Below are 111,288 nucleotides of genomic sequence, written 5' to 3'. Positions count from 1 at the left end.
CGGAGAAGTTTCGGAAAAAGCTGAATATTAAAGCGAATTCGGTCCAACAGACCGTCGGGGCCCTTTCGGGAGGCAACCAGCAGAAAGTCGTGCTCTCCAAGTGGATTATGACAAGCCCCGATCTTCTGATCCTTGACGAACCGACCCGTGGGATCGACGTAGGGGCAAAATACGAAATTTACGAGATCATCAATGAACTTGCAAAACAGGGAAAGACCGTGATCTTCATCTCCTCCGAGATGCCGGAGCTTCTCGGAGTCTGCGACCGGATCTACGTGCTGAACCAGGGGGAAATCGCCGGTGAACTAAGCCGGGAGGAGTTTTCGCAGGAAACAATCATGAAGATCATTCTGACCCATGCAAGAAAGGAGAGACCGGCAATATGAGTGAAAAATCCGCCGCCAGGAAAAAGGCGGGCTCAATCAACGCGAAGCAGTACGGAATGCTGATTGCCCTAATTGTCATTTACCTGATTTTCACGCTGCTTTCAGGCGGGAAAAATGCAAGCCCGATGAATATTAACAACCTGTTCATGCAGAACAGTTACGTCGTGATTCTCGCGGTCGGCATGCTGCTCTGCGTGCTGACCGGAAACGTCGACCTTTCCGTCGGCTCCGTGGTCGCCTTCACAGGGGCAATCTGCGCCATCTTTGTGCTCGACCTGAGGATGTCCATCCCGCTCGCGTTCCTTCTGGTGCTACTGTCCGGGGTGCTGATCGGCATGTGGCAGGGCGTGTTTATCGCCTACCTCCGGGTTCCGCCCTTCGTGGTCACGCTGGCGAATATGCTCATCTTCCGCGGACTGACCCTCGTCGTGCTGAACGGGCAGACCAAAGGGCCGCTGCCCGCCGGTTATGTGACCATCGGCGCCGGCTATCTGCCGGAAATCAACACCTATTTCCTTGGCAGAACAAAAGTTGAGATGCTGTCCGTTCTCTCGGGTATCGCGGGTTCGCTGCTCGCGATTTTCATGGAGGTCCGTTCCCAGCGAAAAAAGAGCTCCTACGGCTTTGCGGTCCCGCCTCTTTGGCAGACCGCCGCAAAGCTGGCAATCATTATCGTCATTATCAACTTCTTTACGGTCAAGCTCGCCCTGTACAACGGCCTTCCGGTCGTATTGGCCATTATGCTGCTTCTGATCGTGATTTACACGTTCCTTACGGACAACACCGTCCCTGGGCGGCAGATCTACGCGGTCGGCGGCAACGCAAACGCCGCAAGGCTTTCCGGAATCAAAACGCAGCGCGTTATGTTCTGGATTTACACCAGCATGGGACTGATGAGCGCTCTGGCCGGCATCGTGCTTTCCGCCCGGAACGCTTCGGCAACGCCGAAAGCCGGCGATGGCTTCGAGCTCGACGCCATCGCCGCCTGCTACATCGGCGGCGCGGCCGCTCTGGGCGGAAGCGGAACCATTATGGGAGCCGTCGTTGGCGCTTTGATCATGGGAGTTCTAAACAATGGCATGTCCCTGATTGGCTGGTCCGTCGACGTTCAGAAAGTAGTTAAGGGGCTTGTCCTTCTCGGAGCTGTAACGGTCGACCTTCTTTCAAAAAAGAGAAACGCGTAAGCTCCAGCAGTTTCCCCGCCGTCTGAAAGTCCTACTTGTATTGACAATTAGAGAGCGATGAAGTATGATGATTTTTGACTTTTAGGAGGCGGAAACATGTCAGATATTCCAAAATACATGACTCTGGTAAACTGGATCCGGCAGAAGATAGAATCAAAAGAATTAAAATACGGGGATAAGCTCTACTCTGAAAATGAGCTGAGCAGCATGTTTGAAATCAGCAGGCAGACGATCCGCCAGGCCATTAAGCTTCTGGAGCAGGAAAAGCTGCTGGAAAGCAGACAGGGAAGCGGAACCTACGTCGTGTTCGACCCTTCCGCAAGAAAGCCAAATATGACGATCGGCGTTGTAACCACCTATGTGGGCAGCTACATTTTCCCCAACATCATCAAGGGAATTGAAAAAGTCCTGACCGAAAACGGTTATTCCATGCAGTTGGCCTTTACTCACAACAAAGTGGAAAACGAGCGCAGCGTGATCTCCTCCATGCTGGGAAAGGGTGTCGACGGCATGATTGTGGAACCGACCAAAAGCGGCCTGCCAAATCCGAATCTGGATCTTTATCGAAAAATAAACGAAGACAAAATTCCAATGATTTTTATCAACAGTTTTTACCCGGCCCTAGATCTTCCGCACGTGTCGCTGAACGACCACAATGCCGGATTTCTGGCGGCCGACTGCTTGATCCGGAAGGGCCACCGGCGGATCGCCGGAATTTTCAAACTGGATGATTACCAGGGCCACCGGCGTTACGCGGGCTACGTCGACGCGCTGATCCGGTCGGGCCTAGGCCTGCGGGATGAAAACGTCCTGTGGTACAGCACAGAGGATTTCTCTTCCCTTTCCGGCGACGCGAAACGGATCCTGTCGCGGATCGACGGCTGCACCTCCGTCGTCTGCTACAACGACCAGATTGCGATCAGTCTGGTCAGTCTGCTGAAAAGTAGGGGGTTCGGCATTCCAGACGACGTATCCCTCATCGGGGTGGATAATTCCGATCTCGCCACTCTGTGCGAGGTCCCTCTCACCAGCGTTTCTCATCCGAAGGAACTGCTGGGCGAAACGGCGGCGCGCAACCTTCTTCACCTGATTTCGGATCCACGTTTTTCCGCGACGGTCGAATTTAAGCCTGAGTTGATGGAACGGTCCTCGGTAAAGCAGCTTTGACGGATTCCCTTCCGGCCCAGAGCGCTGGCCGAGTGGGATTACCGCATAAGTTGTCCGTATAACTTAAAAGAAACTATGTCATCGGAGTGGACTTCGGCACTTTTGTCGGGACGGGCGCTGCTGGCGGACGCGAAAACGGGAAAGGAGATTGTCGCCTCCGTTTTCGCGTATTCTCCGGGGTCATGGATCGGTCACTGCCCTGTGGGACAGAACTGGTCCGGACTGGGGGCCTTAAAAACCCGCGGGACTACCTGGACATTCTGAGCCGCACCGTAAACGATGCGCTTGCCCGGGCTGGGAGTGTTCCACATCGGCACGGATTTGCCGCGTGTACGATCCTCCCCGTCCAGGCGGACGGTACCCCGCTCTGCTTTCGGGAAGAGTCCAAAAATCTGCCCCATGCCTATGTCAATCTGTGGAAGACGTCTCGCAGGACAAGGCAACCTAGCCAAATAAAATCACAGCCGAGCGCCGGGAGCCCTGGCCTAACAACTACGGAGGAAAGATTTCTTCTGAGTGGGCCACGAAAATCTGGCAGGCGGTCGATAAATATCCGGAATTGTACGCGGCCGACCGCTTTCTAAGGGGAGTGTTGCAAAACGAATTTGCAATAGCAAATTGTACAAATGAGCCGCCCAAAATGCAAGAAAATGCGCCTTGAAATGGACTTTTGAGCCCATTCAAAGCGCTTTTTTTGAGCATTTTGCAACACCCCCTGTGCGGAAAAGGGTGCACAATTCCTGCGCCGCCAGGTACAAGAAAATCCGGAACAAACGCACAGGCCTATCTCTCGAACGACTTCTTTTGCGCGCTGGACCCCATGTTGGAACAAATGGCGGACAAAAAGCTGTCCCGCGACATCCGTCCGCTCGGCCGATGAAGTCACGCCGAAAGCGGCGGAGCTGACCGGCCTTCTGCCCGGAACCGTGCGGCTTTAAGAGCCGCCGGCTCCGCGTGCTGCGAATCAACATGCGCGGTGTCTCCGTTACAGAATGAAACAAGGTCGAGGCACAGCCGGCGTGCGCCTTAAGCAGGGGCTCCCATATGCTGGAGGTCTGTCCCTCCGGCGTTTCATACCATAAGCTGACTCCCGGCAAGATTTCAAACACATTCAATCGGCGTGGTGTAAAGCATTCTGGGATCGTCCGCCCCGCCTTCACATTATTACGGCCCGGTTCCTTGCACACGCACGATAACTCCGAAAGAAATCAGGGGGCAGTATGAAAAGGGAACCAGGCGCGTGTTTGTAGAAACCCTCCGCGACGGAAACACGCAGAACGACGTTCCGGTCGTTTCGAGACGTATTTTCATGTTCTGCGGGGAATTGCGGCACGCCCGCGCTTCGGTTATCCCGGTCCCGGGCAGGCGGGCCTCGCAGCCCTTCCTGAAGTGCCGTTTCAGCTCACAATCACCGTCACGCTGGCACAGCTGTTGGAAAGAGGGTCAATCGCGTAAACCGTTGCCGTGCCCGAAGCAACCGCGTGGATTTTACCGGAATCCCGGTCCACGGTGGCAACGGAATCCGACGAGGAAATCCACAGCAACGTGGAGGCGTTGACAGACGCGCCGTTCAGGGTGATGCCGCTCATGGTATTGTCTGAGCCAACGTTCAGGCTGACGCTCTGCTGGGGGAACACCAGCCCGACCTGGTTAACGGAAATGGTTTGCGCAACGCCGGACGTACCCGAAACGGTGACCGGCATCACGGCGGAAACCCAGTTGTCGTTTGCCGATTTTTTATACCAGAAGCTGACCGTGGTAGACCCGGCACTCACCGCCGTAACGACCACATGGTTTTTGCTGTCGATCGAAGCGCAGGCGACGGTGTCGTCCGCCACGCTCAGATGCAAAACCCCGAAATAACTGTCGGAAATATAGCTGGTATTTGCCGCCAGCGTCACATTAGAAAGATTCACAGTGGAAACCGCGCTCTCCGTCGTTGTAGCGGAAGCGGTGGTCACAGCCCATGCCGCAATCACAAAAGTGGCGATCAGCGCCGCGGCTGTCACCGGGATGATTTTTTTCAGGGCTCCGGTTCGCGCCAGATTCATCTTAAGCACTCCTCTCTGTTTTTCGGTCTTATGCCAGCGCGGCATCCGCCTCGTCGCCTTCAAAAAGCTCACCGTCAATAATCTTGACAATTCGCTTCGCGCTTTTTGCGACATGCAGGTCGTGCGTGATCATGACGATCGTATTGCCCATTTCGTTCAGCTGCTGGAACAGCCTGAGCACCTCTTCGCCCGTCGAACGGTCTAGCGCGCCGGTCGGTTCGTCGGCAAGCAGAAGCTTTGGGGAACCGACCAGCGCGCGCGCAATGGCGGTGCGCTGCTGCTGCCCGCCGGACAGCTCGTTCGGTTTGTGGCCGGCGCGTTCCTTCATGCCGAGCATTTCCAGCTTTTCCATGGAAAGGTTTTCGGCCTCTTTACGGGACATTCCGCGGATCAGAAGCGGAATCATCGTGTTCTGTAAAACGGTGTACTTCTGAATCAGATGATATTTCTGAAAGATAAACCCAATCTGCTGGTTTCGAAGAATCGTGAGCTGTGCGTCATTCATTTTGTTTACAAACGATTCCGTCAGCCAATATTCTCCTTCCTGAAACCGGTCCATACATCCGATGATATTCATCAGCGTGCTTTTTCCGGAGCCGGAAGGCCCTAAAATCGCAAGATATTCGCCCTCCAGAACCTCCAGAGAGATTCCTTTGAGGACTTCCAGCCGGTTTTCACCCTGATTGTAAAACTTTCTGATCTTCTGCATTTGAATGACCTGTTCCATAGCCGTCCCTCCTTTTCAGGCCGATTCCGACAGAACCGCAACTTTTACGATTCCCTGCGTTCCGTCGCCGAGCGTTTTTTCCGTAATCTGCAGGATCATTCCTTTCGTAATGCTGGAAAAATCCCGCGTCCTTTGGGTCGTCATCGCGGTCCCCGCGCCCTGAGCGGACCCGGACTTGCTGCCCGGCGTTCCGCCGGACCCGCCGGGGAATTTCCCTCCTCCGGTGGTCGGTGCGCCTCCCTGTGCTTCACTCTGGGAATTCCCCGTGCCGCCGCCCGATGCCCCGCTTCTTGTTCCGCCCATAGTAAGCGACAGGCCGACCGGAATCAGCACGGTCTGCGTTTCACCGGTCAAAGTGATCAGGCTTGAAGACGTTCCTTCCATTTGCGAAGAAGCCGACGAAGAAGAGGAGGGTTCCGCGGACGAAGGCACGGAGCTTGACGAGCTTTCCTGATTCGATCCGGAGCTGCCGCTCCTCTTTCTCTCCCCCGAACCGGACGACCCGGACCGCGCCGAACCGCTCTTCTCCCCGGAGCCGCTGAGGGTGCCGATCGCAAGCGTCACCTGGTTTCCGACAACCGACATTACTTTACCGACGATCTGAGTCTGTGAAGAGCTGTCCTGGGACATTTTGCCCGTCTCGACGCTGTCGGCGCCGCTCCCCTTGGAACAGGCCGCCAGAGGGACCAACAGCAACGCGGCGCAAAGAGCGGCACAAATTTTATTGTAAATTTTCATGAAAAGTCATATCCTCCTATTCCTGTGTCAGGGCTTCAATGGGCATCAGGGCGGCTGCCTTCCACGCGGGGTAAAATCCAAAGATCGTCCCCGTCCCGACCGCGAAAATCATGGAATAGATCGCGCTGGCCGCGACAGGTTCCACCGTCATTCCGCTGAGCCGCACAATCGGAATCAGCGCAAAGCCGGAAAGCACGCCCAGCAGCCCGCCGAAAACGCTGATAAAGGTGGCTTCCAGCAAAAACTGGAGCAAAATCACCCGTTTGGAGCTGCCGAGCGCTTTCAGAATGCCGATTTCCTGCGTTCGTTCCTTCACGGAAACGAACATGACGTTCATGATTCCGATCCCGCCGACGATAAAGACGATTGCCGCCACAATCATCAGCAGCATGGACAGCGTTTTCGCGGAGGAAGTCGCGGACTCCAGCGTGCTGCCGGCATCGGTGACATTAAAGGCGTTCTCCTTGACATTGGAATGATTCTCCATTAAAACAGCCTTGATTTCCGTAATCTTATCGGAGACCGAGCTTACGTCGGAGGCGATGGCCATTATCTGCGGGTCGGCGCTCTTCCCATAAATATACTTTGCCGCCGTCTGATACGGAACGAAAATGGAGTCATCCGGGCTGGTCCCCGAAGAGACCGACCCCATTTCGTTGAGGACTCCCACGATTTCGTACTTTTTCCCTTCGATCGAGACGCTGTCCCCGTACGCGGAGAACGCGCTTCCGAAGATCGTCTGCGCGAGCGTGTAGCCGATGACGGCTACCTTGCTCTTGTCCTCGTTATCCTCGTCAGTGATAAATTCACCCTCAAGAAGGTCAAGATTGCACATCTCCTGATATTCGCTTCCCACGCCGGCCACCGTTTCATCGGTTTCTTCCGTCAGGTCGCCGCCGTCGACGGAGCTGGTGCCCGTCGTGTAAATGGATACGCTGGATAAGCCGGACACCAGGGACGCAATATCCTGTTCATCGGTCTCGGTCAGCGTAACCGATTTGCCTCTGGTCCCGCCCCCCATCTCGCCGAAGCCGCCAAAGCTGCCGCCTCCCCCGTTTCTTCGGGTGCCTCCGCCGCGGTTCCCATTTGCTCCGCCCGGTGTCCCGCCCGGCATCCCGCCGCCGGGGATGCCGCCGCCAAAGCCGCCCATCATCTGGTCCTGCATCTGAGCCGCGGTGCTGGCGGCCACATTGATTGAGCCCGCGTTTAGGGTTTTATATTCGTTCTGCACTTCCACCTCACCGCCGTGGCCGACGGCAATGACCAGAATAATGGTCGCGGAGCCGACGATAACGCCCAGGGAAGTCAGAAAAACCTTGAATTTGCTTTCCATAATGTTGATCCAGACCAGGTGCATGATTTCGCCGATGCGCATTTGGCCCATGGACAGTTTCCGCTTCGTCATTTCTTGCTCACCGTGCTTTCCGCCAGAACGGTCTCTCCCTTCTCAAGTCCGCTGGTGATTTCCACATAGGTTCCGTCCGAGAAACCTGTTTTCACTGTTTTTTTCGAAGTGCTGCCGTCCTTATTTTTCACAAGCACGCTTGAAACACCGTCCTGAAAAGTCACGGCCCTGTTGCTGACATACAGAACATTCTTGGCCTCATGCTGAATCATCATGGCGTCGCCGCTCATTCCATCGTAAACCGTCCCGATGTCCGAAACCTTCTCGGTGCTTTTTACCACGACGGTATAAGTTACGGAAGAGGAACCGCTGCGCGCCGGTTCCGCCGTAATGCTGTCGACCGTCGCGCCGAGCGTCTGCCCGTCATAGGCGGAAAGGCTGATGGAAGCCTCCTGCCCCACGCTGACATTGGTGATGTCGTCCTCGGAAACCGAGACGGAAACGGAAACGGAGTCGTTTCCGGAGATGGTCATGACGGAATTGTTCGCCGTAACGCTTGCGCCGCCCGTATAGGAAACGCTTGCGACCACGCCGTCGCAGGGGCTGGCTACAATGCCGTTGTTGGAAAGGGCGCTGTTGATCTCGTCCATCTGCCGCTGCAGCTTGTCATAGGAATTCTGTGCCACCGTAACCGCCTCTTTCAGCTGGCTGACGGTCAGCTGATAGGTCGCGGCAGCATTATTTGCAGTGTTCAAATCCGTTTCTTCCGTCTGTTTGGCAGTGACGGATGAAATTTCCGAGCTTTTCTGTGCTTTCTCCAGATTGTACTGGTCGTTCTCAACCGTTGCTTCCAGCGAAGCCACCTTATCGTCAATCTCCGTCTGCGACATTTCCGAACTGCTTGACTTGTATTTCTCGTCGAACGTGTCCTTGTAATCGTTGTAGGCGGAGGAGTAATTGTTATATTCCGCAGTATACTGTGCAACTTTGTCCTCCAGCGCTTTCTGCTGCGTGATAACCGTGTTGGCAACGGAATCGTTGTATGCGTCGAACGCGTCGCGGTCCTCGTCCAGGATATCGTCCCACTCGTCCGCGTCATAGCCGTCGATGGTCGTATCGCCCCTTTTCGCGGCAAGATATTTCTGCTCGTCGGTATCCACAGTGGATTTCAGGCTGGTATAGGTACTGATGACACTGCTGTTGTCGTCCTCATAGTTGCTCAGCTGCGTTTCATAGCTTGTTTTACAGCTTTCGGCGTCAGTCATCCATTTTTTCAGATTTTGAAGCTTTGCGTTATCGGCCGGCCAGCTTTTCTGCAGCTCCTTGTATTCGTCCAAACTTTTCTGGTCGTTCTTCAGCGTTGCCTGCGCGGACGAGATATTGTGCGCGATTTCCGCCTCTTCCAGTTCCTCCGTAATCGGCGCGGAGGCTGCCAGATACTTATTCGAGTCATAGGTGATTTTCGCGGTTTCCAGCTTCGCCTGCTGGTCGTTGATCGCGGACTGGAGAGATATCTTGGCATCCTCCAGCTTTGCCGTTGTGTCCGCGCTTCCGTCGGTCACGCTGTCCATATCAAGCTGCAGAATGGGATCTCCCTTTTTCACCGTCGTGCCGGATTTGACCAGAACCGAGGTGATTTTCACGTCGATTGGAAGCGAGACGGTTTCATCATCCAGGGCAACCGTGCCGGATTCCGTCGTGCCGACCGTGACGTTCCCGTTCGCGACGGTGTATTCCCGGTAAGACGGTTCCGTTTTTGTGGATTTTCCCCTCCATATTATAAAAATCGCGATCAGAATTCCTACCGCCGCCACAACGCCGACTGTCACAAGGATGGCGATCCGCTTGTGAAGTTTTGCGAAATCTTTCACCGTTCCTATTTTCCCCTGCATCAACTGAACCTCCGATTCTTCCGATACCCCAAGACTGGAATTTATGTCTAATGTTACTGGAAGAATGTGAGTAAAAATTGAAATGCAAATGAGAAAAGCATGAAAAAAAGCCGAACCGCTACGGTTCGGCTTTCTGCTCCCCCTGACAGGGGCCTGCCAGTTCCGGCAGACAGACGGTGAATTTTGTTCCGCTTCCCGGTCTGCTGCTTACACGGATTTCTCCCCTGTGCCGTTCCACAATCCATTTGGCGATGGAAAGGCCCAGTCCGGAGGAACCCTTGCCTCGCGTCCTTGCTTCATCCGCCTTGTAAAAGCGGTCGAATATGTGGGGAAGGTCCTTTTCGGAAATCCCAATGCCGGTATCGGCGACTTCCAACTCAACAAATCCGTTCTGTTCCCGGCAGGAAATCGAGATGGCTCCCTCCGGCGGCGTGTATTTCATGCCGTTGTCCACAATCGCGCGCATTGCCTGTTTTAAAAGCGCATAGTCCGCGGTCAGGAAGACATCCTCTTCCATATTTTCGGTCAGCCGGTGTTCCTCGTCAATCATCCGGGTTTCTTCCGCAACCTCGCGCATCATGTCGGTTACGCTGAAGCGTTCGAACCTGACATGCTGGGTTTTCCGGTCCGCGCGGGCAAGGAAGAGCAGCCTGTCGACCAGCTGCTGCATATTGCCCGTTTCCTCAATGATTTTTTCCACGGATTCTTCCAGCACGTCGGGGCTGCCGCTGCCCCAGCGCCGCAGCAGATTGGCGTAGCCGGAAACGACGGAAAGCGGCGTGCGCAGCTCATGGGAGGCATCGGACACAAACCGGTTCTGCTTTTCATACGACTCCTGAATCCGGTCCAGCATTCCGTTGAAGGTTTCGGCAAGTTCCCGGAACTCGTCGTGGGAATCCACCGTATCGATCCGCGTGCTCAGGTCTTTCGCCGTGATCGACCGCGCCGTACGGGTCATATCGTAAACAGGCCGAAGCATCTTGCGAATCATCAGTCCGCCGAACACGGAGGAAATCAAAAGAAGAAGCAGGATCAGCGCGATAAAAGCGCCGATGGAAAGCCCCGCCGGGCCCGGACTGTCACTGCTGACCACCCGGATCATCAGGTGCCGTGCGGGCGAGTTGACTCTTCTTACGGTATCCATATGCCCCGCGACATTGATGCTTTTATCGCCGTAAGAAGAAATGTTTCCCGTGTCGTTTTCCTTGATTTCGATATAAATCCTGTTTGCCTCTGCAAAACTGTCAAGGCCCGTTTCCGGGTCGTCGGTAAACTCAGAGGAACGGGATCCGGCGTCGGCGCTGTGGCCCGGCGCTTTGGGCCGTTCGAAACGCCCGGCCACAAACGAGGCGAGCCTGTCCAGATTCTGGGAGCGCACCGCAACGGTTGTGTAGGCGCTGGTCAGGCCGACCACCACCCCAACCAGAATCAGGCTGAAAAGCAGTGTGTAAACCGCCGCGGTCTTAAAGGCAAACGGAATCCGAATCCTTTTCCCCTCTGTGCCGCGGCAGTGTAAAAATTTAAGTTTCATAGGTCTTTATGATATACCCCACGCCCCGTATGGTGCGAATCAGCTCAAGATGGAACCGGTAGTCAATCTTATTGCGGAGATAGCGGATATAAACATCCACCAGATTGGTTTCACCGCTGAAATCATATTCCCAGACCTTCTCCATCAGCTTATCCCTGGAACAGACAATGTCGTGATTCTCCATCAGGTAGCACAGCAGGTCGAATTCCCGTTTTGTCAGCTGAATCGGCTGACCGGCATAACTGACCTCCCGGGTGGAGCGGTCCAAACTGAGCTGCCCGATGGAAAGAGTTTTTTTTCTGTCTCCGTCGGCCGCGCCGTTCTTTTTCAGCGCCGCACGCATACGGGCAAGCAGCTCTTCAATCGCGAACGGTTTGGTCAGGTAATCGTCTGCGCCGCCGTCGAGTCCCAGCACCTTGTCACTCACGGCGTCCTTTGCGGTCAGCATAATAACGGGAGTCTCCGAAACCCTGCGGAATTTCTGCAGAACCTCCATCCCGTCCAGACCGGGCAGCATGATGTCCAGCAGGATTAAATCAAAATTTTCCTGTGTGGCACGCTGCAGCCCCCGCAGCCCGTCGTATTCCTTTTCAACCAAATATCCCTCGTGTTCCAGCTCGAGCTGCAGAAACCGGACGCTGTTCCGGTCATCGTCTATGATCAGAACCTTGTTCTGCGCCATAATTCTTCCCCGCTTTCCGATCCTTTTTATTCAGCTTACAGGGAAATTATGAGGAAGATATAAAACGACTATGAAAATTGTGTGAGAAAATAATTCTGTTCCGCCTGCTGTTCGTCTTCACCATTCGGAAGGGAAAGTGAACGCTGCAGAAGCTCCTGCGCAAAAAGCTGCAGAAACCGGCTGTAATCCTCCGGGGTAAACGAAACGGACTTTGTACCGAAACCGCCAGCCGCAGCGCCGGATTCCCCCGCGGCAACCGGAACAGAAACGTCCCCGCCCGCATAGGACAGAACTTTTTTCACATAATTCTGCGTTTCACGAAACGGCGGAATCCCGCCGTATTTTTCCACGTTTCCGCTTCCCGCGTTATAGGCTGCAAGCGCCAGCTTCGGGTCGCCGTATTTTCCAAGCAGAGAACCAAGGTGCTTGGCCCCGCCCATAATGTTCTGCTCCGGGTCAAACGCATTCGAAACCCCCAGCGATTTCGCCGTCGAGGGCATCAGCTGCATAATTCCCTGCGCGCCGCAGCTTGACACCGCGTCGGCCTGAAAGCCGGATTCCGCCTTTGCAACCGCTTTGAGCAAATTTTCGGGCACGCCGTACGCGTCGGCCGCACGCTGAAAAATATTATCCAGATTCTGCCCGCCGCTTTGGCTCACCGCGCTTTTCAGCGCTGCGGCAAACCCGCCTGCCGCGGCGCCCGCTTTAGCTGGCTGAGGTGCCTGATATTGCGCCGAAGCGACCGCTTCTATTTTCATCCGGAATTTCCCTCTTTCCATTTCATCTATTTCTTATCATACCTGTAATTCTCTGAAAAATCAACGATTCCATTCAGAAATTGCATTTTTCACCGAAAGCCGTTTTCCCTCATAGTATTGAAAAGGAATTACAGGACGGAGGGGAAACAAAATGTCTTTCGGAATCGCTTTAGCCGGGGGCGGAATCCGGGGTGCGGCCCATGTCGGCGTATTGCTCGCGCTGGAGGAAAACGGCCTTCGGCCGGAATCTGTGGCGGGTACCAGCGCGGGAGGGATTGTCGCGGGGCTGTATGCCGCCGGCGTACCCGCCGCGCGGCTGAAAGAAATCATTCTGGAACTGTCGCAATCCGGTCCGTCGTTTTTTGATCCGGACCTGACGGGACTCACTTCCCTGATTCCGAATTTGCTGTTCCGCAGGACTTCCGGATTTTCGGGACTGCTGAAAGGGAACCGGCTGGAACGGTACCTGTACCGGCTGACCGAGGGGAAATTTCTGTCCGAATCCCATATGCGGATCGTGATTCCCAGCGTTGACCTATGCTCCGGCAGCACGATCGCCTGCACCAACACACTGAAAGGAATTCGCCCAGTCCGCCGCGTGCGCTGGACGGATCGAATGCGGTTTTCGGAAGCAATGCGCGCCACTTCCGCAGTGCCGGCCGTGTTTCGCCCCAAGATCATCGACTGCATGTGTCTGGTGGACGGCGGCGTTACGGATGTTCTTCCCGTCGACCTGCTTCTAGCGGCGGGGGAACGAAACGTGCTTGCCGTGGATGTGTCGGAGGATTACGAGATGCCGAAAAACCTCAGCCTGATTGAAGTTGCTTCGCATTCTCTCGCGATTATGGAAACACGCCTGCGCGAATGCGTTACGCGCGGGGAAAAGATGATCCTCGACCCCGATCTTCCGGAAACCGACGGCCTGCTGAACCTTTCACAGATGCCCATGTGCATGGAAGCCGGATACCGCGCCGCCCAACGGACGATGCCGCGCATCCGGAGCCTGTTCACATAAGCGTATAAAAAAGGGAACTGCTCTTTGCAGCTCCCTTTTTTATATTCATAACCTTTATTCGTGAACCGGATGATTCTGCAGATACAAAAGCGCGGAATGCGCGGCGTTGGCGCCGTCGGAGATCGCCGTGACAATTTGGTACAGCTCCTTTTTTCTCAGGTCGCCGGCCGCGAACACTCCGGGGAGAGGTGTTTCGCAGGATTCCGGAGCCTCAACGAAACCGTCCTTTAGCGGCAGAATTCCTTCGAGCAGCTGTGAATTCGGCAGAACCCCGATTGCCACAAACACGCCGTCCAAATCCAGAATTTTCTGTTTCCCGCTGCTCCGTTCCTTCAAAACCAGATGTTCCACCTTTTGCGACCCCTGAATTTCGACGGATTCGTAACCATACAAAAACTCGACGTTTTCGTGTTCCTTCGCGCGTTCGACCAGATACTCCATTGCGCGGAGCTGATCGCTTCGGTTCACCAGAATCACACGTTTACATAATCCTGAAAGCTCGATGGCGTCGCCGACCGCCGTGTTGCCGCCGCCGATCACCGCCACCGTGCGGTTCCGGAAAAAATTCCCGTCACAGGTCGCGCAGTAGGAAACGCCCCGTCCGGCAAACTCCTGTTCACCCGGAATATTCAGTTTCCGGCGTTCCGACCCCTGTGCCAGAATCACGGTATTCGCCGAATAAGTTTGTTCCGCCGTACGAATCGTCTTCACCGCGCCCGAAAGTTCCAGTTTCTCAGCGCTTTCCGCCGCCGTTTGCACGCCGGCGGACTGGACATGCTCCGAAAGCTTCTGCGCCAGGTCGGTTCCGTAAATCACCGGAAAGCCCGGATAATTTTCCACAACGTTGGTGTATGCGACCTGCCCGCCCTGTGCCGGTCCCGTCAGCAGGAGCGTGGAAAGCCCCGAACGCGCCGCATAGATGGCGGCGGTCATCCCCGCCGGTCCGCCGCCCGAAATCAACACATCATACAACAAATCCGTATCCCCGCTTTCAATTTATTCTGCTTTCCGCTCCCGTCACAGAGCGGCTTTTACAACGGATTCCAGTTCCTCCGGAGTCACGGTCGGCTCAAACCGGCGCACGCTCTCTCCGTCGCGGCCAATCAGAAACTTGGTAAAGTTCCACTTAATGCCGTCGCCGGTCAGGTTCTCGGGATAATGCTCTTTGATCACGCCGTAGATAACCTTTCCCATTTCCTTTGAAAGCTCAAACCCCTGAAACGCCGCTTTCCCCTTTAACCAGGTGTAAAGCGGATCGGCTTTCGGGCCGTTCACGTCGATTTTTGAAAAAAGCGGAAACGTTACGCCGTAATTCACTTTGCAGAACGAGGATATTTCGTCGTTGCTGCCGGGGTCCTGTTCCAGAAACTGGTTGCACGGGAAGCCGAGAATTACAAGACCCTGATCCTTATATTTTTGATAGAGTTTTTCCAACCCTTCGTACTGCGGAGTAAAACCGCATTTGCTCGCGGTGTTGACCGCCAGAACCAGTTTGCCCTTATAATCGGAAAGGGATACTTCCTCTCCTTTGATATTTTTCATTTTAAAATCGTACAGGCTCATTTTACTCCAACCTTTCTTAATAATAGTAATCTTTTTTGTTTCTGGTATTACTATAGCACAAAGGGAAACATTTGTAAATAGTAATTATTATTATTTTTATATTTCTTGCACTAATCTTCAATAAATGTTATTTAATATAGGCAAGGCTTTTTTTCGTATCAAAAACAACCATCCCCTGGTTTGAGCGGTTTCTAAATCCCTTAAAAAATAAATAATTTTCTATATTGTTACTCGTCAAAGGACACCAATTCAAAACATCTTAATGTTTTCTCATCAATTTCTCATTTTATTATCAAATTATATTGACTCTAAAAAAATTATAATTTAGAATAATAGAAATTATTCTAAAAAAGGAGATTGGTAAAATGGCTTTCAAAAGAAAATTGATTGCGGCGTTTTTAACGGCAGCACTCTTCACTGGTGTTTTGCCTACCGGCGTTTCCGCGCAAGTAAAAAACAACACTCAAACGAAAATTCAATTCGCTGACGGGGTGACAAAAGAGCAAGTCCCGGACTATATTATTAATGACCTGATTAATTCAAATCCCGATGCAGACTGTATTACCATCTACGGTATCAGTGAATCAGAAGACACGACGCCCCCAAAAATTAATGTGAACGGATGGGACGAATATCTCGATATTAAAACTACAAAGCAAGTTACTAAACGTAATGTTATCGCAAAAGATATTTGTCAATTTACGGTTGCAAAAGGAGAAACACTAACCCTGAGCAGAACCTATTCAGAAAGTTACACCAGCTATTATTCTGGTGACATCTTCGATTCCGCAAAATTGGGAATAGGAAAAACTGTTACCGGTACATATTACGAATCCCACTCTTATAAAGGGCCTGGTGAAAGCAGCCGTTACAATAGCAGGGAATTTAGAACACGCTTTTATGAAAATGTAGGCACATATAAACAAACGGCTCATGTTTATGAAAACTGGGGAAAAGGCGTGGTTGAAGATAAAGGAATTGAAACAAAAACCGGCAGCTTTCATCAAGCCACCCGTAGTGTTAATTATAGTAAAGATATTTTAGTTTAAGTCCGCTCTTATCCAACACCATACTATTCATTCAAATCATTATGAGGTTTTATGATGAACAAGAGTCAGTTTGGAATTCTCCTGTTTCTTTCCGGCTTCATCAGCGGCGTTATGCTGCTGATAATGCTGGTGGCAAATCATCTTGCTTTATTCGACAATTTAAACGACCAGCCATCCCCCGCCTATTACACGGTATTTCTCTTTGTATTCTTTCTCATGGCCCTGGTCGGCCTTGGTATTTGCGTATATGAAACCTACTTAAAAAAGCTGAAATAGTCATTTGCATTTCTGCGAAAACATCCGCCTTTCGGAAAACCGAAAGGCGGATGTTTTATTTCACAGGGAGTTTCCCCGTGTCATACCACTAAGCAATTCTTTTTTTCTCTTCGCACTCGAAACGGCGGGCCGTGCCCGTAGGTTCAGCCTGCCTAGCGCTCGAAATCGGTGCCGCCGAACTCGGAAAGCCTGAGTCCCTTGTTGTGGTCCAGCGCCCATTGGATGCTCCAGCTGTTGCAGAACAGCAGCAGATTGTTTCCGCGCACATCCTGCACGCGCTTGGTGTCGCTGGTCAGGTCGAGCGTTTTCAGATCGAGCTCCGTACTCTCGACCCAGCGGATTTCCTCATAAGGCAGGGACGACATGCGGATTTCCACATTATATTCGTTTTTCAGCCGGTACTGCAAAACGTCGAACTGAAGGGTTCCCACCACGCCGACCACGACTTCCTCCAGACCGGAATCCGGCTCGTGGAAGATCTGAATGGCGCCCTCCTGGGCAATCTGGGTCATTCCCTTGACAAACTGCTTGCGCTTCATGGTGTCCACCTGCTGCACGCGGGAGAAATGCTCCGGCGCAAAGGTCGGAATTCCCTCGAACCGGAACGGTTTGTCCGCCGCACAGAGCGTGTCCCCGATGGAAAAGATGCCGGGGTCGAACAGGCCGATGATGTCGCCGGCATACGCTTCCTCGATCACCTCGCGGTCCTGCGCCATCAAATGCTGCGGCTGCGCGAGCTTGACCTTGCGCCCGCCCTGCACGTGGAATACTTCCATTCCCTTTTCGAACTTGCCGGAACAGATGCGGATAAACGCAATGCGGTCGCGGTGCGCTTTGTTCATGTTCGCCTGAATCTTAAAGACGAACGCCGAAAAATCCGGGTCGAACGGATTGACTACGCCGGAATCCGAGTTGCGCGGCAGCGGCGCCGTCGTCATCTGTAAAAATTCCTTTAAAAAGGGTTCCACGCCGAAATTTGTCAGCGCGGAGCCGAAAAACACCGGCGACAGCTTTCCCTCCCGGACTGCCTCCAGGTCAAACCCGTCGCCCGCTCCGTCGAGCAGCTCCACGTCGTCCCTCAGCTTCGCGGCAAAATCCGTTCCGATGGCGGAATCCAGATTCGGGTCGTCAAGCGAAACTTCGGTTGATTTAACTTCTTTGGATTCAAAAACCGCATCGCTGTTCGCGTGGAAAACCAAAATCTTTTTCGATTCCCTGTCGTAAACGCCCTGAAATTCCTTTCCGGAGCCGATCGGCCAGTTGACCGGGCAGGTGCGGATCCCGAGAAGATTTTCGATTTCCTCCATCAGCTCAAACGGGTCGCGCGCGGCGCGGTCCATTTTGTTGATAAACGTGATGATCGGGATATGCCGCAAAGTGCAGACCTTAAACAGCTTTCTGGTCTGCCGCTCGACGCCCTTGGAGGCGTCCAGCACCATCACGGCGGAATCCGCCGCCATCAGCGTGCGGTAGGTGTCCTCCGAAAAATCCTCATGGCCCGGGGTATCCAGAATATTGATGCAGCATCCGTCGTACTGAAACTGCATCACGGAAGAGGTAACGGAAATTCCCCTTTGCTTTTCAATTTCCATCCAGTCGGAAACCGCGTGCCGCTGCGCTTTTTTCCCCTTGACGGAGCCGGCAAGAGCGATCGCCCCGCCGTACAGCAGCAGCTTTTCCGTCAGAGTGGTTTTGCCCGCGTCGGGGTGTGAGATGATTGCAAAAGTCCTTCTTCTGCCGATCTCGCTTTGAAAGTCAGACAATCTATTTCCTCCAGCCTGTACAATAGTATTCTTATTTTAAGACTTTCCGGGTAAATAATCAAATGGTACGGCAAAATATTTCCGAAATCAGGACGGCCCCGTCCGTTTTCCCCCGCGGCTCTCCGGTTCGGCACCCATTGAAAACCGCCCTGCAACATGATAAAATGAGTATGTCCTGCTACGACAGGCTTGGAGGAAAACAATGAACGAACTCAACGGCAACAGCATCAATCCGTCGCGTCAGGTAAAAATTACGGCGGACAGTACCTGCGACCTTTCGGACGCAGTTTTGGAAAAGTATGATATCGACCTGATTCCCCTGTACGTTGCGCTGGGAAACAAGTCTTACCGCGATAAATTTGAAATCTCGCCCGACGACCTGTACGACTATGTCCGAAAAACCGGAAAGCTCCCGAAAACGTCGGCCGTTACGGTCAAGGATTATGTGGACCGCTTTCTGCCGTACAAACTGGCCGGCAGAAGCATTCTCCATTTTACCATCAGCAGCTCCATGTCCGCATGCTACCAGAACGCGGTCATTGCCGCCGAAGAGCTTGGAAACGTCCGCGTGATCGACACCGCCAATCTCTCCACGGGAATCGGCCACCTGGCCGTGCGCGCCGCGGAGCTGGCCGCGTCGGGCCTCGATGCCGACCATATCGCGCAGGCCGTCACGGAGCTGATCCCGAAGGTTGAAACCAGCTTTGTCATCGATACGCTGAGTTACCTGCATAAAGGCGGCCGCTGTTCCGCCGTCGCCGCGCTCGGCGCGAACCTGCTTTCGCTCAAGCCCTGTATCGAGGTTCGCGACGGCGCGATGAGAGTCGGAAAAAAATACCGCGGAACTCTTGAAAAATGCCTGACCTCCTATGTATCGGACCGTTTGCAGGGCCGCGCGGACATTGATTTGCGGCGGATTTTCGTCACACACTCAGAACTGCCTCCCCGCCTGACGGAATCCATCCTCAAGCAGATCGGCAGGCTGGCAAAGTTTGAAGAGGTCATTGAAACCGAAACCAACAGCACGGTCTGCACCCACTGCGGCCCCGGAACACTGGGAATTATTTTTATAAAAAAATAATTTTAAATGCACCCCAACGGTTTTTAAAGCCGTTCAGGGTGCGTTCTTACCTATGAATATTTTGCCTTTCCCGATCGGGCAGCTTCTCTTCCGTGCGCTCCGGCAGATAATCCACGCTGACTTCATACAGATCGGCAAGAGCGCACAGGACTTCCGGCGGAATCATTTTCTGTCCGGACCTTTACCCCTTCGCCCTCGCGCTGACCGGAATTCGGATCACTCTGGAAACCGGCTTCCACGCGGCGACGGAAATTCCGAAATCGACCATGCTGTGGATCAAGCCGCCGAGTCCGATCAGCAGCAGTGCAAACATGACATAACCGCTGGAGTAAACCGCGCTGGAAAGCTGGCCTCCGAAGTAGAAAAACGTAACCACAACCACTTCACTCGCGGCATGGATCACGCCCAGAAAAAGGCCAAACAGGAAAGTCTTCGCCGAAAAAAGCATCGCAGCCGGCCTCTTCTGCAATATAATTGCGCCAATTACAACAAAAATGATGTGGCTCAGTGCGCGCAGTGTAATGACCAGCGGAAGCCCCGACAGGAAGAATCCGAGCGTTGTCCCAAGAGTGACCGCCACGGCGACCCCCGGCGAGATAAACATCGCCAGAAAAATCGGCACATGGCTGGCCAAAGTGAACGAAGCCGGCCCAATCACGATTTTTGGAAAGGTCATTGGAATGACGATTCCCACGGCGCACAGCAAAGCCGCGATCGTCATGGTCTGGATGTTCTGCATGGCATTTTTACGGTTTATAATGATCACTCTCCTCAGACTCCCATTCGGGATATGTCATTTCATATGTCTTTACACATGTTAAGACTATTCTAGCAGGAGAATGAAAAAAGTCAAGCCCTGACTCTCAATTATTCCCGTTCAAACAAAATATTTTCCTGTTTCAGCTTTTCCAAAACACGCCGGTACGCGTCTTCGTTCGGGCAGGAAATGGTGTGAAGATGCACCCCGCCCGTCAGATCGCATAAGGGAAGCGACCGGCTTTTCTCCAGCTTCCGGACAAAATCGTCCGCGTCGAACCTGGAAAAAATCTGAAGCCGTCCTGAAATCTGGCCGTAAACGGCGTGTTCCACAATCACGTCGAGCACCCCGCAGCCGTTGTCCACGGCGGCATACAGCTCGCGGGCGATGCCTTCCCGGTCATGCCTGCAGGCAACGGTCCGCAGCAGCTCGCCCGGCCGAACCTCTCCGCTTTCCAGAAGATAGCCCCTGGGCGTTGCGGTGATCGGCTGATTCGCCGCGCGCAAAAGCGCGATATCCCCCACGATGACCTGCCGGCTGACATTCAGCTCTCCGGCCAGTACCCCCGCGCTGACGGGCGAATCGCCGCTCTTTAAAATTTTAAGAATCTGTTCCCGCCGTTCTGTTGGATTCACAGCCGACCACACCCTTTCTTTCCGATTATCATACCATAAACGCTTAAAAAAATCACCCCGCAAGGGGGTGATTGAAGCGCCGTTCCTGAAAAGTTCGTATTATTCCGCCGGGGATTTTTTCAAAGCGGAGGTTTTCCTCATATGATTCGCCATCAGATTTGCGACGATCGAACCGGAAAAATTATGCCACACACTGAAGATCGCGCCCGGAATCGCGGCGGCCGGTGAAAAATGCGCGGCGGCAAGGGTCACGGCAAGTCCGGAGTTCTGCATGCCGACTTCAATCGCCACAGCGTTGCGCTTCGCGGCGTCCATCCCAAACAGCTTCGCCCCGAGAAAGCCAAGGCCGTAACCGCACATATTATGAAGAATCACGACCAGGCAGACCAAAAGGCCGCTTGTCATGATCTTCGCGGCGTTGCCGCCGACGACGGCCCCGATGATCAGCGCGATGGCGGTCACGGAAACCAGCGGCAGAACATCGTTGAACGCGGTGACTTTGTCTCCGAACAGCTGATGGACAATCAGACCGAGGACAATCGGAAGCAGAACAACCTTGCAGATGGAAAGGAACATCGACCAGAACGACACCGAAACCCAGGTTCCGGCCAGCCACCAGGTCAGCAGCGGCGTCATCAGCGGCGCGGCGACGGTGGAAACCATGGTCATGCTGACGGAAAGGGCCACGTCGCCCTTGGCGAGGTAAGTCATGACGTTGGAAGAAGTACCGCCCGGGCAGGTGCCGACCAATATCACGCCGACCGCCAGTTCGGCGGGCAGCTGAAAAAGCTTTGCCAGCGCGAACGCGACAAGCGGCATGACCGTAAACTGGAACAGAAAGCCTGCAAAAACATCCTTCGGTCTGCGGAAAACTTCTCTGAAATCAGAAAGCTTCAGCGTTAAGCCCATTCCGAACATTACAACTCCCAGCAGCAGCGTGATGTGAGGAGCGGCCCAGGTAAAGGCATGCGGGGAGAGCAGGGCGACAAGGGCAACGGCCAGCGAAAGAACCGCCATGTACTTTCCGGCAAGGTCACTCAGTTTTTTCAAAGCATTCATAATTCTTCCCTCCAAAATTTGAACACATCGAGACAACCGCGCATGATCTGCGGAATCTGCCGCACAGACGCAAAAAGGGCTTTTGCCTCCAAAGAGGCAAAAGCCCTGAAAAGCTTCTGCGGTACCACTCTTCTTGCCGTCCTTCGGGACGGCCTCTCATTAGGCATCGTCTTCAATGCCCGGCAAGGTAACGGCTGCCGGCCGTTCGCTCCTACACAGGCCGGAAGGCCCTTCAGATGAATGCTTATGGGTGATGTTTCACGCGGTCCCCGCCATGCCTCGCACCGACCGGCAATTCTCTTCCGCGAAGAAAGCACGTTACTTTTCCCAATCATCGCATTTGTCTATCCGTGTTTTTCTTAACTATAAACGACCGTTTCAGATTTGTCAAGAAGTTTTCCCGAAAACTTAACGAGGGCTCCGGCGGTATCCGCCGGAGCCCTGCAATATAAACTGTGTGAATTGTTTTGTCTTCCGTCCCGGCAGAAAACCGATCCGCTAGGAACCGGTTTTGCTGCGGGAAAAAAACTCCCCAAATCAATACATCGGAATCACCAATTAAATGTTTCTCCGGTCCGAGCCCACATGCGTTTTTCACTGAGCCGCCTTGTCATTCTGTCCCGGAAGAATGCTTCATTTCGAAGCCGGAATCAGCTGTGAAAGTAAACTGCGGTGCGCCGGCCGGGCAAAAGTCCGTTCCTGCAATAGGCCGTTATCCGCTTCATTCCTTTCCTTGATTTTCTGAAAGTCCCCGCCCAACGAACGACGGCTGCGCTGTCTGCTGGTCCTCACCCCTGCCCATTGGACTCACTCCCTTCTCAAGCAGAAAAGTTCGTTTCTTTTCGATGCGCTTCTTTTGTTTCCCTTTCTCCTGCAGCCCCGGCCGCAAATGGGAAACCGCATCGATCTTTGTTTTCCCTTTTCTTTACACTTACATTATAGAGGCTGTTATAGTATAAGTCAATATATTTTTTAAAAATATTAAAAATTTTTAGTATAATTTTTTCTCATATAATTTTCCTGTTGACTTGTCGGCCCTATCAGCGTAGAATGATAACGACGAGAAAACAGAAATGAATCGTAAGGAGAGTTCCCTGATGCAAGACGAATTCGGCCCTGATATTCTGACCCTGGTGGACGATGAAGGCAATGAGCATGAGTTTGAAATATTGGATGTCATCGACAACGACGACGGATGCTTTTACGCTCTGCTGCCCGTTCTCAGTGACCCTCAGGATAAGATCGACGCAGAAGGAACCTATTATATTTTTGAATCTATAGAAGAAAACGGTGAACAGCAGCTCGCAGAGGTGGATGATGAAGCCCTGCTTGACCGGCTCGCGGAACAGTTTGAAAGCCGGTTTGAGGAGCTGTACAGCGACGAAGACGACAATTCCGAAGGCGATTTGCCGGAGGACGAGGATAATATCGAAGACTGATTTTGTTTGCATCCTGCCTGGTGCGCGGATTTGTGCAGAAATAACCCTACAATTTTGAATCGGGAGCTTCGGCTCCGGCGGCGGACTTCAGACCTCCCGGCTTTTGCCGGACGAAGGGAGTGCGAAGTCGTCGGGCGGGCACCCACCTGCTACTGGTAGCAGGTTATTCAGCACGTTACGGCCAGGCGGGTCTTTTATATTATATGGATTGTCCCTGAATTTCAGGGGCTTTTTTCTTTTTGTCCATCATTTTATGGACAAAATTGGCAATAAAAGGTATAATGTGTTCAAAAAGACAACCACCAATTCCGGAAAGGGGTTCCGATAAAATGAGCGATTACAGAATTATAACGGATTCCAATACCGATTTGACTCAAGAGCAGACAGACAGACTGGACCTTACCGTCATCCCCATGAGTTTTACAATCGGGGACGACTCCCTGCTGGATTATCCGGATGAACGTGATCTTTCTTCCCATGAGTTTTACCGAAGAATCGCAGCGGGAGAAACTTCCACAACCAATCAGATCAGCATTGCCACCTTTGCGGAAACCTTCGAGCCGTATCTTGCCGCCGGGCAGGACGTTCTCTACCTCGGTTTTTCCTCCGGTCTGAGCGGAACCTATAATAATTCCGTCATCGCGGCGAAGGAATTAGCGGCAAAATATCCGCAGCGCAGAATTGCAACGGCTGACACGCTGGCAGCTTCCATGGGGGAGGGCCTGCTGGTGTACCACGCCGCGATGATGAAGCGCGGCGGCGCTTCCCTGGAGGAAGTCCGAAGCTGGATGGAGCAGAACCGCAACCGCATGCACCACTGGTTCACGGTCGACGATCTGAACCATTTAAAACGCGGAGGAAGAATTTCCGGCGCTTCCGCTCTGGTCGGAACCATGCTCGGCATCAAGCCCGTTATGCACTTTGACGATCAGGGGCATATCATCCTCATGGAAAAAATCCGCGGGCGCAAACAGTCGCTGGACACGTTGGTGGGCCATATGGAAAAAACCTGCATCGAGCCCGACAAACAGATGATTTTTATCAGCCACAGCGATTCACCGGAGGGTTGCGAGTATGTCGCCTCCGAAATCAAAAGGCGGCTCGGCGTTACGCAGATTGAAACAGCGCCGATCGGGCCGGTCATCGGCGCGCACACGGGAACCGGAACCGTCGCGCTGTTTTATCTGGGCCAGGACCGGGAATACGAGCAGCAAAAGCAGTAGATAGCGGCCCAAAACAGAAAAGCGGAAAGCTTCCCGCCCCGTTCACGGGGTTACGAACGCTTTCCGTTTTTTTGATTTTTACGAAAAGAAAGGTAATCCTGTAAAATCACAGTAGCCGCGACGGCGTCAATGACCGCTTTCCGCTTTTTCCCGCGCGTATCCGTGTCATTCAGATACCCGTGTGCGGTGATCGTTGTTCCGCGCTCATCCCAAAGCTCGACCGGCAGGCCGCTTTGCGCCTTCAACAGCTCCGCAAACTTTCTGGCGTTTTGGGCGCTCTCGCCCTCCGATCCGTCCATGTTGCGCGGCAGTCCCACAACGATCTGTTTGACCGCAAGGGCAGTCGCTTCGTGTGCGACGGCTTCGGCCAGCCGTTCCCGGTTCCGTTGAGCCACAACGCGGACCGGCGAGGCCAGCACCTCGCCCTCGTCGCACACAGCCAGCCCGGTTCGCGCCATTCCAAGGTCAACGGCAAGGATCTTCACGGCGCGACCGCCTTGGCGTCCGACAGGTCCTGCCCGTTTCTGCGGTAGACGGAAAGCTCCGGCGGAATATGGGAGGCGTCGTTCATTTTGACGACCTTCGCCCTCAGCTCGTCGTCAAAGTCTACCACGCTGACGGCCGTGTTGTCGCACCAGCCGATCTCCCCAACCCGGTCGACCGGCCAGCCCAAAGCATGGCACAACAGGTTCCGGATCGCGCATCCGTGGGAAACGACGCAGACGGTTTTTCCCGGATTAGCCCCGGCGATTTCCAACGCGGCCGCCCACATGCGGTCGTAAACCTCCTGCATCGACTCTCCGCCCTCTGCATGGAACTTTCCGGGGAATTCGTTCCAAACGGCAACCATCGGGGAATCCTCGCGCTCAATTTCCGCCCAGGAACGCCCTTCCCAGACTCCGACGTCGATTTCCGAAAGGCGCTTATCCACCTGAATGGGAAGATTGTGGTAGCGGTTGATTGCCTGCGCCGTCTTGAACGCGCGTTTGAGCGGGCTGGAATACATGGCGTCAAACGGCTCGTTGCGCAGGCGCATGGAAACCAGCTCCAGCTGAACTGCGCTGTTTCCGCTTACGTCGCAGTCCGTTCGCCCCTGAAGGACGCCCTTTGTGTTCCCCTCCGCCTCGCAGTGGCGGACGAATACCAATCTTGTCAATTTATTTTTCCCTCCGTTTTTTTCTCTCTTTCACAGTACGGCGGATTTCCCGGCCTGTGATGATGTTCTCTGCACGCCTCACAGTCGCCGTGCCGTCTGCATTTGAGGCGCGGGCACGGGCAGTTTTCCTTTTTCTCTACCATGGCTTCACCTTCCCGGTCAGCTCCGAAACCGCCGGAATTTCATTCTCATTCAGGTAAGCTTCCAGCCCCTCCAGAATTTTAACCGGCGCGTAGGGATCGGAAAACAGGACGGTGCCGATCTGCACGGCGGACGCACCCGCCAACAGCATTTCCACCGCATCCTGCCAGGTTGAAATGCCTCCGAGGCCCACGATCGGTATTTTCACGCGGGAGCTTGCCTGCCAGACCATCCGCAGGGCGACCGGCAGCAGCGCCGGGCCGGAAAGGCCGCCCGTGTTGTTTTTCAGAATCGGGCGGCGGGTGCGAAGGTCGATGCGCATGCCGGTCAGCGTGTTGATCATCGACAGCGCGTCCGCTCCCGCGCCCTCGACCGCCGCGGCGATTTCTCCGATGTCCGTGACGTTCGGGGAAAGCTTGACCATCAGCGGTTTTTTGCAGTACCTGCGAACCGCCGCCGTAACTGCCGCCGCGCTTTCACACGACGTTCCGAAAGCCGCGCCGCCCTGCTTCACGTTCGGGCAGGAGATGTTCAGTTCGACCATGTCAACCTCTGCTTCCGAAAGACGTTCCGCCATTTTGCAGTACTCCTCCGGCGTGTTTCCGGCGATATTCGCGATCACCGCAGTACCCTGTTCCCGCAGCCACGGCAGATCTTCCCGGATAAAATGCTCGACGCCCGGGTTTTGCAGCCCGACGGAGTTCAGCATCCCGCCCGGCGTTTCGGCGATGCGCGGCGGCGGGTTGCCGGCCCGCTCCCGGAGCGTCAGGCCCTTGCAGGCGATGCCTCCAAGCGTGGAAAGCGGATAGAACTGTGCGAATTCCCTGCCGAAGCCGAATGTGCCGGAGGCCGCGATCAGCGGATTGCTGAACGTTACGCCCGCAATGTTCACCTGTAAATCCGCCATTTTCATTCCTCCCACACAACGGTTTTCGCATCAAAAACCGGGCCGTCTTTGCACACATGCCCAAAATAATCCCCGTTTTCCCCGCGCAGCTTTACCGCACAGCCAAGGCATGCGCCGATTCCGCACGCCATGCGTTCCTCCATGGAAACATAGCACTCAACGCCGTGCTCCGCCGCCAGCTTCGCGACCGCGCGGAGCATCGGCTTCGGCCCGCAGGCAAAGACGACGTCGAACGCTAAGTCCCCGATCAGGTCCAAAACCAGCCCGCGGCGCCCGAACGAACCGTCGTCGGTCGCAATGCGGGTTTCGCATCCGGTCGATTCAAAGTCGTCTTTCAGAATCACCGCGTCCCGGCTGCGGAATCCGGCGGCCAGAACCGCGTTTTTCCCGAACGGCTTCGCCGCCTCCAGCAATGGCGGAACCCCGATGCCGCCGCCGACAAACAGCGCCCGGCGGGACGTGTCCCCCAAATCGAAACCGTTCCCGAGCGGCACGAGCAGGTTGACCGGTTCGCCCGGATTCAGAAGGGACAGCGCCCGGGTCCCCTCGCCCCGAACCTGAAAGACAAAGCGCAGCGTGCCGTTTGCGCGGTCAATGCCGCAGATTGAAATGGGACGGCGCAGGGTTTTCCCCGGCACCAGAAACTGGGCGAACTGCCCCGTGCGGGCCTTGCGCGCCGCCTCCGCGCAGGAAACGGTCAGGTCAAAAAAGCCGGGCGCGATTTCGGCCTTTTTCAGAATTTCACAGGCTGCCGTATCATAGGATTTCACAGACGGATCCTCCCGATTTTCGTCAGGATCGCGTCGCGCATTGTTTCAGCTTCTTTCGCGGCGGCTTTGGCGTAGTCCTCCGGCGCCGTGTTCTGCTTCTGCCACGCGCAGAGAATGGAGCGGGATGCGTTTACCACCGCGCCGAGGCCGTTTTGCTCGAACGCGGGCGCCACGTCCTCCGCGCCGCCGCCCTGCGCGCCGTAACCCGGAACCAGGAAAAAAGTTTTTGACAGCATCCCGCGCAGTTCCCCGAGCTGCGCCGGCCAGGTCGCACCGACCACCGCGCCAACCCCGGAGTATCCGTATTTGCCGGGCAGGGCCTCGCCCCACTCCTCACAGTACTGCCCCATCGTCTCATACAGGGGCTCGCCGCCCTCCAGCGCCTGATTCTGAATTTCGTCGGAGGAACGGTTGGAGGTCTTGACCAGCACGAAGATTCCCTTGTCCTCCGCACGGCAGACATCCAAAAGCGGAAGAATCCCGTCGGAGCCGAGGTACCCGTTTACCGTCAGCGCGTCGCCGCCGAACGCGGCCGCCGTTTCACCCGCAACCTCTGTTTTGCCCAGGTGCGCCGCGGCGTAAGCCTGCATGGTGCTGCCGATGTCGTTGCGCTTGCCGTCCGTAATGACGAACAGCCCTTTCTCCCTTGCGTACTCGATGGTGTCGTGCAGGGCTTTCATCCCCTGCCAGCCGTACATTTCGTAATACGCGCACTGCGGCTTAACGGCCGGAACAATGGGGCACAGCGCGTCGATGATCCCTTTGTTAAACTCCAGAATCGCGGCGGCGGCCCCGTCCAGCGTTTTTCCGTACTGCCGGAACGCCTTTTCCTTTATATCACCAGGGATGTAGTCCAGTTTCGGGTCGAGCCCCGCCACCGTCGGGTTCTGCTTCTTTGCAATGGCTTCAATCAGTCGGTCCAGCGCCATGTTGGTTCCTCCTTACAGTTCCTTTTGATAAACAATCATTCCATTCAGGATCGTCATGATGACGCGGCCCGTCAGCTCCATACCTTTCATAACCGCATTCCGGCTCTTCCCGTGCAGTTTTGACGGGTCGACCGTCCAGCGCTCCGCGGAGTCGAACAGCACGACGTCCGCCGAAGCGCCGGGTTCCAGCGTTCCGCCCGGAATGCCGAGCAGGCGCGCCGGAGCGGCTGACATTTTCCGGATCAGCTCCGGCAGGGACAGAAGCCCCGGCAGAACCAAAAACGTGATTCCTGCCGCGAGACTGGTTTCCATGCCGACCGCGCCGCTCGGGGCGCTTAGAAAATCCGCCTTCTCCCGCGGCGTGTGCGGCGCGTGATCGGTCGCGATCACATCGATCGTTCCGTCCCGCAGCCCTTCCGCCACAGCTTGGCAGTCTTCCTCCGCGCGAAGCGGCGGATTCATGCGGTAATCCGCGTCGCGCCGCAGCAGTTCCCTTTCGGTCAGAGCAAAATAATGCGGCGCGGTTTCACAGGTAACCGGAGCCCCGCGCCGCTTTGCGTCCCGAATCATCCCGACGGAGGTTTTCGTGCTGACATGGCAGATGTGCACCGGCAGATGATACGCCTCCGCCAGCGCCAGCTCGCGCGCGGTGCCGCAGTCCTCCGCGGCGGCGGGAATTCCCGGAACGCCCAGCGCGCGCGACACCTCGCCCTCGTTCAGCTTCCCGCCGCCCGCCAGCGAAAGGTCCTCGCAGTGGGAAGTTACGAAAAGGCCGAGTTTCGCCGCTTCCCGCATTGCTCCGGCCATCAGAGCCGAGTCGGCGACCGGCCTGCCGTCGTCGCTAACCGCCGCGGCTCCGGCCTCTCTGAGTTCTTTCAGATCGGTCGGCTCCGCGCCCGCAAGCCCTTTGGTGATCGCGGCGGCAACATAGACGCGGGCATCCGCTTGTTTCGCCTTCTCCAGCACCCCGCGCACCGTTTCCGCGCGGTCCAGAGCAGGGCGCGTGTTCGGCATGCAGAGCAGGCTGGTGACCCCGCCCGCCGCCGCCGCGCGGCAGCCGGACAGAACATCTTCCTTTTCCGAAAACCCCGGCTCACGCAGATGGACGTGCAGGTCCACGAGGCCCGGCGCGGCGACAAGGCCGGACGCTTCGATCACCCGCGCGTCCCCGCAGTCGACCGTTCCGCCCAGCCGCGCGATTTTGCCGCCGCAGATCAGCAGGTCTCCGGTTTCATCCATTGCGCGGGACGGGTCGACAAGCCGCGCGCCGCGAAGCAAGAGTTTTTCCATTTGCACCTCCGTTTGACTGACTGGAAACAGGGCTCGCCTTACGGCAGGAGCAGATAGGCGGACAGCGCCAGCAGCTCCCGCGCCCAGCAGGCCGAGAAAATATACCACGGCGTATGCGCGGGAACCGCCCACGCCGAAGCGCCGAGTCCGCGCGCAATCGAACAGGCGCGATATTCGTGATATTCGTCCGTGACGATCGCAAGCCCGCGGTTCAGGGCGTTTTGGCCGATGATCTTTTGTGCGTTGGATATATTTTCCTGCGTGGAAGTCGACCGGTCTTCCAGAAAAACGCGGGAAGCGTCGACTCCCCGGCTGACCAGACCTTGCCGGATGACTTCCGCTTCCGTTCGGTTTTCGCCGCGCCCCTGCCCGCCGCAGGCAACGCAGACCGCGGCCGGATGAGCGTTCAGATAATTTGCCGCCGCTTCAATCCGTTCCCTCAGGTCCGCGCTGGGAACGTTCCCGCTCACCTTGCTGCCCAAAACCAGCACCGTCGCCGTTTCCGGCGGGGCGGAGGTCGCACCCGAAACCATCAGGCCGGTCAGCACCGCCGCCCACAGAAGGCCGGCGCAGAACAGAACCAGAACCGCTGTTTTCAGTTTTTTTACCGCGCGGTTTTTGCCGCATAAGGCATTGATCCTGCCGGACAAAAGCACACACGCCAAAATCAACAGGCAAACCGCAATCCCCGAAATATTGCCGATATTCAACACGTTCCAGTGGATCGGCCCGATAAACCAGACAAGCCCCAAAGCGGAAAGGATTCCAAGAACCCAGAGCGCCGCGCGCCTGAATTTTCCCAACGGTATCACCTCTCCGGTTATTATAGCATAAAACCGACGGGCTTCAAACACGGCGCGTAAAAAAAGCCTGTCCGGACTCAGAAAGAATCCTGGACGGGCTTTCGGGAAAACCCTCAGCTCATGTATTTTGCAATGACTTCTTTGTAGATGCTTTTGTAACCATCCGCGCTGTCGCGCCCGAATTCCAATTCCCACTTGATCATAGAATCAACGGAGCGCCTATTTAATTCTTCGGCGCTTCTCACCCGATAACGCCCCCACGCCCCGGAATAAGGGCAATAAAGTCCGTAAAAAGTACTTGACGCATCGTTGTCCTCATTCAAGAAAAACAAATATTCCCGTCCTGCGGCGCTGGGCAGATAATCGAGGTTATAGTAAATCTTTTCTTTTCCGTCCTTTTCTTCCCGATGATATTCTTCGCCCAGGGGAATGGCTTGTCCGGCCCGCAGTTCCCCTTTCAGCACCTTTGTAATTTGCAGGGACGAAACCGTGACCGTCCGGTCCGGGAATTCCAATGCTCCCGGAATCACATTTTCCGCCCCGTCTTCCACTGTGAAGTCACTCTCCGCCATTACGTGTTGATTTGCCTGCCGGTTTCCTGCGCCCCGGAAAACTCCCTGCACGATGTCCGTACAGCCCGCCTCAAGCTCCTCCAGATTTTGAGGAATCAGGTAATCGACCGCCGCATCCGACTGAACATAGGCGACTATGTCTCCCCGCAGAAAATTCCGATTCACACCCGGTCTCCAGGAACCGAGCACTGCCGAAAGCAGCAGCCATAAAAAGAAACCGGCATAAAATTTTTTCAATTTCAATCCTCCCGACTTTTCACAGATTCGACTGAAAAGCACCCGCCCCGAAAAAACAATTTCCGGAGCGGGTATTTCCTGTTTTATTTCAGCTCATGTACTTTGCAATGACTTCTTTGTAGATGCTTTTGTAATGAGCCGCGTCATCTTTGCCAAGGTTCAGCTCTTCATTCGACATGGAATCAATGGACTGCGCGCGAACCGAATTTTGTTTCACAACGGGATAGCGGCCAAGTTCACAGTCCAGCGGAAGATAATCTCCGCCCCACCAGGCTGTCTCGCTCATACGGTCCACCAAAAAGAATAAATACTCCTTTCCTGTCTTAGAGGGCAGATAATTTCCGTCATAACATACCATTTTTTTATCACTGTAATCAATGCAAAAGTACTCTTCGCCCAGTGGGATCGTATCTCCCTCTTTAAGATTTCCTTTATAAGTCTTTGTGACTTTCAGTGTAGATACTGTGGTTCCGAACGTAGGAACCTGCTGCTCTTTTCCGGACGACAAAGTAACTTCCATATACTGTATGTTCGGCTTGGCATCATCCTGAAGCACGCCCTGAACAATGCAGTCGCTGCGATCTTCAACATCCTGTAACGTCTGCGGCAAAGTGCCTATACAATCAGATTGCTGCTGCGAATATTCGACCGGCTTACAAGCGGACGATGAAACCGAAATCGCATTTGCTTTAACCGGCGCGGATGGCTTGGGATTTGCAGCACAGGAAGTCAAAAGGAAAAGGAACGTCAATACACTGAAAAGAAACTTTTTCATTACAATTACCTCCTTCATTTGTAAAGAGCATTCAGACTGAAAACATCATGCGGTTGGATTGTATATGCTCTCAGCGGATCCCACGCGAATTTATTTCATATAGATAACAACTCAAGAAGGCGTTTTGTTACACAGAAATTTTTATTTATTTAATTCTACCAAATTTGTATTAAATTCGCCATGCTTTTTCTGTAAAGAACATAAGCCTTACAGCATGAAACGACCCCGAAAAGCAGGCGAATTGGTTCACACTTTTGGCAAACAAAGTCATATTATGAAAAAATATCACTTTAGCAATGCAATTCGCTGCTTGCGTTTTCCAGCAGACCGCATTATAATTAATAATTATTGGTTAGGCTGTAAAAACATTAAATTGGAGGTTCATCATGAAACGTGTGTACAACTTTTCCGCAGGCCCATCCATGCTGCCGGAAGCCGTTCTTCGCCGCGCCGCGGACGAAATGCTCGATTATAAGGGCTGCGGTCAATCCGTCATGGAGATGTCCCATCGATCCGGCGAATACGAGGGGATCATCTGTTCCGCGGAGAATTTGCTTCGCGAAATAATGGAAATTCCTTGCAACTACAAGGTTTTATTCCTGCAGGGCGGCGCTTCCTCCCAGTTCGCGATGATACCGCTGAACCTGATGAACAAACATCATAAGGCGGACTTTGTGCTGACCGGCCAGTGGGCGACAAAGGCCTGGAAAGAAGCCGCCCGCTACGGCGAAGGGAATGTGGTCGCGTCCTCCAAGGATAAGACCTTCACCTATATTCCGGAGCTTGACCCCGGCACCTTTTCCAAGGACGCCGATTATTTCCACATCTGCCTGAACAACACGATTTACGGCACCGCTTATCATGAGCTGCCGCAGACCGGCGACGTTCCGCTTGTGGCGGACGTATCCTCCTGCATTCTGAGCGAACCGATCGACGTTTCCAAATTCGGGCTTCTCTACGCGGGCGCGCAGAAAAACATGGCGCCCGCGGGCCTGACCGTTGTAATCGTCCGCGACGACCTGATCGGCAACGCGATGGATTTCACTCCGACCATGCTGAATTACAAGACGCACGCCGACAACGGCTCGATGTTCAACACTCCCCCGTGCTATTCGATCTACATCTGCATGCTGGTGCTTGACTGGCTGAAAAACACCGTCGGCGGGCTTTCCGAAATGGAAAAGATTAACCGGAAAAAGGCCGGGCTGCTTTACGATTTTCTTGACGGCTCCAAGCTGTTCCGCGGCACGGTCGTTCCGAAAGACCGCTCCCTGATGAACGTTCCGTTCGTGACGGGCGATACCGCGCTTGACGCGAAATTTGTTTCGGAAGCGACGGCGGAGGGCTTCGTCAACCTGAAGGGGCACCGCACCGTGGGCGGAATGCGCGCTTCCATTTATAATGCCATGCCGGTTGAGGGCGTGGAAAAGCTGGTTGCGTTCATGAAGGATTTTGAACGGAAAAACGCGTGAGAACGGAGGAATCAACCCATGTACCAGATTAAGTGCCTGAACAAAATATCGCCTGTCGGAACCGGCCGTTTCGGCGAAAACTACAGCTGCTCCGACAGCGTGGAAAACCCGGAAGCGATTCTTGTCCGCTCCGCCTCGATGCACGAAATGGAACTGCCGGCAAACCTGCTGGCGGTTGCCCGCGCCGGTGCGGGGGTTAACAATATCCCGATCGACAAGTGCAGCGAAAAGGGAATCGTCGTGTTCAACACCCCAGGCGCAAACGCGAACGCGGTCAAGGAGCTGGTTCTCGCCGGGCTGCTGATGTCCTCCCGAAGGATTGTATCGGGGATTGAATGGGCGAAAACCCTGAAAGGCAAAGGGGACGAGGTCGGCAAACTGGTCGAAAAAGGTAAAAGCCAGTTCGTCGGCCCTGAAATCAAGGGAAAAACGCTCGGCGTCATCGGCCTGGGCGCAATCGGGATTCTGGTCGCGAACGCGGCTCACTCCCTCGGGATGGAAGTGCTCGGCTACGACCCGTATCTTTCGGTGGACGCCGCCTGGGGGCTCTCCCGCTCCGTAAAGCACGCGCATTCTCTGGATGACATTTACGCGGAAAGCGACTATATCACCGTCCATGTGCCGCTGCTGCCCGATACCAAAGAAATGATCAACGCGGAAGCGATCTCTAAAATGAAAGACGGCGTGCATCTTCTTAACTTCGCGCGCGGCGGGCTGTTCAACCGGCCGGACGTGCTGGCGGCGGTGAAATCCGGAAAGGTCGCCACCTATGCGACCGATTTTCCGGACGACAGCCTGCTTGGTGTTGAAAACGTCCTTGCCTTTCCGCACCTTGGCGCCTCCACACCCGAATCGGAGGACAACTGCGCGCGGATGGCCGCGGACGAGCTGATCGATTATCTCGAAAACGGAAACATCCGCAACGCGGTCAACCTGCCGTCCGTTTCGATGGCGCGCAACGGCTTTACCCGCATCTGCCTGTTCCACAGGAACGTGCCGAACGTCATCAGCAAGCTGTCCGGCATTCTGGCAAACGCGAATATCAACATTGAAAACATGCAGAGCAAGGCGAAAAAGGACTATGCCTATGTGATTCTCGACGTGACCGGAGAAGTCACCGAGGACACCGCCGAGCATCTGGAACAGCTTCCGGAAATCGTGCGCGCGCGCGTGATTCCGGCAAAAAGCAAATAAGTGTCCTCACCGCAGCAAGGGAGCCGTTCCCCAACTTGGGAAACGGCTCCCTTTTTTGTTTGTCGATTCTTTCCTCACCGCAGTATGAGCGTCCGCAACGAAATCCCATGTGCCGACCGCTGCTTCTAATTGGTTTCATAATAAGGAGATCCCCGCCTCATATAAAATTGCTCCCTTAGCCGCAGCGATACTCTGCCCTGTTTTGAAGCGGGATGACATATGGAAACCATCTCCCCAAATTGGTTTTTCATGCCTGCCGGCGAGGTCCCGCATTTTCTATCGGTACAGCGACGAGGGCCGAAACATTCTTTTCAGAAACAAGCGAAGATAGCGTGAGATCCACCGCAGCCATTTGGTGAGTACGGCGGAAAAGATACGGAAAAACAATGCAATCAGTAAAATGGTCAGGAACATGAAAAATCCGTTTTTCAACGCTTCTATCCAGAACTCCATCTGCAAGCCCCTTTCCTCTCAATGAAATCCCGAAAACCTATTGTCGACCGCCGCCCTTCGAAAAATAGCATGAGGTGGATAACTGATACCCGGCCGCATACAGGAGGGACGGGACAAAAATCAGCGCGGGAGTCAGCATCGTCGGCTTGTAGGGAACGATCTGATGCGCAAGGCCCCGGAGCAGGGCCGCGCATAACGCAATTAAAAATACGGAATATGCCAGTTTGATCAGGCAGAGGGATTTTTTTGTAATATCCGCACGGCGCGCCAGAAAGAGATCAAGAGCAATCAGCGCCGCGGAAAAAACGGTCAGAAAAAACTTCCAGCCCCATAAGCACCATGCGGAAGCCTTTGCCGTCATCATCTGCAGCCCGTTTTCGGCAAACGCCATCGCAAGAAGCAGCAGCGGCAGCAAAAGCAAATAAACAAGATATGCAGCCCTTTTCCTCTTCACCGTTCTCATCTCTTTTTGCCTATTTTATAATAACCATACCATCTATAAATTCCTTTGTCAAATAATAGTTCCCATCCCCGGTACAGCCGGGAGTTCTTCCTATACGTGCAAAGTCCTGTTTTTACCGGCTGCGCCTCAAGGCGCCCGGGGCTTTTTCCCGCGAATGACAAAAAACCGGATGCGCTCCATGTGGAGTACATCCGGTTTTCTATTAAATCAAAGAATTACAGAAGTTCGATAATCGCCATTTCGGCTGCGTCCCCGCGGCGGGGGCCGATCTTCGTAATGCGTGTATATCCGCCGTTGCGTTCGGCGTATTTCGGCGCGATCTCGGCAAACAGCTTGTGGGTAACATCTTCCTTCGTTACAAAGCCGTTTACAAGGCGCTTGTTGGCAAGAGTATCTTCTTTCGCAATGGTGATCATCTTTTCCGCCATGGAACGGACTTCCTTGGCGCGGGTCACCGTTGTTTCGATTTTACCTTTTTCCAAAAGAAAGGTTACCATCGCCCTGAGCATAGCCGTTCTGTGGTCGGTGGTTCTTCCGAGTTTTCTGGTTCCGGGCATCGAATGTTCACTCCTTTACCTTAGGTTCCGCAAAGGACTATTCATCGTCCTTGCGCAGATTGAAACCGAGAGAGGCCATCTTCCAGACAACCTCTTCGAGGGATTTGCGTCCAAGGTTGCGGACCTTCATCATGTCGTCTTCCGACTTGCCGATGATGTCGCCAACCGTGTTGATTCCGGCGCGCTTGAGGCAGTTGAAGGAACGGACCGAAAGGTCCAGCTCCTCAATCGTCATCTCAAGCACTTTTTCCTTGCCCTTGTCGTCCTTTTCCACCATGATCTCGGTGCTGCTGCCCTTGTCGGACAGGTCGACAAACAGATTCAGGTGTTCGGTCAGGACCTTCGCGGCAAGGGAAACCGCCTCCTGAGCCCCGATCACCCCGTTGGTCCAGACCTCGAGCGTCAGCTTGTCGAAGTCGATGCTCTGGCCGACGCGGGTCGGTTCCACGTTATAGTTCACCTTATAAACCGGAGTGTAAATGGAATCCACGGGAAGCACACCGATAATGCTGGCGCTCATGTTCTGCTTGTTCCGCTCTGCGGAAACATAGCCGCGCCCTTTGTCCAAAGTGAGTTCCATATACAGTTTGGCGCCGTCCCCCAGCGTTGCAATGTGCATGTCCGGGTTGAGGATTTCCACCTCGCTGTCGCACTTGATTGAGTCGGCCGTCACTTCACACGGCCCTTCGGCGCAAATCTCAACCGTTTTGGGTCCGTCGCAGTGCAGCTTCGCCGTCAGTCCCTTGATATTCAGGATGATCTCGGTGACATCCTCTTTCACGCCGGGTATGGTTGAAAACTCATGCAGAACGCCGTCGATCTTGATCGACGTTACCGCAACTCCCGGCAAGGACGACAGAAGTACGCGCCGAAGGCTGTTGCCCAGCGTGGTGCCAAACCCCCGTTCCAGAGGCTCGACGATGAATTTGCCGTACGTACCGTCGCCCGATAGTTCATTCGTCTCAATTTTAGGCTTCTCAATCTCGATCATTAGCGACCCTCCTTGATCTGTAGCGGATCAATTTATCTGCCGTGATGGCTCCTGCGCTGCAGAACACGTTACTTGGAGTACAACTCAACAATGAGAGTCTCGTCAACCGCAAGGTCAATCTCTTCACGCGTGGGCAGTGCAAGGATTTTGCCTTCCAGGGTCTCGCGGTTTACGTCAAGCCACTTGGGCACAGGACGGGAAGCATTCGCCTCGAGCACCGATTTGAATTTATCGCTCTTGCGGCTTTTGTCCTTAATAGAAACCACATCGCCCGGTTTCACCAGGAAAGACGGGATGTCGACACGGCCGCCGTTTACGGTAAAGTGACCGTGAACAACAAGCTGGCGGGCTTCCGCTCTGGAGCTGGCCCAGCCGAGGCGGTAAACAATATTGTCAAGCCTGCGCTCCAAAAGGATCAGCAGCTCATCGCCGGTCTTGCCTTCCTTTTTGGTGGCCATTTCATAATATTTCAAAAACTGGGATTCCAGTACGCCGTAGTAGCGCTTCGCCGTCTGCTTGGCGCGCAGCTGAAGGCCGTACTCAGAGGTCTTCTTGCGACCCTGGCCGTGCTGACCGGGCGCATATGCTCTGCGCGTTACCGCGCATTTGTCCGCGTAGCATCTTTCGCCTTTCAGAAAAAGCTTCTGGCCTTCTCTGCGGCAGAGCTTGCAGACGGAATCTGTATATCTTGCCATATTTTGGTTGCACCTCCTAAAAAATCGGTTATACGCGTCTTCTCTTCGGCGGACGGCATCCGTTGTGGGGAATCGGCGTTACGTCCTTGATCATGCTGACCTCCAGCCCGGCGCCCTGCAGCGCGCGGATTGCGGCCTCACGCCCGGAGCCCGGGCCTTTAACGTATACTTCAACCGATTTCATGCCGTGTTCCATGGCCGCTTTCGCAGCGGTTTCCGCCGCGGTCTGGGCGGCAAAAGGAGTGGATTTTCTGGAGCCCCTGAATCCGAGTTCGCCGGAGCTTGCCCAGGAAACCGCGTTGCCCTGAACGTCGGTAATGGTAACAATCGTATTGTTGAAAGTGGACTGAATATGAGCGGAGCCACGATCGATATTCTTGCGTTCACGGCGTCTGCGCACACTGGAACCCTTTTTTGCTCCCGCGTTTTTCTGTGCTGCCATTTATGATATCCCTCCCAGATTATTTCTTCTTGTTGGCCATGGTCTTTCTCGGTCCCTTGCGGGTACGCGCGTTGGTCTTCGTGCGCTGACCCCTGACCGGAAGCCCTCTGCGGTGACGGACACCGCGGTAGCAGCCGATTTCAATCAGCCTTTTGATATCGAACGCGATGTCGCGGCGAAGGTCGCCTTCCACGCGGCAGTGGTGCTCGATGTATTCCCTGATTTTTGCCGCGTCGTCTTCCGAAAGATCCCTGACACGGACGTTCGGATCTATGCCTGCTTCCGCGCAGATCTGGGTAGCCGTCTTGCGGCCGATACCGAAAATATAAGTTAGAGCAATCTCAATGCGCTTATCCCTCGGCAGATCAATACCTGCTATACGCGCCATACTGGTTGCACCTCCGTTGTTAGTTAGGTTTGCGCCTTAGCCCTGGCGCTGTTTATGCTTGGGGTTTTCGCAGATCACCATGACCTTACCCTTGCGCTTAATGACTTTGCATTTTTCACACATTTTCTTTACAGAAGGTCTGACTTTCATTCGAGGTCCCTCCTTGCAGAGATCTTCAGTTATTTCGAACGCCACGTGATGCGCCCGCGCGTCAGGTCGTACGGCGACAGCTCAATGGTAACCTTGTCGCCGGGCAGAATGCGGATGAAATTCATCCTCAGTTTGCCGGAAATATGCGCGAGAATCGTGTGGTGATTGGGAAGCTCCACCGTAAACATGGCGTTCGGCAGGGCTTCGGTAACGATGCCTTCAGTTTCAATTACGTCCTGTTTCGACATACATTTGCCTCCTCTTGTGGAAAGCGGTCCCCGGCTTCAAAAGCGGCAAGGGCCCGTCGAATTTCACGATTGGTCTGCAATGATTGTTCGGGCAGCAGTGTTTTTGTGGGAAAAAGGTGTATCACATTTTTCTTCTTGGGGTGCTGCAGGCTGCGCCGCTTTCCGTCACAGATGGTGACGGAACCGGCCTGTGCCCCAAGCACCGCGAAAAAGCCGCCCTTGTCACGCCCGGCAGCGGACCGGACCACCAGTCCTCTGATGAATTCCATGTCTTCCCCCTTAGTCCGGAACGGTCAGAATGACCGGTCCGTCCGGGGTAATCGCAATGGAATGCTCAAAGTGAGCAGCCAGCTTTCCATCCGCCGTGACGGTCGTCCAACCGTCCTCCAGCGTCTGTACTCCCGCCACTCCTTCATTCACCATCGGCTCGATGGCGATGGTCATGCCCGGCAACAGGCGCACGCCCCTTCCGGGGGTGCCGTAATTGGGAACACTGGGGTCTTCGTGCATCTTCGCGCCTACTCCGTGGCCGACGAAATCACGTACCACCGAGTAACCGCGAGCTTCGGCATACCGCTGAACCGCGCTGCCGATGTCGCCGAGCCGGTTTCCGGCCACGGCGGCCCGGATGCCCTCGTAAAGGCTTTCCCGCGTCGCGTCCATCAGGGCCTGTGCCTCCCGGCTGACCTTGCCGCACGGAAAGGTAAAGGCGTTGTCACCGACGAAACCCTCGTAGGTCGCGCCGACGTCAATGCTGACGATGTCGCCCTCCCTGATGATCTGTCTTTTGCTTGGTATGCCATGGATGACTACATTGTTTACGGAAACACAGGCGCTGGCGGGAAATCCGCCGTACCCGAGGAACGTGGGCTTCGCGCCCGCTTTCTCGATTGTGCGGCGGGCCACATGGCTGATTTCCCACGTGGAAACGCCAGGCTCAACCGCGGCGCCCGCGTCTTTCAGCGCGTTCGCCGCGATCCGGCCCGCCTGCCTCATGATTTTAAGTTCTCTAGCAGTTTTCAAAACGATCATAAAATCAAGCCTCGATTGCGTCGAGTACGGCCCGGGTCGTATCGGAAACAATATCGCAGCCCTGCACTACGCGGAGCTTGCCTTGTTTCTCATAATATGCCTTAAGAGGTTCCGTTTGCTCGTGATATACTTTCAGCCGCGCCTGAATCGTCTCCGGCTGGTCATCCTTGCGCTGAACAAGGGTGCCTCCGCAAAGGTCGCACACGCCCTCCACCTTTGGCTTTTTGTTTACCACATGGTAGGAGGCGCCGCAATTTTCGCAGACACGGCGTCCGGACAAACGGTTCATAATCATCTGCTCGGTCACCTCGATGTCGATGACCCGGTCGATGACGATGCCCATTTTGTCCAGAGCCTCGGCCTGGGGAATGGTGCGCGGAAAGCCGTCCAGAATAAACCCGTTTTTGCAGTCCGGTTCGGCGAGGCGCTCACGGATAATTCCGATCACGATCTCGTCCGGAACCAGCTTGCCGGATTCCGTGTAGGCCTTCGCGCGCAGTCCCATTTCCGTGCCGCTTTTCAGCGCGCTTCGAATGATATTGCCCGTTGATATAGTGGGAATTCCCTTTTCGCGGGAAAGGACTTCCGCCTGGGTTCCCTTCCCCGCGCCGGGTGCGCCAAGAAAAATAAAATTCATAAGAACCACTCCTTCATCAATCGAGGAAGCCTTTGTAATGCCGCATCATCATTTGGGATTCCATCTGTTTTACGGTTTCCAGGGCTACGCCGACAAGAATCAGGATGGATGTGCCGCCGACCGAAAGATTGCTCATCCCGGTTGTCGCACCGAAAATAATCGGCATCAGCGCAATAAACCCAAGGAACAGCGAGCCGATAAAGGTTACCTTGGAAAGGACCCTGGCAATGTAATCACTGGTCGACTTGCCCGGACGAATGCCGGGAATGGTGCCGTTGCTCTGACGGAGATTATTGGCCATCTCAATGGGATTATACTGGATTGTCATATAAAAATATGCGAAGAGAATAATCAGGAAAAAATACAGGAACGAGTAGAGCCATCCCGTCGAGGAGAACGCGTCAAAGAAGCTTCTCCAGAATCCCGTCGCCACACGGTTGCCCATGAACAGACGGATGGTGCTTGGAATTACTAGGATTGAGCTGGCAAAGATAATCGGCATAACGCCGGACATTCCGATTTTAATCGGAATATGGCTGCTCTGCCCGCCGTACATCTTCCGCCCGACCACGCGCTTCGCGTACTGAACGGGGATGCGGCGTTCCGCGTCATACATAAAGACGATGACCCACACGATCACGAGGAACAGAACGGCAAACATCGGGACCAGGAAGTAATACTTTCCGAAGCTGCTCGGGTCCTGAGACGCGGCCTGCAAGAAAGTACCCAGTGTCTGGATTGTGTGCGGCAGTCTTGCGACAATGCCGGCGAACAGCAGAATGGAAATTCCGTTGCCGATGCCGAACTGGTTGACCTGCTCGCCCAGCCACATCATCAGCGCGGCGCCCGCCGTAAAGGTCATGATTATGACGAACGCGGCAAACACAGCCTGCCAGCCGTGTGTGTATTCTGCGATCGGAGTTCCCTGATAGGAACTGTTGCGCAGATAGAAATAATAGGAGGTGCCCTGAATCAGGGCCAGCACGATCGCCACATAACGGGTAATCGCGCCAAGGCGCTTGCGGCCTTCCTCCCCTTCCCTCGCCATGCGCTCCAGCGCCGGAATCGCGACGGTGAGAAGCTGGATGACAATGGAACTGTTAATGTACGGCGTAACGCTCATTGCAAACAGCGTTGCGTTTGCAAAGGCGCCGCCGGACAGCATGTCTAGATAACTCAGTGCTGTTCCGGTCTTTCCGACCTCCGTCATTAATCCTTTCAGGGCGTCCGTATTCAAGAACGGTACAGGAATGGCCGCGCCAAAACGGAATACAACGATAATAAACAGTGTAAAGAGCATCTTACGACGGAGATCGGGGATCGACCAGGCATTCTTGATGGTTTTGAACACCTCAGATCACCTCGGCCTTCCCGCCAGCGGCCTCAATCTTCTGCCTGGCGGATTCAGAGAAGGCAGAAACCTTTACGTTCAGCTTTTTCTCCAGTTTGCCGTTGCCCAGGATCTTAATCCCATCGCAGCAAACCTTCACGATACCTGCATCGATCAAAGCCTGTGTGTCAACCGTTGCGCCGTCTTCAAACTTGTTGAGGGTGCCTACGTTCACAGTCTTGACGCTGCTGGCAAAAATATTGGTGAAGCCCCTTTTCGGGAGGCGGCGCTGCAAAGGCATCTGGCCGCCTTCAAAGCCCGGACGAATTGAGCCTCCGGAACGCGCCTTCTGGCCCTTGTGGCCTTTGCCCGCGGTTTTACCCTGGCCGGAGCCTGCCCCTCTTCCGATCCTTTTGGGCTCTTTTGTGGACCCCGGTACCGAAGTTAGATCATGTAACTTCATACATTCGCACCTCCTTATCTTACGCTTTGCTTACCTCGATGAGGTGGATAATTTTCTGCACCTTACCTTTGGTCTGCTCATTTTCGGGCTGAACCGATGAATCGCCGATTTTGGTAAGACCAAGGGACCGGGCGGTTGCAATCTGGTCCTTTTTGCTGCCGATCAGGCTTTTGACCAGCGTGACTTTCAGCTGTTCCATCCTGCGCGCCCTCCTTATGCAAATAATTCTTTAACCGATTTACCGCGCGTTTTTGCGACCTGTTCCGCACTGCGGAGTTTTTTCATGCCGTCCAGCGTCGCGCGGACGACGTTGCACGGGTTGTTGGACCGAAGCGCCTTGGTACGGATGTCGCGGATGCCGGCGGCTTCCACGACCGCACGAACCGGGCCGCCGGCGATTACGCCGGTACCGGGTGCAGCGGGTTTCATCAGAACTCTGCCCGCGCCGTACGCGCCGATGATTTCATGCGGAATGGTCGATCCGCGCATGGAAACTTTGATCAGGTTCTTTTTCGCGTCTTCAATTCCCTTGCGAATCGCGTCGGGAACTTCGCCCGCCTTGCCGATGCCGAAACCGACGGTTCCGTTGCCGTCGCCGACAACGACCAGCGCCGCGAACTTGAAGATACGGCCGCCCTTTACGGTTTTCGAAACGCGGTTGATGGCAACCACATGCTCTTTCATTTCCGTTTGTGATGCGTCAAATCTAGCCAAAAGTTTTTCCTCCTCCTTTGTCAGAACTTGAGGCCGCCCTCACGGGCGCCTTCGGCCAGCTCTTTGACGCGGCCGTGGTAAAGATAGCCGCCGCGGTCAAAAACGACCTGTTCAATGCCCTTTTCGACGGCGTGTTTTGCAATCAGCTCGCCAACCTTGCGTGCGGCTTCCTTGTTTCCGCCGTTACCATTAAAATCCTTGTCCAGTGAGGAAGCCGATGCAAGCGTTACTCCCCTTACATCGTCAATCACCTGGGCGTAGATGTTGTTGGTAGAGCGAAATACATTCAGGCGCGGGCACTCGGCCGTGCCCGAAATCTTGCCGCGCACTCTGCGGTGGCGGTTCAATCTGGCTTTGTTGGTGTCAGCCTTATTCACCATTTATGATTCACTCCTTCATTACTTCTTTGCGCCCTTACCGGCTTTGCCTTCCTTGCGGCGGACATGTTCATTCGCATAGCGGATTCCCTTGCCCTTATACGGCTCCGGCGGACGTTTCTCGCGGACTTCAGCTGCGAACTGCCCGACCTGCTGCTTATCAGGGCCAAGAATCACGATCTTGTTCGCCGTGGGACATTCAATGGTAATGCCGTCCACTTCCGGAACCGTTACCTGATGGGAATAACCGAGGTTCATGACCAGGTTCTTCCCCTGCTTCAGAACACGGTAACCAACGCCGTTGACGTCCAGTTCCTTCTTAAAGCCTTCCGTTACGCCGACCACCATATTGTGAATGAGCGAACGGGTCAGGCCGTGCAGGGATTTGTTTTCTTTTTCATCGTTGGGACGGGTCACATGAATCAGGTTTTCCTCAACGCTGACGTTCATATTCGGATGAACCTTCTGCGTCAGGGTTCCCTTCGGGCCCTTCACCGATACAACGCTGCCGTCAACCGATACGGTGACGCCGGCGGGAATATTTATGGGTTTTCTTCCAATTCGCGACATTGCTGCACCCCCTTGTTACCAAATAAACGCGAGAACTTCGCCGCCCATGTTCTGCTTGCGGGCTTCACGGTCCGTCATGACTCCCTTGGAAGTCGAGATGATCGCGATGCCCAAGCCCTTCATCACTTTGGGCAGGTCCTCGGCGTTGGAATAAATGCGAAGGCCCGGCTTTGAAACTCTGCGCAGGCCGTTAATGACGGTGGTCTTCCCCTCGCCATATTTCAGGTTCACTTTGATGATTCCCTGCTTGCCGTCCTCTATCACCGTATAGTTCCGGACATAACCCTCGTCCACCAGAATCTGCACAATCGCTTTTTTCATGTTGGAAGCGGGGATCTCCACGGAATCATGCTTCGCGGAACTCGCATTGCGGATGCGGGTAAGCAAATCGGCAATCGTATCTGTAATCTGCATGCCGTCTCCTCCTTCTTTACCAGCTCGCCTTTTTTACGCCGGGAATCTCGCCTTTATAGGCAAGCTCCCTAAAGCAGATGCGGCAGATACCGAATTTGCGAAGATAGGCGTGCGGCCTGCCACAGATTTTGCAACGGTTGTACTCACGGGAAGAGAATTTCTGTTCCCTTCTCTGTTTGACCTTCATAGAAGTTTTGGCCACAAGAATCCCTCCTTATTTCGCAAACGGGGCGCCGAGCAGCGTTAAAAGCTCTCTGGATTCCTCGTCGGTTTTCGCGGTCGTCACAAAGCAGATGTCCATTCCGCGGACCTTGTCGATTTTATCGTAATCAATTTCCGGAAAAATCAGCTGTTCCTTGACGCCCATGTTGTAGTTGCCCCTGCCGTCGAAGGAATTCGGGTTAATGCCGCGAAAGTCCCTGACGCGCGGAAGCGCCACGTTGAAAAGGCGGTCCACGAATTCATACATTCTGTCGCCGCGCAGCGTAACTTTGACGCCGATTTTCATCCCGGCGCGCACTTTAAAGTTCGCGACGGACTTTTTTGCGGTGGTCACAACGGGTCTCTGCCCGGTAATAATGGAAAGGTCGCTCATTGCGGAGTCGATCACCTTGGAATTTTCCTTGGCTTCGCCGGCGCCAATGTTAATCACGATCTTATCCAGTTTGGGAATCTGCATGACGCTTTTGTAGGAAAACTTCTTCATCAGCGACGGTGCGATTTCCCTCTGATATATCTCCTTCATCCTTGCCATGTTTATCCTCCTTACAGCGCTTCGCCGCATTTTTTGCAAATGCGTTCCTTCGTGCCGTCCTCATACAGCTTGTGAGAGACACGGGTGGTTTTGCCGCAGTGGGGGCAGACAAGCTGAACCTTGCAGGCGTACAGGGCGCCCTCGGCTTTCACGATGCCGCCCTCCTCGCCCATTTTACGGGGCTTTACATGTTTACTCACCATGTTAATGCCCTCTACAATGACCTTACCCTCTTTGGGGCTGACTTGAAGGACTTTGCCCTTCTTGCCGCGGTCTTTGCCGTTTAAAACAATAACGGTGTCACCGGTTTTAACATGAATCTTTTTTATCATCAGCGAGCACCTCCCATTAAAGCACTTCAGGGGCAAGACTTAAAATCTTTAAATAGTCCCTGTCGCGCAATTCCCTGGCCACCGGGCCAAAAATACGTGTGCCCGTTGGATTTTTGTCGTCCTTGATGAGCACGGCGGCGTTCTCGTCGAATCGGATATAGGTCCCGTCCTCGCGGCGAACACCCGAAGCGGTGCGCACGATCACCGCCTTGACCACGTCGCCCTTTTTCACGGTGCCGCCCGGCGCCGCTTTCTTGACCGACGCGACAACGACATCGCCGATATTAGCGTACCTTCTGCCGGTACCGCCAAGCACGCGGATGCACATAAGCTGCTTCGCGCCGGTATTGTCGGCAACGTTGAGGTATGTCTGTTGTTGTATCACGGTGCGTTCCTCCTTTGCTTAGGGGCCAAGATTACTTGGCCTTCTCCAATATCTTGACAAGACGCCATCTTTTGTCCTTGCTTAACGGACGGGTTTCCATCACGCGCACGCGGTCGCCGATGGTGCATTCGTTGTTTTCGTCATGCGCCTTCAGGTGAATGGTGCGCTTGACAACTTTCTTGTAAAGCGGGTGCTTCACGCTGTCTTCCACCGCAACAACGATGGTTTTATCCATTTTGTTGCTGACGACTTTGCCTACCTCGGTTTTTCTGATATTTCTGTCGCTCACGCTTAATCCTCCCTTCCGTTACGCATTGGCGCTGTCTTTGAGTTCATTTTCGCGCAAAACGGTCTTGATACGGGCGATGTCCTTCTTAACAGCCTTAATACGCATCGGGTTGTCGAGCTGATTAATGGTAAGCTGGAAACGGAGGTTGAAAAGCTCGGCCTTTAAATCTTTCAGCTTGCTTTCAAGCTCTTCCGCGCTTAATTGTCTGACTTCCGTTGGCTTCATGACTGCTCACCATCCGTTTCTTCCTTGGCAACAAATTTGCACCGGATCGGCAGTTTGTTGGACGCAAGACGAAGAGCTTCCTTTGCGGTCTCTTCAGAAACGCCGCCCATTTCAAACATAATCCTGCCCGGCTTTACAACTGCCACCCAGTACTCGGGGGCACCTTTACCGGAACCCATGCGGACTTCGGCAGGTTTTTTGGTCACCGGTTTATCCGGGAAAATTTTAATCCAGACCTGCCCGAATCTTTTGGTGTAACGGGTCATGGCAACACGGGCCGCCTCGATCTGGTTGGCGGTAATCCATGCCGGTTCCAACGCCTGAAGGCCATACTGACCGTAAGCAATCTGATTGCCGCGGGTACATTTCCCGGTCATGCGGCCGCGCTGTACTTTGCGGTATTTCACGCGCTTTGGCATCAGCATTATTTGCTGCCCCCTTCCCTGCGGGGCTTGCGGCTGTCCTGCAGCACCTCGCCCCTGTAGATCCAGACTTTCACTCCGATCCGCCCGTAAGTCGTGGCGGCCTCGGCAAAGCCGTAATCGATATCGGCACGAATGGTCTGAAGAGGAATCGTGCCGTCATGATACTGTTCTCTTCTCGCGATTTCCGCGCCGCCCAGGCGGCCGGAGACCTGCGTTTTAATTCCCTTGGCGCCCATCTTCATGGCGCGGCCGATACTCTGTTTGAGTACGCGGCGGAAAGACATTCTCTTTTCAAGCTGCTGCGCGATATTCTCGGCAACCAACTGCGCGTTCAGGTCAGGGCTTTTCACCTCAACGATATTGATCGTAACGGGTTTGCCCAGCGCCTTTTCGCACTGCAGCCGAAGTTTATCAATTTCACTGCCGCCCTTGCCGATGACAATACCCGGCTTTGCGCAATGAATGTGAAGGCGTACCTTGGAGGCGTCGCGTTCAATCTCTATTTTCGGTACGCCTGCCGGTTTCAGCTGCTTTAACAGCTGCCTGCGCAGCTTGTAGTCTTCGACAAGCGTGTCGCCGAAGGCATTGTCCTTCGCAAACCAGCGGGAATCCCAGTCCTTAATAATGCCCACACGGAACCCGTGCGGATTGACTTTCTGGCCCATAATTTACCTCCTCCTCAGCTTATTCCTGTTCTTTGAGCACCATGGTCACGTGCGAAGTCCTCTTTAAAATCTGGAACGCACGCCCCTGCGCTCTTGGACGGATGCGTTTGAGGATCGGACCAGGGGAGACAAAGCACTGAGAAACATACAGTTTGGAAACATCCATATTGTGATTGTTCTCGGCGTTGGCCATGGCCGATTTCAGCAGTTTTTCAAGACTCTCGCTCGCGGCCTTCGGCGTATGCTTCAGGATAGCCATCGCAACGTCGACCGGTTTGTTGCGGATCAGATCCAGAACAATCTGAACCTTGCGGGGAGAGATGCGGGCATATTTCAGATAAGCCCTTGCTTCCATGCGATACACTCCTTTCAGCCGTTATTTGCCCGGCGCCGTTGTTTTAGAGCCGGAATGTCCCTTGAAGGTACGGGTGGGGGCGAACTCGCCCAGCCTGTGACCCACCATGTCCTCCGTTACATAAACCGGGACATGCTTGCGGCCGTCGTGAACCGCTATCGTATGGCCGACAAAGTCGGGGAAAATCGTTGAGGACCTGCTCCAGGTCTTGACGATTTTCTTTTCGCCGGCCGCATTCATCTCCTGAATCCTTTTAAGCAGCACAGGCTGAACATAAGGACCCTTTTTTATGCTTCTGCTCATAACTTGCAAGCTCCTTTCTGCACGCCTTATTTGCCGTTTCTACGCTTGACAATCATCTTGTCGGAGCGATTGTGATGAGCGCGGGTCTTGTAACCCAGGGTCGGCTTGCCCCATGGGGTAACCGGTCCGGGGCGTCCGATTGGGGCTCTGCCCTCGCCGCCGCCGTGCGGGTGGTCGTTCGGGTTCATGACGGAACCGCGTACGGTCGGCCTGAAGCCCATATGGCGTTTGCGCCCGGCCTTGCCGATCTTCATGTTTTCGTGGTCTACGTTGCTGACCTGGCCGATTGTCGCCATGCAGGTGATCGGCACGTTGCGAAGTTCGCCGGAGGGCAGGCGCAGCAGCGCCATTCCGTTTTCCTTTGCCATCAGCTGAGCCATGATGCCTGCCGCGCGGGCAAGCTGGGCTCCCTTGCCGGGATACAGTTCAACGTTGTGGATGAACGTACCGGTCGGGATGTTTTCCAGCGGAAGCGCGTTGCCGGGCTTAATGTCTGCGGAAGCGCCGGAAACCACCGTATCGCCGACCTTGAGGCCGTCCGGAGCGATGATGTAGCTCTTGTCGCCGTCTTCATACTGAACCAGCGCGATGAACGCGGAACGGTTCGGGTCATACTCAATGCCGATGACCTTGCCCGGCGCGTCGAATTTCTGACGCTTAAAATCGATCAGGCGGTACTTCCTGCGGTTCTTGCCGCCGCGGTGGCGGACGGTGATGCGGCCGTAGCTGTTGCGGCCGGAATTGTTCGGGAGGGACTCTAAAAGGCTTTTTTCCGGTGCCTTTTTCGTCAGGATCTTATAATCCATAACGGACATGTTGCGCCGGGAAGCCGTGGTCGGTTTAAAATTTATGGTTGGCATTCTTTCACACTCCTCATGATGGCTTTGCGGGGAAATGCCGCTTCCCCATCCATGCCTCTGCTCTATTTCATGCAGGCAGAGATTACATCATGCCTTCAAAAAATTCAATCGTTTTGCTGCCCTCGGTCAGGGTGACAACCGCTTTCTTCCAGGAGCTGGTGTAGCCCTGGGTTTTGCCCTGACGGCGCAGATGGCCGCGGACGTGGAGGGTGTTGACCTTGTTGACCTTCACGCCGAACAGTTCTTCCACGGCGCGGGCAATATCAATTTTTGTCGCGGATTTGGCAACTTCGAAGGTGTACCTTTTCTCGCCGATGCCGGCCATGCTTTTCTCCGTCACAATCGGGCGGAGGATAATATCCTGTGCTGCCATTTAAGCATACACCTCCTCAATCTGAGCCACCGCGTCCTTGACGACAATGAATTTGTCGGCGTCCAGAATATCGTAGACGTTCAGCGTGTTGACCACAGCGGTCTTTACGCCGGGGATGTTCCGGGAGGAAGCAATCACTTTTTCGTCCACGTTCGGCAGAACAATCAGGGTCTTTTTGTCGGATCCGATTGCACTGAGCATCGCCGCGATGGATTTGGTCTTATATGCGTCCAGGGAAATGCTGTCGAGCACGATCATAGCGCTGTCGAGTACCTTGCTGGAAAGAGCGGATTTGATCGCGAGACGGCGTACCTTCTTATTCAGCGTATAGCTGTAATCGCGCGGCTTCGGTGCGAAAACGATACCGCCGTGTCTCCACTGCGGAGAACGCGTGGAGCCCTGTCTTGCGTGGCCCGTGCCCTTCTGCCTCCACGGTTTTCTGCCGCCGCCGGAAACTTCCGCGCGGGTTTTTGCCGACTGTGTGCCCTGGCGCAGGTTTGCAAGATGGTTTACCACCATGTCGTGCATCACCGATTTGTTCGGTTCAATTCCGAACACCGCCTCGGCCAGGTCCATCTTTTCGACTTCCTTGCCGGCCATATCAAGTACTGCTACTGTAGGCATTCCGATTCCTCCTTCCCTTACGCCCTGGCAGCTTTCACGCTGTCGCGGATCACTACAATGCCGCCGTTGGGGCCGGGAACTGCGCCCCGGATGGCGATCAGGTTGTTTTCAACGTCCACCTTCGCAACGGTCAGGTTCTGAACCGTTACCTGCTCCGCGCCCAGATGGCCGGCCATTTTCATGCCGGGCAGCACCCTGGACGGAGTCGAACACGCGCCGTTGGAGCCGCCGTGGCGGGCAACCGGGCCGGAACCGTGGGTTTCCTTCAGGCGCTGGAAGTTCCAGCGCTTGATGACGCCGGCGTATCCTTTACCTTTGCTCACGCCGGTCACATCGATTTTGTCGCCAGTCTCAAAGACATCCGCTTTGATCAGGTCGCCGACGTTGTAAGACGACGTATCCTCGAAACGGAACTCACGAAGCGTTTTCTTCGGGGCGACGTCCGCTTTGGCAAAATGCCCCTTCATCGGTTTGGTCACCTTTGCCGCTTTCAGATCGCCGTAGCCCATCTGAATGCTCTCGTAGCCGTCGTTTTCCACGGTCTTCTTCTGCGAAATCACGCAGGGTCCGGCTTCCACGACCGTTACGGGGATGACTTTGCCGTTTTCGTCAAAGATCTGCGTCATGCCGATCTTCTTGCCGATAATCCCTTTTTTCATTCCTTAATTACCTCCTGTGCAGGTTATTGGTTGGCTTATTAAACCAACTTGACCCCGGCCGCCGGTTGGTTAAAGTCAGAGCTTAATCTCAACTTCAACGCCTGCGGGGAGTTCCAGACCCATCAGGGCCTCAACCGTCTTGTTTGACGGGCGCAGAATGTCGATCAGTCTCTTGTGGGTTCTCATCTCAAACTGCTCGCGGCTGTCCTTGTATTTATGGACGGCGCGCAGAATGGTGATGATCTGCTTTTCGGTCGGGAGCGGAACGGGTCCGGAAACCCTTGCGCCCGTACGTTTTGCGGTTGCAACAATCTTTTCGGCGGACTGGTCCACCAGCTGATGGTCGTACCCTTTGATTCTGATCCTGATTTTCTCCTTGACTGCCACTGGAAAATCGCCTCCTTATTGTAGTTGGCGGGCGACGTTTAAAACCTGAACACCGTGCCGGGTGTTTCTTCATTCCCAAATGAAAAACCGGATTTCTTTTTTCAGACGAAATCCGGGTAGGTTCAAAACGTCTGAGCGCAAAAGGCCGCAAAGCGGAACCCTCCGCACGCTCAAAATATTTGTCGCCCGGTTTAAAATCGGACATACTCCACGGAAAAACCGGCGCATTTGCGCCGCAACCTCCCGCTTCAACGCATATCTGTCGCAGTCGTGCTTTATTATAATACCACACTCACCCCCGGTTTGCAACAATTATTTTTCGCCCAAATGAGGAAATTTATTCCTCATACAATAACATTAATAGAAAAGGATTTTCCGCGGTATGGACCGCGGAAAATCCAAGTCATTTAAATAAAATTCTTCCACACAGCGTTATTCGAAATAAATGGTTTTATCTCATTGTAACCAATCGTAACCCGAAGAAGCTTACTCTGAGACGTCACCGCAAAGCCTACTCCGCTTTCCGTAAAATACATCGAGTTTTTGTCGAGATTCTTCTTGAGCGCGGAAGCGGTTGATTCCGAAGCATATTCCGAGCTGAACTGAGCTTTCGCGTCCTTTGCAAGAGCTGCGTAAAAGGAATCGTTTCCTTTTATTAAATCCGAAAAAGACAGAACAGCTCCGGTAGACAGGTTAAGATTGACGGTTCGAAGAGCATGCGTAGTCTTTCCTTTTGGGGAAAGAGTAACGTACTCATTAAAGCCGACGCTGATAAAGGTTTTTCCCTGATAGGTTGCGTCTCCGGTTGTCTTTACCTTCGTCTTGACCTTTTTGGCGCCGGTTCCAAGGGAATTAACCGTCTTCAGCGCACAGTTTTTAATCGCTGCATTCACTTTGTCCTGCTGCGAGGCAAGACCGGTTAGCTGTGGATAGGATACCGAGTAGTCGTTGTTATCCTTTTTTAATGTGTAGTCCACCGATTTGATTTTGTAATTACCGTCATTTTTCGAAGCCTCAGCTTTGACCGTCGGCGCTCTGGAAGTATCCTGAAAAGCGGGAGTTACCGAAGACGTATCGGACGTAACCCCGGAAGAGAAGCTTGCGGAGGAGGATGTCCCGCTTGCTGCCGAAGATGAACCCACAGACGTGCTTCCTCCCGACGAAGCGGGCACGGAAGAGCCGGAAGAAGATCCGTTCTGGCCTTGGCATGCGGCAGAGGACGCCAGAATCGCGGCCGACAAAAGGATCATGAGTATTTTTTTCATCAAATTAATTCGCACTCCCATTATTATGTTGAAATCATTGATATTCGTACTTTCGCCAAACAAAAAAAGGCAGGAAGTCTTTTCTTTATTCTTGCGCTATTATTTTACACGTAATCATTGGGGGATTCAAGTAACAAATTTTTGCAGAATTGTCACAAAACTATGAACAGTCTGAAAGGATCTGTTACTCTTACATCTTCTTGGAATAATAGTTGGAAAAGGATACAAAAAGAATCAGTTCAACGGCGATTAAACCGGCGGCTGTCAAAATCAAATACGGCGCTGCGCCCATGACGCCGAGGATAAAAACAAAGATATCAAGGACATAATTCATATATTTTGCGGTCTTTGCCCCCGCTTTCTCCCGAATCCTGACATTGCGTTCGTCTTCGACTTGAACCCGCTTGAATTTTTTGACCTCTTCCGTTTCCGCGGCGGAAACAAGCAGGGAATCCGCAAACCACCCCACGCCCAGCGCCGCAGCCGCAGCGCCGATTCCAATGCAAAATCCTGAGATTGTTTTTTGGCTTTCCGCGGTGAATCCGAACACGCCGGCCGCAATCAACGCCCCTCCGGCCAAAGCCAACCATAAAAGCCACACTTGTCTGCGTTTCATTTTGTATCCTCCTCATAGAGAAAAATTTCTTCGATCGCAAGATGAAAATACCGCGCAATTTTGAACGCCAATAAAATGGATGGGTTATATCGTCCGTTTTCCAAAGAGCCGATCGTCTGTCTGGAGACTTCCAGCGCGTCGGCAAGCTGTTCCTGGCTGATTCCATGCTGCTTCCGGATTTGCTCCAGCCTGTTTTTCATCTCTGCCCGCCTCTTTGTGTTGAAATGTAAAGTTCGCTTTCCATTAACAGAATACGCCGAAATACAGAAAATGTCAAGCCTGCTTTCCATTTTTACGGGAAGCAAAAGCCGCGGGAAAATCCGCGGCTCTATATAATAATATTAGTAAGATACCCGATTAATACGCCTTACCCCAGTAAACCAGTTTTTCCGCCGGTTTTCCGCAGCAGACGCAGGCGCCGTGCTCATGCTCGTGCCCGAACGGGATACAGCGGGAAGAAACCCCCGCGACTTCCTTGAGCTTTTCCTCGCACGCCGGGTCGCCGCACCACATGGCCCGAATAAAGCCGGGCTTCGAATCGGCGATTTCTTTCATCTCGTCAAGCGACTTTGCCTCATAGGTTTTGCCCTCGCGGCTTTTCAGCGCTTTTTCATACATATCGTTCCTCACACGCTCCAACTGCTCCGCGACGGCGTCTTCCAGATTGTCGAGCGGAACAAACACCTTTTCCCGGTCGGTGCGGCGGACCAGCACGCACTGATTTTTTTCGATGTCCTTCGGCCCGATTTCCAAACGAAGCGGCACGCCCTTCATCTCATACTGGGCAAATTTCCACCCGGGCGACTGGTCGGAATCGTCCGTTTTCACGCGAAAGCGCTGTTTCAGCCGGGTTTCAATCTCCTTCGCCTTGTCTAGCACACCGGGTTTATGCTGCGCGACCGGCACGATCATCACCTGAATCGGGGCGACCGCCGGCGGCAGAACCAGGCCGCTGTCGTCGCCGTGAGTCATGATAATCCCCCCGATGATCCGGGTGCTCATGCCCCAGGAGGTCTGGAACGGATGGCACAGGGAATTGTCCCTGCCCTGGAATGTCACGTTGAACGCCCTGGCGAAGCCGTCGCCGAAATAGTGGCTGGTTCCGGATTGGAGCGCTTTACCGTCGTGCATCATGGCTTCGATCGTATAGGTCGCAACCGCGCCCGCGAATTTCTCGCTTTCGGTCTTCTGCCCGCGCAGAACCGGAATGGCAAGCTGTTTTTCGCAGAAGTCCGCGTACACTTCCAGCATCCGTAAAGTTTCCGCGCGCGCGTCCTCTTCGGTTTCGTGCATGGTGTGGCCCTCCTGCCAGTGGAATTCCACCGAACGCAGGAACGGGCGGGTCGTTTTTTCCCAACGGACGACGGAGCACCACTGGTTGTACAGCTTCGGCAAATCCCTCCAAGAGTGAATCACACGCGCGTAATGCTCGCAGAACAGCGTTTCCGAAGTCGGGCGTACGCAAAGGCGCTCCGGCAACTTCTCGCTGCCGCCCGTCGTCACCCACGCGACCTCCGGCGCAAAGCCCTGCACATGCTCCTTTTCCTTGTTTAAAAGGCTTTCCGGAATAAACAGGGGCATTGAGACGTTCTCGTGCCCAAGCTCCTTGAAGCGCGCGTCCAGAATGTCCCGGATATTTTCCCAGATGGCCCAGCCGTACGGCTCGATGACCATACACCCGCGCACGCTGGAATAATCCATCAGCTCCGCCTTTTTCACAATATCCGTGTACCATTGGGCGAAGTCCTCCTCCATGGGAGTGATGGCCTCCACCATTTTTTTCTGTTCCGCCATTGCTGTTTCCCCTTTATCCTCAAGTCCGCGGTCCGCTTTTGCGGAACCGTCGGTTTCGTCAGTCCTTGTTTTTCGTCCAGCGGTTTAAGGCCACGATCACCAGAAAGATCAGCAGCATGACGACAAAAATTCCCGCCATGCCCTTGCCCATCAGCTCCAGCGAACGGCCGACATCGGCGCCGTTCACCGGGCCGACCGGCCCCTGATAGGCGGAAAGTAAAAATCCGTAATTCACCCCGGCGCCTCCTTTACGCTAAAAAGTTACTTGCAAGCGACAAAATGATGCCGCCCGCAACGACCGAACCGATCTGTCCCGCCACATTCGCGCCGATGGCGTGCATCAGCAGGTGGTTCTGGTTGTCCTCTTTCAGGCCCATCTTCTGAATCACGCGCGCCGACATCGGAAAAGCGGAAATCCCCGCCGCGCCGACCATCGGGTTGAATTTTCTGCCCTCGGGCAAAAACAGATTTAAAAGCTTTGCAAACAGGACCCCGCCGATCGAGTCGAACACAAAGGCGACAAGCCCGAGCGCCATCACCGCCAGCGTGTTCCAGCGCACAAATACGTCCGCGCGCATCTGGAACGCGATCGTAATGCCGAGGAAAATGGTAATCAAATTCGCAAGCGGGCCCTGCGCGGCCTTGGAAAGGCTTTCGAGGCGCCCGCATTCCCGAATCAGGTTGCCGAACATCAGCAGGCCGACCAGCGCGACGGAATCCGGAGCGATCAGCCCGGCGATCATGGTAACGATGATCGGAAACAGGATTTTCGTCGTCTTGGAAACGGAATCCGGCTGATACGGCATGCGGATGCACCGTTCCTTTTTGGTTGTGACCAGCCGGATGGCAAACGGCTGAATCAGCGGAACCAGAGCCATATAGGAATAGGCCGCGACGGCGATGGCCCCCTTGTAGGCGCTGTCCAAAACCTGGGAAACCAAGATGGAAGTCGGCCCGTCCGCAGCGCCGATCACGCCGATCGACATCGCGTCCCGCAGCGGGAAGCCGAGCAGGACCGCGGCGCTGACCGTAAAGAAAATTCCGAACTGCGCGGCGGCCCCGAACAGAATCATCCTCGGGTTCGACAGCAGCGGCCCGAAATCGATCATGGCGCCAATGCCTACAAAAAGCAGCAGCGGCATGGCCTCCGAAGCGGCGATCCCCTTGTTGAACAGCCATTCGATAATGCCGTTGCCCCCCAGAACGCCCGTGTAAGGCAGGTTGACCAGGATGGCCCCGAAGCCCATCGGCAGAAGCAGAGATGGCTCAAAATCCTTTTTGACGGCCAGCCAGATTAAAAGTCCGCCGACCGCCCACATGACGGCCATCTGCGGGGTGACGCCGGAAACCCCGTGCAGCAAAAAGTCAAATTGACTCAACAGCTTTGACACTCCTTTATTTTTGGCAGCCCCGGCAGAAGGAACCAAAGCTTTCCGTTCTTTTCGTCATTCAGGAATCATTATAGCGGAAACTCCGCGTCATTTCAAGAAAAAACCGGCCCGGTTTTAAACGGAACGTAAAAAAATCCGCCATGCTGCCGCACGGCGGATGACAGGATTCGTCTTACTCAGACGTGGTCCTCAATGTATTTAACCAGTTCCCCGACCGTCTTGATATTTTCGACTTCCTCGTCGGGAATTTCAATTTCAAATTCATCCTCAATCGACATCAGAAGGTCGACCACATCGAGAGAGTCCGCCCCCAGATCATCGGCAATATTCGTATCGGCAGTAATCGTATCCTCCTCAACGTCAAACTGCTCGCTTAAAATTGCCTTAACCTTTTCGAAAACCATGATATATCCTCCTTAGATCTTAAAAAAATCACTCATGTGCAAAACAAAAATCCCAGTGTGGACAAAGGAATCCCGGCTGTGCTAAAATTGCACAGGGTGATTTACCCTGGAGTCCCGGGTTCTGAATGCCTATCCACATATTATTAGCAATGCTTCGCTTTGTCAATCATTTTTTTGATTTTATTTCTTGGGGGTTGTTTGATTTGGAAACCTTGCATTTTGCCGTCCTCGGCCATCCGATCGGCCACACCATGTCCCCGCTGATTCATTCCCGCCTTTTCTCCCTTTCCGGCACCGCCGCGCGGTACGCCGCAATCGACGTCGCGCCGGAATCGCTCGGCGATTTTCTTTCCGGGCGCGGCGAGTGGAACGGATTCAACATCACTATCCCCCACAAGCGTGCCATTATACCTTTTTTGGATTCGCTTGACCAAAAAGCTCTGCTGACCGGCTCGGTCAACACCGTAAAAAACGAGGCCGGAAAGCTCACCGGGTACACGACGGACGGCGACGGCTTCCGCCTTGCTCTGGAACACGCCGGAGTCTTTCTGCGGGACTGCCGCACGGTCATCCTCGGAGCGGGCGGAGCCGCGCGCGCCATGGCCTTTGAAGCCGCGCTCGCCGGAGGGCGGGTCACGGTGGCGGCAAGAGAGCATTCCCTCGCGGCCGCCAAAGAGCTCTGCGCGGATCTGACCCGCAAAATTCCCGGAGCGGCGGCGGACACCTGCCCAATCGGCGAAATTTCCGGCGGGATGGACCTTCTGGTCAACGCGACGCCCGCCGGCATGTACCCGAACATCAACTCCTGCGCGGCTGAGGAAGACCTGGTCCGGCGCGCGGGCTGCGTGTTCGACGCGGTTTACAATCCGGATGAAACCATGCTGATCCGCCTCGCGGAGAAAAACAACATTCGGGCGGTCCGCGGCATGGCCATGCTGGTATGGCAGGCCGCCGCGGCACAGACGATCTGGACGGGCGCCCGGTTTGGCGCGGAAGAAATCGACCGCCTTTGCGGGGACGCCGTGCTGGAAATGAAGAAGAAATTCGGGAATCTCGTTCTGTGCGGATTCATGGGCAGCGGAAAAACAACCGTCGGCAGGCTCCTGGCCGAACAAACCGGCCGCCGCTTTCTCGACATGGACCAGTGGATTGAAGAAAGGGAGGGCTGTTCCGTCGCGCAGATTTTCGCGGAACGGGGCGAAAGCAGATTCCGCGCCCTGGAACGGGAAGCCGCTTGCGAGCTTTCACGGAAAACGGGGCTGGTCATCGCCGCCGGAGGCGGAGCTCTGCTGGACCCGGAAAACGCGCGGGCGCTCCGGTCAGGCGGTACCGTCATCCTGCTCGACGCGTCCCTGAACGCCGTGCGGTCAAGGCTGAAAGGCGACCGGACGCGCCCTCTTCTGCGGGACGGCGGCGGGGAATTGGAGCGGCTCTACGGCGCGCGCCTGCCCGTTTACCGGGAACGCGCGGAAGTGACCGTGCCCGCGGACGGCTCGCTGGAAGAAACGGCCCGCCTGGTGCTGAAAGCGCTGGAACCCGTCCGTTGACTCAGGTCCGCGCAATCTCGTCGATTTCGCTCGTGTAAACGCGGAACGAATCCTTCCCGCTTTTTTTCGCCGCGTACATGGCGGCGTCGGCCTTCCGGAACAGCTCCTCATAGGAGCTGCCGTCATACGGATAAAAGGAGATCCCCACGCTTCCCGAAACGCAGACCGGACCGGAGATGCTGTTCTCCCGGAACGCGTTCCCGATACATTCCGCCTTTTTCACCACCAGATTGACGGAGGTAATGCCGCGAAGGAACACGACAAATTCATCCCCGCCGATGCGTCCGACGATATCCTCCTCCCGAAACAGCCGCTTGATCCGCGCCGCCGTTTCCACAATCAGTTCGTCGCCTTTGAGATGTCCCAGGCGGTCGTTCACATTCTTAAAGTTGTCGATATCGATGACGAAAAGGGCATGGCGCTCTTCCCTTTCGCTGCAGGCTATCACCTTTTCGATTTTGCCGACCGCCGTGACCCGATTGTAAAGGCCGGTCAGCAGGTCATGCTCCGCCCGCTGCCGCAGGGCGATCGACTCCTTTTTGCGCCGGTCGATGTCGGAGATGACGACAATCAGGCGCGCGGCTTTCCCCTGCTCGTCGAAAAAGGCCGCCGGGTGCACGTTGCACCAGATATAAACGCCGTCCGCCCCGAGAAAGCGAAATTCGTCGTCCTCCAGAACCTCTCCGTGCAGCAGCCGGTCCGCTTTTTCCGTCAGCCTTTTCCGGTCCGGCTCATAGATGAGCCGAAGCTCCGCCAAATCCTCCATCGGATTCCCGTATTGCGGGAATCCGGTCCCGAATCTCGCCGTAAAAGCAGGCGAATAATAGATGCGGCTGGTTTTCAGGTCAAAATCCACGATCGGGTCCGCGGCGTGCTCCAGAATCATACGGTAGCGCTCTTCGGTGGCGGCCAGCTCTTCCTGCGCCTTCTGGGTCTCCGTGATATCCATCAGAACGCTGTACAGCCAGACATTCCCGTTGCAGTCCTCCTGCACTCTGGATTTGTCGAGGACCCAGATCAGGCGGTCCTTTTTTCCCATAATCCGGTAAGTCAGCTCCGCGGCCCCGTCGCGCCTCATGCGGCCGCCCGCCTGCCGCAGCAGAAGGTCGCGGTCTTTTTCATAGATCATCTGAATAAAGCGGTTACCGAACCCTGCGGCGATCTCATCCCTGCGGTAGCCAGTCATGCGGCAGAATCCTTCGCTGACAAAATTCAGCGTCAGGAATTCGTCGTTCCTGCAGCGCAGCACGCCGCAGGGAACGTTGGCCGTCAGGGCCTCCAGCTCCTGCGCCTGTTCCAGCCGCTGTCTGTGGGAACGCCTGCGCAGGGTAATGTCCTCCATCACGCCGCTGAAAAATTCTGTGCCGTCCTGACCTTTCTGCAGCCTGACCCGGTAGGAAGCCCAGATGTGATGCCCATCCTTCTTAATCAGACGGAGCTCCGGATTTGCAAACCCCTTTGCCCTGATTTCTTCCGTAATGCGCTCCCAGTCGATCGGCGGATTGTTTCGAAGGACCGGTTCCGGGCCTTCTTCCAGCAATGCGGAGATCTCATCCTTCGCATACCCGAGGGTCCTGAAAAAGGCTTCACTCGCATACAGGATCGACAGCCTGCTGTCCGGCCTGCAGCACAGCAGGCTGCATCCGAGGTCGTCGATCAGCTCTTCCAGATTCAAACTCCCCATTCCAGCTGCTTCCTTCCGGTCAACTTCCATATCATGGTAATTACTTGCTTATATTCTATCAACACACCGGAAAGAATTCAAGTATCACATAAAATATTTTCGCTGGGAAATTATTTTATCGAAACTTACCGGACGGAACCTCTTCCGTCAAGCGGAGAATCGAAAAAAACTTGACACAGCCCGAATGCTGTATTATGATACAAAAAAAGACACGGAGAAAGGAAATTCTTCCATGAAGTTTTCGTACCCTGCGCGATTTATGTTCTACGGATACCCCCGCTATTCTTTTGCGGATGGGTTTTATCGCGTATGCCTGAAAACCGACTGTGAGCTTTCCCGTGCCGCGGGGCGCAGGCCGTAACGATTTTCGGCCGTTGCCCTGACAGAGTCCATATCGGCGGAGCTGGCAGCAGCCCCGCCGTTTTTTTATACCCATCGGGGGCTTTTTGCTCCCAGCGGCGCCGGGTTGCCGCCCATCCGTCAGAATCAGGAGGAACAGAAAATGATTATTGTACTGAAACCGGACTGCACACAGCAGCAGATCAGCGATTTCTGCGCGTCCCTTTGCGAAGAATACGGCGTTAAGGTGAACACCTGGGTGGGGACGCAGAGCACCGTGCTCGGCCTGATCGGCGACACCTCCGCGATCGACATCGACTCCGTCGCGGCGCAGGAGCTTGTGGAAAGTGTCAAGCGAGTACAGGAGCCTTATAAAAAGGCAAACCGGAAGTTCCACCCGGACGATACGGTCGTAACCCTGCCCGGCGGGCAGAAAATCGGCGGCGGAGGCCTTTCCCTGATCGCGGGCCCGTGCTCGGTGGAAAGCAGGGAGCAGATCTGCGGCATTGCGCAGCGGGTCAAAGCGGCGGGTGCCTCTTTCCTGCGCGGCGGCGCGTTCAAGCCCCGCACCTCTCCGTATTCGTTTCAGGGACTGAAAGCCGGGGGGCTTGAGCTTCTGCGGGAAGCAAAGAAGGAAACCGGACTGCCCATCGTCACCGAGCTGATGAGCGAAAAGCACATCGATCTGTTTCTTGAAAGCGGGGTCGACGTAATTCAGGTCGGCGCGCGCAACATGCAGAATTTCGAGCTGCTTAAGGAGCTCGGCAAAATCCGCAAGCCGATTCTGCTCAAACGCGGCCTGTCGAATACGATCGAAGAGCTTCTGATGAGCGCGGAGTATATCATGGCGGGCGGCAACAATCAGGTCATCCTCTGCGAGCGCGGAATCCGCACGTTTGAGCCCTACACGCGCAACACGCTCGACATCTCCGCCATTCCGATTTTAAAGCGCTGTTCCCATCTTCCCGTTGTTGTGGATCCCAGCCACGCCTCCGGCCACTCCTGGCTGGTGGAACCGCTGGCGCTCGCCGCGGTGGCCGCCGGCGCGGACGGCCTGATCATCGAGGTCCACAACAACCCCGCAAAGGCCCTTTCAGACGGCGCGCAGTCCCTGACGCCCGACCAATTTGAACAGACCGCCGCCCGGCTGAAAGCGGAGGCGCTGGCCTTCGGAAGAACATTGGACTAACCGCCGCTTTTCTGCTATAATGTGTGAAATCGAAAAGAAAGCAGAAGGGGGTATCTTTCCATGAATCAAAACATCGTCGTTGCGGGGCTCGGGCTGATCGGCGGTTCGCTTGCGAAAGCATTCCGAAAATACAGCGGCTGCAGGGTCACCGGCATCGACAGCGACCCCGGCGTGATCGACGCCGCACTCCAAAGCGGAGCAATCCGGCGGCAGGCAACTCCGGAGGACCTGAACGCCGCGGATCTCGTGTTCCTCTGCCTCTACCCCCAGGCGGACATCGATTTTTTAGAGGAGCACGCTTCCGCCCTTCGCCCGGGCTGCATCGTAACCGACGTGTGCGGGGTGAAATCGTTTTTAAGCCCTCGCCTTTCGGAAATTGCGGAAAAGCACGGGCTCATTTACATTGGGGGCCACCCGATGGCGGGAAAGGAAAAGGGCGGCTTCGCAAACAGCGACGCCGACCTGTTTTCCGGCACAAGCTACCTGCTGGTTCCCTGCGGCGCGCCGCGCGGCGCGGTCGACCTGATGACGGCGGTTGCGGTCGAGCTCGGCTTCGGCGGAACCGTCGTCACCACGCCGGGAGAACACGACCGCGAAATCGCCTTTACCAGCCAGCTTCCCCACGCGCTGGCCTGCGCCTATGTCAAAAGCCCGCGGTGCCCGGGGCATGCCGGCTTTTCGGCGGGAAGCTACCGCGATGTCTCGCGGGTCGCGAGCGTCAACGAATCCATGTGGGCCGAGCTGTTTCTGGACAACCGCGAGGCGCTGACCGAAGAGTTGGACACGCTGATCGGAAACCTGCGGGAAATCCGCGACGCGATCGGCTCAAACGACGCCGAGGCCCTGCGTTCCCTCCTGCGGGAGGGCCGCCTGATTAAGGAAAGGCTGGGAGAAGCATGAATCTGACCATCAACACCGCAAAGCCCTATCAAATTCTGATTGAGCGCGGCTGCCTCCGACGCGCCGGAGAGGAGGCCGCCCGCGTGTTCCCCGGCGGCGCGAAAGCCGTGATCGTCACGGATTCCAACGTGGGGCCAATCTACGCGCAAACTGTGGCCTTATCCCTGGAAGCCGCCGGATTTCAGCCCTCGGTCTTCACCTTTCCCGCGGGGGAAGAGCACAAGCGGACGACCAACATTCTCGGAATGTACGGCGCCTTTTCCGACCGCGGACTGACGCGGAGCGATTTCGTCGTCGCGCTCGGCGGAGGGGTGACGGGCGATATGGCCGGATTCGCCGCCGCGACCTATTTAAGGGGAATCCGCTTTCTGCAAATTCCAACCTCCCTGCTCGCGCAGATCGACTCTTCCGTCGGCGGAAAAACCGGGGTTGACCTTCCGCAGGGAAAGAATCTGGTCGGCGCGTTTCACCAGCCGTCGCTGGTTCTCATCGATCCGGATACGCTTTCAACCCTGCCGGATACGTTCTTCGCGGACGGAATGGGCGAGGCGATCAAATACGGCTGTATCCGCGACGGCGATCTGTTCGGGCGGATCGCGGCGGGCGGGGTCAAAGACGAGATTGAGCCGATCATATACCGGTGCGTGGACATCAAACGGGAATTCGTCGAGCGGGACGAACTGGACAACGGCGACCGGATGCTGCTGAATTTCGGCCACACGTTCGGCCACGCGCTGGAAAAGCTGCACGCCTATAAGGATCTGACGCACGGCGAAGCGGTCGGGATCGGCATGGTGATGATGAGCCGGTGCGGCGAGGCAGCGGGGCTGACGGAACCAGGAACAGCGAAAAAAATCGCCCGCGTCCTTTCGGAATACGGCATGCCGATCTCCGACCCGGCAGACCCGTACCTCATCCGGGAAGCCACTCAGTATGACAAAAAGAGCCGCGGGGACAACATCAGTCTGGTTCTTCTCAGGCACATCGGCGAAAGTTTTCTGCATCCCATTCCGCGTGCGGAGCTTGGGCGGTTCATGGAGGCTCTGTCATGAGTCTGGTCCGGTTTGCTCCCGGCGTGCTCGGCGGCCGGGTTCGGGTCCCCGTTTCCAAAAGCGCGGCGCACCGCGTGATGATCTGCTCGTTTCTCGCGGGCGCGCCGGACCCCCTTCCCACTGGCGAAACGGTCAGCGAAGACCTTGCCGCGACCCGTTCGGCGCTCGCCGCGCTGAATGCGGCGAAACGCAGGGAAGCAGCCCGCGTCGACTGCGGGGAATCCGGTTCGACTCTGCGATTTTTAATTCCGGTCGCCGCGGCGCTCGGAATCCCGTCCGTCTTTACCGGGCGGGGGCGCCTTCCTGAAAGGCCGCTGGGGGTTTACCTGAAATGCTTGCCCCCGCAGGGGGTGACCTGCGAAAGCGGCGGCGGCCTGCCGCTGAGAATTTCCGGCAGGCTGAAGCCCGGCGTCTTCTCCCTGCCCGGGAACGTCAGCTCCCAGTTCATCACGGGGCTGATGCTCGCCCTCCCCCTGTTGAGCGGCGACAGTGAAATTGTTCTGACCTCCCCGCTGGAATCCGCCGGATACGCGGAGATGACGGTACAAATTCTGAAAGAGCACGGCGTCGGAATTTTCTCATCCGAAACCGGCTGGAAAGTGCCGGGAAACCAGAAATACCTCCCCTGCCGCTGTGAAATCGAGCGCGACTGGTCCCAGGCCGCGTTCTTTCTGGCAGCGGGGGCTCTCGGCGGGCATGTGGAGCTGGATGGCCTGCGGCCCGATTCCGCGCAGGGCGACCGCGCGGCGGAGGAGCTGTTCCGCCGCTTCGGCGCGCGCCTTGGCTGGAACGGCGGCATTCTGACCGCCGAACCGGGCGAGCTGTGGGGAATCGAAATCGACGCTTCTCAGATTCCCGATCTGGTGCCGGTTCTCGCCGCGGCCGCCGCGCTCGCGAAAGGGCGCACGGTGATTCGCAACGCGGGGCGGCTGCGCCTGAAGGAAAGCGACCGGCTCGCCGCGATGGCCGACGGGCTTTCCGCCGTCGGTGCGGCGGTAAAACAAACGGCGGACGGACTTATCATAGACGGATCCCCGCAGCTGCGCGGCGGAGCGGCAGACGGACAGAACGATCACCGCGTCGTGATGGCGATGGCAATCGCCGCGCTTCGGGCGGACGGGGACGTCACCGTGACGGACGCCGAAAGCATCCGGAAAAGCTACCCGGATTTTTTCCGGGATTACAACGCGTTGGGAGGAAAAGCGAATGATCTGGGGTAATCGGATCCGGTTGACGGTTTTCGGCGAAAGCCACGGCCCGGCGATCGGCGCCGTTCTGGAGGGGCTGCCCGCGGGCGAGGCGGTCGATTTGGAGGAAGTCGCTCTTCAGATGGCGCGCCGCGCCCCGGGGCGGGACGCATCCTCCACGCCGCGGAAAGAGGCGGACGCGCCGAAAATCCTGAGCGGACTGCTGGACGGACGCACAACCGGAGCGCCGCTGTGCGCCGTAATTGAAAATACCAACACGCGTTCCGGCGACTATGAAAACCTGCGGGACGCTCCGCGCCCCGGGCACGCGGATTACACGGCGCATTTCCGCTACGGCGGCTTTAACGATGTGCGCGGCGGCGGGCATTTTTCGGGCCGGCTGACCGCGCCGCTGGTATTCGCCGGGGCGGTCTGCCGCCAAATTCTGCGGCGGCGCGGTATTGCGGTCGGCGCGCATGTCCTTTCGGTTCACGGCGTCTCCGACGCGCCGTTCGACCCTACGGATCTTCCCGTTTCTCTTCTCGATGATCTGGCCTCCCGCTACTTTCCCACCGTTGACCCGCAGGCCGAAGCCGCCATGCGCGGGGAAATCGAGCGCGCGCGGCAAAAGCTGGACAGCGTCGGCGGCTTGGTCGAATGCGCCGTCTGCGGCCTTCCCGCCGGAGCGGGCGGCCCGCTGACGGACGGGGCGGAATCTTTGTTTTCCTCGATTCTGTTCGGCATCCCCGCGTGCAAGGGCGTGGAATTCGGCGCGGGCTTCTCCGCGGCCGATTTGTTCGGAAGCGAAAACAACGACCCGTTTCTGTTTGACAAAGACGGAGCGGTCCGAACGGAGACAAATCACGCGGGCGGCATTCTCGGGGGCATCACCACCGGGATGCCGCTGGTCTTCCGCGCCGCGTTTAAGCCGACTCCGTCCATCGGCGCACCTCAGCGCAGCGTCAATCTGAAAAGCGGCGCCGCCGAAGAACTGGTGGTCAAAGGCCGGCACGATCCCTGCATCGTTCCGCGCGCGGTTCCCGTGGTGGAAGCCGCCGCCGCGCTGGCCGCCATGAATCTGCTGTAATCATGAATGGAAACCGGCGCGCTGCCGGGAATGGAGCTGTTGACATGACACTGGAAGAACTGAGAAAACAGATCGACGAAATCGACAACGGCATTCTGGAGCTGTTCCTGAAACGGATGGCATGCGCAAAGCAGGTCGCGGAAGTCAAACGGCAAAAGGAACTTCCGATTTTCAATGAAACGCGGGAACTGAAAATTCTGGACGGCGTCTGCCGAAAGGCCGGGGAGTACGGCGGACAGGCCCGCATCCTTTACGCCAACCTGATGGCGATGAGCCGGGAAGCCCAGCACAGCGCCCTCGGCAGCGGAACAGAACTGCGGCAAGCGGTGCTGAAGGCCTCCCGCTTTCCGAACAAACCGCGCTCGGTCGCCTGTCTTGGCGAAAAGGGCTCCTATTCGCACGAAGCGTTTTCCCGCCTCTACCCGGAAGCGGAACCCGTTTTTTTTCCGGACTTTCCCTCAATTTTCGCCGCCGTTAAAAACGGCCGGGCGGACCTTGGCGTCCTGCCGGTTGAAAACTCATCCGCCGGGTCCGTCAACGAGGTCTATGACCTGATTTTAAAGTACCGGTTTTCCATTGTCGCCGCAATCAGCCTTTCGGTGCGGCACTGTCTCGCCTCCCGCGAAGCGGAACTTCATGAGATTCAAACGGTTTATTCCCACCCGCAGGCACTTCGGCAATGCGCCGGATACCTGAAGAAACGGGGAATCCCCTCCGCGGAATGCTCCAGCACGGCGGGGGCGGCCGCGCTTGCGGCAGGGGAGCGCGGAGCGGCGGCCCTTTGCTCGGAGCACGCGGCGGCGCAATACGGCCTGAACATTCTGGACCGGAACGTTCAGGATTCCGACGGCAACCGCACCCGCTTCATCGCGATCGGACGAAACCTGCTGATTCCGCCGCAGGCGAACAAAATCAGCCTCTGCTTCGCCGTGCCGCACCGCACCGGCACGCTTTACACCGTTCTGGCCCGTTTCGCGGCCTCCGGACTGAATCTTACCAAGATCGAATCCCGCCCGATTCCCGGACGGAATTTTGAGTATGATTTTTATCTGGATTTTTCCGGTTCCGTCGCGGACCCGAAAACCCTCGACCTGCTTTGCGCGCTTTCGGAGGAGCTTTCCCGCTTCTCCTTCCTCGGCAATTACTCCGAATTAGAATAAAGCGCGAAATTATCATGCAATTTGGCAGAAAAGGTCCCTGTATTTTTTACAGGGGTCTTTTTTTATTATTTTCTTCTACAAAATTCTTATCCGTAATTTGTTATTTTTCAGAATTGAATTATTATTAATATTGTACTAAAATTAGATTATACAATAAATCGTATTTGTTAGTAAACACTAATTAATGCCGTTATTAGGGGAGCATTCCGTCGTAATTCGGTCTTTTTTGCAACGATTTCATCAACAGACATCGCTGAATTTAATTGCAAGGAGTCTGACGCCTTATGAAAAGCAGATTTAAAAAGCTGCGTCTGAAATCAAAGCTGGTATTGTCTTTCAGCATTCTGATTTCGTGTATTATCCTGATTCAGTCTTTCCTGTCTTATCAAAGTCTGAACGCGGCGTACAAAACGATTTCCGACTCGACCATGCAGGGACTCGACACTTTGATCAAAACCGAGGTTCAGAGCATGATCGGGGTGCTGACCGCAAATTACAACCGCTACAAATCGGGAAAGATTTCGGAGCAGGAAGCTGTGGAAGCCGCCAAGACGCTCGTGCGCAACACGCGCTACAACAATGGCAGCGGATATTTCTGGGCCGATATGTCCGACGGCAAATGCGTGGTGCATATGAATGCCGATTATGAGGGACAAATGCGCCTGGGCAATCAGGACGAAAAAGGAAATTACTATATTAAAAACCTGATCGCCGCCGGCGACAAGGGCGGCGGCTTCACTGATTTCTGGTTTACCAAACCGGGCAAATCCGGCAATTTTCAAAAACGGGCTTACACGCAGAAATTCGAGCCGTACGGCTGGTACATCAGCACCGGGAATTACCAGGAGGACATGACTCCGCTGGTTCAGGCGGAGCTGAACGACTGCAACCGGAAAAAGACAAACGCCATGCTGCTGCTCATCATTTCCAGCATCGCGGCGGCGATTCTGAGCATTCTGCTGATCCTCTCCGTCGCAGGCTCCATCACCAAGCCGCTGAAGCTCATCACCGAGCGTCTCCGCCTGCTGTCGCAGGGCGACCTCCACACGCCCGTTCCCGTGATCGACACGGAAGACGAAACAGGCATTCTCGCCAAGACCGCGCAGGCGACCATCGACCGGCTACACGGTTCCATCACCGATATTACAGAGCATCTCTCAAATATGTCCCAGGGCGATTTCAGCATGGATCAGTCCTATGAATACGTCGAGGATTTCAGGCCGATCGGCGAGGCTCTTTCGCGCATCACCGACTCGCTGAGCCAGACGCTTTCGTCCATTCACGATTCCGCGGAGCAGGTCTCCGGAAATTCCGATCAGGTTTCCGCCGGAGCAAAAGAGCTGGCGCAGGGCGCGACCAATCAGGCCGCCTCCATTCAGGAGCTTTCCGCCACCATTGCCGAAATCAGCCGCCAGGTGACAAAAAACGCAAAGAATGCCGAGACCGCGAGCAGAATTTCAAACAAAGCCGGCGAGTCGCTCAAGGCCGGCAATGAAAAGACGGAGCAGATGCTGGCCGCCATGAAGGAAATCAGCGAGACCTCCGAAAAAATCGGCCAGGTCGTAAAGACAATCAGCGATATCGCGTTCCAGACCAACATTCTCGCATTAAACGCCGCCGTGGAAGCCGCCCGCGCGGGAGAAGCCGGAAAAGGCTTCTCCGTTGTGGCCGACGAGGTTCGGAGTTTGGCGGCGAAAAGCTCGCAGGCCGTGAAAAACACCACCGACCTGATCGGCAGCACCGTGGCGGCCGTCGGGCGGGGCGTGGAAATTGCCGAAGACACCGCAAAAACCATCAATTCCGTGATCGGCGATTCTTCGGAATCCATCCGGCTGATCAACAGCATCGCGAAGGCCTCCGAGCTTCAGGCGCAGGCCGTCACCCAGGTGACGCAGGGCATTGACCGCATTTCCGGCGTCGTGCAGAACAACTCCGCCGCCGTGGAGGAAAGCGCTGCGACCAGTGAAAAACTGAACGAGCAGGCCCGGGAGATGGAGAGTCTGCTGACCCGTTTCCGCCTGAAAGCACAGTACGTCTGAGCTTCTTCCATATAAAGCGCCCGCCGGGAAATCCGGCGGGTTTTCCTGTTCCAGCATCTTTCATCACTAGCTTCTATTTTTCATCTTTATAAGGAAAAAGCCCGGCTTTCACCGGACCTTTTTCGAAAGGCTGACCCAGCAGTCATGCGGCTGCCGGGTTTTTCTTTTTTCTAAAAATCAGTTTTTGACAGCCGGCGGAAACCGACTCTAATTTTCCGACCGGCACATCGGCAAAGCCGGGACAGGTCCCTTTCAACACATCAACACAAAGCCCCGGACCGGCCCGATCACCGGATCAGTCCGGAACTCCGCCCTGCCTGTTTTTAGCATGACGATCCCCCTCCGAGAGAGGCACATGAAAAATGCGGTTATAATTGCATTTTTCGCATGCCCGTCGGAAATAATCTAAACAGAGCCGATTTTTCGCAGCTATTCCCGGTTGTCATTTCGGTTACTCACATTATAGAGAAAGCGCGGATCTGCTGGAAGCTTGTTTCTTCCATTGTCGCTCCTAAGCTCCGCTGTGAAATCTTCATTATCGAGAACGAGGTGATGGGATGCAAAAACGAGAAAGAAATAAATTCCTGGTTTATATTCCCTTCCTTTTTGTGCTGGCCCTCCTGTTTTTTCAATATTCAAATGGTTTCCCGCAGGGGGACGATTTTACTTTTTTTATAAAGGGCGGGTCTCTTCCGAAGATTTTTGCCTTTTATCGATATTATTACGCTGTGGCGGGGTCGCGGATGGCAAATCTATTTGCGCAGCTTCTGCTGCTCGACGGGCTTCGTATCTGGAAAATCGCGACACCTCTCGCAATCTGCGGAATCTCGCTTCTTCTGTTTTACTATATCCGCGGATATATCGTCCCAAAAGGGCCGGAAACGAAGGAACGGTTGCACGCGGACTTCCTTCTGGCTGCCGTATGCGCCGTTTTTCCCGGCCTGATGCCGGTAAGCCATAATCTTTACGGGGATGTCTTCCTGTGGATGGATGGATCGTGCAACTATCTGTATCCGTTTTTTCTGATGCTGATCGGCTTTCTGCCGATTTACAGCATCCTGCGCAACCGTACGTTTCCGAAGCCGTACCGGTTTGTCTCGCCGGTCTGCTTCTGCGCCGCCGCCTTTCTGCATGAGCAGATGGCCCTGCTGATTTTCGGCATGTGCATCGCGGCGGTGCCGTACCTGATCCGCTCGAAACAGATGACCCCATACATCTGGAGCCTTTGCGCCTTATCCATCCTGACAACGGCCTTTACCCTGACTTGCCCCGGGGGGTACAGCCGGCTGCATTCCTCAGCACGTCCCGCCAACAGCCTCGGTATCAGGGGAGTCTTTCTGAATAATCTGCCGTCTTATTTCAGCAGCATCTTCAACGACTGTCTTTTCTGGGTCGTCCTCATGGGCCTGTGTGCACTCTATATGATTCACAAAACCGGAGACGGAAAGGGCCTGTTATTCGAGTTCTTTAGTTTCTATCTGACGGCCGGCGTCATCCTTTTCGCCATGGCGACCATGCTGAAACTGCCTTGTGTGCAGTACATTGACCGGATCGATTCCAAATGGAGACTGCTGGCAGAAATCATCGCCGTAATCTATTGGATTTCCTTTCTGGCGGTTTGCCTGACCGCAATGATCCGGACAGCAAACATGCGCAGAGAGTACCGGTATGCCGTCGTGTTATTCGCCGGCATGTGGAGTTCCCAGGCGATCCCCGCGATCGTGGGGTCTTGGGGACGCCCGATGCTGCCGTTGGTGCTGCTGGATTTCCTGCTGGCCGCTTCGCTGTTTCAGGGACTGCATCTCAGGTACGGGAAATCGGCACAGCTTTCGGTCGCTGCCGTCGGCATGTGCTCCATGCTGATCGCCGCGGGGGTAACGATGAGGAATTACAGGGTATACCTCGATATCGACCGCCAGATTAACGATGTCCACAGCGGAAAAAGCAACATGGTCGTGATCGACAACCGAAAATTCGACTTGCAATTCATGTATTCGAGTGCGTTCAGCGTCGTGTATGCAAAGGACATCAGAGAATACTATTCCCTGCCCAAAAACACGGTTTTGATTATTAAATAGGAGCGCTCCGCGATGACGTCCGACGCGCAATCCGTTTCGTGTCCGCGCGGGCTGTTTTCAAACGCCCTCTTTTTGTTTCACGGCAAGCGCCACCCAGCCGCGCTCCTCTTTGCGGCCGAGGAGCGTGAAGGACTGCTCCAGGCCGTCCAGCACATCCTGCTCGCGTTCGTCGATGATGCCGCTCAGAATCAGGACGGCGCCCGGCGCCATAAAGTTCCCGATGTCTTTGAGCAGTTCGAGGATCACATCGGCCACAATGTTTGCCGCGACGACCCCGTACGTTCCCTCCACCTGTTCGGTCAGGCTGCCGCAAATGCCGGTGAACCGGTCCCCGACTTTGTTGCGCTTCGCGTTCTGCACGGCGGTCTTGACCGCGAGCGGGTCGATGTCTACCCCGACGGCGCGCTTCGCGCCGAGCAGCAAACCCGCAACCGAAAGGATTCCGCTGCCGCAGCCGACGTCCAGCATCGCGCATCCGGGAGTGACAAATTCCTCCAGAAACTCCATGCACAGGCGCGTGGTCTCGTGCGTGCCGGTTCCGAACGCGATGCCCGGCTCCAGGTCCAGCACCACGCGGCCCTCCGGATTATCGGTCTGCTCCCAGTCCGGCCGAATCAGCAGCTTCTTCCCGACCGGAATCGGGTGAAAATACTGCTTCCAGTTATTCATCCAATCCTCCTGCGCGCAGGAGGCCGTTTCAATTTGATGCTTGATTCCCTCGGACGCGTACCGCTCGCTTAAAAACGCGATTGCCTCGGCGGGGCTGTCTTCCGGCGCGATATAAACATGCACGACCGCTTTCGAGCGGTCTTTTTTTAACAGCTCCTCGTCGATCAGGTCGATGTGCGCAATCTGCTCGACCTCCTCCTGCAAATGGGAATAGTCCTCAATATAAATTCCGTACGGCACCGTCATCTGCGCGATGTCACCCGCCGCGTCCGCATCGGCCGCGTCCACCGTGATTTTTACTTCCGTCCAGTCCATTCGTTTCCTCCGCGTTTCTGATAGTCTCTCTACCATTATAACGGAGCCCCTTAAAAAAATACAGACTTATTTTGCCCAATACGCGAATACATTTGAACAAAAGGCAAAAAAGGTGGGCTCAGATGAATCAAAAACGCGTATTCCTCAAAAATGCGGTCTTTATGACTTTGGGTTCCGTCGTTCTGCGGTTTTCAGGCCTGTGGTTCCGTTCCTGCATCTGCTCCTGGATCGGCGCGAGCGGAGTCGGGGTTTACCAGCTGATTTTCTCCATTTTCTCGCTCGGCATCACGGCCTGCACCTCCGGAATCGGTCTGGCGGTCACGCGCATGGTCGCGGAGGGAAAAGGCTCGCGGCGGTACCTGCGGGGCTGCCTGTGCTTCGCCCTGGCCATGAGCTTTGCCGCGGGCGCGGCTCTGCTCGCCGTTTCGGATTTTGCGGCCTGCCGCCTGATCGGCGCCCCGGAGGCCGCCGCGCCGCTGCGCCTTCTCGCGCCCGGACTTCCGTTCATCGCGGTCTGCGCGTGCCTGAAAGGGTATTTCTTTGCCAACCGCAATATCATCGTTCCCATGGTCGGCGAGCTGTGGGAGCAGGTCGCGACAATCGGGATTTCCTATCTTCTTCTGACCCGCACCTCCCTGCCGGAGCTGGAGTCGCTCATGATCGGCAACACCCTGGGCGAGGTGGCCGCGTGCGCCTATGTTGCCGCTGCGTTTCTTCTCTATGTCCGCAGGCACGGCTTTGCACAGGAGGACGGAACAAAAACGCGTGTGCTGCACAACATTTTACATATTGCGGGCCCGATGCTGGTCGGCTCTTTTCTGCGCAGCTCCCTGTTCAGCGCGGAAAATCTGCTGATCCCGGCCGGCCTGCGCAAATACGGCGCCGGCGGAACCGCGGCGCTGGCGCAGTACGGCGTGATGCAGGGCATGGTGATGCCGGTCATCTATTTTCCGATGTCCTTTGTCAGCTCGGTCGCCATGCTGCTGATTCCCGAAATCGCCGAAGCGGCGGCGCGGGGAAAGCGCGGTACGGTGCGTTATTCCGCGGAGCACGCGTTCCGGACCACGCTGATGTTCGGCTTTCTGATCAGCGCGGGAATGATCGTGTTCGCCGACGAAATCGGCAGAATCTTTTTCGGAAACGAACAGGCGGGAAACATCCTGCGCATCATGGCCCCGATCGTCCCTCTGATGTACCTCGACAACGTGGTGGACAACATGCTCAAGGGGCTTGACCAGCAGATGTATTCCCTCAAATACAACTTCAGCGATTCCATGATGCGCGTCGCCCTGATCAGCGCCCTGATCCCCGTCTACGGGATCCGCGCCTACCTTGCCATCCTGTTTTTCAGCGAAATATACAACGCCTCGCTCAGCATCAGCCGCCTTCTGAAGGTGACGGAGCTGAAGGTGGATATCCTCGGCTGGATCGTCTTTCCGGCGGTGTCGGGCGCGCTGCTCTATTATGTGCTGATTCTTCTGAAAAAGACAGTATCTTTTTTTATTTGACAAACTCCTCCCGAATCGGTACACTGTACTTTGAATTCAAGGTAGGAGAAAAACAAATGAACGATATCCGGATCCTGTTTCTTCTGTTCCTGCTGTACAGCTTTCTGGGCTGGGCGGCCGAAAGCATTTACTGTTCCGTTCCCGCGGGCAAACCGATTAACCGCGGGTTTCTGACCGGACCGTTCTGCCCGATTTACGGCTCCGGGGCCATTCTTACCGTTCTGATCCTCTCGCCGCTTAAGGACCGGGTGTTCCTTTTGTTTCTTTCCGGCGCTCTTCTGGCCAGCCTGGTCGAATACGGGACGGGCTTTCTGCTGGAGGCGCTGTTCCACGCCAAATACTGGGATTATTCCGACCAGCGGTTTCAGCTGCAGGGGCGGGTCTGCCTGAAAAACAGCCTGATGTTCGGAATCATGAGCGTCGCCGCCGTTTATTATTTACAGCCTTTGCTGCTCGGTTGGCTGGGGCTGATTCCCGCAGAGGTTCTTCCGTTCCTTTCGGGCGGGCTGGCGCTTTATCTGCTGGCGGATACCGTGCTGTCCGTCATGGAAATCACCACCCTGAACGGAAAGCTGGCCGAGCTGCAGCAGGTTCTGGACGAAATCAAGGAAAAGGCTCACACGGCGAGCGTGGAAAAGCTGGAAGTCCTTCAGGACTCGATCGCCGCGCGTCTGGATGAAAATACAAAAGCGCGCCTGAGCGCGCTTTACGAGCGGAAAGAAAAGCTGGAATCCGATTTTCACCTGTTTCAGCGCCGCATCATCCGCGCGTTCCCAACCATGCGAACCGTAAAAAACAACGAATCGCTTCAGCGCATCCGCGACCGTCTGCAAAGTTACGGCAGGTTCATCCGCCGGGGCTGATCCGTTTTTAGAAGAACAGCTCAAACCTGATTTCATGCCGGATCGGGATTCCGTCCTCACCGGTCGGCGGGATTTCAGGTTTGATTTTTCGCGCCCGATCGACCGCGCCCCGGCAGAACCCCGTCATATCGAAACCGCGTTTCTGGTAAAAACGCATCGCCCGGGTATTGTCGTTTGTGGTATAGAGGTATACCGCGCGGCAGCCTTTCTCCTTCGCCGCTTGGACGGCGGCGGAGAGCAGCGCCGTTCCGGTTCCCCGGTTTTCGTTCACGCTGTCAAGCGAAACGACTTCACACGCTCCGTTTTCCGCAAGGTAGGTAACGGCCCCCGTGATTTTTCCGTTTTCCACAGTGACATAGCCGTCCAGCGCCGAGAGGCGGATGGCGCGGCCGCCCGACACCATGACGTCCGACCCCCACTGACGCGTGAGAAACGCGACTGCTTCTTTCCGGTTCAGTTCCGTGATCTCATAAAGTTTCATTTTTCTCTTCCGTTCCGTAATGGACGATTTCGAGCTCAATGCCTTCGGAATCCTTGAAGAAAAACGCGTAATAGTCGGCACAGTATTCCGGATAGAATTTCGGGGAGTGCACAATTTCCGCTCCGAGAGCCTCTACCTTCTCATAAAGCCGGTCCACCTCCGCGCGGCTGGGCGCGTGGAAAGCCAGGTGATGGAGTGCGCCGGGCTTTCTGCGGTTTACCGGCTCTCCGGAACAAGCCGGTCTTGCGTTGACAATTCCGAAGGAAAAGCCGTTTCTGTGGTGATATTCAACGATTCGGTACTCGTTTTCCACCACAGCGTCATATTCCTTTTCATCCGGTTCAAACCCCAGCAGGGGAAGAAACCGGTCGTAAAATTGTTCGGCGCGGTCAAGATCCCTTACGGTAAGATGAATATGGTCCACCACGGGTTCCATTACGCTTCCCCCTTTATTCGCCAAGCACCGCGACGGCTTCCACCTCGACAAGCGCGCCCTTAGGCAGTTCACGGACGGCAACACAGGAGCGGGCCGGTTTGTCTGTAAAGTATTTGGCGTATACGGCGTTAAACGCCGCGAAATCATTCATGTCCTTTAAAAAGCATGTTGTTTTGACCACGTCGCCGAATCCCGCGCCCGCGGCCTTGAGGATTTCGCCCACATTTTGAATGGACTGTTCGGCCTGCGCGGAAATATCACCCTGCACCATCGTTCCGGTTTCCGGAACAATGGGAATCTGCCCGCTCGTAAACACCAGGTTCCCTGCGACGACCGCCTGGGAATACGGGCCGATCGCTTCCGGCGCCTTTTTGGTAGATACGGTTTTTTTCATGATAAGTTCTCCTTTCAGCTGTCCAGTATGTGGTACCCCGCGCGCACGACGGCGTCGCGGATTCGGTTCAGATGGTCGCGGTCCCGTGTTTCCACGCCGATGGAAAGCGTGCAGGCGGTGATGTCCGCCTCGTCGCCGGAATGGTCGTGGCGGACGGAAATAACATTCCCGCCCAGCTCCGCGATGACGGCGGAAACCTCCCGCAGCTCGCCGGGCTTGTCGACCAGTTCGACCACCAGTTTTCCCTGCCGGCCCGCGCGGGTCAGCCCGCGGCTGATCACGCGGGACAGAATGGTCACGTCGATATTCCCGCCGGAAACCAGACAGACGGTTTTTTTGCCCCGCACGTCCACCCGATTGAACATTGCGGCCGCGACCGCGACCGCGCCCGCGCCCTCCGCAATCAGCCGGTGCTGCTCCATCAGCGCCAAAATCGCCGCCGCCGTTTCGTCGTCCGTCACGGTAACGATTTCGTCCACATATTTTTCGCACATTCCGTAGGTCAGCTGCCCCGGGCATTTGACGGCGATTCCGTCCGCAAAGGTTGAAACGCGCGGGAGCGGCTCTATTTTTTTGTCCCGGAGCGCCCGCGCCATGGAGGGTGCGCCGGTTACCTGCACGCCGTATACCCTGCACTGGGGCCGCAGGGATTTGACCGCGCAGGCGACGCCGGAAATCAGCCCGCCCCCGCCGACCGGAACGATCACCGCGTCGGCGTCGGGCAGCTGTTCCATGATTTCAAGGCCCACGGTTCCCTGCCCGGCGATCACGTCCGGGTCGTCGAACGGGTGGATGAACACCGCGCCGCTTTCCTTCTGGAGCCGGCAGGCCTCGCGGTAGGCGTCGTCGTACACGCCTTTGACCAGCCGGACCTGAGCCCCATAGGACTTTGTGGCCTCCACCTTGGAAATCGGAGCGCCCTCCGGGATGCAGATCAGCGCCGGGATTCCGCTTTTTGCGGCGGCAAGCGCCACGCCCTGCGCGTGATTTCCGGCGGAGCACGCGATCACGCCTTTTTTCTTTTCCTCTTCGGACAGGCGGCTGATTTTATGGTATGCCCCCCTGACCTTAAAGGACCCGGTAACCTGCAGGTTTTCGGGCTTGAGATATACCTGTCCCTCCGGATGAATGCGGGGGGCCTCCACCAGGTCCGTCCTGCGGACCACGCCCTCCAGGGCGCGGGCAGCTTCCTTGATTTGTTCGAGCGTCATCTCATCCACATCCTGTCGCGTATATTTTACCATCTTCATTCGTCCATTTCCAGAATCGGCTCTTCCACCGAACCGGTCGAAGGAACCATCGGCAGAACATTCAGGTCTTTGCCGACCGGGCAGTTCACCAGCACGGGTTCGCCGCAGTTCAGAGCTTCGCTGAGCACCCGCTCAATTTCCGCTTGGCGATGAATCGTCATCGCGCGCACGCCGAACGCCTGAGCCAGTTTTTCGCAGTCGACCGCGTCTTCTACGTCTGATGCGGAAAACCGTCCGCCGTAGAACAGCTTCTGCCACTGGCGCACCATGCCGAGGGTGGAGTTGGAAAAAATCAGCTCGACAACCGGGATCCGTTCCCTGGAAAGCGTGGAAAGCTCCGCGCAGTTCATCCGGAAGCTGCCGTCCCCCGCAATGTTGACGACCGTGCGTTCCGGCATCGCCGTTTTCGCGCCGATCGCCGCGCCGAGGCCGAAGCCCATGGTGCCCAGCCCGCCGGATGTCAGAAAGGTTCTGGGATTCCGGAAAGTACCGAACTGCGCCGCCCACATCTGGTGCTGGCCGACTTCCGTGGTCAGAATCGCCTCCGGCCCGGCAAGGCGGCAAAGCGCTTCGATCACGTCCTGCGGCAGAACGTCCTCCGCCCCCTGCCCTTGCTGCCGCATCGGGTAATCCCGTTTCCACTGTTCGGCGCACTGCATCCAGGTTTCATGCCGCCGCCGCGTCAAAAGGGGCAGCAGCTCCCCCAGAACGGCTTTCACGTCCCCCTGAAGCCGCAGGTCCACCCCCACGTTCTTGCCGAATTCCTTCGGGTCGATATCGATTTGAAGAATGCGGCAGTTTCTGGCGAACCGCCCCGCGTCGCACAGCACGCGGTCTGAAAAGCGGGTTCCGACCGCAATCAGCAAATCGCAGTTTTTCATCGCCTCGGCAGAGGCCTTCGTCCCGTGCATTCCCAGCATGCCGAGGTAGCGGGCTTTCTTCTGGTCGAAGCCTCCCTGGCACATCAGGGAACAGGAAACCGGAGCGTCAAGCGTCTCTGCCAGACGGGCGAATTCCCGTTCCGCGTCCGCGGCAATCACTCCGCCGCCTCCGTAAAGGAGCGGCCTTTCGCTTTCCGTCAGCATCGCGGCGGCGCGCCGAAGAGATTCCCGGGAGGGCGGCGAAGGCTGCTCCGGCTCTCGGAGGGGAACGGGAACATATTCCGCCGTCTGTGCGGAAACATCCTTAGGAATGTCGATCAGCACGGGGCCTTTCCGTCCGGAATTTGCAAGGAAAAAAGCTTCGCGCACTACGTTCGCCAGCTCCGAAGCATCCCGTACCAGAATGCTTTTTTTCGTCACCGGACGGGTGATGGCGGTAATATCCACCTCCTGAAAGCTGTTTTTGCCCAAGAGGGACCTTGCGACATTTCCGGTAATCGCGACCATCGGCACGGAATCCGCATAGGCCGTCGCGATGCCGGTGACAAGGTTCGTCGCGCCGGGGCCGGAGGTCGCGATGCAGACCCCGGTTTTTCCGCTTGAGCGGGCATATCCGTCCGCCGCGTGGGCGGCCGCCTGTTCGTGCGCCGTGCGGACGTGCCGGATTTTGGCGCGGTATTCAAACAGGGCGTCGTAAAGGTTCAGCACTGCTCCGCCGGGGTAGCCGAAAACGGTATCCACCCCCTGCTCCAACAGGCATTCCATCAGGATTCGGGCTCCGGTCAGCATCATCAAAACTCCTCCTTCTCTCTCGTCGCGCGGCAATAAAAAAAGCTTTCGCCTCCAAAGAGGCGAAAGCTGAAAGCTCCGCGGTACCACTCTTATCCGCCGCCAAAACAGCGGCATCTCGTCACGCATCCAACAATGCGCCCTCCTGTAACGGGGAGTTCCGGGACGGCTTACTCAGCAAAGCTTTCAGCCTCCTGCTCAAGGGCGATTTCGTGCAGACCCCGCGCCGCCTCGCACCACCCGGCAGCTCTCTGAATGCGGAGGAACCCGCAGTCCTTCCCTATCAACGCAATTAAAATATATTTTTATTATCATATTTGACTTTCGGCGATTTGTCAACAGAATTTTCTTTTATTTTTTAACGAAGATGTAATTTCGTCGAACTTCACAAATTTCATTGAATGTAATGTGCTTTTCTGCGAATAATTTCTAAAATGCAAAAAAATAATTGACAATGGAAAATCCCCGTGCTAAGATGATGCACAACAGAATATCAAAAAATGCAGTGAGCGGGCAAAAGTACGGTTCCAACTCCTTTTCAGAGAGCCGCTGGGGGTGTGAAGCGGCAGGAAGCTCCGGTATGACATCACCCGTTAGCAGCCGGTTTGAAAGGCATTCGCCGATTAGATCCGGACGGTTCCGACCCGTTAGTGTCGGACGTATTTGGTGGGCCCGCCTGATACGGTTGAGGTGGCCGCGACGACGCGGCAAACAGAGTGGTAACGCGGAGAACAAATCCTTCGTCTCTGATTTAAAAAATCAGAGACGGGGGATTTTTTAGTTTCCCGCAAAAACGGTATTCTGACGAACCTGTGACGATTGAGGAAGGAAGCAAAGCATTATGAGCGGATTGGCTATCATCATCGTTTCCATTGCCGTTTTGGGCGGCGGCTATCTTTTTTACGGCAGATGGCTTGTGAAAAAATGGGGGATCGACCCGGACGCAAAAACCCCCGCCTATGTTCATGAGGACGGACAGGATTATGTTCCGGCCCCAAGGGGAATTGTATTTTCCCACCAGTTTTCCACCATTGCGGGCGCGGGCCCTGTAACGGGACCGATCATCGCGGCGATGTTCGGCTGGCTGCCGGCGCTTTTATGGATTCTGGTCGGCGGCGTGTTTTTCGGCGCGGTTCAGGACTTCGGCGCATTGTACGCCTCCGTGAAAAACGAGGGCAAATCGATCGGCCTGATTATCGAGCAGTATATCGGCAAAACCGGCAAGCGACTGTTCCTCACCTTTTGCTGGATTTTCTCGCTGCTGGTCATCGCCGCCTTCGGCGACATGGTGGCCTCCACGTTTAACGCTTTTTCCGTGGCCGGCCAGGTCAGCAGGCCAAGCGCCGCCGCGGGTTCCATTTCCCTGTTTTATATTCTCGGCGCGATTCTGTTCGGCCTTTTCATGAAATATGTTAAGCCCAACCAGGGCGTTTTGTTCATCGTCGGGCTTGCTCTGTTTTTCGCCATGATGGCCGCCGGGATGGCACTGCCGGTCTATCTTGACAAAGCGCAGTGGCGTCTGGTTGTGTTCGCCTATATTTTCTTCGCCGCGGTGGTTCCGATGTGGATTCTGATGCAGCCGCGCGACTACCTGAGTTCTTTCCTGCTCATCAGCATGATCCTCGGCGCGGTCGTCGGGATTTTTATGACGAATCCCAGCATGAACCTGCCGGCTTTCACCTCCTTTAACGTCAAGGGGACAATGCTGTTCCCCATGCTGTTTGTCACCATCGCCTGCGGCGCGATTTCCGGGTTTCACAGCCTTGTTTCATCGGGGACCTCCTCCAAGCAGGTGAAAAATGAAAAAGATATGCTCGGCATCGGCTACGGCGCAATGATCGTCGAATCGCTGCTTGCGGTCGCCGCCATTGTGGTTGCGGGCGCCGCCGCCACAAACGGGAAGCTGCCCAGCGGCACGCCGTTCCAGATTTTCTCCGCGGGCGTTGCCGGATTCTTCATGAAGTTCGGCATGTCGGAATATGTCGCGACCTGCAGCATGACGATGTGTGTTTCCGCGCTCTGCCTGACAACTCTCGACTCCGTCGCCCGCATTGGCCGCATGTCGATGCAGGAGCTGCTTTACGACGAGGACGGCAAGGCGCACACCCCGGTTACAAAATTTCTGACTGACAAGTACGTTTCCACCATCGTTACGCTGATTTTCGGCTTTGCCCTTTCGCTCGGCGGATACAATAACATCTGGGCTTTGTTCGGTTCGGCCAACCAGCTGCTGGGCGCGCTCGTGCTGATTGCGCTGGCGGTGTTCCTGAAAACGACGGGCCGTCAGGGCTGGATGCTCTACGTCCCGATGTCCATGATGCTGGTCGTCACCATGACCGCGCTGGTTATGGCGGTCGTCAATATTTTTCGTAAAATCGGCGCGGGGCAATTCGTGTTCCTGACCGACGGGCTTCAGCTGATCGTCGCGGTGCTGCTGATGTCGCTTGCGGTTATGGTTGCGTTCCACTGCCTGCAGAAGCTGTTCGGAAAAGAAACCGACAAGACTACACCATCCGTCGCTGAGGAAGCGACCTGATTGAAATATTTTCCTCCAATATTGAGAAAACCGGCGAGCGGGTACCCCCCGCCGCCGGTTTTTCTATTCGGTTCGCCGATTCACGGCCGGATCGCGACAAACGCGGTCTTCGCGCCGGCAACGCGCATCAGGTCCTTCGGCGAAAGCTCCACCTGCGTGCCGATTTTTCCGCCGCTGACGATCATGGTCTCCAGCGCTTCGCAGCTTGCGTCCAGAACAGTGACATATTGTTTTTTCATCCCGACCGGGGAACAGCCGCCGCGGATATATCCGGTAACCTTGTTGATTTCCGTCACATGAATCATTTCAACGGATTTTTCCCCGACGCTTTTCGCCGCCGCTTTCAGGTTCAGCTCTTCCGCAACCGGAACCACAAAAACAAAAAAGCCGCCGGAAGCGCCGCGGGTCACCAGGGTTTTATACACGTGGTCGACATCCTGCCCCAGCTTTGCCGCGACGGAAACGCCGTCGATTTTGCCGTCGTGATTCTCATAGTAGTACGGACGGTAAGCGACCTTTTCCGCTTCCAGAATCCGCATGACGTTCGTCTTGTTTTCCTTCGCCATTTGAAAATCCCCTTTGCTGTTTCCCCTCTATTATACCGCCGCCCTGAGAAAAGTAAAGACGCAGACCGCCGTCAGAACGGCAACGCAGAACCACGCGCGGATTTTCTGCGCCCCCGTGTTCGCGCACTCGCCCATCACCTGGCGGCTGGAGGTCAGAAGAGTCAGAAAAACAAGCACCGGCGTCATCAGAACGCCGCCCGCGACCTGAACAAAGACGGCGGCCCAGTTCAGCGGCAGGCCCGGAATCAAAACCGCGCCGGCCGCCGCCAGCACGCTGATTCCGTAAACGGCATAGAACCCGGGCGCGTCGCGGACGCTGTCGTTCAGGCTGTTCGACCAGCCGAACGCTTCCGCAATGCTGAACGACGACGACAGGGAAACGGTGATTGCGGCAAGAAGCCCGGAGTTAAAGAGACCCAGCGCGAACAGAATCCCCGCGAGCGGGCCGACCCGCGCGGAGAGCGCCGAAACCAGCTCGGCCGGCCCGGCCGCTTCCAGATTCGGCACCATCCCGAAAACGGAGGAACCGACGAAAATCAGCGCCGCCGCAACGGCAACCTGACAGACGCATCCCGCGAAAACGTCTTTTCTGCCGTCCCGGATGCGGCGCGACCTGGCGCCATGGTCTGCGTAGGCGGAGTTTTGATAAAAAATCATCCACGGCGCGACCGCGTTTCCGATCAGCGCCGCCGCGTACCAGCGGAAATCCCCGCCCGAGGAAAGGCGAAGGCTTTCCATCGCGCCGACGCCGGACTTCACGGCGAATGCCAGAAAAAGGAACACCAGATTATACATTCCGATCAAGAGACCCATGCGTTCTTTTTTCCGGTACCCGCTGAGCAAAGTAATTGAAAAAACCAGAACGGTGCTAATCAGCACCGCCGGGACTCGGGGCAGGCCGATCAGATGAAGGCCCGCGGACATCCCGACAAATTCCGTCAGCAGTGTCAGGAGGTTTTCCATCATCAGCGCGACGATCTGGCAGACCATCCATCCACGCCCGTACCGCTCCCGCAGCAGCCGTGTAAAACCCGCGTTTGAAACGACTCCCAGCCTCATCGCCATTTCCTGAACGGTGTATGTAACCGGCATCAGGCAAAGCGTCAGCGGAACAAATACGGCAGGGCCGAACTTTGCGCCCGTCAGGGCATAGGATAAAATTCCGCCCGCGTCGTTGTCGGCCATTGCGGCCAGCATGCCCGGCCCAAGAAACAGGAACAGGAAAAAGGGACCGCGTTTCCTGTTAAACATGAAAACACCCCCATGGGCAGTTTATGCCCGCGGGGGTGTTTGTGCTCCTGTGTAATTATCCTTCGATCTTCCACTTCACGCCCTGCGGCGTGTCTTCCAGCACCACACGGCGGGCTTTCAGCTCGTCGCGGATCCGGTCTGCCGTCGCCCAATCCTTATCAGCGCGCGCTTTTGTCCGTTCGGCGATCAGCCGCTCGATCTCCTCATCGGCGCCGGTCTCTTTCTTCGCATACAAAAGGCCCAGCACCTCCGCGAGATCGTTAAATAAATCAAGAGCGGTGCGGCACAGGTCTTTGGACGGATTCTTTTCCGCCGTCAGGTTTGTGTTGATGTCCTTCGCAAGGTCGAACAGCGCGGAAATCGCGTCCGCCGTGTTCAGGTCGTCCTCCATCGCCTCAATGAAACGGTCCTGGCGGGATTCGAACAAGCGGCGCAGCTCCCGTTCGCCCTCTCGTTCCCCGGCCGGAGCGTGTCCGAGCAGGAATTCAAGATTTTCACGGCAGTGATAAAGCCGGTCCAAAGCGGATTTGCACTGCTCGATGATCTCGATGTTGTAATTGATCGGCGTGCGGTAATGCGAAGAAATCATCAGGTAGCGGATCGGCTCATACCCGTATTTTTCGGCTACGTCACGCACGGTAAAGAAATTGCCGAGTGATTTCGACATCTTTTTGTTGTCCACATTGATGTAGCCGTTGTGCATCCAGTAGTGCGCGAAGGGTACGCCGTTGCAGCATTCGCTCTGCGCGATTTCATTTTCGTGGTGTGGGAAGATCAGGTCCTGCCCGCCGCAGTGGATATCGATCGTTTTGCCGAGGTACCGGCGCGCCATGGCGGAGCACTCGATGTGCCAGCCGGGCCTTCCGTGCCCCCAGGGGGAAATCCAGCTTGGCTCCCCGGGCTTCGAACCCTTCCACAGGGCGAAATCGAGCGGGTCCTCCTTGTGTTCGCCGACCGCGATGCGCGCACCGGATTTCAGGTCGTCCAGCGGCTGGTGCGACAGCTTGCCGTAACCGGAATCCTTCAGCGTGCGGAAATAAACGTCTCCGTTTTCCGCCGGATAGGCATAGCCTTTTTCGACCAGGTCGGAAATAATGGAGATGATCTCATCGATATTCTCCGTCGCGAGCGGATGAACCGTCGCGGGGCGCACGTTCAGCCCCGCCGCGTCCGTCCGGTATTCCTCGATGTACTGCTGCGACACCGTGAGATAATCGGTTTTTTCCTCGTTCGCCTTCCGGATAATCTTGTCGTCGATGTCGGTGAAATTCTGCACAAAGGTTACTTTCATCCCCCGGTACTCCAGGTACCGGCGGAGCACGTCGAACACGCAGATCGGTCTCGCGTTCCCGATGTGGATGTAATTGTACACGGTCGGGCCGCAGGCGTAGATTTTCGCCTCTCCGGGCTCAATCGGAACAAATTCCTCTTTCTGCCTTGTCAGCGTGTTGTAAATTTTCATTTAATTGTCCTCCTTTATGAGCTTTTCGCCGCTCTTTTTCCGTCCTGATGCGAGACGGTTTTTTCCATCATGTCAAGCTGTGAATGGATCTTTCGAAGTTCCACCCCCATGTAGCAGAGCTGCTGGGAGACCGGGTCGCCGATGTGAATCTGGTCCAGATTTGTCGGGCGCACTCCGTCAAGGCGAACAATGCGCGCAGGCACACCGACCGCCGTGGCGTTCGCCGGGACTTCTTCCAGCACGACCGCCCCCGCCGCCACGCGCGCGTTGTCGCCCACATGGAAGGGGCCGAGGATCTTTGCGCCGGCGCCGACCAGCACGTTGCTTCCCAGCGTCGGGTGGCGCTTGCCGTGGTCTTTGCCGGTTCCGCCAAGCGTTACTCCCTGATACAGGGTGCAGTAGTCGCCGATTTCAGAAGTTTCTCCGATTACCACGCCCATGCCGTGGTCGATAAAAAGCCCTTTGCCGATTTTTGCGCCCGGATGAATTTCAATTCCCGTTTTATGCCGCGCCCTCTGGGAAAGATACCGAGCGATGAATTTGTGATTGCGCTCGTAAAACCAGTGGGCAATTCGATAGGACCGGACCGCCTTGAACCCCGAATAGAGGAAAAAAACCTCCAGCCGGGAGCGCGCGGCGGGGTCGCGGTCGATGATGGAATCAAGGTCTGCCTTGAGACTGGAAAACATAAAAACCTCCTGTGGGAAAAAAGCCGCCTCCGTCCCCTGTTTGGGGACGGAGGCGGCATCTGCCGCGGTTCCACTCCGCTTTATTTCTCATGAATGCCTGTAACGGGGCTGCCCGTGCGGGGATACTGAAAGTTCCCCCCGCATGCTCGCGGACGCATTTCGTTCCTCCGCATGGCAAAAAGCGCTTTCAGCCGATGACGCTTTCTCTCTTTTGCAGCCTGAGGAATTACTTCTTCCGGTCGTCGCATGTTCCGTTTGTTTCATAATAGCCGGAATCGATCCCGGCGTTACACAGTATAGTACAAAAAAAGCATTCTGTAAACACCCTGCTTTATTTTGTGGTGTCAATCAGCTGAATATTCTGCATCAAATAAATCATTCCGGAAACCACCGCGAAAACGGCGGAAATCAATACCAAAAAACTTCCGAGCCACGTCAGGATGAAAGCGCCGTCCGAACCGAAAATGGTGAACGCCGGCAGAATTCCATTCCGGACCAGTTCCAGAAGAAACTGGAACATCAGTACTGCCGTGATCGCCACGACCTGGCTGACCGTTTTCGCTTTTCCCCACTTGTTCGCCGCAAGGACGCGTCCGTTTTCGGCGGCGATCAGACGGATCCCCGTCACCATAAATTCCCGCGCAAGGATAATAACGACCACCCAGGAATCCGCAAGGCCGAACTGCACAAAGCAGACCAGTGCGGACAAAACCAGAATTTTATCCGCGAGCGGGTCCATAAATTTGCCGAAATCGGTGATCTGATTCGTTTTCCTTGCGATTTTGCCGTCCAGCCGGTCGGTGTAGGAAGCCGCGGCAAACAAAATCAGCGCCCAGAGATAATGCAGGCCGATGTAGTCCTGAGCCAGAAGCGCGATAAGGAAAAACGGAACCATACAGATTCTCGCAATAGTCAGCTTATTGGGCAGATTCAAGACAACTCCCCCTTATTCCACGGCACGCCCGGCCGGGTCGCCGTCGATGCAGTCGGTGATTTTCACGCCGACAAACCGGCCCGGCTCCGGCTTACGGCGCGCCAAAAACCAGACTCTTCCGTCGATGTCCGGCGCGTCCGCCGCGCCGCGCCCGTAACAAAGGCCCGCTTCCCGGTCAAAGCCCTCCGTCAGCACCCGAAGGGTTTTCCCGACCAGAGCTTCCGCCTGCTCCTGCATAATATTCATCTGGAGTTCCATGACAAATTCCGCGCGGCGGCGCTTGACTTCCTCTTCCAGCTGGCCCGGCAGCTCCGCCGCCGCGGTGCCTTCCTCCTGCGAGTAGGCAAAGCACCCGAGCCGTTCAAACCGGATTTCGCGGACAAACCCGCAAAGCTCCTCAAAATCCTCTTCCGTTTCGCCGGGGAACCCGGCGATCAGGGTCGACCGCAGAATTATTCCGGGAACCGCGCCCCGGATTTTGTGCATCAGCGCGGTCAGGGAGGCGCGGTCGCCGACCCGGCGCATTGCTTTCAGAATTCTGCCGCTGCAGTGCTGGAGCGGTAAATCAAGGTATTTTACGATTTTCTCTTCCGATGCTATCGTCTGAAGCAACTCGTCGGTGATGGAATCCGGGTAAGCGTACAGAACACGGATCCATTCCGGCCCGTCGATCCGGCAAAGGCGGCGCAGAAGCTCCGGCAGCATCAGCTTGTGATACAGGTCGTACCCGTAACGGGACGTGTCCTGCGCAATCAGGATCAGCTCTTTTGCCCCGCCGGCGGCGAGCGATCGAGCTTCCTGCTCAATTTCCTCCATTGCGCGGGAACGGTACGGGCCGCGGATCGCCGGAATCGCGCAGTAGGAGCAGCGATTGTCGCACCCCTCCGCGATTTTCAGGTAAGCCGAGTATCGCGGGGTCAGCAGACTGCGCTCTCCGCACAGAGGCAGCTTTGTCTTTTCCGGAAACAGCTCTGTTTTGTCCCCTTCAAGCGCCTTTTGAACGACCTGGGCAATATTGCTGTTCGCCCCGATGCCCGCGACCCCGTCAACCTCCGGCAGCTCGCGGAGAATCTGCTCCCGGTAGCGTTCCGCCAGGCAGCCGGTCACAACGATCGCCCTGACTTGCCCTTCGGCCTTTTTCTTCGCAAGCTCCAAAATTTCACCGATGGATTCCTGCTTCGCCGCGTCGATAAATCCGCAGGTATTTACGATCGCGACATCCGCTTCCGCCGCGTCCTTTTTCAGTTTATAGCCCGCTTTCAGCAAAATCGCGAGCATCAGCTCCGCGTCCACCTGATTTTTGGGGCATCCAAGGTTCACAAGTCCTACCGAATATGCCATATCTTCTCCTGATTTTGTTCAGACGATAAAATCCTCCGAATGAAAATTACTATAATATCTGCCAGCCATCGCCGTGAATTTCAGCACGCAGTAGTCGGGGTCCGCGACGCCCTCCGGATAGTATCTGTCATCGCCTTCCCGCCAGATCATCGCCTTGGACTCCGCATCCTCCAAAACCTGCATGGTGCCTTTGAGCATCACGCCGCGAAAAAAACGCTTGTCGCAGAAATAAATGCAGGCTTTGGGATTTTCACGGTATTGCTCCGCACGAAGCGACGATGTGTTGGTCGTAAAATAAAACGCCCGGATTCCCTCGCGTTTTCTGGGGGAGAACATCGCCTTCACGTTCGGAAAGCCGTCCGCGTCGGCGGAACCGACGTACGCCGTTTTCTGTTTGTCAATCAGATTGCCGATCGTCTTCTCCGCATCCCGCAAAGCTGTCATCCTCTTCCTCAAATTTTCTGAGCCCGCTTTTGATGTCATCCCACCGGTAACCTAACCTTTGCAGCGCCGCCACAACGCGGTGCCGCCCCTTTTCGTCGCCCAGAAGGCGGGCGTATTTCTTTTGGAGAAGCCTTTGGACGGCTTCGACCGGGTCCGGCTCGCTTTCTTCCACAATGCGCTCCGCCAGATCGCGTTCGATCCCCCGTTTCGCCAGCTCCCATTTTACACGGGAAGCGGAGCAGCCCTTGCGTCCGAACAGTTCCGCTGCAAGGTTCCGGGCATACTCCTCATCATTGACCATCCCGAGTTCAACCAGACGCGAGGCGGCCCGCTCGGCCGCCTCGCGCGAAACGGTTCGGGCAATTTTGTCTGCAAGCTCCTTTTGGGAGTGGGCGCGGTGTTCCAGAAGATAAAGGGCCTTTTCCTGCGCGCGCCGCGCGTCGCTTTTCCGAATCAGCTCGTGCAGCCGCTCATCCGACAGTTCCGCGCCCGGTTTCAGCCCGGAGAGGACAAAGGTCTCCGTATCCACGCTGACGGCGTATTCCCCGTCGACAAAGAGGGCCGTCAGGCCCTTTCTGCGGGGTTCCGCCGCGGAGAGCATCATTCGTCGTCCGCCTCAATGTCGATATCGGAATTGGCGCTCGCTTTTCCGTTTCCGGCGTCCTCTTCCTTGACGGCGGTTTCCACGGGACGGATTTTCGATCCGGGCGCCGGCTTATTGAACAGCTCCGTCATATGCTGCCGAATCTGTTTCTCCAGTTCTTCCGCCGTATCCGGGTGTTCCGCGAAAAAGTTTTTCGCATTTTCGCGCCCCTGCCCGATTCTGATGTCCTGATAGGAAAACCACGCGCCGCTTTTCTGCACAAGGTCGAGCTGAACGCCGAGGTCCAGCAGCTCTCCGTCGTGCGAAATCCCCTGTCCGTACATCACGTCGAACTCCGCGGAGCGGAACGGCGGCGCAATCTTGTTCTTGACCACCTTCGCCCTCGTATGCGAACCGATCATTTCCGTTCCGTTTTTCAAGGTTTCGACCTTGCGGATATCGATTCTGACGGAAGCGTAGAATTTCAGCGCTCTGCCGCCCGGGGTCACCTCGGGGTTGCCGTACATCACGCCGACTTTCTCGCGCAGCTGATTGATAAAGATCGCCACGCAGTTTGATTTGGAAATCGCGCCCGCCAGCTTGCGAAGGGCCTGGGACATCAGGCGGGCCTGCAGGCCGACGTGGCTGTCGCCCATTTCGCCCTCGATTTCCACCCGCGGTACCAGCGCCGCCACCGAATCCACCACGATAACGTCGATCGCGCCGGAGCGCACCAAAGCCTCCGTGATTTCCAGCGCCTGCTCGCCGGTGTCCGGCTGAGAGACCAGCAGGGAGTCCACATCCACGCCGAGCGCACGCGCGTAAACCGGGTCCAGCGCGTGTTCCACGTCGATGAACGCGGCGTTGCCGCCGTTTTTTTGCCCCTGCGCGATGCAGTGCAGCGCCAGCGTAGTTTTGCCGGAGCTTTCCGGCCCATAGATTTCTATGATCCTGCCGCGCGGCAAGCCGCCGATTCCAAGCGCCAGGTCAAGCCCGAGCGAGCCGGTCGGAATCGCCTCGACATGCATGGCCTCGTTCTGTCCCAGGCGCATGACCGCCCCTTTGCCGTATTGCTTTTCGATCTGCGCCAGCGCTGTTTCCAGCGCCTTCTTTTTATCGGTTCCCTTGCCGACCAGCTTTTCCGGCATTTTTTTTCCCGCCGCCATACTGAATTCCTCCCGTCAGGCTCTTTCATTTCTTCCAATTCATTATAATCGATCGTCCGGGGAAAAGCAAGGACTTTACGAACAAATGTTTATCTCACTTTTCTTGCGGAAACGACCCGGTCAATGTTGTTAAAATCCTTGTAAAAGCGGATTTCGGAGAGACCGGCATCCGCAAAGAGGGCGGCAACCCGCCGTGCCTGATCCTCTCCGCACTCCACGCACAGAACGCCGCCCGGCCTTAGCCGGGGCGCCCAGATTTTCGCGATCGCGCGGTAGAAGTCAAGGCCGTCCTCACCGCCGTCCAGCGCTTCGCGCGGTTCCCGCCGGACTTCCGGCTGAAGGCCGGGCAGCTCCTCCGCACGGACATAGGGCGGGTTGGAAACGATGCAGTCCAGGTCCCGGAACCGCTCCGCGGAGGCGGGATTCAAAACATCGAGGCGAACGGCCCGAACATTCGAAAGCCCTTGTCTTTCCAGATTGAGGTTCAAATAATGGAACGCGGGCTCCAGCCATTCCGCCGCGCCGACCTTCGCGCCGGGGAATCGCGCCGCGAGCGTGAGCGCCACCGCCCCCGTGCCGGAGCACAGATCAAGAATTTCCGGTTCGGCCGAGCCCTCAAGCAATTCCGCGGCGGTGCCGACCAAAACTTCCGTCTCCTCACGGGGAATCAGCACGCCCTCCCCAACCAGCAGGTCCATTCCGCAGAACGGCCACTCCCCCAAAATATACTGAAGCGGCCGCCCGTTGATGCGTTCGCGCAGAAATCCCCGGAACTGTTCCGTTTTGACGGGGTCGGCCGCCTGAGCCGAGCGGAGAATCCGCTCCTGCCGGTCAAACCCGAACGCTTTTTGAAACAGGCATCCGGCTTCAAAATCCGGGCCGTCGATCCCCGCGTCGAACAGGGCGCGCCGCCCCTCCCGGTAAACCTCGCCGACCGTGCTCATGAATCGCTTTTCAGCGCGATTTTGTCCTCTCCGTTTTCGGGGATAACTTCCTTCATCGCGGCAATCGCGGCTTCCATCATTGAGTCGTCCGGCTCCTTGGTCGTGATGCGCTGTACCCAAAGCCCGGGCGCCGCGATGATCCGCGTCAGCATGTTTTCGTTTCTGCCGCAGTAACGGATCAGTTCATACCCGATGCCCATGACCAGCGGAATGCACAGGATTTTGACCGCTGTGCGGAGCAGCGGATTCGAAAACGGGATAAACAGGCCGATGAAAATACCGACCAACAGCATCAGCACCAGAAAGCTGGTGCCGCACCGCGGGTGGAACCGGCGATGCCGCCGCACATTTTCCACGGTAAGCTCCTCGCCGCTTTCATAGCAGAAAATCGTTTTATGCTCCGCTCCGTGGTACTGGAACAGGCGGCGGATATCCTTCATCTGCGAAATCGCCGTCATGTACGCGAGAAGGATCACCATTCTCATCAGCCCTTCCGCGGGCGATCGCCAAACGGCAAAACCCGGCCCGGCGGCCCCCGGAATCAGGTTGAAAAGCCAGGTGGGAAGAATGTAAAACAGCGCGATTGCCAGCAGGATGCCGAAAACGGTCCCGATGGTCATCACGATATTTGTGATCTGGTCGCCGAACTTGTCGTTCAGCCATTTGTCGAACTTGGATTCCTCCCCCTCTTCCACCTCCTCCATGCCGGAAATTTCGGCGGAGCGGGACAGGGCGCGGTATCCGACCGCAATGGAATCCACAAAGGCGGCCACGCCGCGCAGAAAGGGCAGCTTTAAAAGCGGATGACGGGTGCGCGGATCTTTCGCCGGCAGCTCTTCCAGCGTGATTTCACCGTCCGGCTGACGCACGGCGAGGACCGTTTTTTTCGGTCCGCGCATCATGATTCCCTCAATCAGGGCCTGTCCCCCGATGGATGTAATGCACTTGATCTTCTCTCTGGGCATAAACTCCTGGTTTCCTTTCTGATATTATCTCTTATGTCTCCTGCATTTCGTTTTCCAGTTTATCATAGGTGGGGATTCTGATGGTTACCGCCGTGCCGATGTTTTCATGGCTTTCAACTTCAAGGCTGCCGGAATGCAGATCCATGATTTCATCCGCGAGCGCCAGGCCGATGCCCGACCCGCGCACGGTCTGGTTTGCCTTGTAGAATTTCTTTTTCACGTTCGGAAGATGCTCCGCAGGGATTCCGCAGCCGTTGTCGCTGATAACGACACGGATGAAGCCGTCCTCCTCGTCGGCGGTCACGCTGATGGTGCCGCCCTCGCTGGTATATTTCAGCGCGTTGTCCAGAACATTGACAAACACCTGACGCAGCCGGTTGATGTCGCCCAGCACGGGGGAAAGCATTTCCGGCTCTTCATACAAAAGGAATTTACGCTCCGACGAAGCGCGCTCGCTGAACATATAGACGGCTTCGCCCAGCTCCGCCAGTAGATCGATTTTGTCCATGGTCAGCGTCATGCGGCCGCTCTGCATACGGGAAAAATCCAGCAGCTCCTCCACGATTCCGGAAAGGCGCTCCGACTCGCGCACAATGATGCTCATGCCCCGGCTGAACGTCTGCCGGTCGGTGTCCCCGGCCTGAATCGTCTCCGCCCAGCCCTTGATGGCGGTCAGCGGCGTTCGCAGCTCATGGGAAACCGAGGAGATAAAGTCGTTTTTCATCTTTTCGCTCTGGCCCAGTTCGTCCGCCATGTCGTTGATGGTGTCGCAGAGCCTGCCGATCTCATCGTCGTTCGTTTTCCGAATGCGGGCCTTGAAATCGCCCTGCGCGATCAGCCTCGCGGTCGCGCCGATCCGCTTGATCGGAACGATGATCGACCGCATGAAATAATAGCTGGACAGAATAACAAACAGCAGGATCAGCAGGCCGGCAATCATCAGCGCGCCCACCACGATGAAGATCTGCCGGTCCGCATCCTCAAGGGAAACGACATACCGGATGGCCCCGACCGTATTGCCCAGATTACTGCGCATCACGCGGGTGACCGCCATGACCTTTTCCCCGCTGGAAAGCCGGCCCGTCCAGGTGCCGTAACCGCCCGCGCTTTTCAGCGCGGCCTCATAATCCGGGATTTCCTGGTCCTCATCCGGCGCGAAGCCGATGGAAGTGCTCAGGATTTTTCCGGAGGAGCTGATGACCATCAGCTCCATGTTTTCCTTGTTCGGAAAATTTTCCACATAGCTGCGCGCCGCGGTGGAAAATTCCGTGGGGGATTCCCTGCCGTAGCTGGAAAACATATTCGTCAGCTCGTCGCTCCGGCCGTTTAAAGCGGAGCGGATTCCGTTGTAGACATAACCCTGAATCACCGCGGAAAGGGTTGCGATCAGCGTCACCACAATCAGCAGAATCACCCCAAGGCTGTTTAACAGCCAGCGCTTTGTGATGCTGCTTTTCTGGATCATGCCGGTCCCTCCTTTCTCCGCGGATCAATTCCCGATCGATGGCGGGCTCAGCCCGCCCCTTCCCATTTATACCCAAGCCCCCAAACCGTAATGATATGCCTGGGGTTGGACGGTTCGTCCTCCACCTTCATTCTCAGCCTGCGGATGTTCACGTCCACGATTTTTTCTTCCCCGTAGTACGCGTCGCCCCAGACATGCTTCAAAATGTCCGTGCGGTCCAGCGCGGTGCCGGGATTGCTGAAGAAATACTCCATGATCTGAAACTCCACCTGCGTCAGCTCCACGGGCGTTCCCCGCCGCAGAAGCGTGCGGTTGCGCAGGCTGAGCACAAATTCGCCGGAACGGATTTCGTCGCGCAGGCCGCCGTTGCTCCTTGACTGCTCCAGCGCGACGCGCCGGTAAACCGCGTCCACCCGCGCGACCAGCTCGCTGGGGGAAAAGGGCTTTGTCACATAATCGTCCGCTCCCATCATCAGCCCGCTGACCTTATCCATTTCCTGCGTTTTGGCCGTCAGCATGATAATGCCGATCGAACCGCTCCTGCGGCGAAGCTCCTTGCAGACCGCAAGTCCGTCAAACTGCCCCGGCATCATAATGTCCAGAACCGCAATGTCGATTTCATTCCCTTCCCGGTCGTAGATCTGAAGGGCCTCCTCGCCGTTGGCCGCCTCGCGTGTCTCATAACCGGCGCGATTTAGGTTAATCACGACAAATTCGCGGATCGCCTGCTCGTCTTCCGCCACCAGTATCGTTTTCATTGGGTCTTCCTCCCGACCTAATCAATCTTTTGAAATCAACTGAAACGCTTCCAGGACTTCACTTTTGGTCATGGAAAGCGGGTTGTCCGGCGAAGGCAGACTTGCCGCGAAAACCGAATTGTCGCTTTCCAACAGTTCAAAATAATTTTTGGTGCCCTCCCCCTGTTCCCACTCCTTGCGCGTGAAGGTCTGAATGGTCAGCAGCGGCGAGCCGGTAAACCCGGCCTTGTTTTTCTGAGTCGTCAGCCATTCGTAAACCGTCACCGTGCGGGAGCTCGGGTCCAGCTTTGCAGTTGTCTTTCCCCTCCACATATCGGGAATCGAAAACCAGTACCCGTCCGAATAGTTGATGAACATGCTCATCACGCGGAACAGGGTGCTGGTATCCGTATCATAGCGGAACCAGCTGGTCAGATACGCCGAATCGTCGGAGGTCTTTCCGCTGTAGCCCGGCATCAGGGTTACCATTGGAACCTCGATAATCCGGTCGCCGTTGATATCCTTGCTGACGACGGAGGTATTCCGTTCGGTGCTTTTTGCGGTTTTTGTTTTTGGGTCGTAAAACGGCGAGCGGAGCGTCCCCGTTTTTTTATCCCAATAAAGAAGCTCCGTCACCATGGTATCCGCCGATTTGGTTCCGTCCAGGACAATGCCGACCTGCTTCGCATTGATCAGCCCCGTCAGAACGGACACATACTTGGTGACCCCGGAGTCCAGCGGAGCCGAACCCATCTGTTCAATCGACCCGTCCTTGACGCGCAGCAGCTGTGCGGAAGCCGGCTGGTCGCCGACCGATACGCTTGCGGTAAAGATTTCATCGCGCCCGTCCCCGTCAAAGTCCATCACCGCCATTTCGGTATAGCTCTGGCTGAGCTTCAGCTCCTGCATCTGGCCGTTTTTGTTATAGTAAACACAGATGTCCCCCGTGTTGTTCAGGCTGCTGCCCCAGCCGACGACCACCTCGTCCTTTCCGTCGCCGTCCAGGTCGCCGAAGCAGACCCGGTCCACCTTGGAAGCCGGGTTGTTAAAGGTACCCATACTTTCCCATGTTCCGTTGGTTCTGCGCATGAACATAATGTTGATTCCGGACGTGTCGTCGCCTTTCTGATAAAAAGCGATCGCCTCGTCATTCCGATTCCCGTAAATATCATGCTTGATAATCGCGGAGCGGTAGTCCCCCGCGGAGGGATATTTCAGCGTCATTTTTCCGCCGGCCGTGCTTTCCAGCAGATTCTGAATATCCGCCTCGTTTTCACCGGTCGGCTTCGGCGCGTGCATCAGCGACTGGGCGTCCAGCCCGACGAAGGAACAGCCGGACAAAGAGGCGAGCATCAAAAACAGAGCCGTTAAAACGGCGGCTTTCCACTTCATGCGGCAATTTCCTCCCTTCCGGCATGAATTCAATTTATTATAACATAATTCATAGTAAAAAACAGTATCAAAACTGTAAACATGCGGTTTCGGACGGGCCGCAGGCAAGTCCGCGGTTTTTTGAATTCCCGGCACAGGCGGGAGTTTTCGGTTCATAAAAAATACCCTTTGTCAATGCCGGGCATTGACAAAGAGGAAAGGAAACAATATGACTGATTAGAATATATTGTTCGTGCTTTCGTCCATGTTCACTGTGCGTTTGTCTTCCTCGTAGCCCTCCGCGCGGTCGGGGACCGAAAGCACCGTCCGAAAAAAAACGGATGAATAATTCTATCCCGACAAAGCGGCCGCCGGTATTCCGGCGGCCGCAGTCTTTGGAAACAGTCCGGCAAAACAGAGTCTCTTTCTGTTCTTCAGACGGTCGATGTGTAAAGCAGCATCGGCAAGTTCGTCTCATAGATGGTGTCGAACTGGGAAATCGGAAGCGGGTTGGTCCCCGTGCCGACTTCCACCGTGTAGCCGGGTCTGCGGTACTCCTGGGTAAACCAGTCCTTGTAGCCGGAGTAGGAAGTGACTCCGGAGGCCTCCTCAAGCCCGTAGCCCGTGATTTCCGCCATTTGTTCGCCGATGACTTTCGCTTCCTGCGGAGCCATGTTCATAAAGTTCCAGTAAATGACGCGCCCCTGCGAATGGTAGGCGATGACCAGCCGGAAGTTATGGTTCTGCGTAAACCGGACGACCGCGCGGGACTCCGGCTCCGAAAGGGGATACGGCCCGGGGTAACGGGTCGGGCCGGGGCCGGTGATTCCCAGAGCTGCGGCCGCCTCTTTTCCAAGCTGCCAGGCGGCGTCATAGTTATGGTTCAGGTCGACCCCGTGGATATTTGCTTCCCAGTCCTTTGAAAAATCCGTGCTGCCGTTGTTCCAGCGAACCAGGTCGCCATAATAGGGGTTTCCCCGCTGAAGCCCGTCGATGACCAGATTCACACCGTCCGGGTTGACCATCGGCATCAGGTAAATGCTGCTGCGCTGCCACATCGAATTGATATCGTAGCCCTCAAGCTCCCCGCCGTAGGCATACGCCTGCAGAACGTCCTCCGTGAATTTCATTAAAACAGGCGTCGTAATCCATTCCAGCGCGTGGTGCGCCGCATTATAGAATACCTGATTCGACCCTCTGCCGAGGCGCAGCGTGTAAAGGGTTTTGCCGAGCACGCTGTTCCCGGAATTGGTCACTTCCAAAAACGGATAGCGCGCTTTCAGCCCCTGTATGCTGTGCGTCAGGACCTCGTAGGTAAAAGCGGTGTCGGTCGGCACCACGTCGAAATTATAAGGCACCACGATCCGGCGGCCCACCGGAAGGGTTTCCGGATTCAGTTCCGGATTCGCCGTGGACAGAGCCTGTACGGAGGTGCCGTATTTCTGTGCAATTCCATAGAAGGTATCGCCGCGCCGCACCGTATACAGGTCGTAACCCAACAGAAAGCGTTCGAGGATGCGCCCGGTCGCGGTTCCGATCACCCCGTCCGGCACAAGTCCGAATTGCCGCTGAAAGCGTTCCACCGCTTCCCGTGATGCCGGACCGAAAGACCCGTCAACCTCCCCTGAAAAATAGCCGGACCGTTTCAGCACCGACTGTATTTCCATCACGTCGCTGCCGGACATTCCCTCCTGAAGGGTCCTCAATCTCATCACCCCAAAAAATGATTCTTTTTCTATCATTTGTATTGGGGGAGAAAGGCGATTATTCTATTTTTTCTACCGAAATCAGCGGCAGCATCTGCAAAAATCCTTTCCGCGTACACATCCGGGTTCCCTCCAGAACCAGCGAACCGTGCGCGGCGGCAACCCCGTACCGCAGGACTTCCGGAATCGGCATTCCGCGAACAAGCGCGTAGCTCATGCCGGCGACCATGGAATCGCCCGCTCCCTGAAGACCCCGCACGGGGACGTCCGCGCCGGCGGAAAACCAGGCGTCGTCCTCCGTAACCAGCAGGGCGCCCTCTTTCCCCAGCGATACACAGACCATTCCGACTCCGAGCTTAACGACGCGCCGCGCAGCCCGGAGCGCGTCGGTACGCGAAGCAATCCGCTCGCCGAACGCTTCCTCCAATTCGTCGCGGTTCGGTTTAATCAGGTACGGACTCCCCTTGATTCCCTCCAGCAAAAGCTCCCCGCCGGCGTCGATCACCGTGCGCACCCCATGCCGCTCGGCCCGCTCCGCCAGCAGGCGGTAATAATTTTGGGGAACTCCGGGCGGGGCGCTGCCGTCCAGAACCAGCAGCGAAGCCTTCGGCAAATTTCGTTCCAGCGTCCGCTCGAACTCCTCCAGAGCGTCCGGCCCGACTTCCGCGCCGGCTTCGTTCAGCTCGGTCATGACTCCCGCCCCGGCGTCGAATATTTTAATGTTGGTGCGCAGAGTGCCGCCGACTTCCGTCAGCTCGCCCGAAAGTCCCATCTCACAAAGCGCCCGCGGCAGAAAATCCCCGCTTTCTCTGAAATTGAACCCCAGGCACCGCGTGTCTTCACCAAGATTTTTCAGCGCGGCGCTGACGTTGATCCCCTTTCCGGCCGCGTCGCAGCGCGAAGCGGAAACGCGGTTTGTTTTGCCCGGAACAAAACCTTCCACCTGAACGGTGCGATCGATGCACGGATTCAATGTTACAGTTATGACCATTTTAACCCCCCGATTTTTGAGACTGCGTTTCTGCCGTTCCCTGAAACAGCCGGATTCCTCTATACTATTCTCAAAACCAGCCCGGTTAATCAAAGGTTTCCCGGAAAAGGACCCAAAAAGCGGCGCCTCCGCAACGGAGGCGCCGCTCATATCGTAAATCTTTCGAAATCAATTTGACAGGCGCGGAGTTTTCCCCGAAGGGCCCGGCCCCCGCGCCCGCCGCATATGGGAAAGACATATGCCGAAAATTAGGTGGCCGCGGGCTCTTCCGCGCGCCCGAACAATACGGACAGCGAACGGATTTGTTCCGCGAGCTGCGGCGTCAGAGCTTCTTTCTGAACCCGCCAGCGCCAGTTTCCGCCGACCGTGCCCGGAATATTCATGCGGGCTCCGGCGCCCAGGCACAGATAATCCTGCATCGGAATGACGCAGGTGTCCGCCACGCTTCCGAGCGCCGCGCGGATCATGCCGTAGGTAAATTCCGTTTCGTCTTTGCTGCGAACGTTCAGGTACTGCCGCGCGTACTCCACGTCCCGGGACGGCGCGCTGTGCTGCCAGTCCGCGGTTGTCGTGTTGTCGTGCGTGCCGGTGTAAACCACGCAGTTTCGCCCGTATTGATAAGGCAGATAGTCGCTTTTTTCACGCGAGTCGAACGCAAACTGAAGAACCTTCATGCCCGGAAAACCGCTTTTCCGCAGAAGAAGCCGCACGTCGTCGGTTAAAAATCCCAGGTCTTCCGCAATAATCCGGATGCCCGGAATTTTTTCCTTCATCACGTTGACAAACCGGATTCCCGGCCCTTTGCGCCAGCGGCCGCCGGTTGCGTCGCGGTCGCCCGCCGGCACGGCGTAATAGCTTTCAAAGCCCCGGAAATGGTCGATCCGGACCACGTCGTAAACACGCGCCGCAAAGCTGAGCCGGCGAATCCACCAGGCGTATCCGTCCCGCTCCAGGCGGTCCCAGTCGTAAAGCGGGTTCCCCCACAGCTGCCCCGTCGGGGAAAACGCGTCCGGCGGGCACCCGGAGACCTCCGTAGGATTCAGCGCTCCATCCACCTGGAACAGTTCCGGGTGGGTCCACAAATCGGAGGAATCCGGAGAAACGTAAATCGGGATATCGCCGATCAGTTCAATCCCGTTTTGATGCGCGTAGTCCGTGAGCGCGTCCCACTGGGTGAAAAACAGGTATTGAATCGCCTTCCACAAATGAATTTGGCCGCCGAGACGCGACTCAGCGCCCGTGATCGCATCCCGCGCCCTCAGGCGGAGCGGCTCGGGCCAGCCGTGGAACGAGACCATGCCGTTTTCGGCCTTCAGCGCCATAAACAGCGCATAGTCGTCAAGCCAGTCGGCATTCCTTTTACAGAACGCCAGAAACCGCGCGTCCGTCGGATTCAGCCTGCCCGCCGCATGGCCCAGCAGCGGCACGCGGTTTTCGTAAAGCGCGCCGTAATCCACAAACTCCGGGTCGTCGCCGAACCGGGCGGCCGAAATCTCCTGTTCGGTCAAAAGGCCGTCCTCCGCGAGCAGATCCAGATCGATCAGATAAGGATTCGCCGCAAACGCGGAAAAGCTCTGATAAGGGCTGTCGCCGCAGCCGGTCGGCCCGACGGGGAGAATTTGCCAGTAATGCTGACCCGCGTCTTTCAGAAAATCGATAAATTGATAAGCTTCCTTTCCCAGACTTCCGATCCCGTGGCGGGAGGGCAGACTGCTCACAGGCAGCAAAATTCCACTGGTACGAATAAGAGAACCCTCCAATATTGTTCAATTAACGGATTTGGGGTTCAGCCTTTGACAGCGCCCGCAACGACACCCCGTATAATATATTTCTGGCAGGAAAGGTAAAACACAATTACCGGTATCATGGAAAGAACCAGCACCGCCATCATTGCCCCCATGTCCTTGGAGCCGTAGCCTCCGCGGAGATACTGGACTGCGATCGGAATAGTGCGGTACTGCTGTCCGATTACCAGATAAGGAAGAAGATAGTCGTTCCAGGTCCACATGGCGATCAGAATCGCGACCGTTATGACCACGGGCTGCAGAATGGGGAACACCACGCGGAAAAACACCTGAATCGGATTGCAGCCGTCGATCATGGCCGCCTCCTCAATATCGATGGGTACGGACTTGATAAAGCCGCTGAACATAAACACGGAAAGCCCCGCGCCGAATCCGACGTACAGCACGACCACGCCGGTCGGCGTGTCAAGATGAAGCATATCCGCCGTTTTTGACATGGTGAACATGACCATCTGAAACGGTACGATCATGGAAAAGATCAGCAGGTAATAAAGCGCGCTGGAATAGGTCGACTTAATCCGGGTGATATACCACGCGGCCATGGAATTGAAAAGGCCGATCAGCAGAACGGCAAACACCGTAATATACAGGGAATAGCCGAACGCGCTGAAAAAGGCGGTCTTGTCGACGCCGTTGAAATAGTTATCCAGCCCAACGAACATGCTGCCGGTCGGCGGAAGAAACGCGGTTTCCGAAATGTAGAACCGTCCCTTGAAGGAATTCATCAGAACGACCAGCACCGGGGCCAGAAACAGAACTGCCAGAATGAGAAGTGCCAGAAAGACGACGCGGTTTGAAGCAGCATTCCTGCGTTCCATCAGTTTTCCACCTCCCTGCTTCTGGTCAGTCTGAGTTGAATGAAGGCGATGACCGTGACCAGCAGGAAGAAGATGACCGCCTTGGCCTGGCCGATCCCCTCGGAATGGATCGAACCGTAAAACGTATTGTAAATATTGAGCGCCAGCATTTCGGACTGTTTGCCCGGCGCGCCCGCAGTCAAAGCAAGGTTCTGGTCAAAGAGCTTGAAGGAGTTCGTCAGCGTCAGGAACAGGCAGATCGTGATGGACGGCATCACCATTGGAACGGTGACGTGGAACAGCTCCTGAATCGGGGTCGCCCCGTCCACGGCCGCCGCGTCCCGCAGCTCCGTCGGGACATTCTGAATTCCCGCGATGTAGATGATCATCATATATCCGATCATCTGCCAGTTCATCAGCACAACCAGGCCCCAGAAGCCGTATTTCGGGTCGGTGGTCAGCGTCACGCCAGACTGGTATAAAATCCCGTTGATGATCAGCTGCCAGATATACCCGAGCACGATGCCACCGATCAGATTCGGCATGAAAAATACCGTGCGGAACCCGTTGGTCCACCGGACGCCGCGCGTGAGCAGCAGCGCCAGAAGAAACGCAAGAAGATTAATAGAGATCACCGAGATGACGGTGAATTTTGTGGTAAACCAGAGGGAATTCAGAAAATCCCCGCCGGAAGTGAACGCCTTTATGTAGTTTTCAATTCCAACCCATTTGGAATCCATCACCGTCGTAAATTCGGTAAACGACAGGTAAACACCCATCAGAAACGGCGCGAGAAATGCGATGAGAAACGCGAGTAAGGTTGGGAACGTGAAAAAAGCCACATATTTTTTCAGAACTTTTTGCATCTGTCTTTCCCCCGTTAAAAAATAGTGAGTGAGCCGTCCGGGGTGCTGCACTCACTATTTACAAGCATGCCTTAAGAATCGGTTATGATTTTGCCTTTTCCGTCTTCCAGTCGTTGACGACGACGGATTTTACGTCGTCCCATTTTTTGCTGCCCTGCGCGTATTCCAGAAGCGCGGCGCCAACGTTGTTCTTGTAGTCCTGGCTCGGGAAGCACTCAAAGGTCCACGGAACTGTTTTAATATCTTTTTTGGCCATCCAGGTGGTTACTTCCTTTGCAAGCGGATCGTCCGGGCGCTCGCTGTCGGAGAAGGAATCAAACGGAGCAATGAAGCCGAGTTTGTTCGTGACGTAATCCTTGCCTTTGTCGCTGGTGTAAAGCCAGTTAAGGAAGTCCTCGGAAGCCTTCTGCTTGTCTGCCGAAACCTTGCTGTTGATGCAGAAATAATTTTCGGTGCCGATGCACAGGCCCTGATTTTCCTCGCCCTTCACGCCGGTATAGATCGGCATGAATTTGATGTCGTCCGCCTTGACCACATTGCCGGAAACGCCGCTGATCTGCGACCAGGCCCAGTTGCCGTTCTGTACCATCGCGGCTTTGCCGAGGGCGAACTCCGCCATGGAATCGTCAACCGATTTGCTGCCGAGCAGGCCGGGTTTTGTCGTGGAATTGTTCAGGTACAAGTCGAAAATGTTCTTGTAGTTGTCCGCGTATTTGAATGTGATCTCCTTCGCGGCCAGTCCGGTCACCACGGTGTTCGCATCCTGATCGGCGTCCTTAAACTCGTAGTACATCGGCATGTTCAGCAGGTGGGTCTGCCATCTCCAGTCCTCGCCGGAAGCAAGGGAGGTCGATGCGAAAACGCCGTCGATTCCAAGGTCCTTCTTATGTTTTGTCATGTCTTCCACAACGGATTTCAGCGTTGCGAAGTTATTGATCTGATCTGTAGAGGTAATGGAAACCGCTTTGTTGGAAAGGGCAAAGTATTTTTTCATGACGGCATTGTTATAGATGATGCCGTAGCCCTCTACCACATAGGGGATTCCGTAAACGCCGTCGCCGCTCGTCACCGCCATGCTCTTATCCATCAGGTGGCTGTACAGCTCCGTGCCCTTCAGGTCCGCGCAGTAGTCCTTCCAGGTTTCATAGCCGACCGGGCCGTTGATCTGAAAAATCGTCGGCGCGTCCGATTTCGCAATTTCGGATTTCAGCGTCTGTTCATAGGTGCCGCTCGCCGCGGTAACCACATTGACCTTGACTCCGGTTTCCTTTTCATAATCCGCCGCAATATCCTTATAAACTTCCGCAATTTCCGGTTTAAAATTCAGAAAATAGATTTCCTTTGCGCCGCTGCTTGCGGCGGAACTTGTTCCCTGAGCCGAGGCCGCCTGAGAAGAAGACGCGGGACTGTTGCTGCTGCACGCCGCCAGCGAAGCCGCCGCGGTCAGCGCCGCAACCGCCAGAGCAAGTATCCTTTTCAACTTTTTCATAGAAATCCTCCTTAAAAATTTATGATCGGCCGACCGGCAGTCCGACCGGCTTTCATAATTTTCTTCGCCCGAAGGACCGGCAATTGCAAATCCTCAGGGGAAGAGGAAGGCGTCGAATATTTTTCGAAATATGTTTTCGCTTTCCAATGAAGAGAATACCATTTTTGCTTGTAATTGTCAATAACATTTTTCAGAATTGAAGTATCCGTTCGTGTATAATGCTGTTTTACGTAAGACGAAACGTGTGGTTATCACTATATATTCGATTAGATTTGGCTTTTTTTCGATTCAATTCCCGAAATATTTATGTTTTTTGAATCTTCCAGATCTCCTCGGCATAACCCGTCACCGTACGGTCGCTCGAAAATTTTCCGGAATGTATCAGATTCATAAACTCTTTTCGCGCAAACGCCGCTTGATCGAGATAGTCGCTGTTCGCGAGGAGCCTTGCCTCGCGGTAAGAGTCGAAATCGTAGAGCAGGAAGTATTGGTCGGGCCTGTGCCAGGAGGCGCCTTCCAGAAGGGAGTCTGACAGCTCCTTAAAAATACCGCATCCGCCGTCGTCCAGCGTTCCGTCCGTTAAAGCAGCCAGCGCTCGTTTGGCGTTCGGATTGTTTTTCAGCAGCGCCTTCGGGTCGTAGCTTTCCCGGATTCGGTCCAGCTCTTCCACACGGGCGCCGAAAATATAATTGTTCTCAAAGCCGGATTCCCGCACAATCTCAATATTCGCCCCGTCATAGGTGCCCAGCGTCGGTGTGCCGTTGAGCATAAATTTCATGTTGCCGGTGCCGGAGGCCTCCGTGCCCGCCGTCGAAATCTGCTCCGAAAGGTCGGCGGCACAGACCAGCTTTTCCGCATAGGATACATTGTAGTTCTGTACGAACACCACGCGGATCAGGTCGCGGACGGCGGGGTCCGAATCGACCAGACGGGCAATCTCGTTGATCAGCTTGATGATTCCCTTTGCGCGGGCGTATCCGGGCGCGGCCTTCGCGCCAAACAGAAACGCCGTGGGTGTAAAGGATTTCAGGCTGCCGTCCTTGATCCCAAAGTAAAGATCCAGGATGGACAGGGCGTTTAAAAACTGGCGCTTGTACTCATGCAGCCGCTTAACCTGAATATCGAACAGAAAATCGTCCGGGATACTCACGCCTTCCTTTTTCAGGATAGTTTCCGAAAGCTGCCGCTTCTTCTCCCGCTTCACCGCAGCGAATTCCTCCAGAACAGCCGGGTCGTCGGCAAAGCGCTCCAACCGGCTCAGCAGGTTCAGGTTCGTAACCCAGTCTTTTGTGCCCAGCAAACGGGTGACCAGCGCGGAAAGCTCCGGGTTGCAAAGGGCAAGCCAGCGCCGCTGCGTAATTCCATTTGTTTCGTTTCGGATGAGGCCCGGTGAAATTTCGTTCCATTCCTTCAGGACGCTGTTTTTTAGAATTTCGGTGTGAAGCTCGGCAACGCCGTTGACCGCGCAGGAGCCGTAGATCGCCAGGTTTGCCATATGCGCCGCTCCGTCGCGAATGACCCCGCAGGCCTTCAGATTTTTCGCGGCGGCGCCCCCCGCCGCGAGGAAACTCTTTTTCTGGTATTCGTCGATCCGCCGGAGCACCGCGCAAACACGCGGCACAGCCTTTTCATACAACTCAAGGCTCCAGGTTTCCAGCGCTTCCGCCATGACGGTATGATTGGTATACCGGAACGTTTTCTGCGCTGTTTGAAACGCGGGTTCAAAGTCCATTCCGTGTTCCTCGCACAGGATCCGGACCAGCTCGCAAACGGCGGAAGCCGGGTGAGTGTCGTTGAGCTGAATGGCGGTGAACTCCGGCAGCCGGGTAAAATCCTCGCCGTACTTTTTCATGAATCGTTTAAGAAGGTCCTGAACGGAAGCGCTGCAGAAGAAGTACTGCTGACGGATGCGCAGCAGTTTTCCCTCGTCCGTGCTGTCGTTCGGGTACAGCATGCGGGAGAGGTCCTCCGCCCTGTTTTTCCCCTCCACGGCCCCGTCATAGTCCTGATCGTTGAATTTCGAAAAATCAAATTCTTCAACCGGTTCGCTCTGCCACAGCCGGAGCGTGTTGATCCGCCTGCCGCCGTAACCGATGACGGGCATGTCGTAGGGAACGGCCCGGACCGAAAATTCCCCGAAATCCACGTTTACCGCGTCTCTGTCTTTTCGGATGGACCACGGGTCCCCGAAGCGGGTCCAGTCGTCCGCGGTTTCCGTCTGGAACCCGTCCCTGAACCCCTGCCGGAACAGACCGTAACGGTAGCGGATTCCGTACCCGTCCAGCGGATACCCGAGGGTCGCGGCGGAATCCAGAAAGCAGGCCGCAAGCCTGCCGAGGCCGCCGTTCCCGAGCGCGGCATCCTCGATCTCCTCCAAAGAGTTAAGGTCGGAGCCGTTTTCCCGCAGAACCTGTCTGACTTCTTCCGTCATCCCCAGAGCAAGAAGATTATTGAAAATCAGCCTTCCGACCAAAAACTCCGCTGAAAAATAATAAGCACGTTTTTGTCCCTGATAAATTTTTTTACTTTCCGCCCAAGCCGGCGCAATGCGGTTCATCAGGCATTTTGTAAGCGCGTTGTGCAACTCGAACGCCTTTGCGCCCGCAATTGAGCAGCCGCACTGCGCAAGAAGCTCCCGATTCAGATCCTCAGCCAGTGAACTTTTCTTCAATGCGAAACCCTCCCGTTTCTCTTAATGTCTGAAAGCGCTATCAGAATACCACATATTTTCGAAATTTTCAAGTAATTTTATCGAAAATAATATGTCGCTTTCTGAGGTTTCCAGCCTCACCGCCGCCGGTAACCCCGGGATACAAAAAAACTGAAACGGAAAAATCCGTTTCAGTTTGTGAATTTTCTAAATGGATCAGGCTTTCGGTTTTCCGGTGGACTCCCTTACCACAAGTTCCGGCATTAAAAGCAGGCGGTTCACATGATTTCCATTCATGATCTGTTCCATCACCATGCAGACATTTTTCCCGATGGCGAGGCGGTTCTGCCGGATCGTCGTCAGGGACGGCGTTGTGTAGGATGCCAGCGGCAGATCGTCAAACCCGGCGACGCTGACGTCGTCCGGGACGCGAAGCCCCATGCGGTACAGCTCGCGAAGAACGCCGTGGGCGAGAAGGTCGCTCGCGCACACGATTGCGGTTGCGCCCTCACGGATAAAATAGCCGACAAACCTGTCGGCGCAATCCTCCATATAGTCCCCGTGCGCCACCAGTTCCTCCCGCACGGCCAGCCCGCATTTTTCCATTCCCATGCGGAAGCCGTCAAGGCGCTCCTGGGAAACGCGGCTGATCGTCTCGCCGTTGAGCATCGCGATATTCCGGTGGCCAAGCTCGGCCAGATGCTCCACAACGTAAAAAATCCCCTGCTGATTGTCCACGCCGACACAGGCGACGTTTTTATTGTAGACGACGTTGTCCAGCAGAACGGTCGGAATCTTTGTTTTTCGCATCTGCGCGATAAAATCGTTGTGCAGGGTAAAGCCGAGCAGAAAGCCCGCCGCGTAATTGTTTGCCGTCATGTAATCATCGTAGTTGTATTCCGATTCCTGATTCATCGCGAGCGGAACGATGGAAACGTCCCATTTTTTCGCCGCGGCTTCCAGCTTAAAGCCCACAATAATATCATAGCCGAACTGTTCAATTCGCTCGTAGCCCATATTTTCAATGAAAACACAAATTCTGGTCGGGTCCGCGCCCGTGCGGTTCTGTTTGGGGATATATCCCATCTTTGTAGCGGTGTTCAGAATCAGCTGCCTGGTTTTGTCGCTGACGTCGCTGGCTCCGCTCAGCCCTTTCGAAACAGTGCTGACGGACAGGTTCAGCTCGTTCGCGATATCCTTGATAGTAGCCACTGCGTTTTCACATCCGATTTCTAATTTTACGAAATTTTCGAAACTAGCCTTATTTTATCACAGGACAGTGCCTCTGTCAATCAACGCAGGAAAAATCACCGTACTTCAGGCGGAGTGCATCCTCTCGAAAGAGATTCGAAAACGCGCGGTTATTCTCATTTCGTCAGGCAAAATCCTCAAATCCGGATGTATCCAGAATCAGGTCGCATAAATCGCCGATTTTCATTTCTTCCAGATACCGTTCCTCAGCCGGAATCCACCTTTCGAGAAAATCATGCAGCCTTTTTCCGTCGCTGCGAAGAAAGATCCTTCTCTGCTGCACATTCGGCAGGCAGGTCAGAAAGACGCGATAATCGAAAAAGCTCCTGAAATCCGAGTGAAGAGAATAACTCCCCTCAACAACTGCGAGGGGCTTCGGCTCCACCTCCACCGGCGGCAGCATCGTCCCTTTTTGACAGGAATAGGGGCAATAACGGATTTTTCGCCCTTCGCGCAGCGGAAGCAGAACCTCTTTCAGAAGACGTTCGCGGTCAATATTTCCTCCGGGCTGTTTCATCCAGTCCGGATCGCGGCGCTCCGGCGGGACATAGAAGTCGTCGATATGAAACACATTACAGCCGAACACCTCCCGAAGAAGGCCGGCCAGATAAGACTTTCCGCTCCCGCACCTTCCGTCCAGCGCGAGAAGCAGGGGCCGCGGCGCATGATGAGAAGCAGTCAGCTGCATCACATCTTTGAAAACCGGCAGATAAGCGTAATAGGCCGCCTTTACGACCCGGTAATGCGGAGAGTAGTATTTCCGATATTCCGGGCTGTGACCGACCGGTTCGCACCCGGAGGAAACGTACCGCGACAGAAAAGCGTCCATTTCCTCCCCGCCGACGGTGAGCTGCCCTTTCGCGGCCATCTTCCTGAGCAGGCTCAGTTTTTTCTGAAACCGCATCCGGTTCCCTTCGTATGTTCTCGCCGTTGCGGACTGCATCCGGCTCAGCAGGGGAAGGAATTCCTCCGTTTGCGGGCCGGGCTCCAGGAAAATACGGCAAAGTTCGTTTCCGATCGGTTCCATTCGCGGGCCGCGGCCTGCGTTTTCCTGTTGTTCCGGCAGGGAATAAAATTCGTTTTGCAGCCGGTCCAGATTTTGTCCCTCGTCCCCCAAAAAATGGGAACACCCGAATTCATTCTGATACAGGAGCTTTACATAGTCAGCGGGCTTCATGTGCGGATACGCCCTGCTGTGCCACAGGATTACTTCGGTTAGCTCCTCTTCCATAATATCCCTCCAAGAGTCATTCTAATATATTATAACATAGGCGCGGGGGCATGTCGACCTGACCGTAAACACTTGTCACTAAAATAACAGCCGTCGCATAGAATGGCATACATATTTTCGGGAGGAATCACAATGTCGAAAACAAATGGGAAAACGGATACTCAGGTTGACCGGGAGTTTAAAGCTCTGGTGGACTTTCTCAGCCCTTTCAATGAAAAAGAAGTGCAGGACGCAGTGGAAAGGAACCTGGCGTACTTCAAGCAGAACGACGAACGAAATTACCAGGCGGCCATCGCTTATTACAATAAGTATAAACTCTGGGGCCTTTACGCCCCGCAGTACGGCATCCGCGAGCTGGCGGAAAACCGGGCACAGGCGCTGGCCGGCCACATGAAAGACTTCGAGTGGCTTTATCAGCGGCTCGGCGATTACCGCTCCCGCGTGATCCTGACCAATATTCTATATTACTGGCTGATGTCGAAATACCCCCGGATCGCGCAGATTCAGGACCATACGTTTCCGCAGTACTTCGACCTCGACCTGATCCGCTGCGATAAAAACGAGGTGTTCGTGGACATCGGCGCCTATACCGGCGACACCGTTCTCAGTTATATCAGAACCTTCGGTGAGGATTGCTACAAACGAATTTACTGTTACGAAATTCTGCCCGCGGACATAGAGCTGATCAAAAAAAACACGGAGCAGAACAAGCTGAAAAACGTTGAGATCAGAAATAAAGGAGCCGCCGACAAGCCCGGCAAGCTTTATCTGAACAGGCCGTCGGATTCCGTTTCCTCCATCGCGCAGCTTGTGGAAACAGGCGACATAGAAGTTCCGACCGTTGCCATTGACGACGACATCGAAGAGCCGGTCACGTTCATCAAAATGGATATCGAAGGAGCGGAAGAACAGGCCCTCCTGGGCTGCCGTAAGCAGATTGCGGACCATCACCCGAAGCTGGCCCTCAGCGTCTATCACAACCACAAGGATATGTGGAAACTGGCGAGAATGATCGAGGAATATGACCCCAGCTATCGTTTTTATCTGCGTTATTACGGGAACGCCCTGCTGCCGACCGAATATCTTCTTTACGCCGTCTGAGGAAAACTCTGCAAATCAAAAAACGCGCCCGCCGTTTTTCGGCGATGGCGCGGTTTTTAATTTCAGATACTTAAGCGACCGTCACGACGCAGCGGCGCACGGGTTTTGCGCCTGCAACGGTCGAATACAGAGAAGTGGCGCCGGCGCCCGCCGCAGTAATCTTCACATACCAGCACCCACCGGCGGCTTTCTGGGATACGACCTTTACCGCCGCGGAATTGCCGCTGGAAAAGACCGGAAGCCCGGAAATGCCGTTCGGCGTAAACTTGAAGGTATAGCTTTTTCCCTTTTGCAGGGTAATCGCGGACGGGCTGTCGGAAAGCAGCGAGATATCCCGGGCCTGCGGCGCGGGATTCGGATAATCACGGTAGGAATAGTCCAAGTCCACCTGTGTGGAAACACCCGCGACCGTTCCCGTGTGAGAATACTGCCAAGCCGTGTAATTCCCGTTGTAATTCGGCTGGCTCACGCCAATGTGCGCCACCCATTTGTCATACGGGTCTAAAACGGAACCGGTTAATTTGTTACTGAGCATATCGGCATAGCTGTACACCCCGGCCTGATACCCGGCGTCCGTGACCGTCTTGCAGAACGCCGCGGCGATGGCAGATACCTGCTCCGCAGGCAATGCGTACTGCGAGTCTTCCTCAATATCCAGGAACAGCGGATAATCAAGCGCTTTTCCGTTCAGAATACTCAGGCACACGTTTGCTTCCTTGACCGCATCCGCCTCGTCGAGGGCATAGCTGCGGTAGTAAACGCCGACCTTAAGCCCGGCTGCCTTTGCTCCGTTGTAATTCGCTTCAAAGGCGGTATCCGCCTGCGAAAGCTCGTCGCCGTACCCGGCGCGCAGAATTGCAAAGTCGACACCGCTGTTTTTCACTGTGTTCCAGTCGACCGTTTCCTGTTTCTGGGAAACGTCGATTCCCTTCACGCCGACCCGAACCGTACAGCTTACGCTGCGGCCGTCTCCCGTTGTCGCCGTGACCAGAGCGGCTCCGGGTCCTGCCGCTTTTACCGTACCGTGCTCAACCGAAGCGACGGCGGGGTTATTCGTATTCCAAAGCATCCCGTAGGTAACATCCGCGCCCCGGAACGACACGGTCAGCTGAGCGCTGTCCCCCACGGCAAGGTTCATGCCCGAAGCGCTGATTGCCGGAAGCATCACGTTCGCCGCCGACGCGGCGGAAGCCGGGATTGCGGCGGAAAGCGCCAGCACCAGCGTTACAAGCAGGGAAATCCATTTTTTCTTCATGATATCATCTCTGTTTCTGATTTTTCATTCGAACCCATTATACGCGCGGAGGAACTCACTGTCAATATCATCCAGCTTAGAGCAAAAGTCCTACTTGGAATTTACCTTCCGCTTGTACCCGGTTCCCCATTTCAGCATTGCGTCCAGCACGGGCTTCAGGCTGTAGCCGGTTTCGGTCAGGGTATATTCCACGCGGGGAGGAACCTCCGGGTACACTTTTCTGGTCAGCAGGCCGGATTGCTCCATATCCCGCAGATTCGACGTCAGCACCTTCTGCGAAATACTTCCGATCGATTTTTTCAGCTCTCCGAACCGGCGGGTTCCCTCCATCAGATCCCGCAGAATCAGGACCTTCCACCGGTCCGAAATCATCGTAAGGGTCACTTCAACGGGGCAGTTCGGCAGTTCCTTTTTCTGATTCATCGTCCGTTCCTGCTTTCCTGTTTATACTTAGTATCAAATTGTACCCTACATTACAAATATGTGCCTACTTCACATTTTGGAATTACAGTTCTATAATAATCTTAACGTCAGAGCGCGTCAAGCGCCACGGCCAAAAACACTGGAGGTATCAAAATGAATCATATTGTGGAAGCCCTGAAGGAAACAAAGGTTTTTTATGTTGCAACCATGGAAGGCGACCAGCCCCGGGTCCGTCCGTTCAGCGCCGTCATGGATTATGAGGGCAAAGCCTATTTCTGCACAAACAATACGAAGAATGTCTATCATCAGATCATGAAGAATCCCAAAGTGGAAATCTGCGGCTGCAAACCGGACGGCACCTGGGTGCGCGTCTCCGGCAAACTCGTCCGCGACGACAGCGACACCGTCAGAGCCGCGATGCTGGAGAACATGCCCATGCTGAAAAACATTTACAGTGTCGGCGACGGAAAATTTGAGGTTCTTGCTCTTTCGGAAGCAAAGGCCTCTCTCTGCTCCATGACGGACGCCCCGAAAGAAATTACGGAATAATCGCCGCGCATTCTGCAAAAAAGCTCCGGAATTTTTCCGGAGCTTTTTTCGCGTCTTTGATTGCCCGGGGCAGGTGGTGACAGAGACCGCCCTTTATTCCTCCCGAATCATCTGGCAGTAAGGCAAATCCTCGAACCCAAGCCTGCGGTACAGGGAAATCGCCTTTTGGTTTGTGGGCTCCGCTTCCAGCCGCACCCGTTTGACATCCGCCGGCAAATGCTCTTTCAGATGAGCGAAAAATTCATGTCCCAGCCCGCAGCCGCGGAATTCCGGCT

123 protein-coding genes, 1 other RNA gene and 4 other annotated features (2 of these 128 running past the window's edge) are annotated in these 111,288 nt (G+C 55.6%); of the genes, 26 read left to right on the top strand and 98 right to left on the bottom strand.

Annotation, left to right across the window (positions count from 1 at the left end):
• From mmsA to ACLQ3M_RS09005, 3 genes are all read left to right on the top strand, one after another.
• Positions 1-386: the 3' portion of a multiple monosaccharide ABC transporter ATP-binding protein gene (gene mmsA, locus ACLQ3M_RS09015; protein ID WP_411677351.1), read on the top strand. Its footprint begins 1,171 nt before the window's first position; the window shows 386 of its 1,557 coding nt (coding positions 1,172-1,557); the start codon falls outside the window, past its left edge; its stop codon occupies positions 384-386.
• Positions 383-1,570, top strand: coding sequence for a multiple monosaccharide ABC transporter permease (gene mmsB / locus ACLQ3M_RS09010; protein WP_411677350.1), 1,188 nt, complete (start codon positions 383-385; stop codon positions 1,568-1,570). The genes mmsA and mmsB overlap by 4 nt, the downstream gene beginning before the upstream one ends.
• Before the next feature lie 96 nt (positions 1,571-1,666).
• Entirely contained in the window at positions 1,667-2,737 is a 1,071-nt protein-coding gene (locus ACLQ3M_RS09005) for a GntR family transcriptional regulator (protein ID WP_411677349.1), read from the top strand.
• 1,397 nt (positions 2,738-4,134) lie between these two features.
• Here the strand turns inward: ACLQ3M_RS09005 and ACLQ3M_RS09000 are convergent.
• The 8 genes from ACLQ3M_RS09000 to ACLQ3M_RS08965 all read right to left on the bottom strand — a co-directional run bounded on the left by ACLQ3M_RS09000 (position 4,135) and on the right by ACLQ3M_RS08965 (position 12,461).
• Positions 4,135-4,788, bottom strand: coding sequence for a pilus assembly protein N-terminal domain-containing protein (locus ACLQ3M_RS09000; RefSeq protein WP_411677348.1), 654 nt, complete (start codon positions 4,786-4,788; stop codon positions 4,135-4,137).
• A 28-nt stretch (positions 4,789-4,816) separates the two neighbouring features.
• Complete coding sequence (locus ACLQ3M_RS08995; RefSeq protein ID WP_411677347.1) at positions 4,817-5,515, bottom strand: ABC transporter ATP-binding protein; 699 nt, start codon at positions 5,513-5,515, stop codon at positions 4,817-4,819.
• 15 nt (positions 5,516-5,530) lie between these two features.
• A complete protein-coding gene (locus ACLQ3M_RS08990) occupies positions 5,531-6,253 on the bottom strand; it encodes a hypothetical protein (RefSeq protein WP_411677346.1) in 723 nt (240 codons plus the stop codon).
• Positions 6,254-6,269: 16 nt separating this feature from the next.
• A complete protein-coding gene (locus ACLQ3M_RS08985) occupies positions 6,270-7,658 on the bottom strand; it encodes an ABC transporter permease (RefSeq protein ID WP_411677345.1) in 1,389 nt (462 codons plus the stop codon).
• On the bottom strand, positions 7,655-9,490 hold the full coding sequence (locus ACLQ3M_RS08980; protein ID WP_411677344.1) for an HlyD family efflux transporter periplasmic adaptor subunit: 1,836 nt from the start codon (positions 9,488-9,490) through the stop codon (positions 7,655-7,657). Before ACLQ3M_RS08980 ends, ACLQ3M_RS08985 begins: the two co-directional genes overlap by 4 nt.
• Before the next feature lie 118 nt (positions 9,491-9,608).
• Positions 9,609-11,021, bottom strand: coding sequence for an ATP-binding protein (locus tag ACLQ3M_RS08975; RefSeq protein ID WP_411677343.1), 1,413 nt, complete (start codon positions 11,019-11,021; stop codon positions 9,609-9,611).
• Positions 11,011-11,703 carry a response regulator transcription factor gene (locus tag ACLQ3M_RS08970; protein ID WP_411677342.1) on the bottom strand — a complete coding sequence of 231 codons (693 nt, stop codon included), beginning with the start codon at positions 11,701-11,703 and terminating at the stop codon, positions 11,011-11,013. Before ACLQ3M_RS08970 ends, ACLQ3M_RS08975 begins: the two co-directional genes overlap by 11 nt.
• A gap of 68 nt (positions 11,704-11,771) precedes the next feature.
• A complete protein-coding gene (locus ACLQ3M_RS08965) occupies positions 11,772-12,461 on the bottom strand; it encodes a lytic transglycosylase domain-containing protein (RefSeq protein WP_411677341.1) in 690 nt (229 codons plus the stop codon).
• A gap of 151 nt (positions 12,462-12,612) precedes the next feature.
• On the opposite strand from ACLQ3M_RS08965, the gene ACLQ3M_RS08960 reads away from it, so the two are divergent.
• Positions 12,613-13,476 carry a patatin-like phospholipase family protein gene (locus tag ACLQ3M_RS08960; protein WP_411677340.1) on the top strand — a complete coding sequence of 288 codons (864 nt, stop codon included), beginning with the start codon at positions 12,613-12,615 and terminating at the stop codon, positions 13,474-13,476.
• Between the two features lie 54 nt (positions 13,477-13,530).
• On the opposite strand, the gene ACLQ3M_RS08955 is transcribed toward ACLQ3M_RS08960, so the two are convergent.
• Positions 13,531-14,451 (bottom strand): NAD(P)/FAD-dependent oxidoreductase, encoded by a 921-nt coding sequence (locus ACLQ3M_RS08955; RefSeq protein WP_411677339.1) that lies wholly within the window; start codon positions 14,449-14,451, stop codon positions 13,531-13,533.
• 42 nt (positions 14,452-14,493) lie between these two features.
• The gene (locus ACLQ3M_RS08950; RefSeq protein ID WP_066650311.1) at positions 14,494-15,039 is read right to left on the bottom strand and encodes a glutathione peroxidase; all 546 of its coding nucleotides are present in this window, start codon (positions 15,037-15,039) and stop codon (positions 14,494-14,496) included.
• A 365-nt stretch (positions 15,040-15,404) separates the two neighbouring features.
• On the opposite strand from ACLQ3M_RS08950, the gene ACLQ3M_RS08945 reads away from it, so the two are divergent.
• A complete protein-coding gene (locus tag ACLQ3M_RS08945; protein WP_411677338.1) occupies positions 15,405-16,088 on the top strand; it encodes a hypothetical protein in 684 nt (227 codons plus the stop codon).
• 51 nt (positions 16,089-16,139) lie between these two features.
• Positions 16,140-16,364, top strand: a complete 225-nt coding sequence (locus ACLQ3M_RS08940) for a hypothetical protein (protein WP_411677337.1) — start codon at positions 16,140-16,142, stop codon at positions 16,362-16,364.
• Positions 16,365-16,516: 152 nt separating this feature from the next.
• On the opposite strand, the gene ACLQ3M_RS08935 is transcribed toward ACLQ3M_RS08940, so the two are convergent.
• Entirely contained in the window at positions 16,517-18,127 is a 1,611-nt protein-coding gene (locus ACLQ3M_RS08935; RefSeq protein WP_411677336.1) for a peptide chain release factor 3, read from the bottom strand.
• Between the two features lie 202 nt (positions 18,128-18,329).
• Between ACLQ3M_RS08935 and ACLQ3M_RS08930 the strand changes: the two genes are divergently transcribed.
• Positions 18,330-19,208, top strand: coding sequence for a DegV family protein (locus ACLQ3M_RS08930; protein WP_411677335.1), 879 nt, complete (start codon positions 18,330-18,332; stop codon positions 19,206-19,208).
• A 181-nt stretch (positions 19,209-19,389) separates the two neighbouring features.
• Here ACLQ3M_RS08930 and ACLQ3M_RS08925 read toward each other — a convergent pair whose 3' ends face one another.
• From ACLQ3M_RS08925 to ACLQ3M_RS08915, 3 genes are all read right to left on the bottom strand, one after another.
• The gene (locus tag ACLQ3M_RS08925; RefSeq protein WP_411677334.1) at positions 19,390-19,974 is read right to left on the bottom strand and encodes a hypothetical protein; all 585 of its coding nucleotides are present in this window, start codon (positions 19,972-19,974) and stop codon (positions 19,390-19,392) included.
• Between the two features lie 101 nt (positions 19,975-20,075).
• Positions 20,076-20,600: a transcription repressor NadR gene (locus tag ACLQ3M_RS08920; RefSeq protein WP_411677333.1), complete on the bottom strand. Its 525-nt coding sequence runs from the start codon at positions 20,598-20,600 to the stop codon at positions 20,076-20,078.
• 99 nt (positions 20,601-20,699) lie between these two features.
• Positions 20,700-21,659: a bile acid:sodium symporter family protein gene (locus ACLQ3M_RS08915; protein WP_411677332.1), complete on the bottom strand. Its 960-nt coding sequence runs from the start codon at positions 21,657-21,659 to the stop codon at positions 20,700-20,702.
• An 89-nt stretch (positions 21,660-21,748) separates the two neighbouring features.
• Positions 21,749-22,003 (bottom strand) — a binding site (T-box leader).
• Positions 22,004-22,732: 729 nt separating this feature from the next.
• Between ACLQ3M_RS08915 and ACLQ3M_RS08910 the strand changes: the two genes are divergently transcribed.
• The 3 genes from ACLQ3M_RS08910 to ACLQ3M_RS08900 all read left to right on the top strand — a co-directional run bounded on the left by ACLQ3M_RS08910 (position 22,733) and on the right by ACLQ3M_RS08900 (position 24,321).
• On the top strand, positions 22,733-23,098 hold the full coding sequence (locus ACLQ3M_RS08910; protein ID WP_411677331.1) for a DUF1292 domain-containing protein: 366 nt from the start codon (positions 22,733-22,735) through the stop codon (positions 23,096-23,098).
• Positions 23,099-23,105: 7 nt separating this feature from the next.
• A non-coding RNA gene (ssrS, locus tag ACLQ3M_RS08905) (6S RNA) lies at positions 23,106-23,294 on the top strand.
• 133 nt (positions 23,295-23,427) lie between these two features.
• Entirely contained in the window at positions 23,428-24,321 is an 894-nt protein-coding gene (locus ACLQ3M_RS08900; RefSeq protein ID WP_411677329.1) for a DegV family protein, read from the top strand.
• 50 nt (positions 24,322-24,371) lie between these two features.
• On the opposite strand, the gene ruvX is transcribed toward ACLQ3M_RS08900, so the two are convergent.
• The 9 genes from ruvX to ACLQ3M_RS08855 all read right to left on the bottom strand — a co-directional run bounded on the left by ruvX (position 24,372) and on the right by ACLQ3M_RS08855 (position 31,901).
• Complete coding sequence (gene ruvX, locus ACLQ3M_RS08895; protein ID WP_411677328.1) at positions 24,372-24,806, bottom strand: Holliday junction resolvase RuvX; 435 nt, start codon at positions 24,804-24,806, stop codon at positions 24,372-24,374.
• Positions 24,803-25,477: a histidine phosphatase family protein gene (locus ACLQ3M_RS08890; RefSeq protein ID WP_411677327.1), complete on the bottom strand. Its 675-nt coding sequence runs from the start codon at positions 25,475-25,477 to the stop codon at positions 24,803-24,805. Before ACLQ3M_RS08890 ends, ruvX begins: the two co-directional genes overlap by 4 nt.
• 136 nt (positions 25,478-25,613) lie before the next feature.
• A complete protein-coding gene (locus ACLQ3M_RS08885) occupies positions 25,614-26,525 on the bottom strand; it encodes a dihydroorotate dehydrogenase (RefSeq protein ID WP_411677326.1) in 912 nt (303 codons plus the stop codon).
• Positions 26,526-26,527: 2 nt separating this feature from the next.
• Positions 26,528-27,295: a dihydroorotate dehydrogenase electron transfer subunit gene (locus ACLQ3M_RS08880; protein ID WP_411677325.1), complete on the bottom strand. Its 768-nt coding sequence runs from the start codon at positions 27,293-27,295 to the stop codon at positions 26,528-26,530.
• Positions 27,292-28,224: an orotidine-5'-phosphate decarboxylase gene (gene pyrF, locus ACLQ3M_RS08875; protein WP_411677324.1), complete on the bottom strand. Its 933-nt coding sequence runs from the start codon at positions 28,222-28,224 to the stop codon at positions 27,292-27,294. Before pyrF ends, ACLQ3M_RS08880 begins: the two co-directional genes overlap by 4 nt.
• Positions 28,225-28,236: 12 nt before the next feature.
• On the bottom strand, positions 28,237-29,514 hold the full coding sequence (locus ACLQ3M_RS08870; RefSeq protein ID WP_411677323.1) for a dihydroorotase: 1,278 nt from the start codon (positions 29,512-29,514) through the stop codon (positions 28,237-28,239).
• A gap of 38 nt (positions 29,515-29,552) precedes the next feature.
• The gene (locus ACLQ3M_RS08865; RefSeq protein ID WP_411677322.1) at positions 29,553-30,317 is read right to left on the bottom strand and encodes a YdcF family protein; all 765 of its coding nucleotides are present in this window, start codon (positions 30,315-30,317) and stop codon (positions 29,553-29,555) included.
• Between the two features lie 113 nt (positions 30,318-30,430).
• Positions 30,431-31,126 (bottom strand): hypothetical protein, encoded by a 696-nt coding sequence (locus ACLQ3M_RS08860; protein ID WP_411677321.1) that lies wholly within the window; start codon positions 31,124-31,126, stop codon positions 30,431-30,433.
• Between the two features lie 88 nt (positions 31,127-31,214).
• Entirely contained in the window at positions 31,215-31,901 is a 687-nt protein-coding gene (locus ACLQ3M_RS08855) for a hypothetical protein (RefSeq protein ID WP_411677320.1), read from the bottom strand.
• A 386-nt stretch (positions 31,902-32,287) separates the two neighbouring features.
• Between ACLQ3M_RS08855 and serC the strand changes: the two genes are divergently transcribed.
• Together serC and ACLQ3M_RS08845 are read left to right on the top strand one after the other, a co-directional pair.
• The gene (serC, locus tag ACLQ3M_RS08850; protein ID WP_411677319.1) at positions 32,288-33,373 is read left to right on the top strand and encodes a 3-phosphoserine/phosphohydroxythreonine transaminase; all 1,086 of its coding nucleotides are present in this window, start codon (positions 32,288-32,290) and stop codon (positions 33,371-33,373) included.
• 18 nt (positions 33,374-33,391) lie between these two features.
• A complete protein-coding gene (locus ACLQ3M_RS08845) occupies positions 33,392-34,567 on the top strand; it encodes a phosphoglycerate dehydrogenase (RefSeq protein ID WP_411677318.1) in 1,176 nt (391 codons plus the stop codon).
• 276 nt (positions 34,568-34,843) lie between these two features.
• On the opposite strand, the gene ACLQ3M_RS08840 is transcribed toward ACLQ3M_RS08845, so the two are convergent.
• From ACLQ3M_RS08840 to acpP, 41 genes are all read right to left on the bottom strand, one after another.
• Positions 34,844-35,020 carry a hypothetical protein gene (locus tag ACLQ3M_RS08840; RefSeq protein ID WP_411677317.1) on the bottom strand — a complete coding sequence of 59 codons (177 nt, stop codon included), beginning with the start codon at positions 35,018-35,020 and terminating at the stop codon, positions 34,844-34,846.
• A gap of 37 nt (positions 35,021-35,057) precedes the next feature.
• Positions 35,058-35,474, bottom strand: a complete 417-nt coding sequence (locus ACLQ3M_RS08835; RefSeq protein WP_411677316.1) for a hypothetical protein — start codon at positions 35,472-35,474, stop codon at positions 35,058-35,060.
• 224 nt (positions 35,475-35,698) lie between these two features.
• On the bottom strand, positions 35,699-36,040 hold the full coding sequence (gene rplQ / locus ACLQ3M_RS08830; protein ID WP_066650273.1) for a 50S ribosomal protein L17: 342 nt from the start codon (positions 36,038-36,040) through the stop codon (positions 35,699-35,701).
• A 37-nt stretch (positions 36,041-36,077) separates the two neighbouring features.
• Positions 36,078-37,031: a DNA-directed RNA polymerase subunit alpha gene (locus ACLQ3M_RS08825; protein WP_066650272.1), complete on the bottom strand. Its 954-nt coding sequence runs from the start codon at positions 37,029-37,031 to the stop codon at positions 36,078-36,080.
• A 68-nt stretch (positions 37,032-37,099) separates the two neighbouring features.
• On the bottom strand, positions 37,100-37,726 hold the full coding sequence (gene rpsD / locus ACLQ3M_RS08820; protein ID WP_066650271.1) for a 30S ribosomal protein S4: 627 nt from the start codon (positions 37,724-37,726) through the stop codon (positions 37,100-37,102).
• A gap of 28 nt (positions 37,727-37,754) precedes the next feature.
• Positions 37,755-38,168, bottom strand: a complete 414-nt coding sequence (rpsK, locus tag ACLQ3M_RS08815) for a 30S ribosomal protein S11 (protein WP_156991268.1) — start codon at positions 38,166-38,168, stop codon at positions 37,755-37,757.
• A 19-nt stretch (positions 38,169-38,187) separates the two neighbouring features.
• Positions 38,188-38,556 carry a 30S ribosomal protein S13 gene (gene rpsM, locus ACLQ3M_RS08810; RefSeq protein WP_066650269.1) on the bottom strand — a complete coding sequence of 123 codons (369 nt, stop codon included), beginning with the start codon at positions 38,554-38,556 and terminating at the stop codon, positions 38,188-38,190.
• 36 nt (positions 38,557-38,592) lie between these two features.
• A complete protein-coding gene (gene rpmJ / locus ACLQ3M_RS08805) occupies positions 38,593-38,706 on the bottom strand; it encodes a 50S ribosomal protein L36 (protein WP_066650268.1) in 114 nt (37 codons plus the stop codon).
• Between the two features lie 29 nt (positions 38,707-38,735).
• Entirely contained in the window at positions 38,736-38,954 is a 219-nt protein-coding gene (gene infA, locus ACLQ3M_RS08800) for a translation initiation factor IF-1 (protein ID WP_066650266.1), read from the bottom strand.
• Positions 38,936-39,223: a hypothetical protein gene (locus ACLQ3M_RS08795; RefSeq protein ID WP_411677315.1), complete on the bottom strand. Its 288-nt coding sequence runs from the start codon at positions 39,221-39,223 to the stop codon at positions 38,936-38,938. The genes infA and ACLQ3M_RS08795 overlap by 19 nt, the downstream gene beginning before the upstream one ends.
• Before the next feature lie 10 nt (positions 39,224-39,233).
• Positions 39,234-39,986, bottom strand: coding sequence for a type I methionyl aminopeptidase (gene map, locus ACLQ3M_RS08790; protein ID WP_411677314.1), 753 nt, complete (start codon positions 39,984-39,986; stop codon positions 39,234-39,236).
• Between the two features lie 4 nt (positions 39,987-39,990).
• Positions 39,991-40,623: an adenylate kinase gene (locus ACLQ3M_RS08785; RefSeq protein ID WP_411677313.1), complete on the bottom strand. Its 633-nt coding sequence runs from the start codon at positions 40,621-40,623 to the stop codon at positions 39,991-39,993.
• Positions 40,624-40,639: 16 nt separating this feature from the next.
• On the bottom strand, positions 40,640-41,974 hold the full coding sequence (gene secY / locus ACLQ3M_RS08780) for a preprotein translocase subunit SecY (protein ID WP_411677312.1): 1,335 nt from the start codon (positions 41,972-41,974) through the stop codon (positions 40,640-40,642).
• 1 nt (position 41,975) lies between these two features.
• Positions 41,976-42,416 carry a 50S ribosomal protein L15 gene (rplO, locus tag ACLQ3M_RS08775; RefSeq protein ID WP_411677311.1) on the bottom strand — a complete coding sequence of 147 codons (441 nt, stop codon included), beginning with the start codon at positions 42,414-42,416 and terminating at the stop codon, positions 41,976-41,978.
• Positions 42,417-42,435: 19 nt separating this feature from the next.
• Entirely contained in the window at positions 42,436-42,615 is a 180-nt protein-coding gene (rpmD, locus tag ACLQ3M_RS08770; RefSeq protein WP_411677310.1) for a 50S ribosomal protein L30, read from the bottom strand.
• Between the two features lie 14 nt (positions 42,616-42,629).
• Entirely contained in the window at positions 42,630-43,130 is a 501-nt protein-coding gene (gene rpsE / locus ACLQ3M_RS08765; protein WP_066650247.1) for a 30S ribosomal protein S5, read from the bottom strand.
• Positions 43,131-43,150: 20 nt separating this feature from the next.
• A complete protein-coding gene (gene rplR / locus ACLQ3M_RS08760) occupies positions 43,151-43,510 on the bottom strand; it encodes a 50S ribosomal protein L18 (RefSeq protein ID WP_066650246.1) in 360 nt (119 codons plus the stop codon).
• 18 nt (positions 43,511-43,528) lie between these two features.
• Complete coding sequence (gene rplF, locus ACLQ3M_RS08755) at positions 43,529-44,077, bottom strand: 50S ribosomal protein L6 (RefSeq protein ID WP_411677309.1); 549 nt, start codon at positions 44,075-44,077, stop codon at positions 43,529-43,531.
• Positions 44,078-44,092: 15 nt separating this feature from the next.
• Entirely contained in the window at positions 44,093-44,491 is a 399-nt protein-coding gene (gene rpsH, locus ACLQ3M_RS08750; RefSeq protein ID WP_411677308.1) for a 30S ribosomal protein S8, read from the bottom strand.
• A gap of 16 nt (positions 44,492-44,507) precedes the next feature.
• Positions 44,508-44,693 (bottom strand): type Z 30S ribosomal protein S14, encoded by a 186-nt coding sequence (locus ACLQ3M_RS08745; RefSeq protein WP_066650243.1) that lies wholly within the window; start codon positions 44,691-44,693, stop codon positions 44,508-44,510.
• 12 nt (positions 44,694-44,705) lie between these two features.
• Positions 44,706-45,245, bottom strand: a complete 540-nt coding sequence (rplE, locus tag ACLQ3M_RS08740; protein ID WP_156991270.1) for a 50S ribosomal protein L5 — start codon at positions 45,243-45,245, stop codon at positions 44,706-44,708.
• Between the two features lie 11 nt (positions 45,246-45,256).
• Entirely contained in the window at positions 45,257-45,574 is a 318-nt protein-coding gene (gene rplX / locus ACLQ3M_RS08735; RefSeq protein WP_330594086.1) for a 50S ribosomal protein L24, read from the bottom strand.
• 19 nt (positions 45,575-45,593) lie between these two features.
• Positions 45,594-45,962, bottom strand: coding sequence for a 50S ribosomal protein L14 (gene rplN / locus ACLQ3M_RS08730; protein WP_066650235.1), 369 nt, complete (start codon positions 45,960-45,962; stop codon positions 45,594-45,596).
• A gap of 31 nt (positions 45,963-45,993) precedes the next feature.
• Positions 45,994-46,251 carry a 30S ribosomal protein S17 gene (gene rpsQ, locus ACLQ3M_RS08725; protein WP_411677307.1) on the bottom strand — a complete coding sequence of 86 codons (258 nt, stop codon included), beginning with the start codon at positions 46,249-46,251 and terminating at the stop codon, positions 45,994-45,996.
• A gap of 18 nt (positions 46,252-46,269) precedes the next feature.
• The gene (rpmC, locus tag ACLQ3M_RS08720) at positions 46,270-46,476 is read right to left on the bottom strand and encodes a 50S ribosomal protein L29 (RefSeq protein ID WP_066650233.1); all 207 of its coding nucleotides are present in this window, start codon (positions 46,474-46,476) and stop codon (positions 46,270-46,272) included.
• The gene (rplP, locus tag ACLQ3M_RS08715) at positions 46,473-46,901 is read right to left on the bottom strand and encodes a 50S ribosomal protein L16 (RefSeq protein ID WP_411677306.1); all 429 of its coding nucleotides are present in this window, start codon (positions 46,899-46,901) and stop codon (positions 46,473-46,475) included. Before rplP ends, rpmC begins: the two co-directional genes overlap by 4 nt.
• Positions 46,901-47,566, bottom strand: coding sequence for a 30S ribosomal protein S3 (rpsC, locus tag ACLQ3M_RS08710; protein ID WP_411677305.1), 666 nt, complete (start codon positions 47,564-47,566; stop codon positions 46,901-46,903). Before rpsC ends, rplP begins: the two co-directional genes overlap by 1 nt.
• Positions 47,567-47,585: 19 nt before the next feature.
• A complete protein-coding gene (rplV, locus tag ACLQ3M_RS08705; RefSeq protein WP_066650230.1) occupies positions 47,586-47,921 on the bottom strand; it encodes a 50S ribosomal protein L22 in 336 nt (111 codons plus the stop codon).
• A 21-nt stretch (positions 47,922-47,942) separates the two neighbouring features.
• Positions 47,943-48,224 carry a 30S ribosomal protein S19 gene (gene rpsS, locus ACLQ3M_RS08700; protein WP_066650228.1) on the bottom strand — a complete coding sequence of 94 codons (282 nt, stop codon included), beginning with the start codon at positions 48,222-48,224 and terminating at the stop codon, positions 47,943-47,945.
• 26 nt (positions 48,225-48,250) lie between these two features.
• On the bottom strand, positions 48,251-49,084 hold the full coding sequence (gene rplB / locus ACLQ3M_RS08695; protein WP_411677304.1) for a 50S ribosomal protein L2: 834 nt from the start codon (positions 49,082-49,084) through the stop codon (positions 48,251-48,253).
• A gap of 82 nt (positions 49,085-49,166) precedes the next feature.
• A complete protein-coding gene (gene rplW, locus ACLQ3M_RS08690) occupies positions 49,167-49,457 on the bottom strand; it encodes a 50S ribosomal protein L23 (protein WP_066650226.1) in 291 nt (96 codons plus the stop codon).
• Positions 49,458-50,081 (bottom strand): 50S ribosomal protein L4, encoded by a 624-nt coding sequence (gene rplD, locus ACLQ3M_RS08685; RefSeq protein WP_411677303.1) that lies wholly within the window; start codon positions 50,079-50,081, stop codon positions 49,458-49,460.
• Positions 50,082-50,098: 17 nt separating this feature from the next.
• Complete coding sequence (gene rplC / locus ACLQ3M_RS08680) at positions 50,099-50,740, bottom strand: 50S ribosomal protein L3 (RefSeq protein ID WP_411677302.1); 642 nt, start codon at positions 50,738-50,740, stop codon at positions 50,099-50,101.
• Between the two features lie 75 nt (positions 50,741-50,815).
• Positions 50,816-51,127, bottom strand: a complete 312-nt coding sequence (gene rpsJ / locus ACLQ3M_RS08675) for a 30S ribosomal protein S10 (protein WP_066650219.1) — start codon at positions 51,125-51,127, stop codon at positions 50,816-50,818.
• Positions 51,128-51,534: 407 nt separating this feature from the next.
• The gene (locus ACLQ3M_RS08670; RefSeq protein ID WP_411677301.1) at positions 51,535-52,392 is read right to left on the bottom strand and encodes a hypothetical protein; all 858 of its coding nucleotides are present in this window, start codon (positions 52,390-52,392) and stop codon (positions 51,535-51,537) included.
• 190 nt (positions 52,393-52,582) lie between these two features.
• Positions 52,583-53,008 carry a hypothetical protein gene (locus tag ACLQ3M_RS08665; protein ID WP_411677300.1) on the bottom strand — a complete coding sequence of 142 codons (426 nt, stop codon included), beginning with the start codon at positions 53,006-53,008 and terminating at the stop codon, positions 52,583-52,585.
• Positions 53,005-53,208 carry a helix-turn-helix transcriptional regulator gene (locus tag ACLQ3M_RS08660; protein WP_411677299.1) on the bottom strand — a complete coding sequence of 68 codons (204 nt, stop codon included), beginning with the start codon at positions 53,206-53,208 and terminating at the stop codon, positions 53,005-53,007. Before ACLQ3M_RS08660 ends, ACLQ3M_RS08665 begins: the two co-directional genes overlap by 4 nt.
• A gap of 157 nt (positions 53,209-53,365) precedes the next feature.
• Complete coding sequence (proS, locus tag ACLQ3M_RS08655; RefSeq protein WP_411677298.1) at positions 53,366-54,802, bottom strand: proline--tRNA ligase; 1,437 nt, start codon at positions 54,800-54,802, stop codon at positions 53,366-53,368.
• Positions 54,803-54,860: 58 nt separating this feature from the next.
• Positions 54,861-55,037, bottom strand: coding sequence for an OadG-related small transporter subunit (locus ACLQ3M_RS08650; RefSeq protein ID WP_411677297.1), 177 nt, complete (start codon positions 55,035-55,037; stop codon positions 54,861-54,863).
• 13 nt (positions 55,038-55,050) lie between these two features.
• Positions 55,051-56,130 (bottom strand): sodium ion-translocating decarboxylase subunit beta, encoded by a 1,080-nt coding sequence (locus ACLQ3M_RS08645; RefSeq protein WP_411677373.1) that lies wholly within the window; start codon positions 56,128-56,130, stop codon positions 55,051-55,053.
• Positions 56,131-56,369: 239 nt separating this feature from the next.
• Complete coding sequence (gene acpP, locus ACLQ3M_RS08640; RefSeq protein ID WP_066650204.1) at positions 56,370-56,597, bottom strand: acyl carrier protein; 228 nt, start codon at positions 56,595-56,597, stop codon at positions 56,370-56,372.
• A gap of 203 nt (positions 56,598-56,800) precedes the next feature.
• On the opposite strand from acpP, the gene aroE reads away from it, so the two are divergent.
• The gene (gene aroE, locus ACLQ3M_RS08635; protein WP_411677296.1) at positions 56,801-58,144 is read left to right on the top strand and encodes a shikimate dehydrogenase; all 1,344 of its coding nucleotides are present in this window, start codon (positions 56,801-56,803) and stop codon (positions 58,142-58,144) included.
• 1 nt (position 58,145) lies between these two features.
• On the opposite strand, the gene ACLQ3M_RS08630 is transcribed toward aroE, so the two are convergent.
• Positions 58,146-59,828: a diguanylate cyclase gene (locus tag ACLQ3M_RS08630; RefSeq protein ID WP_411677295.1), complete on the bottom strand. Its 1,683-nt coding sequence runs from the start codon at positions 59,826-59,828 to the stop codon at positions 58,146-58,148.
• A gap of 502 nt (positions 59,829-60,330) precedes the next feature.
• Between ACLQ3M_RS08630 and aroF the strand changes: the two genes are divergently transcribed.
• The 7 genes from aroF (at position 60,331) to ACLQ3M_RS08595 (ending at position 68,781) form a co-directional block, all read left to right on the top strand.
• On the top strand, positions 60,331-61,356 hold the full coding sequence (gene aroF / locus ACLQ3M_RS08625; RefSeq protein ID WP_411677294.1) for a 3-deoxy-7-phosphoheptulonate synthase: 1,026 nt from the start codon (positions 60,331-60,333) through the stop codon (positions 61,354-61,356).
• A 60-nt stretch (positions 61,357-61,416) separates the two neighbouring features.
• Positions 61,417-62,256: a prephenate dehydrogenase gene (locus ACLQ3M_RS08620; protein WP_411677293.1), complete on the top strand. Its 840-nt coding sequence runs from the start codon at positions 61,417-61,419 to the stop codon at positions 62,254-62,256.
• Entirely contained in the window at positions 62,253-63,308 is a 1,056-nt protein-coding gene (gene aroB, locus ACLQ3M_RS08615) for a 3-dehydroquinate synthase (RefSeq protein ID WP_411677292.1), read from the top strand. The genes ACLQ3M_RS08620 and aroB overlap by 4 nt, the downstream gene beginning before the upstream one ends.
• On the top strand, positions 63,305-64,528 hold the full coding sequence (gene aroA, locus ACLQ3M_RS08610; RefSeq protein ID WP_411677291.1) for a 3-phosphoshikimate 1-carboxyvinyltransferase: 1,224 nt from the start codon (positions 63,305-63,307) through the stop codon (positions 64,526-64,528). Before aroB ends, aroA begins: the two co-directional genes overlap by 4 nt.
• Positions 64,515-65,582, top strand: coding sequence for a chorismate synthase (gene aroC / locus ACLQ3M_RS08605; protein WP_411677290.1), 1,068 nt, complete (start codon positions 64,515-64,517; stop codon positions 65,580-65,582). Before aroA ends, aroC begins: the two co-directional genes overlap by 14 nt.
• 44 nt (positions 65,583-65,626) lie before the next feature.
• Positions 65,627-66,742: a bifunctional chorismate mutase/prephenate dehydratase gene (locus ACLQ3M_RS08600; protein WP_411677289.1), complete on the top strand. Its 1,116-nt coding sequence runs from the start codon at positions 65,627-65,629 to the stop codon at positions 66,740-66,742.
• A gap of 284 nt (positions 66,743-67,026) precedes the next feature.
• Positions 67,027-68,781 (top strand): methyl-accepting chemotaxis protein, encoded by a 1,755-nt coding sequence (locus ACLQ3M_RS08595; RefSeq protein ID WP_411677288.1) that lies wholly within the window; start codon positions 67,027-67,029, stop codon positions 68,779-68,781.
• Positions 68,782-69,210: 429 nt separating this feature from the next.
• Here ACLQ3M_RS08595 and ACLQ3M_RS08590 read toward each other — a convergent pair whose 3' ends face one another.
• Positions 69,211-69,420 (bottom strand): hypothetical protein, encoded by a 210-nt coding sequence (locus ACLQ3M_RS08590; protein ID WP_411677374.1) that lies wholly within the window; start codon positions 69,418-69,420, stop codon positions 69,211-69,213.
• On the opposite strand from ACLQ3M_RS08590, the gene ACLQ3M_RS08585 reads away from it, so the two are divergent.
• A complete protein-coding gene (locus ACLQ3M_RS08585) occupies positions 69,339-70,859 on the top strand; it encodes a DUF6056 family protein (RefSeq protein ID WP_411677287.1) in 1,521 nt (506 codons plus the stop codon). The genes ACLQ3M_RS08590 and ACLQ3M_RS08585 overlap by 82 nt on opposite strands.
• Positions 70,860-70,916: 57 nt before the next feature.
• Here the strand turns inward: ACLQ3M_RS08585 and prmA are convergent, their stop codons facing one another.
• On the bottom strand, positions 70,917-71,843 hold the full coding sequence (gene prmA, locus ACLQ3M_RS08580) for a 50S ribosomal protein L11 methyltransferase (RefSeq protein WP_411677286.1): 927 nt from the start codon (positions 71,841-71,843) through the stop codon (positions 70,917-70,919).
• A gap of 122 nt (positions 71,844-71,965) precedes the next feature.
• Between prmA and ACLQ3M_RS08575 the strand changes: the two genes are divergently transcribed.
• Together ACLQ3M_RS08575 and ACLQ3M_RS08570 are read left to right on the top strand one after the other, a co-directional pair.
• Positions 71,966-73,351 carry an MATE family efflux transporter gene (locus tag ACLQ3M_RS08575; protein WP_411677285.1) on the top strand — a complete coding sequence of 462 codons (1,386 nt, stop codon included), beginning with the start codon at positions 71,966-71,968 and terminating at the stop codon, positions 73,349-73,351.
• Between the two features lie 56 nt (positions 73,352-73,407).
• The gene (locus tag ACLQ3M_RS08570; RefSeq protein WP_411677284.1) at positions 73,408-74,214 is read left to right on the top strand and encodes a putative ABC transporter permease; all 807 of its coding nucleotides are present in this window, start codon (positions 73,408-73,410) and stop codon (positions 74,212-74,214) included.
• A gap of 7 nt (positions 74,215-74,221) precedes the next feature.
• Here ACLQ3M_RS08570 and ACLQ3M_RS08565 read toward each other — a convergent pair whose 3' ends face one another.
• From ACLQ3M_RS08565 to ilvB, 5 genes are read right to left on the bottom strand one after another with little or no spacing between them, the layout of a single operon-like run.
• A complete protein-coding gene (locus ACLQ3M_RS08565) occupies positions 74,222-74,695 on the bottom strand; it encodes a GNAT family N-acetyltransferase (RefSeq protein WP_187034195.1) in 474 nt (157 codons plus the stop codon).
• On the bottom strand, positions 74,682-75,131 hold the full coding sequence (locus ACLQ3M_RS08560) for a VOC family protein (protein ID WP_411677283.1): 450 nt from the start codon (positions 75,129-75,131) through the stop codon (positions 74,682-74,684). Before ACLQ3M_RS08560 ends, ACLQ3M_RS08565 begins: the two co-directional genes overlap by 14 nt.
• A 13-nt stretch (positions 75,132-75,144) precedes the next feature.
• A complete protein-coding gene (locus ACLQ3M_RS08555) occupies positions 75,145-75,525 on the bottom strand; it encodes a RidA family protein (protein WP_411677282.1) in 381 nt (126 codons plus the stop codon).
• 14 nt (positions 75,526-75,539) lie between these two features.
• On the bottom strand, positions 75,540-76,775 hold the full coding sequence (ilvA, locus tag ACLQ3M_RS08550; protein WP_411677281.1) for a threonine ammonia-lyase: 1,236 nt from the start codon (positions 76,773-76,775) through the stop codon (positions 75,540-75,542).
• On the bottom strand, positions 76,772-78,448 hold the full coding sequence (ilvB, locus tag ACLQ3M_RS08545) for a biosynthetic-type acetolactate synthase large subunit (protein WP_411677280.1): 1,677 nt from the start codon (positions 78,446-78,448) through the stop codon (positions 76,772-76,774). The genes ilvA and ilvB overlap by 4 nt, the downstream gene beginning before the upstream one ends.
• 52 nt (positions 78,449-78,500) lie before the next feature.
• Positions 78,501-78,741, bottom strand: a binding site (T-box leader).
• Positions 78,742-78,941: 200 nt separating this feature from the next.
• Positions 78,942-79,196: a binding site (T-box leader), on the top strand.
• A 90-nt stretch (positions 79,197-79,286) separates the two neighbouring features.
• Here ilvB and ACLQ3M_RS08540 point away from each other — a divergent pair.
• Positions 79,287-80,981, top strand: a complete 1,695-nt coding sequence (locus ACLQ3M_RS08540) for a carbon starvation protein A (protein ID WP_411677279.1) — start codon at positions 79,287-79,289, stop codon at positions 80,979-80,981.
• 80 nt (positions 80,982-81,061) lie between these two features.
• Here ACLQ3M_RS08540 and ybaK read toward each other — a convergent pair whose 3' ends face one another.
• From ybaK to ACLQ3M_RS08425, 23 genes are all read right to left on the bottom strand, one after another.
• On the bottom strand, positions 81,062-81,547 hold the full coding sequence (ybaK, locus tag ACLQ3M_RS08535; RefSeq protein ID WP_411677278.1) for a Cys-tRNA(Pro) deacylase: 486 nt from the start codon (positions 81,545-81,547) through the stop codon (positions 81,062-81,064).
• Positions 81,548-81,577: 30 nt separating this feature from the next.
• Positions 81,578-82,798, bottom strand: coding sequence for an NRAMP family divalent metal transporter (locus tag ACLQ3M_RS08530; RefSeq protein ID WP_411677277.1), 1,221 nt, complete (start codon positions 82,796-82,798; stop codon positions 81,578-81,580).
• A gap of 55 nt (positions 82,799-82,853) precedes the next feature.
• Positions 82,854-84,260, bottom strand: a complete 1,407-nt coding sequence (cysS, locus tag ACLQ3M_RS08525; RefSeq protein WP_411677276.1) for a cysteine--tRNA ligase — start codon at positions 84,258-84,260, stop codon at positions 82,854-82,856.
• 14 nt (positions 84,261-84,274) lie between these two features.
• On the bottom strand, positions 84,275-84,949 hold the full coding sequence (cysE, locus tag ACLQ3M_RS08520) for a serine O-acetyltransferase (RefSeq protein WP_411677275.1): 675 nt from the start codon (positions 84,947-84,949) through the stop codon (positions 84,275-84,277).
• A gap of 45 nt (positions 84,950-84,994) precedes the next feature.
• Positions 84,995-85,201: a binding site (T-box leader), on the bottom strand.
• 79 nt (positions 85,202-85,280) lie between these two features.
• Complete coding sequence (pgsA, locus tag ACLQ3M_RS08515; RefSeq protein ID WP_411677274.1) at positions 85,281-85,883, bottom strand: CDP-diacylglycerol--glycerol-3-phosphate 3-phosphatidyltransferase; 603 nt, start codon at positions 85,881-85,883, stop codon at positions 85,281-85,283.
• A gap of 12 nt (positions 85,884-85,895) precedes the next feature.
• Positions 85,896-87,224 carry a 30S ribosomal protein S12 methylthiotransferase RimO gene (rimO, locus tag ACLQ3M_RS08510; protein WP_411677273.1) on the bottom strand — a complete coding sequence of 443 codons (1,329 nt, stop codon included), beginning with the start codon at positions 87,222-87,224 and terminating at the stop codon, positions 85,896-85,898.
• 18 nt (positions 87,225-87,242) lie between these two features.
• Positions 87,243-87,668: a pyridoxamine 5'-phosphate oxidase family protein gene (locus ACLQ3M_RS08505; protein WP_411677272.1), complete on the bottom strand. Its 426-nt coding sequence runs from the start codon at positions 87,666-87,668 to the stop codon at positions 87,243-87,245.
• Positions 87,622-88,272 (bottom strand): regulatory protein RecX, encoded by a 651-nt coding sequence (locus ACLQ3M_RS08500; protein WP_411677271.1) that lies wholly within the window; start codon positions 88,270-88,272, stop codon positions 87,622-87,624. Before ACLQ3M_RS08500 ends, ACLQ3M_RS08505 begins: the two co-directional genes overlap by 47 nt.
• Positions 88,269-89,417, bottom strand: a complete 1,149-nt coding sequence (gene recA, locus ACLQ3M_RS08495) for a recombinase RecA (protein WP_411677270.1) — start codon at positions 89,415-89,417, stop codon at positions 88,269-88,271. The genes ACLQ3M_RS08500 and recA overlap by 4 nt, the downstream gene beginning before the upstream one ends.
• An 89-nt stretch (positions 89,418-89,506) precedes the next feature.
• Positions 89,507-90,361, bottom strand: a complete 855-nt coding sequence (gene prmC, locus ACLQ3M_RS08490) for a peptide chain release factor N(5)-glutamine methyltransferase (RefSeq protein WP_411677269.1) — start codon at positions 90,359-90,361, stop codon at positions 89,507-89,509.
• Positions 90,358-91,326, bottom strand: a complete 969-nt coding sequence (locus ACLQ3M_RS08485) for a DUF1385 domain-containing protein (protein ID WP_411677268.1) — start codon at positions 91,324-91,326, stop codon at positions 90,358-90,360. The genes prmC and ACLQ3M_RS08485 overlap by 4 nt, the downstream gene beginning before the upstream one ends.
• Positions 91,327-91,357: 31 nt before the next feature.
• A complete protein-coding gene (locus tag ACLQ3M_RS08480) occupies positions 91,358-92,791 on the bottom strand; it encodes a sensor histidine kinase (protein ID WP_411677267.1) in 1,434 nt (477 codons plus the stop codon).
• A gap of 47 nt (positions 92,792-92,838) precedes the next feature.
• Positions 92,839-93,549 carry a response regulator transcription factor gene (locus tag ACLQ3M_RS08475; RefSeq protein ID WP_411677266.1) on the bottom strand — a complete coding sequence of 237 codons (711 nt, stop codon included), beginning with the start codon at positions 93,547-93,549 and terminating at the stop codon, positions 92,839-92,841.
• 21 nt (positions 93,550-93,570) lie between these two features.
• Positions 93,571-94,920, bottom strand: a complete 1,350-nt coding sequence (locus ACLQ3M_RS08470) for an FG-GAP repeat domain-containing protein (protein WP_411677265.1) — start codon at positions 94,918-94,920, stop codon at positions 93,571-93,573.
• 413 nt (positions 94,921-95,333) lie between these two features.
• Positions 95,334-96,605, bottom strand: a complete 1,272-nt coding sequence (locus ACLQ3M_RS08465; protein WP_411677264.1) for a M14 family zinc carboxypeptidase — start codon at positions 96,603-96,605, stop codon at positions 95,334-95,336.
• Between the two features lie 58 nt (positions 96,606-96,663).
• Positions 96,664-97,596 carry a 1-phosphofructokinase gene (gene pfkB, locus ACLQ3M_RS08460; RefSeq protein WP_411677263.1) on the bottom strand — a complete coding sequence of 311 codons (933 nt, stop codon included), beginning with the start codon at positions 97,594-97,596 and terminating at the stop codon, positions 96,664-96,666.
• A gap of 248 nt (positions 97,597-97,844) precedes the next feature.
• Positions 97,845-99,356, bottom strand: a complete 1,512-nt coding sequence (gene malQ, locus ACLQ3M_RS08455) for a 4-alpha-glucanotransferase (protein ID WP_411677262.1) — start codon at positions 99,354-99,356, stop codon at positions 97,845-97,847.
• Between the two features lie 26 nt (positions 99,357-99,382).
• Positions 99,383-100,219 carry a carbohydrate ABC transporter permease gene (locus tag ACLQ3M_RS08450; protein WP_411677261.1) on the bottom strand — a complete coding sequence of 279 codons (837 nt, stop codon included), beginning with the start codon at positions 100,217-100,219 and terminating at the stop codon, positions 99,383-99,385.
• Positions 100,219-101,064 carry a carbohydrate ABC transporter permease gene (locus tag ACLQ3M_RS08445; RefSeq protein ID WP_411677260.1) on the bottom strand — a complete coding sequence of 282 codons (846 nt, stop codon included), beginning with the start codon at positions 101,062-101,064 and terminating at the stop codon, positions 100,219-100,221. Before ACLQ3M_RS08445 ends, ACLQ3M_RS08450 begins: the two co-directional genes overlap by 1 nt.
• 82 nt (positions 101,065-101,146) lie before the next feature.
• The gene (locus tag ACLQ3M_RS08440; RefSeq protein WP_411677259.1) at positions 101,147-102,553 is read right to left on the bottom strand and encodes an ABC transporter substrate-binding protein; all 1,407 of its coding nucleotides are present in this window, start codon (positions 102,551-102,553) and stop codon (positions 101,147-101,149) included.
• Positions 102,554-102,857: 304 nt separating this feature from the next.
• Entirely contained in the window at positions 102,858-105,224 is a 2,367-nt protein-coding gene (locus tag ACLQ3M_RS08435) for a glycogen/starch/alpha-glucan phosphorylase (protein ID WP_411677258.1), read from the bottom strand.
• A gap of 195 nt (positions 105,225-105,419) precedes the next feature.
• Positions 105,420-106,415, bottom strand: coding sequence for a LacI family DNA-binding transcriptional regulator (locus ACLQ3M_RS08430; protein ID WP_411677257.1), 996 nt, complete (start codon positions 106,413-106,415; stop codon positions 105,420-105,422).
• A 163-nt stretch (positions 106,416-106,578) separates the two neighbouring features.
• Entirely contained in the window at positions 106,579-107,685 is a 1,107-nt protein-coding gene (locus tag ACLQ3M_RS08425) for a uridine kinase (RefSeq protein ID WP_411677256.1), read from the bottom strand.
• Positions 107,686-107,817: 132 nt separating this feature from the next.
• On the opposite strand from ACLQ3M_RS08425, the gene ACLQ3M_RS08420 reads away from it, so the two are divergent.
• The gene (locus tag ACLQ3M_RS08420) at positions 107,818-108,786 is read left to right on the top strand and encodes an FkbM family methyltransferase (protein ID WP_411677255.1); all 969 of its coding nucleotides are present in this window, start codon (positions 107,818-107,820) and stop codon (positions 108,784-108,786) included.
• 70 nt (positions 108,787-108,856) lie between these two features.
• On the opposite strand, the gene ACLQ3M_RS08415 is transcribed toward ACLQ3M_RS08420, so the two are convergent.
• Positions 108,857-110,041, bottom strand: coding sequence for a GH25 family lysozyme (locus tag ACLQ3M_RS08415; RefSeq protein ID WP_411677254.1), 1,185 nt, complete (start codon positions 110,039-110,041; stop codon positions 108,857-108,859).
• Between the two features lie 90 nt (positions 110,042-110,131).
• The gene (locus ACLQ3M_RS08410; RefSeq protein WP_411677253.1) at positions 110,132-110,464 is read right to left on the bottom strand and encodes a winged helix-turn-helix transcriptional regulator; all 333 of its coding nucleotides are present in this window, start codon (positions 110,462-110,464) and stop codon (positions 110,132-110,134) included.
• A gap of 153 nt (positions 110,465-110,617) precedes the next feature.
• On the opposite strand from ACLQ3M_RS08410, the gene ACLQ3M_RS08405 reads away from it, so the two are divergent.
• Complete coding sequence (locus ACLQ3M_RS08405) at positions 110,618-111,013, top strand: pyridoxamine 5'-phosphate oxidase family protein (RefSeq protein WP_411677252.1); 396 nt, start codon at positions 110,618-110,620, stop codon at positions 111,011-111,013.
• 93 nt (positions 111,014-111,106) lie between these two features.
• On the opposite strand, the gene ACLQ3M_RS08400 is transcribed toward ACLQ3M_RS08405, so the two are convergent.
• Positions 111,107-111,288, bottom strand: the end of a protein-coding gene (locus tag ACLQ3M_RS08400; protein WP_411677251.1) for a GNAT family N-acetyltransferase. The gene runs 259 nt beyond the window's last position; the window shows 182 of its 441 coding nt (coding positions 260-441); its start codon lies beyond the right edge, outside the window — the gene reads right to left on this strand; it ends in the stop codon at positions 111,107-111,109.

The sequence above is a fragment of the Caproicibacter sp. genome, from assembly GCF_046707225.1.
Classification (GTDB): Bacteria; Bacillota; Clostridia; order Oscillospirales; family Acutalibacteraceae; genus Caproicibacter.
The sequence above is the reverse complement of the archived record's forward strand: the minus strand, read 5'-3'. Positions and strand labels throughout refer to the sequence as shown.

Bases quoted from the DNA above. Each gene is read 5' to 3' on its own strand.
- mmsB (WP_411677350.1), top strand. From the start codon at position 383: ATGAGTGAAAAATCCGCCGCCAGGAAAAAGGCGGGCTCAATCAACGCG.
- ACLQ3M_RS09005 (WP_411677349.1), top strand. From the start codon at position 1,667: ATGTCAGATATTCCAAAATACATGACTCTGGTAAACTGGATCCGGCAG.
- ACLQ3M_RS09000 (WP_411677348.1), bottom strand. From the start codon at position 4,788: ATGAATCTGGCGCGAACCGGAGCCCTGAAAAAAATCATCCCGGTGACA.
- ACLQ3M_RS08995 (WP_411677347.1), bottom strand. From the start codon at position 5,515: ATGGAACAGGTCATTCAAATGCAGAAGATCAGAAAGTTTTACAATCAG.
- ACLQ3M_RS08990 (WP_411677346.1), bottom strand. From the start codon at position 6,253: ATGAAAATTTACAATAAAATTTGTGCCGCTCTTTGCGCCGCGTTGCTG.
- ACLQ3M_RS08985 (WP_411677345.1), bottom strand. From the start codon at position 7,658: ATGACGAAGCGGAAACTGTCCATGGGCCAAATGCGCATCGGCGAAATC.
- ACLQ3M_RS08980 (WP_411677344.1), bottom strand. From the start codon at position 9,490: ATGCAGGGGAAAATAGGAACGGTGAAAGATTTCGCAAAACTTCACAAG.
- ACLQ3M_RS08975 (WP_411677343.1), bottom strand. From the start codon at position 11,021: ATGAAACTTAAATTTTTACACTGCCGCGGCACAGAGGGGAAAAGGATT.
- ACLQ3M_RS08970 (WP_411677342.1), bottom strand. From the start codon at position 11,703: ATGGCGCAGAACAAGGTTCTGATCATAGACGATGACCGGAACAGCGTC.
- ACLQ3M_RS08965 (WP_411677341.1), bottom strand. From the start codon at position 12,461: ATGAAAATAGAAGCGGTCGCTTCGGCGCAATATCAGGCACCTCAGCCA.
- ACLQ3M_RS08960 (WP_411677340.1), top strand. From the start codon at position 12,613: ATGTCTTTCGGAATCGCTTTAGCCGGGGGCGGAATCCGGGGTGCGGCC.
- ACLQ3M_RS08950 (WP_066650311.1), bottom strand. From the start codon at position 15,039: ATGAGCCTGTACGATTTTAAAATGAAAAATATCAAAGGAGAGGAAGTA.
- ACLQ3M_RS08945 (WP_411677338.1), top strand. From the start codon at position 15,405: ATGGCTTTCAAAAGAAAATTGATTGCGGCGTTTTTAACGGCAGCACTC.
- ACLQ3M_RS08940 (WP_411677337.1), top strand. From the start codon at position 16,140: ATGATGAACAAGAGTCAGTTTGGAATTCTCCTGTTTCTTTCCGGCTTC.
- ACLQ3M_RS08930 (WP_411677335.1), top strand. From the start codon at position 18,330: ATGAACGAACTCAACGGCAACAGCATCAATCCGTCGCGTCAGGTAAAA.
- ACLQ3M_RS08915 (WP_411677332.1), bottom strand. From the start codon at position 21,659: ATGAATGCTTTGAAAAAACTGAGTGACCTTGCCGGAAAGTACATGGCG.
- ACLQ3M_RS08910 (WP_411677331.1), top strand. From the start codon at position 22,733: ATGAATCGTAAGGAGAGTTCCCTGATGCAAGACGAATTCGGCCCTGAT.
- ACLQ3M_RS08900 (WP_411677329.1), top strand. From the start codon at position 23,428: ATGAGCGATTACAGAATTATAACGGATTCCAATACCGATTTGACTCAA.
- ACLQ3M_RS08885 (WP_411677326.1), bottom strand. From the start codon at position 26,525: ATGGCGGATTTACAGGTGAACATTGCGGGCGTAACGTTCAGCAATCCG.
- pyrF (WP_411677324.1), bottom strand. From the start codon at position 28,224: ATGGCGCTGGACCGACTGATTGAAGCCATTGCAAAGAAGCAGAACCCG.
- ACLQ3M_RS08870 (WP_411677323.1), bottom strand. From the start codon at position 29,514: ATGGAAAAACTCTTGCTTCGCGGCGCGCGGCTTGTCGACCCGTCCCGC.
- ACLQ3M_RS08855 (WP_411677320.1), bottom strand. From the start codon at position 31,901: ATGAAAAAGTTTCTTTTCAGTGTATTGACGTTCCTTTTCCTTTTGACT.
- serC (WP_411677319.1), top strand. From the start codon at position 32,288: ATGAAACGTGTGTACAACTTTTCCGCAGGCCCATCCATGCTGCCGGAA.
- ACLQ3M_RS08845 (WP_411677318.1), top strand. From the start codon at position 33,392: ATGTACCAGATTAAGTGCCTGAACAAAATATCGCCTGTCGGAACCGGC.
- ACLQ3M_RS08840 (WP_411677317.1), bottom strand. From the start codon at position 35,020: ATGGAGTTCTGGATAGAAGCGTTGAAAAACGGATTTTTCATGTTCCTG.
- rplQ (WP_066650273.1), bottom strand. From the start codon at position 36,040: ATGCCCGGAACCAGAAAACTCGGAAGAACCACCGACCACAGAACGGCT.
- ACLQ3M_RS08825 (WP_066650272.1), bottom strand. From the start codon at position 37,031: ATGATCGAGATTGAGAAGCCTAAAATTGAGACGAATGAACTATCGGGC.
- rpsD (WP_066650271.1), bottom strand. From the start codon at position 37,726: ATGGCAAGATATACAGATTCCGTCTGCAAGCTCTGCCGCAGAGAAGGC.
- rpsK (WP_156991268.1), bottom strand. From the start codon at position 38,168: ATGGCAGCACAGAAAAACGCGGGAGCAAAAAAGGGTTCCAGTGTGCGC.
- rpsM (WP_066650269.1), bottom strand. From the start codon at position 38,556: ATGGCGCGTATAGCAGGTATTGATCTGCCGAGGGATAAGCGCATTGAG.
- rpmJ (WP_066650268.1), bottom strand. From the start codon at position 38,706: ATGAAAGTCAGACCTTCTGTAAAGAAAATGTGTGAAAAATGCAAAGTC.
- infA (WP_066650266.1), bottom strand. From the start codon at position 38,954: ATGTCGAAACAGGACGTAATTGAAACTGAAGGCATCGTTACCGAAGCC.
- ACLQ3M_RS08795 (WP_411677315.1), bottom strand. From the start codon at position 39,223: ATGGAATTCATCAGAGGACTGGTGGTCCGGTCCGCTGCCGGGCGTGAC.
- map (WP_411677314.1), bottom strand. From the start codon at position 39,986: ATGATCGTTTTGAAAACTGCTAGAGAACTTAAAATCATGAGGCAGGCG.
- ACLQ3M_RS08785 (WP_411677313.1), bottom strand. From the start codon at position 40,623: ATGAATTTTATTTTTCTTGGCGCACCCGGCGCGGGGAAGGGAACCCAG.
- rplO (WP_411677311.1), bottom strand. From the start codon at position 42,416: ATGAAGTTACATGATCTAACTTCGGTACCGGGGTCCACAAAAGAGCCC.
- rpmD (WP_411677310.1), bottom strand. From the start codon at position 42,615: ATGGAACAGCTGAAAGTCACGCTGGTCAAAAGCCTGATCGGCAGCAAA.
- rplR (WP_066650246.1), bottom strand. From the start codon at position 43,510: ATGGTGAATAAGGCTGACACCAACAAAGCCAGATTGAACCGCCACCGC.
- rplF (WP_411677309.1), bottom strand. From the start codon at position 44,077: ATGTCGCGAATTGGAAGAAAACCCATAAATATTCCCGCCGGCGTCACC.
- rpsH (WP_411677308.1), bottom strand. From the start codon at position 44,491: ATGCAGATTACAGATACGATTGCCGATTTGCTTACCCGCATCCGCAAT.
- rplE (WP_156991270.1), bottom strand. From the start codon at position 45,245: ATGGCAAGGATGAAGGAGATATATCAGAGGGAAATCGCACCGTCGCTG.
- rpmC (WP_066650233.1), bottom strand. From the start codon at position 46,476: ATGAAGCCAACGGAAGTCAGACAATTAAGCGCGGAAGAGCTTGAAAGC.
- rplP (WP_411677306.1), bottom strand. From the start codon at position 46,901: ATGCTGATGCCAAAGCGCGTGAAATACCGCAAAGTACAGCGCGGCCGC.
- rpsC (WP_411677305.1), bottom strand. From the start codon at position 47,566: ATGGGCCAGAAAGTCAATCCGCACGGGTTCCGTGTGGGCATTATTAAG.
- rplV (WP_066650230.1), bottom strand. From the start codon at position 47,921: ATGGAAGCAAGGGCTTATCTGAAATATGCCCGCATCTCTCCCCGCAAG.
- rpsS (WP_066650228.1), bottom strand. From the start codon at position 48,224: ATGAGCAGAAGCATAAAAAAGGGTCCTTATGTTCAGCCTGTGCTGCTT.
- rplB (WP_411677304.1), bottom strand. From the start codon at position 49,084: ATGCCAACCATAAATTTTAAACCGACCACGGCTTCCCGGCGCAACATG.
- rplW (WP_066650226.1), bottom strand. From the start codon at position 49,457: ATGGCAGCACAGGATATTATCCTCCGCCCGATTGTGACGGAGAAAAGC.
- rplD (WP_411677303.1), bottom strand. From the start codon at position 50,081: ATGCCTACAGTAGCAGTACTTGATATGGCCGGCAAGGAAGTCGAAAAG.
- rplC (WP_411677302.1), bottom strand. From the start codon at position 50,740: ATGAAAAAAGGGATTATCGGCAAGAAGATCGGCATGACGCAGATCTTT.
- ACLQ3M_RS08670 (WP_411677301.1), bottom strand. From the start codon at position 52,392: ATGAAAAAAATACTCATGATCCTTTTGTCGGCCGCGATTCTGGCGTCC.
- ACLQ3M_RS08665 (WP_411677300.1), bottom strand. From the start codon at position 53,008: ATGAAACGCAGACAAGTGTGGCTTTTATGGTTGGCTTTGGCCGGAGGG.
- ACLQ3M_RS08660 (WP_411677299.1), bottom strand. From the start codon at position 53,208: ATGAAAAACAGGCTGGAGCAAATCCGGAAGCAGCATGGAATCAGCCAG.
- proS (WP_411677298.1), bottom strand. From the start codon at position 54,802: ATGGCGGAACAGAAAAAAATGGTGGAGGCCATCACTCCCATGGAGGAG.
- ACLQ3M_RS08645 (WP_411677373.1), bottom strand. From the start codon at position 56,130: ATGGCCGTCATGTGGGCGGTCGGCGGACTTTTAATCTGGCTGGCCGTC.
- acpP (WP_066650204.1), bottom strand. From the start codon at position 56,597: ATGGTTTTCGAAAAGGTTAAGGCAATTTTAAGCGAGCAGTTTGACGTT.
- ACLQ3M_RS08630 (WP_411677295.1), bottom strand. From the start codon at position 59,828: ATGGGGAGTTTGAATCTGGAAGAGCTGATCGACGACCTCGGATGCAGC.
- aroF (WP_411677294.1), top strand. From the start codon at position 60,331: ATGATTATTGTACTGAAACCGGACTGCACACAGCAGCAGATCAGCGAT.
- ACLQ3M_RS08620 (WP_411677293.1), top strand. From the start codon at position 61,417: ATGAATCAAAACATCGTCGTTGCGGGGCTCGGGCTGATCGGCGGTTCG.
- aroB (WP_411677292.1), top strand. From the start codon at position 62,253: ATGAATCTGACCATCAACACCGCAAAGCCCTATCAAATTCTGATTGAG.
- aroA (WP_411677291.1), top strand. From the start codon at position 63,305: ATGAGTCTGGTCCGGTTTGCTCCCGGCGTGCTCGGCGGCCGGGTTCGG.
- aroC (WP_411677290.1), top strand. From the start codon at position 64,515: ATGATCTGGGGTAATCGGATCCGGTTGACGGTTTTCGGCGAAAGCCAC.
- ACLQ3M_RS08600 (WP_411677289.1), top strand. From the start codon at position 65,627: ATGACACTGGAAGAACTGAGAAAACAGATCGACGAAATCGACAACGGC.
- ACLQ3M_RS08595 (WP_411677288.1), top strand. From the start codon at position 67,027: ATGAAAAGCAGATTTAAAAAGCTGCGTCTGAAATCAAAGCTGGTATTG.
- ACLQ3M_RS08585 (WP_411677287.1), top strand. From the start codon at position 69,339: ATGCAAAAACGAGAAAGAAATAAATTCCTGGTTTATATTCCCTTCCTT.
- prmA (WP_411677286.1), bottom strand. From the start codon at position 71,843: ATGGACTGGACGGAAGTAAAAATCACGGTGGACGCGGCCGATGCGGAC.
- ACLQ3M_RS08575 (WP_411677285.1), top strand. From the start codon at position 71,966: ATGAATCAAAAACGCGTATTCCTCAAAAATGCGGTCTTTATGACTTTG.
- ACLQ3M_RS08570 (WP_411677284.1), top strand. From the start codon at position 73,408: ATGAACGATATCCGGATCCTGTTTCTTCTGTTCCTGCTGTACAGCTTT.
- ACLQ3M_RS08565 (WP_187034195.1), bottom strand. From the start codon at position 74,695: ATGAAACTTTATGAGATCACGGAACTGAACCGGAAAGAAGCAGTCGCG.
- ACLQ3M_RS08560 (WP_411677283.1), bottom strand. From the start codon at position 75,131: ATGGAACCCGTGGTGGACCATATTCATCTTACCGTAAGGGATCTTGAC.
- ACLQ3M_RS08555 (WP_411677282.1), bottom strand. From the start codon at position 75,525: ATGAAAAAAACCGTATCTACCAAAAAGGCGCCGGAAGCGATCGGCCCG.
- ilvA (WP_411677281.1), bottom strand. From the start codon at position 76,775: ATGAAGATGGTAAAATATACGCGACAGGATGTGGATGAGATGACGCTC.
- ilvB (WP_411677280.1), bottom strand. From the start codon at position 78,448: ATGATGCTGACCGGAGCCCGAATCCTGATGGAATGCCTGTTGGAGCAG.
- ACLQ3M_RS08540 (WP_411677279.1), top strand. From the start codon at position 79,287: ATGAGCGGATTGGCTATCATCATCGTTTCCATTGCCGTTTTGGGCGGC.
- ybaK (WP_411677278.1), bottom strand. From the start codon at position 81,547: ATGGCGAAGGAAAACAAGACGAACGTCATGCGGATTCTGGAAGCGGAA.
- ACLQ3M_RS08530 (WP_411677277.1), bottom strand. From the start codon at position 82,798: ATGTTTAACAGGAAACGCGGTCCCTTTTTCCTGTTCCTGTTTCTTGGG.
- cysS (WP_411677276.1), bottom strand. From the start codon at position 84,260: ATGAAAATTTACAACACGCTGACAAGGCAGAAAGAGGAATTTGTTCCG.
- cysE (WP_411677275.1), bottom strand. From the start codon at position 84,949: ATGTTTTCCAGTCTCAAGGCAGACCTTGATTCCATCATCGACCGCGAC.
- rimO (WP_411677273.1), bottom strand. From the start codon at position 87,224: ATGGCATATTCGGTAGGACTTGTGAACCTTGGATGCCCCAAAAATCAG.
- ACLQ3M_RS08505 (WP_411677272.1), bottom strand. From the start codon at position 87,668: ATGACAGCTTTGCGGGATGCGGAGAAGACGATCGGCAATCTGATTGAC.
- ACLQ3M_RS08500 (WP_411677271.1), bottom strand. From the start codon at position 88,272: ATGATGCTCTCCGCGGCGGAACCCCGCAGAAAGGGCCTGACGGCCCTC.
- recA (WP_411677270.1), bottom strand. From the start codon at position 89,417: ATGGCGGCGGGAAAAAAAATGCCGGAAAAGCTGGTCGGCAAGGGAACC.
- prmC (WP_411677269.1), bottom strand. From the start codon at position 90,361: ATGAGCACGGTCGGCGAGGTTTACCGGGAGGGGCGGCGCGCCCTGTTC.
- ACLQ3M_RS08485 (WP_411677268.1), bottom strand. From the start codon at position 91,326: ATGCCCAGAGAGAAGATCAAGTGCATTACATCCATCGGGGGACAGGCC.
- ACLQ3M_RS08480 (WP_411677267.1), bottom strand. From the start codon at position 92,791: ATGATCCAGAAAAGCAGCATCACAAAGCGCTGGCTGTTAAACAGCCTT.
- ACLQ3M_RS08475 (WP_411677266.1), bottom strand. From the start codon at position 93,549: ATGAAAACGATACTGGTGGCGGAAGACGAGCAGGCGATCCGCGAATTT.
- ACLQ3M_RS08470 (WP_411677265.1), bottom strand. From the start codon at position 94,920: ATGAAGTGGAAAGCCGCCGTTTTAACGGCTCTGTTTTTGATGCTCGCC.
- pfkB (WP_411677263.1), bottom strand. From the start codon at position 97,596: ATGGTCATAACTGTAACATTGAATCCGTGCATCGATCGCACCGTTCAG.
- ACLQ3M_RS08450 (WP_411677261.1), bottom strand. From the start codon at position 100,219: ATGGAACGCAGGAATGCTGCTTCAAACCGCGTCGTCTTTCTGGCACTT.
- ACLQ3M_RS08445 (WP_411677260.1), bottom strand. From the start codon at position 101,064: ATGCAAAAAGTTCTGAAAAAATATGTGGCTTTTTTCACGTTCCCAACC.
- ACLQ3M_RS08440 (WP_411677259.1), bottom strand. From the start codon at position 102,553: ATGAAAAAGTTGAAAAGGATACTTGCTCTGGCGGTTGCGGCGCTGACC.
- ACLQ3M_RS08425 (WP_411677256.1), bottom strand. From the start codon at position 107,685: ATGGAAGAGGAGCTAACCGAAGTAATCCTGTGGCACAGCAGGGCGTAT.
- ACLQ3M_RS08420 (WP_411677255.1), top strand. From the start codon at position 107,818: ATGTCGAAAACAAATGGGAAAACGGATACTCAGGTTGACCGGGAGTTT.
- ACLQ3M_RS08415 (WP_411677254.1), bottom strand. From the start codon at position 110,041: ATGAAGAAAAAATGGATTTCCCTGCTTGTAACGCTGGTGCTGGCGCTT.
- ACLQ3M_RS08410 (WP_411677253.1), bottom strand. From the start codon at position 110,464: ATGAATCAGAAAAAGGAACTGCCGAACTGCCCCGTTGAAGTGACCCTT.
- ACLQ3M_RS08405 (WP_411677252.1), top strand. From the start codon at position 110,618: ATGAATCATATTGTGGAAGCCCTGAAGGAAACAAAGGTTTTTTATGTT.